This window comes from Anaerofilum hominis (genome assembly GCF_014287275.1).
GTDB lineage: Bacteria > Bacillota > Clostridia > Oscillospirales > Ruminococcaceae > Pygmaiobacter > Pygmaiobacter hominis.
In genome coordinates this window covers 54,463-168,831 of record NZ_JACONZ010000002.1, presented here as the reverse complement: position 1 = coordinate 168,831, position 114,369 = coordinate 54,463, and the positions used below count along the sequence as shown (strand labels likewise).

The following is a 114,369-nucleotide window of genomic DNA, read 5'->3' as shown; positions in this document are numbered from 1 at the left end:
CTGATCCAGGGGTATTATTTCTCCCGCCCGCTGGCCCCCGCGGCGTTTGCAGCGCTGCTGCGCTGAACTGCGCGGCAGAAAAGGGAAAAACGCTCTGCAACAGCAGGGCGTGCCGCCCGCAGGGTTCAGGACAGCGTCGGAGGCGCTTTTCCCGTTTGGGCTGGCAACAAATTTTTTCCTGTTTTTTCATTTTTCCCCAGCTCCCGGTTTTCCCGCGCCCGCCCAGGCGGCGTTCGCGCGGGGACGGACGCGAAAAACAAAAAGGCCGCCCCTCTCCCCCAAGCCCATTTCGGCTGGATCGGGGAGAAGGGCGGCCTTTTCAAGCGGCAGCTGCCGCAGGCTTATTCTTCGGCCTGGCTGGAAGAAGCCGCGCTGCTGGAGCCGGCCTCGGAAGAGCTCGCCTCAGAAGAACCGACCTCAGAGGAACCCGCGTCCTTTGAGTCCGCTTCGCTGGAAGCCGGCTCGCTGGAGTCCGCAACGCTGCTGGGAGCGGAGACGGAAGAGGAGGACACGGGCTCGGAAGAAGCCGGAGCGGAAGAAGAGCTATCGCTGCCGCAGGCCACCAGGCCCAGCGCCAGAGTAAGAGCAAGAGCGATCGTCATAATTTTTTTCATTTGTTATCACCTCGTGTCACCCACTATACCGGCCGCCTGTGTGAGAAGTGTGTAAAAACGGTTGCAACATTCTTACATGAATCTGTTACTTTTTCTTCATCTCTTCAATAAGCAAAATAATATTCTATTTACAGCAATATTTTTGTATTTAATCCCTATTTTTAAATTTTATCCGGGATTTTTTCTGGCAAAACAGTCAATTGCTTTTGTTCCCTAACTTTCATCTTGCACGAATAATTCATATTTATCTCATTCTTTCCCTCTGCTTTTTATGCCGTCCTTTCCCCTGCACCGCCCCGCTTTCCGCGGCTGCGCGGCGCGTTTTCTTCCCCCTCTGCGCTTTTGAAGCAGGACCCCGCCCCGCCCCAAGACGTGTTACTGCCGGCCCCGCGGGAAGTTTTGGGCGGACCGGGAATGGCGTCCGTTTTTGAGGGCACACTGCAAAGAGAGACCGGCAAGGGGGACAAAAAGAGGGCGATCCGCAAAAGGCCCGCCGTCCCGCCCCTGCGGCGCCGGGCGGCAGCCGCCTGGGCCCTGCGGGTGCAGGCCCTTTTCCCATCCCGGCCTCCCAGAGTGAGATCTGTCAAAAAACAGGAGGGATATTTGATGGCTGAAAAAGAACCGCGATTTTACGCCTGTGCGGAATGCGGCGTTGTCGTGGAAGAGATCAGGGGAAGCAAGGCCGAAAACTGTTATTCGTGCGGCGGCGCCGAACTGCAGAAACTGACGCCCAACCTCTCGGACGGGGCGCAGGAAAAGCATCTGCCGGCGATCGAGCGCAGCGGGGACATGGTCACCGTCAAGGTCGGCAGCGTTTTTCATCCCATGTCCGAAGAGCACAGCATCCAGTGGATCTATCTGCAGACGGAAAAGGGCTGTCAGCGGGCAGACCTGCGCCCCGGAGAGGAACCGACGGCCGTTTTCGCCCTTGCCCCGGGCGACCGGCCCCTGGCCGCCTATGCTTACTGCAATCTGCACGGTTTTTGGAAAGCGGAGTTTTAAACTTTTTATAATGAGCAGATCCCCCGTCCTCCGTGAAAACGGTGGGACGGGGGATTTTGTCTCTCGACCTCTTTTCCCGAACACAAGGAAGGTCAGAGATCGCGAGCCCTTATACTAAATATAATTTTCAAGAATTTATTTCAATTGCCTTGTTTCTCATCGCCGCGCAGCGGTCGAAATAGAGGACAAAAACCGCTTCCGATTGTTTTTCAGCTCATCACCGCAGGCTTCCGACCTAAATTTCCCCTGTTTTCTAAAGGAGAGCAAAACAATTTGTTAGGCAAAAGAGCAAAAAATTTATTTCAAAAACCCTATCGGGGTACTGCTCGTCTTTTACAGTTCCTTTTTGATACTCAGGATCTTATAAATTGGCTCTCTCCCTCCCGCATCGACTAATTCAAACTAAATTTTTTCTTCCACTGCAAAAGACCGTTTTTGCAACAGAAACTGTGTTTTTTCTTCTCATCTGGTTGTATAAAAAGCCACTATTCTCCTATTCGTATATGCGGCCGTTGTCAGTTCAACTGCCGCAGCCTGCTCACTTTACCATCTAGAATCGGTTTTGAAATCGACAAGCATCCCGGGGAACAGAACAGCGGTACAAACATCTCCGGCGATGTACATGGAACGGGGTTAAGTGGAAAAAGCTGAATATAAAAAGACCCGCATGACGGTGATCGTCATGCGGATCTTTTTCACTTATAACTATCTCAGGCGCTGGGGATAATGGAACTTACGCCCTGGGGTTCTTGATGGCAGCCTGTGCGGCAGCCAGACGCGCGATGGGCACGCGGAAAGGCGAGCAGGACACATAGTCCAGGCCGACCTTGTGGCAGAACTCGACGCTCGTCGGGTCGCCGCCGTGCTCGCCGCAGATGCCCAGGCCCAGGTCGGGGCGGGTCTGACGGCCCAGTTTTGCAGCCATCTCGACCAGCTTGCCAACGCCGTTCTGGTCCAGATGCGCGAACGGATCCAGCTCGTAGATCTTGTTCTCATAGTAGTAATCGAGGAACTTGCCGGCGTCGTCGCGGCTGAAGCCGAACGTCATCTGGGTCAGGTCGTTGGTGCCGAAGCTGAAGAACTCCGCCTCTTTGGCGATCTCGTCGGCGGTCAGGGCGGCACGCGGGATCTCGATCATGGTGCCGACCTCATACTTCATGTCGATACCGGCGGCGGCGATGATCTCATCGGCGGTCTTGACCACGACGTCCTTGACAAACTTGAGCTCTTTGACCTCGCCCACCAGCGGGATCATGATGTGCGGCACGATCTTGATGCCTTTCTTTTTGGACACATTGATGGCGGCGTTGATGACGGCACGGGTCTGCATGACCGCGATCTCCGGATAAGAGACAGCCAGGCGGCAGCCGCGGTGGCCCATCATCGGGTTGAACTCATGCAGGGATTCGATGACGTTGTGCAGCTTCTCCACCGTGATGCCCAGCTCCCCGGCGATCTCCTGGATATCCGCCTCTTTGGTGGGCAGGAACTCGTGGAGGGGCGGGTCCAGATAGCGGATGGTGACCGGGCGCTCGCCCATGACCTCGTACAGGCCCTCGAAGTCGCCCTGCTGATAGGGCAGGATCTTCTCCAGCGCTTTCTCGCGGTCGGCGGTGTTGTCGGCAACGATCATCTCGCGCATGGCCTTGATGCGGTCCTCGGCGAAGAACATGTGCTCGGTGCGGCACAGGCCGATGCCCTCGGCGCCGAAATCAGAACCCTGCTGGGCGTCGTGGGGGTTGTCCGCATTGGCAAAGACCTGCAGCTGACGGTATTTGTCCGCCCAGCCCATAAAGCGGTTCAGGTTGGCGTTTTCAGTGGCGGCGACAGTGGCGACCTGGCCTTCATAAATATTGCCGGTGGTGCCGTCGATGGAGATAAAGTCGCCCTCGTTGAAGACCTTGCCGTTGATGGAGAAGGTCTTGGCGTTGTAATCGATGACCACGTCGTTGGAGTTGCCGCAGCCGCAGACACAGCAGGTGCCCATGCCGCGGGCAACGACGGCCGCGTGGCTGGTCATACCGCCGCGCACGGTGAGGATGCCCTGGGAGACCTGCATGCCCACGATATCCTCGGGGCTGGTCTCCAGACGGACGAGAACGACCTTCTCGCCGCGGGCGTGCCACTCGGCGGCGTCCTCAGCGGAAAAGACGACCTTGCCGCAGGCGGAGCCGGGGCTGGCGGCCAGGCCCTTGCCGACGACCTCGGCGGCTTTCAGGGCGGCGGCGTCAAACTGCGGGTGCAGCAGGGTATCGAGCTGCTTGGGCTCGACGCGCAGCACGGCGGTCTTCTCGTCGATCACGCCCTCGTCCACCAGGTCGCAGGCGATCTGCAGGGCGGCCTGCGCGGTGCGTTTGCCGTTGCGGGTCTGCAGCATGAACAAGTGGCCGTCCTCAATGGTGAACTCCATGTCCTGCATGTCGCTGTAGTAGGCCTCCAGGCGGGCGGCGATCTCGACAAACTGGTCGTAGACCTCGGGCATCTCCTCATGCAGCTTGCTGATGGGGGACGGGGTGCGGATGCCCGCGACGACGTCCTCGCCCTGGGCGTTGATCAGATACTCGCCCATCAGCTTCTTCTCGCCGGTGGCGGGGTTGCGGGTAAAGGCAACGCCGGTGCCGCTGCGCATGCCGCTGTTGCCGAAAGCCATCTGCTGCACGTTGACGGCGGTGCCCCACTCGTAGGGGATCTCGTTCATCTTGCGGTAGACGTTGGCGCGGGGGTTGTCCCAGCTGCGGAAAACGGCCTTGACGGCGCCGATCAGCTGCTCTTTCGGGTCCTGCGGGAACTCGCTGCCCTCTTTTTCCAGATAGATCGCCTTGAACTGGGCGACCAGCTCTTTCAGGTCGTCGGCGGTCAGGTCGACGTCGTTGGTGATGCCCTTGGCGGCTTTCATCTCGTCGATGCGCTCTTCAAAAAAGCTCTTGCCCAGTTCCATGACGACGTCGGAGTACATCTGGATGAAACGGCGATAGCAGTCATAGGCAAAACGGGGGTTGCCGGTCTTTTTGGCCAGGCCCTCGACCGACTCGTCGTTCAGGCCCAGGTTGAGGATGGTGTCCATCATGCCGGGCATGGACATGCGCGCGCCGGAGCGCACAGAAACCAGCAGGGGGTTCTCGATATCGCCAAACTTTTTGCCGGTGATCTCCTCCAGCAGGCCCATATACTTGAAGATGTCGGCGCGGATCTCTTCATTGATCTCACGGCCGTCGGCATAGTACTGGGTGCAGGCCTCGGTGGTGATGGTGAAGCCCTGGGGGACAGGCATACCCGCATTGGTCATTTCAGCCAGGCCGGCGCCCTTGCCGCCCAGGATGTTTTTCATCTTGGTCTGGTCGCCGCCGAAGGCCTCGTGGCCCTCTTTGAACAGGTACAGGAATCGTTTGCTCAAATTTATCTACCTCCGTAAAAAAATTGCAGGTTTCTTCCCGGCGCGCTTCCCGCCGGAACCGCGCCGCGCGGGAGCTTCCCCGTCTGCGGCGGGGCCGCGCGATACACCAAAACAGGCCCGGAAAGGGCCTGTCCAGTCGCACCATAATTATAACAAACTTTTTTTTGGTTTACCATACTTATTTATGGGAAATTGATAAAATTATCTATTTTCCATGATGTTTGACCGGGGGCCCTTGAAAAAACTTGTGGAACCTGTAAAATGATAGATGTAAGGGCGGTGCAAAGGGCGGCTGCCCGCCCTCTGTTTTTTGCTGAAAAACATTTTTGCGCCGTCTCATGAGGATTCAAATGTCCAAACCGGAGGAGTTGCCATGAGCGAAAAAACTGGTTCCGCGCGCAGCCGCTACGAGGCCGCGCGCGCCGCGTTCGACGCAGCGTTTGAGCGCCATCTGGACGCAGGGGTGGAATTTGTCAGCAAGGACGGCGTCTGTATCGACCCTGAGGTGGAGATCGCACCCGGGGTTCTTATTTTGCCCGGCACCATCCTGCGGGGCAAAACGGTGATCGGCCCGGGCAGCGTCATCGGCCCAAACAGCCTGCTGGAGGATGCAGTGGTGGGCGAAAACGTCACTTTCAACGCCAGCCAGGGCCGCCAGTGCCGCATTGGCGACGGGGCCACCATCGGCCCGTGGGTGCAGCTGCGGCCGGACAGCGTCATCGGCAAAAATGTGCACATCGGCGACTTTGTCGAGATCAAAAACGCCACCATCGGCGAGGGGACCGCGGTGGCCCACCTGACCTACATCGGCGACGCCGACGTGGGAAAATACTGCAATTTCGGCTGCGGCGTGGTGGTGGTCAACTATGACGGCGAGGTCAAAAGCCGCACCACCATCGGCGACTACTGCTTTATCGGCTGCAACACCAACCTGGTGGCCCCGGTCCGGGTCGGCGACGGCGCCTACACGGCGGCCGGCAGCACCATCACCCAGGACGTGCCCGCCCAGGCGCTGGGCATCGCCCGGGCGCGGCAGGTGAACAAAGAGGACTGGGCGGCGCCCAAACTGGCCGCCTATATCCAGAAAAAACAGCGGCTGGAGGCGGCCGCCCGCGAAATGAAGGACGGACAGTAGCTTGAAAAAACCGCTTTGGGCCGCAGGCGGCAGACAGGGCGGGACACGTTTCACATTATATAAACGGGGGAAATGAAATGAACATCCACGGAAAAGACATCAAGATCTTCGCGGGCAACTCCAACAAGGACCTGGCCGTTTCCATCGCCGAGTGTCTGGGCCTGCCGCTGGGCAAATCCGAGATCGGCATGTTCTCGGACGGCGAGATCAGCGTCTCGATCGGCGAGTCGGTCCGCGGCAGCGACGTCTTTGTGGTGCAGAGCACCTCCAGCCCGGTCAACCGCCATCTGATGGAGCTGCTGCTGATGATCGACGCGTTCCGGCGCGCCTCCGCCGGCCGCATCACCGCCGTTATCCCCTATTACGGCTATGCGCGCCAGGACCGCAAAAACAAGGCCCGCGACCCCATCAGCGCCAAACTGGTGGCGGACCTGATCTGCAAGGCGGGCGCGGACCGGGTGCTGACGATGGATCTGCACGCGGCGCAGATCCAGGGCTTTTTCGATGTGCCGGTGGACCATATGCTGGGCATGCCGATCCTGGCCGCGTATTATGAAAAGAAGATCGCCGAAGAAAAGGACAAGGACTTTATCGTGGTCTCCCCTGACCTGGGCTCGGTCACCCGCGCGCGCACCTTTGCCGAGCGCCTGGGGCTGCCCCTGGCCATCGTGGACAAGCGCCGCCCCCGCGCCAACGTGTCCGAGGTCATGAACATCATCGGCGAGGTGCGTGACAAGGACGTCATCATCCTCGACGACATGATCGACACCGCCGGCACCCTGTGCAACGGCGCAAAGGCCATCAAAGAGGCGGGCGCGCGCAGCGTGGTGGCGGGCGCGACCCACGCCGTGCTCTCGGGCCCGGCGCTGGAACGCCTTGAAAACAGCGTGCTGGAAGAGGTCGTGCTGCTGGACACCATCCGCCTGCCGGAGGAAAAAAAGATCAGCTGCATCAAGACCCTTTCGGTGGCGCCGGTGCTGGCGGAAGCCATCGCCCGCATCTATTCGGACAAGCCGGTCTCGACGCTGTTCGTCTGATCGGCCTGCCCCGGGGACGCGATCCTCTTTGCCCCGCGCGGGGCAAAGGCGGCGCGGCTTGTGCGCCCTGCAGGGCTCCGGGCGTCCGGCCCGCCGCCCGTCCTCCCCTTTTTCGAAGATCCCCCTCACGCAAGGTGTGGCGCTCTGCGCCACATCTTCCTTTTTCTGTTTTGTCTGACGAGAGGTATTATGTTTTTCAAAAAAACTTCGGCCGTCGATTTTCTCATCGTCGGCCTGGGCAACCCCGGCCGCCAGTACGAGGGCTCGCATCACAATGCGGGCTTCCTGGCGCTGGACCATCTGGCCGGAGAACTGGGCTGCGACGTGGCCCGCGCCAAATTTCAGGCCCTCACCGGGCAGGCCGCGCTGAACGGCCGCAAGGTCCTGCTGATGAAGCCGCAGACCTTTATGAACCTGTCCGGCAGCGCGGTGGGCGCGGCGGCCAAATTTTACAAGCTGCCGCCCTCACAGGTGCTGGTGCTCTACGACGATATCGCCCTTGCGCCCGGCAGGCTGCGCATCCGCCCTTCCGGCTCGGCCGGCGGCCACAACGGCATCAAGAGCATCATCGCCGCGCTGGGCTCGCAGGAATTCCCCCGCATCCGCATCGGGGTGGGGGAACGGCGCGGGGGCGAGGCGGACCTCGCCGATTTCGTGCTGTCCAAATTCAGCGCCGAGGATAAAAAAGCCGTTTTCGCGCGCTTCGACGACATCTGCGCCGCAGCCGGGCTTATCGTAAGCGGGGACCTGACCTCCGCGATGAACCGGTTCAACCACTGAGCGGCCCGCTTTTCTATAAAAGCAAAAGCGCCGGGCTGCGCACCGTCATTCTTTGCGGGGAGGTAATCATCATGTCCGCTGCTGAGATCAGCAAAAAGCTCTCTTCCCAGACCCTGAAGCTGCTCCAAAAAATGCAGGTGGGCGAGCTGACCGAACACCTCATCTATACCCGGGTGGCCGACATCATAGAAAAAAGGTCGCCGGAAAACGCGGCCGTGCTGCGCCGTGTGGGCGAGGAAGAGCGCCGCCATGCCGCCATCTGGAAAAGCTATACCGGCTTTGAGGCAAAGCCGGACCTGCACAAGGTGCGCCGCACCGTGCTGCTGGCCCGCATCTTTGGATTTACGTTTGCCATGAAAAAGATGGAAAACGGCGAGGAGAGCGCCCAAAAGACCTATGGCCGCCTGTTTGCCGAGGTGCCGGAGGCGGAACGCATTTGCGCCGACGAGGAGCGCCACGAGCAGGAGCTGCTGGCGATGCTGGACGAGGAGCGCCTGCACTATGTGGGCAGTATGGTGCTGGGGCTCAACGATGCGCTGGTGGAGCTGACCGGCACCCTGGCGGGCCTCACTTTCGCCATGCAGAACAACAAGCTGGTCGCGCTCTCCGGCCTGATCACCGGGGCCTCGGCCACCCTGTCGATGGCGTCCAGCGAGTATCTCTCCGCGCGCAGCGAGGGGCGGCCCGACGCTTTGAAGTCCTGCGTGTACACCGGCATCGCCTATCTCATCACCGTGACCCTGTTGGTGCTGCCCTATCTGCTGCTGCCCGCCGGGGCCTATCTGGTGTCCCTGCTCATCATGCTGCTGACGGTAGTGCTCATCATCGCCGGCTTCACCTATTACGTTTCGGTGGCCCAGGGGCTGGCGTTCCGCCGCCGCTTTACCGAGATGGCCTCCATCAGCCTGGGCGTGGCGGTGATCTCGTTCATCATCGGGCTCATCGTCAAGCAATGCCTTGGCATCGACGTCTGAACCGCCTTTCGCCGCGCCCCATCCACCCTGTGAGGAAACGATACTGCCATGCTGGAAGAAGCCCTGCGACAAACAAATGAATACCGGCGCCTGAGAGAAGCGCTGGCCGGCGGCCGTTCGCCGGTGGCGCTTTTCGGCCTGCCGCCCGCCGCCCGCGCCCAGACCGCCGCCGCGCTGGCCGCGGACCTGGGCCGCCCCGCCGTGGTGCTGACCGCGGGCGAGGCCGCGGCCACCCGCTTTGCCGCCGACGCGGCCTTTTTCGGCGCGCGCAGCGCCGTGTGCCCGGCGCGCGATTTTGCCCTGCGCCCCACCCTGGGCCAGAGCCGGGAATTTGAGTACCGGCGCATCGCGGTGCTGGGCAGCATCGTGGGCGGCCGCTGCAACCTGCTGGCCGCCCCGCTGGAGGGGGCCCTGCAGCTCACCATGCCCCGGGCCGATTTTGAGGCCAACACCCTGACCCTTAAAGAGGGCCAGACCTTCAAACAGCAGGAGCTGGTGGCCCGCCTGGTCTCGGCCGGGTACCACCGGCGGGACAAGGTGGAGGGCCCGGGACAGTTCAGCGTGCGCGGCGGCATCGTCGATCTCTATCCGCCCGACATGGACCGCCCCGCCCGTGTCGAGTTCTGGGGGGATGTGGTGGACACCATGTCCGGCTTTGATCTGCTGACCCAGCGCCGCGAGGTGCAGCTGAAAAAGGTCTACGTCTCCCCCGCAAGGGAGGTGCTGTTCTCGGACCCCGCGGAGGCCGCCGGCCTGCTGCGGGACGCCGCGGACCGCCTCAAGGGGGCGAAAAAGGCCCGGCTTGAAAGCGTGATGGCCGAGGATCTGGCCCTTTTGGACGCCGGGGCCCTGCCGGAACACATGGACAAATACCTTGCCCTGCGCTACCCGCAGCCGGTGACCGCGCTGGATTACTTCAAAGACCCGCTCTTCTTTTTTGAGGAACCCAGCGCCGTGCGGGAGGCCGCGCGGGCTTTGGCTTTCCGCACCGGGGAAGAGCTGAAAGCCCTGCTGGAACAGCAGGTGCTCACCGCCGAGCTGGCGCATTTTTACGAGGACTACGACGAACTGCTGCGCCGGGCGGACAAGTCCCCCGCCGTGGTGTGCGAAAACTTTTCCCGCACCCTGCCGGATTTTCAGCCCAAAGAGCTGGTCAGTGTGACCGCCCACGCCCTGCCCGCCTGGGGAGGCGAGGTGAGATCGCTGGTGGAGGACCTGCAGAACTACAGGGCCGCCGGTTATTTCTGCGCCGTGCTGGCCGGCACCCGGCGCGCCGCCGACGCCCTGGCGCGGGACCTGTCCGCCGCCGGGCTGACGGCGGTGGCGGCCAAGGGCGATCCGGTGCCCACCGCGGGCGCGGTGGCGGTGCTGCCCGGGCATCTGTCGGCGGGCACCGACTACCCGTTCGCCAAGTTTGCCCTCATCACCTCCCGCCGCCAGAAAGTGGAGGATCAGAAACCGCGCCGCAAAAAGGCGAAAGGCCTTTCCAGCCTGGAGGATCTCAAGCCCGGCGACTATGTGGTGCATCAGAACCACGGCATCGGCGTGTACACCTCCATCGAGCGGCTGGACCTGCAGGGGGTCGTCAAGGATTATATCAAGATCCAATACGCGGGCGCGGACACCCTGTTCGTGCCGGTCACCCAGCTGGACCTGATCAGCCGCTACACCGCGCCGGGCGACGGCGAAAAGGTAAAGCTGGCAAAGCTGGGCGGCGGCGAGTGGGCCAAGACCAAGACCCGCGTCAAAAAAGCCACCGAGGAGATGGCGAAAGACCTGCTGGCGCTTTACGCCCGCCGCAAGACGGCAAAGGGGTTCGCTTTCCCCGGGGACGGCGACTGGCAGCGGGATTTTGAGGCCCGCTTTGAGTACGAGGAGACCGACGACCAGCTGACCTCGGCCTCTGAGATCAAAAAAGACATGGAGCGCCCCTGGCCCATGGACCGGCTGCTCTGCGGGGACGTGGGCGTGGGCAAAACCGAGGTGGCGCTGCGCGCGGCGTTCAAGGCCATCATGGGGGGCAAGCAGGTGGCGATCCTGGTGCCCACCACCATCCTGGCCTGGCAGCACTTCAACACCATCCTGCAGCGCATGGAGGCTTACCCCGTCAAGGCGGCCATGCTCTCCCGCTTCCGCACCCCCAAGCAGATCAAGGACGCACTGCGGGGCCTGCGGGAGGGCACGGTGGACATTGTGGTCGGCACCCACCGCCTGCTGCAGAAAGACGTGCATTTCAAGGACCTGGGGCTCATCATCGTGGATGAGGAACAGCGCTTCGGCGTCAAGCACAAGGAAAAGCTGAAAGAGAATTTCCCCGGCGTGGACGTGCTGACCCTCTCGGCCACCCCCATCCCCCGCACCCTGAATATGGCCATGAGCGGCATCCGGGACATGAGCACCATCGAGCAGCCGCCCTTTGAGCGCCAGCCCGTGGAGACCTTTGTGCTGGAGTACGACGAGGGCGTGCTGGAACAGGCCATCACCCGCGAGCTTGCCCGGGGCGGCCAGGTCTATTATCTGTACAATCGGGTGGAGACCATCGAGGCCTGCGCGGCGCGGGTCGCAAAAATGGCGCCGGGCGCGCGCATCGCCACCGCCCACGGCAAGATGACCGAGGAGCAGCTCTCCACGGTCTGGCAGGCGCTGCTGGACGGCGCCATCGACGTGCTGGTCTGCACCACCATCATCGAGACCGGCGTGGACGTGCGCAACTGCAACACCCTGATCATCGAGGATGCCGACCGCATGGGGCTGGCGCAGCTCTATCAGATCCGCGGCCGGGTGGGACGCAGCGGCCGCAAGGCCTACGCCTACTTCACCTTCAGGCCCTCCAAGGTGCTCACCGACGTGGCGGCAAAGCGGCTGTCCGCCATCCGCGAGTTCACCGCTTTCGGCAGCGGGTTCCGCATCGCCATGCGCGACCTGCAGATCCGCGGCGCAGGCAACCTGCTGGGACAGAGCCAGCACGGCCATATGGACGCGGTGGGCTATGACATGTATGTCAAGCTGCTGAACCAGGCTGTGGCTTCCCTCAAGGGCGAAGCCGCCCCGCCGGACAAGAGCGACTGCCTGATCGACGTGACGGTGGACGCCTATATCCCCGAGAGTTATATCCCGGACGCAGCCGGACGCATCGAGGCCTATAAGCGCATCGCCGCCATCGAGACCCAGGGCGATGCGGACGACGTATTGGAAGAGCTGGACGACCGCTACGGCGAGCCGCCCCCCGCGGCGCGCGGCCTGGTGGATATCTCGCTGATCCGCATCGTGGCCGCAAAGCTGGGCATCTACGAGATCGGCCAGCGGCAGGACGCGCTGCTGATGTACTCCGACGTGCTGCCCCGGCGGGACCTGGCGCCCCTGCTGCGCGCGCTGCCCGGCCGGGTATCCGTCAACCGCAGCGCCAAGCCCTACCTGTCGGTGCGGGTGCGCCAGGGAGAAAAGCCGGTGGAGGTCATGCGCCGCGTCTTCGACGCGCTGGACAGCGCGGAGGGACAGGATTGAAACCTGGACGTCAGCACCATGCGTGAGCTGGGCAGCGTGGATTAAAACGTCTTTGCAGAATATATAACTGCTTTCGTCCAGGTCGCTGCCCTTGGGGACAGCGCGGGCTGAAAAAAGAAACGGGAATTTTTTGACGCGGCGCCGGCAGGCGCCGCGTTTTTTCTCCTGCCCGCAAAATTTTCGACCGGGCAAAGCGCGTCAAAAACCGAAAACAGCGCTTTCTCGGCCGTCTCAAGCCCCAAAAAATCAGGTCTCCTCTGCCCGCATCGGCGGTCGGCGCCGCAGATCGCTTTCGGTCCCTCTGCTCAGCGGCCGGTGCGGCAGGTTTGTCACGGGCAAACTTTGTTTGAAAGCGTTTGCCGTTGTCCCGGCCGCCGCGCATACTGTTGGCCGCCGCCCTGCTGGGCGCGGCCCCTGCCTACGCCCCCCGGCCGCGCATTTCGGCAATACGGCGGGCTGGGCGGCCCAGGCCCGGGTGCGCGTCCTGCCGGCAGGGCGCGCGCCGCAGGCCACCGGAGCAGGACCGAACTAAAAATACTGCTCGGTGCAAAGATATGGGCAGCATACGGTCCTTATTTGACAGACAACCGGCGGAAGAATAGAATGAAAAAACGGGAAATCGGCTCGTCCCAGAGAAAAAGTATGCCCGACGGAATATGACTTGACAGGTGATAACATGAAAGAGATCCGAAGAAAAAGGGCGGTCGCCACTGCATCCTGCGGGAGAAAGGAAGTGAGACTAAAAATACAACGGAGGAACTGAAAATGAAAGCCATCCCCCGACCCCAACGCAATTTTTCCCAATGAATATAAAACGTCCTGTTTTTTGAAAAATGTGGTCAAAGCCCCCAATATCGTCATCGGGGATTATACCTACTATGACGATGACAAAAAACCCACAGATTTTGAGAGGAATAATATCCTTTTCAATTATCCGGAGTTCGGAGACAGATTGATCATCGGAAAGTTCTGCGCGATCGCTTCAGGGACGAAGTTCATCATGGGGCCCGCAAATCATCGGACCGGCAGCGTTACGACCTATCCGTTTCATGTTTTTGGCGGAGCATGGGAAGAGCGCACACCCGCGCACCTTTCCCAGCTTCCTTTCAAGGGGGACATCGTCATCGGCAATGACGTGTGGATCGGCCGGGAAAGTGTGATCCTGCCGGGCGTCCATATCGGCGACGGTTCTGTCATTGGGGCCTATTCTGTGGTGACCAGGGACGTCCCCCCTTACAGCGTAGCCGGCGGCAACCCCGCCCAACTGATAAAAAAAAGATTTAACGAGGATTTGATCCGTACCTTGCTGCAATTAAAATGGTGGGATTTTGAACCGGAAAAATTACTGGATTTTTTGCCGCTGCTGTGCGATCTTGATCTGGACAAAGCGGAGCAGCGGCTCCGGCAGGAATTGCTCCGACCGGCCGCCCGCTGAGCGCGCGTTTTCCTACGGGGGGACGCCGCGGCGCGCCGCGCGCCGGCAGAAAAAACCGCTGGCGCGGACAGCAGCGCAGTGGAGTACCAGCGCCGGGACCCGCGGCACGGCGGCCCCAGTTTTTGACCCGAGACCGTTCTCAAAGCCATTCTCTGTAAAATATGTTATAATTTACAGCCGCTTCCCTTTACAAATCTGTGGATTTTCTCTATAATGGAATTGCTGTGTAACCATTTTGTTACCAATGTATGGAGTTGATCCCACTTGAAACTGAAAAGGCTCGCCGCGTCCTCTGCGGCCCTGCTGCTTCTGGCAGGGCTTTTGTCCGGCTGCGGCGAAAAGCAGTTCGACAGTGTGCTCACGGTGGACGGGGAGGCTGTTTCCCCTGCGGTCTACCGCATGTATCAGATGCAGGCTTATGTGCAGGCCTCCCAGCGCGTTTCCTCCCTCAGCGACACCATCGGCGGCGTGACGGCCACCGACTGGATCTACGACACCACGGTCTCGCTGCTGCGCGCGCGGCGCTATTATGAGCTGGAATTCGACGCCCAGGGCCTGTCTTTCACCAAAGAGGAGCGCGCCCTGCTGGAGGAACAGACCGGCAGCGCCTGGGCCTCCGCCCACGCCGTGTATGAAAAAAACGGCGTGGACGAGGACGTATACCGCCAATACCAGCTCTGCAACGCCAAGGGGCGCAAGCTGTTTGAGGCCTACTGCGCCGATCTCACGGACGAACAGGTCAAGGCCTATCTGGAAGATCACTTTGTCTTTATCGAGTACACCCAGCTGCCGCGCATCGACTCGGACGGCGCGCCGCTGGACGAAGAGGACCTGCGGGCGGTGGACCGCCTTGCGGAGCAGGCGCTGGACGAGCTGGCCGCCCCCGGCGGGGACGCTGGTTTTGTGCAGGTGTGCGCCGGGGCGGTGGCCGCCAGTTTTGCGCTGGGCGGCTTCACGGTGCCCGACCTCTCCTCCGCGGACAATTTCGTCTCCTCCTCCTACCTCACGCTGGACGGCACCGGCAACGCTTTTACAGAGGCGCTCGCCCAAAAGGCAGAGGCCGTGGGGGTCGGCGGCTTCGGCAGCTATGCCGACGAGAAGGTGACCGTGCTCTTTCACCGCCTGCCCAACTACGAGACCGAACAGGCCTTTCAGGACCTGCGCCCCTCGGTGCTGGCCACCATGCGCGGCGAGGACTTTGACGCGGCCTGCAGCCAGGTCTGGGACGCCTACGATGTGGTCGCGGACGAAAAGGCCGTGGCCTGGTATGACCCCAGAAAGCTGGATCTCAGCGCCCCCGCTCCCACCGAAGCCCCCTCCTCCGCCCCACTGGGCGGGGAGTGACGGTCAGGGCCGCCCCTGCAGGGGCGGCCCTGTGTTGTTCTGCACGCAAAAAAGGGGCTTTTTCCGCAACGGCGTGGACACCGTGTGGGTGGCGGGCAAAGTGCTGGCGGAGGGGCGCCGGCTCAAATCGGCCGACGAGGCCGAGGTCCTGGCCGAGGGGGCAGCGCGCCGCCAGCGCCGTATACGGCAGATCCTGGGCGGCCCGATAAGCTGAAAAGCGGCTGCGCGCCGCGTCATCGGGGGGAAGAGGCCCAGCCTCTTCCCCCTTTTGTGCCCTTTGCCGCAAATGCCGGGCCGCCGCGCATACTCCTTGCGCTCCGGGGCAGAATTTAGTATAATGAATTGAATTGCAGGCATCTGCATTTTTCCGTGCAGACCAGTTGAAACCCACGCGCGCCGGGTGCGCCGGGTGCGATCAGAAAGATACGGAGGTACCACTGTGGCAGCAGAGAAAGCGGCGGACAGATCCGCACAGGACAGCAAAAGCAAGGCCCTTGAAACGGCGCTTGCTCAGATCGAAAAGCAGTTCGGCAAAGGCGCGGTCATGAAGCTGGGCCAGAACGTCACCATGCAGGTGGACGCCATCTCCACCGGCAGCCTCTCGCTGGACCTGGCGCTGGGGATCGGCGGGCTGCCCCGCGGCCGCGTTGTCGAGATCTACGGGCCGGAATCCAGCGGCAAGACCACCGTGGCCCTGCACGTCATCGCCGAGGCCCAAAAGGCCGGGGGCGAGGCGGCCTTTATCGACGTGGAACACGCGCTGGACCCTGTCTACGCCAAAGCCCTGGGCGTGGACATCGACAGCCTGCTGGTGAGCCAGCCGGACACCGGCGAGCAGGCGCTGGAGATCTGCGAGGCGCTGGTGCGCTCGGGCGCCATCGACGTCATCGTCATCGACTCGGTGGCGGCCATGGTGCCCAAAGCCGAGATCGAGGGCGAAATGGGCGACAGCCACGTGGGCCTGCAGGCCCGCCTGATGAGCCAGGCGCTGCGCAAGCTCACCGGCGTGATCGGCAAGACCAACACCATCGCCATCTTCATCAACCAGCTGCGCGAAAAGGTGGGCATCGTTTACGGCAACCCGGAGGTCACCTCCGGCGGCCGGGCGCTGAAGTACTACTCTTCGGTGCGCATCGACGTGCGCCGCACCGAGGCGCTGAAGGTGAACGGCGAGTTCATCGGCAACCACACCCGTGCCCGGGTGGTCAAAAACAAGGTGGCCCCCCCGTTCCGCGAGGGTGAATTCGACATCATGTTCGGCGAGGGCATTTCCAAAGAGGGCGAGATCCTGGACCTTGCCGTCAAGCTGGACATCATCAAAAAAGGCGGCTCCTGGTTCAGTTACGGCGACACCCGCCTTGGCCAGGGACGCGACAATGTAAAGGAATACCTGAAAAACAACCCCGACTTTTCGGCCGAGATCGAGCGCCAGGTGCGCGAAAACGCCGATAAGCTGCTGCCGGGCGCGGCCCGCCGCGCCGCGGCCAAGCCCAAAGCCGTAGAGGAGGCGCCGGTCGCGCCCGCAGCGCCCGCAGCGTCCGCGCCCAGCGCCGAAAAGGCCGCCAAGCCCGCCGGCCGCGCGGCCAACATCGACATCGCGGTCGAAGACTGATGGGCCCCACACACCGCATCACCGCCGTCGAACGCACCCGCCGCGGCCGCTTTTCCATCTTCGCAGACGGCGAATTCCTGTTTTCGGTGGACGCTGAAACGCTGGCCAAAAGCGGCTTGGCGGAGGGCGACGAACTCTCGGAGGCCGAGATCGAGGACCTGCGCGGCAACAGCGACACCCGCCGCGCCAAGGATAAAGCCCTCACCTTTCTCAGCCTGCGCGCCTACGGTTCGGCCGAGCTTTACGACAAGCTGTGCCGCAGCTTTGACGAGCACACCGCAGCGGCGGCCGTGGCCGAGATGACCCGCCTGGACCTGCTGGACGACGCGGAATTTGCCCGCCGCCGCGCCGCCTACCTGCACGGCCAGCGCAAGAGCCTGTGGGAGATCCGCCAGAAACTGCTCGCGCTGGGCCTGGACCGCGGGCTGGTCGAGGATGCGCTGGCCGGCCTGCCGCAGGACGAGGGCGGGGCCATCCGCGGGGTGATCGAAAAGCAATACCTGTCCAGGCTTGCGCGGGGCGAGACCGAAAAGGTCGTCGCGGCGCTGGCCCGGCGGGGGTTTTCCGCCCGCGAAGCGCGGGCCGCCGTGGCAGAGTTCCTCTCCGACCCAGAAACCGCCGGGGACTGAGCGACGGGGCGGGGCATCCCGCCCCTTTCCGTTTTCCCCGGCCCGATACATACAGAGGTTTTTTCAAATGGCAACTATCGCATTTATTTCCCTGGGCTGCCCCAAAAACCAGGTGGACGCCGACCGCATGTGCCACGCGCTGCTGGCGGCCGGGCACGTCACCACCGCCGATCCCGCCGGGGCCGACCTGATCATCGTCAACACCTGCGGCTTTATCGAGAGCGCCAAACAGGAGGCCATCGACACCATTCTGGAGGCCGTGGAACTGAAAAAAGGCGGCCGTCCCCCCAAAGTGGTGGTCACCGGCTGCCTGGCCGAGCGCTATCGGGAGGAGATCCAAAAAGAGATCCCCGAGGTGGACGCCACGGTGGGCATCGGCTGCAACGGCGATATCACCGCGCTGGTGGGCCGGGTGCTGGCGGGCGAAAAGCTGGAGGCCTACGGCCCCAAGACCGCACTGCCGCTGGAGGGCAAACGGGTGGTCTCCACCCCGCGCCATTACGCCTACCTGAAGATCGCCGAGGGCTGCAACAACCGCTGCTCCTACTGCGCCATCCCGCTCATCCGGGGGCCGCTGCGCTCCCGCAGTCTGGACAGCGTGGTGGAAGAGGCCCGCTGGCTGGCCTCCGAGGGGGTCAGGGAGCTGATCGTGGTGGCCCAGGATATCACCGCCTACGGCGACGATCTGGGCCAGAACCTGGCCGCGCCGCTGCTGGATGCGCTGCAGCAGGTGGAGGGCATCCGCTGGATCCGGCTGCTCTATGCCTATCCCGAGCGGGTCACCGACGCCTTTATCGCCGCCATGGCCCGCAACAGCAAGGTGCTGCCCTATCTCGACCTGCCCATCCAGCATATCAACAGCGATATCCTGCGCTCGATGAACCGCAGGGGGGACCGGGAGACCGTGCTGTCCGCCATCCGGCGGCTGCGCGCCGGGGTGCCGGGGCTGACCCTGCGCACCACTCTCATCGCCGGCTATCCCGGCGAGACAGAAGAGCAGTTTGACGAACTGTGCGCCTTTGTCAAAGAGGCAAAGTTCGACCGCCTGGGCTGCTTTGCCTACTCGGAAGAGGAGGGCACCCCCGCCGCCCGCATGGAGCAGCTGCCCCTGGACCTGCGCGAGGCGCGGGCCGAACGAATCATGGAGATCCAGTCGAACGTGATGGCGGAGAAGCAGGCCGCCCGGCACGGGGCGCTGCTGGAGGTGATCTGCGACGGGCTGGACGACGAGACCGGCCTGTACGTCTGCCGCTCCCGCGGGGACGCGCCGGAGATCGACGCGGTGGTATATGTGGATTCCCCCTCCGTCCCGCTGGAGGAGGGCGGCTTTTACAGCGTCCGGGTCGATGACAGCGACGTTTTTGACCTGTATGCGCATCTGGAAGAGAGGGGATCGCGATGAATCTGCCCAACAAGCTCACTCTGGCGCGCATGGCGCTGGTGCCGGTGTTTATGCTCTTTGCAGGCCTTGGCCAGTACAATACGCCCAGCTTTGACAAAACCTGGTATCTGGCGGCCGGCATCGTCTTTGCCGCGGCCAGCTTCACCGATTTTCTGGACGGCCACCTGGCCCGCAAAAATCACATGGTCACGGATTTCGGCAAATTTGCCGACCCGCTGGCCGACAAGCTGCTCACCACGGTGGCTTTTTTGTACATGATGCGGGACGGCCTGTGCTCCCCCGTTGTGCTGGCCGTCATCCTTGCGCGGGAATTTGCGGTCTCGGGGCTGCGCATGGTGGCCGCCGGGGCCCGGGACGGCCGCGTCATCGCCGCCAACATCTGGGGCAAGGTCAAAACGGTGCTGCAGATGCTCACCATCATCTTCTACTATTTTGCGGCCGCCTTCTTCGGTCCCACCGATGGGATGGCCGTGGGCCTCATCACGCAGGCGCTCTGCTGGGTGGTGGCCCTCGTCACCGCCGTCTCCGGCATCCAGTATCTTTGGACCAACCGGCAGTTCATCAACACAGCCAAATAAAAAACGGAAAAGGGCGGTCCGCCGGGGCCTGCCCTTTTCTCTTTTTTCCCTGCCGTTATTTCCCTGCCGTTATCGAAGAGGCGAAAACCAAAACAGCTCTCCCGCCGGGCATCCCTGGCAGGAGAGCTGTTTTTTGTGCCGGCAGCGCCGCGTTTTACCGGAGTTCCGCTTTCCGGAACACCAGCGCCGTCAGCAGGCACATGACCAAGATCATCCCCGCGCAGACCGCCGCGGCCATGCCGAGATCGCCCGCGGGATACCCGCAGGCAAAAAGCGACTTTGCCAAGCCCAGCGGGGTCCTGTCCAAAACCGCGCCCAGCTGCGGGATCGAAACGCCGAAAGAGAGCAGCGCGTTTCCGCCCAAAAGCAGGATCAAAATGCTGCCGGCGATCACGACGATCGTTTTACGGACGGCAAACGCCAGCAAAACGCCCGCGCTTGCCAGCGCCAGGCCGATGAGCATATAAACCGCAAAAACAGCCAGCAGCTGCATCACCACCGCGGCGCTCACGGGTCTGCCAAACCCGTAAAAGATGCTCTGGAATATCAGCCGCCCCGCCGGATACGGCAGCAAAAGGGCCGTATACGCCATCATCATGGCAATGAATTTGCTGACCACGATCTGGCCGCGCGCATGGCCGGCGCAGATCTCCGCCTGGATGGTGCGGTTGTCAAAATCGCCGCAGACCACAATGGCAAGCGCGATGATGCCCAGCAAAATCAGCAGCGGGGTGTCGCGCAGGGAGACCAGAAACGCCCCGTAACCGTCCAGCACGATCTCCATCTCCTGCTGCAGCGGAGAGCCGCGATAGCTCAGGCTGGACAGGGCCGTGACAAAAGACAGCGCCAGCATGGCCGCCGCCGCTATTTTCAGGGGGAAAGAGTGCGCCAGCTTTTTCCACTCCGCTTTAAGCAGGTTTGACATTGTTTTCTCCTCTCATCCGGGACAGAAAATATTGTTCCGGCGTGTCTTGTTTCAGCGCGAATTCTTCGATCAGGATCCGCTTTTGATGGAACAGCCCGGCAAGATCGGTCAGCCGGTCCCCGCAGTTGAAGATGTGGATCGCCCCGTCGGGACACTGCCGGGCCTCTGCCTCCGGGAAAGCGCTTTTCAGGGCCGATAAGAGCCTTTCGGGCTCATCCGTCCGCACGCGCGCGTATTTTTTGCATTTCATCTCCAGCTCCGGCAGAGAGATCTCCTCCAGGACCTTTCCATGATGCAGGAGGATATAATCCGTCGCAGTCTGAAAAAGCTCGGGCAGGTTATGGCTGGAGATCAGGATCGTCATCCCTTTCTCCCCGCAGAGCTGCCGGAGCATGTTCCGGATCTCCACGATGCCCAGCGGGTCAAGGCCGTTGACCGGTTCGTCCAGCACCAGGTATGCGGGATAGCCGATCATGGCCAGCGCGATCCCCAGGCGCTGCTTCATCCCCAGCGAATAGCCCCGCACCTTTTTCTTCGTATCTTCCAGACCGACCCGGCCCAGCAGCTCGGCCACCTCGGGGCCGGTGAGCTTCAGCCCGCGGATCAAACCGTGCAGCTCGATGTTTTCTGCGGCGGACATCGAGGCGTTGAGGCCGGAAGAGCCGATCATAAAGCCGCACTGCTGCCGCGCGGCGTCCAGGCGGGCGGCTTCGCCAAAAAGGGCGAAAGTCCCGCCGGTGGGGAACGCCAGCCCGGCAATGATCTTCATCAGCGTTGTCTTGCCCGCCCCGTTCTCCCCGATCAGGCCATAGATCTTCCCCTGCCGCTGGGTCAGGCTAACGTCTTTCAGCGCGGCCCTGCCCTGATACTTTTTGCCCAGCTGCGCACATTCGAATACCGCTGTCCCCTGCGCCATCAGGCCACCTCCTTTTTCATTCCAAAACAGGGAAAAAGCTCCCCCGTTTTAAAGTAGAACGAGGCAGAAACCGGAATTCTTCATCGTTTAAAAAATAATCCCTGCGCGCCGGTTTTAAGGCGGCCGCAGGACCTGCCCCCGCCGTCCGCCCCCGCGCCGCAGGGACAGACGGCAAAAAAAGATTGACAGCCCCCGGCCCGGGGCGTATAATAACGCCATATTCTCAAACCGCTGAATAAGAAGAGTAAGCTTTTAAGACGCTTTCAGAGAACCGTTGGGTGGTGCGAAACGGCAAGCGGCTTTCCAGCTGAATGGACTTATGAGGGCAGGACGAACGGCCGCGCGCCCAGTAGTGCCTGACGGGATCTTCACCCGTTATCAAGGAAGCGCATATGATCGTATGCGGAGCGAGTGGGCGCGTTTGCGCCAATCAGGGTGGTACCGCAGAAGCAAAGGCTTTTGTCCCGGTTTTTTGGCCGGGGCAAAAGCCTTTTTGTTTTGCCCCGCAGCACCGGGCCGGCCGGGCCGCTTTTGTCCCCCGGATCCCCATGCGCCGACGGGGCCCCGTTTCAGGAGCCCGTTTGCAAATAAACACAAGAGGTGACTGAGATGAACATCCCGCACAGACTGTACCTGACCGAAGATCAGATGCCCCGCCAGTGGTATAACCTGCGGGCCGATATGCCCTGCCAGCCGGACCCGATGCTGGACCCCGCGACCCTGCAGCCCGTCACGGAAGAGGGCCTGTACCTGGTCTTTTGTGAAAAGCTGGCCCATCAGGAGCTGGACGGCAGCACCCGGTATGTGGATATCCCGGAGGAGATCCTCGAGATGTACCGCATCTACCGCCCCTCGCCGCTCTGCCGGGCCTATCAGCTGGAAAAGGCGCTGGACACCCCGGCCCATATCTATTACAAGTTCGAGGGCAACAACACCTCGGGCAGCCACAAGCTGAACTCCGCCATCGCCCAGGCCTATTACGCCAAAGAGCAGGGGCTGTCCAGCCTGACCACCGAGACCGGCGCGGGCCAGTGGGGCACTGCGCTGGCGGAGGCCTGCGCCCACTTTGGGCTGGACCTGACGGTTTTCATGGTCAAGGTCTCCTATGAGCAGAAGCCTTTCCGCAAGGCGGTGATGCAGACCTTTGGGGCGGACGTGACCGTCAGCCCCAGCCCCACCACCGGGGCCGGCCGCCGCATTCTGGAAAAGGACCCCCACACCGGCGGCAGCCTGGGCTGCGCCATCTCCGAGGCGGTGGAGCGGGCGCTCGCCACCCCCGGCTGCCGCTATGTGCTGGGCTCGGTGCTCAACCAGGTGCTGCTGCACCAGTCCATCATCGGGCTTGAGGCCAAACGGGCGATGGACCTGCTGGGGGAATACCCGGACGTGATCATCGGCTGTGCGGGCGGCGGCTCCAACCTGGGCGGGCTGATCGCCCCCTATATGCGGGATAAGCTCACCGGCGCGGCCGACCCCCAGATCATCGCGGTGGAGCCCGCCTCCTGCCCCTCCCTTACCCGCGGCCGCTACGCCTATGACTTCTGCGACACCGGCAGGATCACCCCGCTGGCCAGGATGTACACGCTGGGCAGCGGCTTTATCCCCTCCCCCGGGCACGCCGGCGGGCTGCGCTACCACGGCATGTCCCCCATCCTCTCCAGGCTGTACCACGACGGTTTTATGAGCGCTGTTTCAGCAGAGCAGACCCGTGTTTTTGAGGCCGCCGTCTTTTTTGCCCGCCAGGAGACCATCCTCCCCGCGCCGGAGTCCGCCCATGCCATCCGCGCGGCCATGGACGAGGCGCTGCGCTGCCGCGAGACTGGCGAGGCCAAAACCATCCTGTTCGGGCTAACGGGCACCGGATATTTCGACATGACCGCCTACACCGCTTTTCTGGAGGGGAAGATGGCCGACACCGTGCCCACCGACGAGGAACTGCAGCGGGGCTTTGACAGCCTGCCCGAGGTGCCCGGCCGGGCATGAACCGCCCCGCGCCCGGTTTTGGAAAAGCCCCCGCGCCCCTGAGTGCTTGCCTGCGCCTGTGCTCTGTGTATTTGTCAAAGCCTTTCACAGCATTATCCCCGTCCCCGGGGGCTTGCCTGCGCCGTCCCGCACTCAAGCGGAGACAGGCGGAAAACCGCCTGCGCCTGCGGATAAAAGAAGATCTGCTCAGAGCTGATCTTCCGGAACTGCCGCCAAGAGCCTCGCCAGCCCGAACCGGCTTCAGCGGAAAAAACAAACAGCCGCACCACTTGATAACATCAAATGGTGCGGCTGTTCCTGTCTGTGGGGCTCCAGGGGGCCCATACTGCGCCGCCGCGTCTGTCACACGTCAAGTCCATTTATTTTTGCCGCTCTCTTCACCGGCGCGCCTCCGACCGGCGGCCGCCTTTTTTCTGCGGGGGGCCCTGCCCTGCGGGCAAGCGCGGGGATCGCCGGCCCCGCGCCGGGTGCGCAAAAGCGCAGGGAGGCTGCTTTCGCAGCGGGCGCGCCTCAGATCTCCTCGTCCAGCGCGCAGACATATTTCTGTTTTTCCGTGGCGCGGGCAAACTCCGCCTGCGCCTCTCCCAGCAGCGCCGGGTCGGCGGACAGGTCGTACAGGGTGGCCGCCATGGTCTTTGCGGCAAACAGCATGCCCCGCATGGCCAGGTGGCTGCTGGTGGAGGCCGTGGTGCGCCAGGTGTGGGTGGGGATGCCCAGCGGCCAGACTGAGACGCCGAACTGGCACAGCGGGGCGATCCAGCTCACGTCCCCCACGTCGCTGGAGGCCATGATGCAGACGCCCCGGCCCACCGGGTCCGCCGTCCCCTCAAACAGCCCCTGTCCCTCCAGCTCTGCCGGGACAAAGAAAGGGGCAAACCCTTTCAGCTGCTCACCGGGGCCAAAGGTCTTTACCATTTCAGCCGCAAAGCGGCGGTCCTCCTCCTCAAAGCCCGGGCCGCCCATGGCTTTCATGTTGCGGTCAAGCACGCCGCAGATCACCTCGTTGGTGAGCACCTCCCACGCGGCGGATTCCAGCCGCACCTCGGCCAGCTGGGTCTCGGTCATCTGGGCCGCGCCCCGGGCGATGTTCTTCAGCCGCCGGAAGGTGTCCCGCACCATTTCAAATTTGGGCGCCCGCACCATGTACCAGACCTCGGCGTCCTCGGGCACCGTGTTGGGCACGCTGCCGCCGTTGGTGGTGACATAGTGCATGCGCACCTTTTCATTCACGTGTTCCCGCAGATAATTTGCCCCCACATTCATCAATTCCACCGCGTCCAGCGCGCTGCGTCCCAGCTCGGCCGCCGAGGCCGCGTGGGCGGGGATGCCCTTGAAGCGGAACCGCACCGAAAGATTGGCCAGCATGCTGTTGGCCCAGGGCGCGGTATAAGACGAGGGGTGCCAGGTGACGCAGGCATCCAGGTCGTCAAAGACATGGGCCTTTGCCATCAGCGTCTTGCCGCTGATGGTCTCCTCCGCCGGGCAGCCGTAGTACCGCACCGTGCCCGCCAGCGCGCCGCTGCCGATCGCCCGGGCCAACGCCATGGCCGCGCCCAGGCCTGCGGTGCCCAGCAGGTTGTGCCCACAGCCGTGTCCCGGGCCGTGCTCCACCAGCGCCCGCCGCTCGGGCCCCGGCTGCTGGGACAGGTCCGGCAGGGCGTCATATTCCCCCAGGATGCCCAGCACCGGCCTGCCGCTGCCGTATTCCGCCACAAACGCCGTGGGCACGCCCGGCACCTCCCGCAGCCGGAAGCCCGCCGCGGCCAGCGCATCCCGCTGCAGGCCGCTGGCAAACACCTCTTCCATGGCCAGCTCCGGCTTTTCCCAGATCACCCGCGCCATGTCGGAGAGCATTTTTTCCTGTCCGTCCAGCCAGTCCAGCATCGACTGTTTGTCCATTTTTATCCTCCTTTTTTCGGCCGCCGCCGTTTTGTTTTTTCTGTTTTCATCATACTTCCCGCCCGCCGCCGCTGTCAAGGCACGGCTGCGAGGGCGCGCCGCCTGCGCCCGCAAAAGCCCCGGCGCGCGGCCGCCGCCCCGCGCAAAGACGCCGCTGCGCCCGCTCCGCCGGGGCGGCATCCGCGGACAGGTTACAAATTGCCGTCAATTTTATGACAAACTGTAAAAAACCAGCCCTTTTCCCGTCTCTTATTATAGAATAGAAAAAAAGCGTCTCCGCTGCTGCCGGCGGGGACCACGCGCGGGGGTCGTTCTGCCCCGCATTCATCTCTCAAAGGAGGTCATCTCAATGAAGCATCCCCCTCTCCTCATGCGCCTGGCTGCGCCGGCGCTCTGCTTTGTCCTGATCTGCGCCCTTGCCGGCTGCGGGGGCTCCGCCGGGACCGAAAACTTTTCCGCTGCGCCCGCCGCCATGGACCAGACGGCCGCCGCGGAGGCGGAGAGCTACGGCGCGGGCCTGACCGGCGCAGGGGCGCAAAGCGACCGCAAGCTCGTCGTCAACGCAGAGCTCTGGCTGGACGCCACCGACTTCGACGCCGCCGCTGCGGAGATCGAGCGCCAGGTGGAGGCGCTGGGCGGTTACCTTGCCAGCAGCAGCCGGGACGGCTCCGCCGATTCCTCCAGCCGCAGCGCCCGCTACGAGGCCCGCATCCCCGCCGGAAAACTCGCCTCTTTTCTGGAGGGGGCGGGCAAGACGGGCACCGTGGTCTCCTCCAGCCAAAGCACTGCCGACGTGACGGCCCAATACGTGGACAACGAGGCGCGCCTTTCCAGCCTGCGCACCCAGGAGCAGCGCCTGCTGGAGCTGATGAGCCAGGCGCAAAAGCTGGAGGACCTGATCACGCTGGAAGACAAGCTCTCCGAGGTGCGCTATGAGATCGAGAGCATCACCGGCCAGCAGAAGCTTTACGACAACCAGGTGGAATATGCCACCGTCTCGGTCATCGTCAACGAGGTGGCCCGCGAGACCCTCACCGCCCCCACTTTCGGCGACCGCATCCTGCGCGCTTTCCAGGGGTCTGCCGAAAACGCGGCGCATCTGGCGCAGGAAATGGTGATCCTGTTCATCTATCTGCTGCCGCTGCTGCTGCTCGCCGCCGCGGTGCTGGCCGTGGTGCTGCTCTCGCTGCGCGCCGGCAAACGCCGCCGGGCGCGGCGCATGGCCGCCATGCAGCAGCCCGCCGCCCCCGCTTTCCCGCCCCCGGGCGAAAACGCCGGCCCGGACGGCAGATGACCGGGGCCTGAGCCCGCCGTTTCGGGCGGCGGCCTTGTAAGACCTGCCCCTTTTTTCGGGCTTCCCGGCCCCAAATTTTGGTCTCTTTGCGGCTTGCAAAACCGCAGCGTTTCAGCGTATGATAAAGACAGCGCGGGGCAAGGGCGCCCTTCCCGACCTGGGGAGAGTGCCCCTGCCCCGCAATTTGATAGAGGGAAGAGAGAGATTTGCCATGCTCAAGATCAAAATCGAAAAAACCGCGCATCCCAAACCCAAGCCCACCGGCCCGCTGGGCTTCGGCTCTGTTTTCACCGACCACATGTTTCTGATGGACTACACCGCGGACAAGGGCTGGCACGACCCGCGGGTCGTGCCCTACGCCCCCATCGTGCTGGACCCGGCGGCGCTGGTCTTTCACTATGCGCAGGAGTGCTTTGAGGGCATGAAAGCGTACCGCACCGCAGCGGGGCGGGTGCAGCTGTTCCGCCCGGACAAAAACGGCGAGCGGCTGCGCAGCACCCACGAGCGCCTCTGTATCCCCCCGATCCCGGTGGACGACTTCGTACAGGCCGTGAAAGCGTTGGTCGCTGTGGACAAGGACTGGGTGCCGGCGGAGGAGGGGACCAGCCTTTACATCCGGCCCTTTACCATCGCCACCGAGGCGCAGCTGGGGGTCAAGGCCAGCAGCGCCTATCAGTTCTGCATCATCGCCAGCCCCTCGGGCAGCTACTACCCCACCGGCATCGACCCGGTGCGCATCTATGTGGAGGACGAATATGTGCGCGCCGCCCCCGGCGGCACCGGCGCGGTCAAATGCGGCGGCAACTACGCGGCCAGCCTCCTCTCGGGTGAAAAGGCCCACCGGCTGGGTTACGGCCAGGTGCTGTGGCTGGACGGCGTGGAGCGCCGCTATGTGGAGGAAGTCGGCAGCATGAACTGCTTTTTCAAAATAGGCGGCGTCATCCGCACCGCCCCCACCGCCGGCACCGTGCTGCCGGGCATCACCCGCATGAGCTGCATCGAGCTGCTGGAGGGATGGGGCTATCCGGTCAGCGTGGCCCCTCTGCCCATCGAGGACGTGATGCGGGCGGACGAGGACGGCACGCTGGAAGAGGTCTTTGGCACCGGCACGGCCGCGGTCATCAGCCCGGTGGGCGAGCTGAAATACAGGGACCGGGCTGCGGTCATCAACGGCGGCCGCATCGGCCCCGTCACCCAGCGGCTCTACGACACCCTCACCGGCATCCAGTACGGCCGGCTTCCCGCCCCGCAGGGCTGGATCACAGAGGTGGAATAAGGGCGGCTGCGGGCGCACCGGCCCGGCTCGCCGCGTTTTTTCGCGGGAGACAGGATAAAAAAACGCCCTGGGACACGGCTGCGGCAGCGCCGGGTCCCAGGGCGTTTTCTCTGTTTTACTGCGGGCCCCAGCGCACCGGCTGCCCCCGCATCCCGGCCGCCCGCTGCGCGCCGCGCCACAAGCTGCCCCGCATGGGGCGCTGCCCGCGCCGCCGCAGAAAAGTGCGGGCGGGACCGCTCAAGATAACTCCCCCGAAATACCGGCATACCGGCCGCGCCGCGTTGGTGCGGCCCGCCGGCCTTGAGGGATCGCGGGCCCACTGTCCGCAAACGGGTTTATTGGAAATTCCCCATTGCCTGCTGTTTGCCTGCTCTTCTCCAAAAACTGGTGTGATAGGGATCCTTCGGGTTTCTTTGCACTTTTCCCGTCGCATCTGCGCGGCAATCTCCACACCAGAATTTTTGAGCTCCCTACGGGTATCGTTGCATCGCAGCTCTGAATACTTTTTGTATATCTTCGGTCTGTTTTTCCTTTTAGAACTTCCATAAAGCTGGGAATTGCCGCTTTTGGCGGGATCTCTGCCAGCATGGGTACATCCTCCGGGTATCCCTCTGTTTCCCTGAGCCGCAGCTTCTTCCCATTACACAGCATTCGCGGGGTCTCTGCTGTTTCTCTGCGCAGAACGCTTCTTCTATATCTTGGTGCGGCAACAACAGGGTATTTGCAATTCCACCGGGTGCGCGGTCAACTGTTTACGTCATCTAATGGAGGCTCTCGCTTTGTCTTTTTGTGCCGTTGGCAGACCGCATTTCCAGTTTGGCAAAGGGGGGGCTTCTGTCTGCAATCATCACCATGAAACCTCTTTTGGACCGCTCGCCCGGCGAGTGGTTTTCTTTATGCAAAGAAAGCCGCCGCGGCGCGCGGGCGCTTTTGCCGAAAAATAAAAGGAACCCTGTGCCGCCGCCCCTGCGCCCGCAGCTTTTGCAGGCCGCCGCCCGTGCCGGAACGGCTGTTTTACGGCCGTTTGCGGGCGCGCAGATAGAGCGCGGCGCACACCGTCAGCAGCACGAGAAGCGTCAGCGGCGCGGCCAGTGCCCAAAGCCCCGGCGCGGCGCTGATATAGATGGCGGTGGGCCCGTCCGCGCCGCCGATCACCCCCGCGCCGCCGAAGCCGCCCGCCGGGGCGCCGCTCCCCGCAAGCAGAGAGAGCAAATCGCCCAGCAGCGTGGAATAGACCAGCTGCCAGCCCAGGACGCCCAGCAGCAGCGCCGCCAGCAGGACGATTGCCGCCAGCAGCAGCTTTTCCCCGCGCGTGCGCGGGCGCGGCGCATAGTTCTCGGACAGTTCTGCCGCCACCTCGGCCGGCTTGCCCATGGCGGCGGCCACCTGCTCCATCGTCTCGCCGCTGTCCAGCCGCGCGTTCACGTCGGTGAGCAGGTCGGCCCGCAGCCGCCGCTTGACGCTGCGGGGCAGACGGGCGGCGCGCAGGATCGCTTTGATGTACTCTTCCCTTGTCATATCGCATCCTCCTGTGTGAGCAGCCCGGTGACATGGCCGGAAAAAACGCGCCAGAGCGCCAGCCCCTCCGCCAGCGCCTGACGGCCTTTTTCGGTGACGGTATAGGTCTTTTTGGGCGCGCTGCGGCCCGCCCCCTCCCCCCAGGCGGAGGCCAGCAGGCCGTCGTCCTCCAGCCGGTAAAGGATCGGGTAAAGGGTGCCCTCGCGCAGCGTGAAATAGCCGCCGCTGCGCCGGGCCAGCTCTGCCAGAAGCTCATAGCCGTAAGACGGCCGGCCCTCCAGCAGCCGCAGCACGATCAGCTCCAGCGCGCCCTTTTTGAGCTGGCGCTCAATGCGGGATTCCATTCAATAGTCACCTGCTTTGCATAGTATTTAGTATTGCTAAATAGTAGTATATAACGCTTTTTCCCCACTGTCAAGCGGCGGCCGGCGCGCGGGCCTCTGCAGTTTGGATATTTTCCCCTCTCCCCTCAGCGCCATGGCGGCGGCTCCCTTTTCTTTGGGCTCCGGGTTTCCGGGCCAGCATTCTTTTTCAAAGGCAGGGCGACGCGGTCCGCACCGGGGCGTCCCGCCTTCCCCCCCACAAACCCGGGCGCCTGCAGGCCCGCCTGCGGTCCGGGAGGGGCCGTTCGGAGATGTGGCCGGTGATCTCAAACCCGGGCGTCCGCAGTCATTCTCCGGGCGGCGGCGCCTGGCGGCGCTTCTCTGCGCTGGCCGCCCCTCTCCCGCCTCAGGGCCGCCCGCCGGGCAGGGGGATCAAAGGAACGCCGCGCCCGCACAGGCCGAACGCCCCGCTGTGTCCTTGTCGAAAAGACACGAAAGCGGCCGGGCCTCTGAAAAGCGCGGCCCCCGGGCCGGCGGAGCACGGCCGGGCCGCCCGCCGGGCAGGGAGGCCAAAGGAACGCCGCACCCGCACGGGCCGAACGCCCCACTGTGTTCCGGTGGAAAAGATGCGAAAGCGGCTGTGCCTTTGAAAAGCGCAGCCCCCGGGCCGGCGGAGCACGGCCGGGCCGCCCGCCGGGCAGACGGGCCAAAAGAACGCCGCGTCCGTGGGACGTCACGCGCGCCCCGCCGTTTCAGCGCCCCGGCGCCCCGCCCCAAGCTTTGATTCAAATGCGCACATACACCCGCGCATTGCCCCCGTCCACCGAAAAACAGCCCCAGCCGTCCGGCTCCACCAGCACCGCCACGCCACCGCCGGTCACCGGCGCAAAGGTCGCCCCCGCGTGCCGCTGTCCCACATACATCCGTTTGGGGCCGCCCGCGCCGTCGGAAAGCACTGCCGCCAGGCCGCTGCCCGGGTGCGCGTCGTCGCCCTCCCTTGTCCAGCCGATCACGTTCGGATCGTCGAAATAGTCATGCTGCGGGCCGAACGCGCGCTCTGCCCGCACCCGCAGCATCGCCAGCAGCGGGCCGCCCACCGGGTCGATGCCGTCGTGGGGGATGCCGTAATAGTCGCCGTAAAAGACGCAGGGCAGCCCCTCCTGCCGCAGCAGGATCAGCGCGTAAGCCAGTGGCTTGAACCAGCCGTCCACCCAGCTCTGCAGCGCCTGTCCCGGCTGTGTGTCATGGTTGTCCACAAAGGTGACGGCGCTGGCGGGGCGCGCTTCCAGCAGGGTGCCTTTCAGGATATTGCGCATATCGTAGCCCCCGCCCCCGTGGGAGGCGGCGTAGAAGTTGAAGTGCAGCGGCACGTCGAACAGGCTCATGCAGGAGCCGCACTCCTCCAGATAATGCAGCAGCGCGCCGGTATCCGGCGTCCAGTATTCCCCCACGGCAAACAGCGGTCTGCCGCTCTGCCGCCGCAGCCTGTCCAGCCAGTCCCTGAAAAAGGTGAAACGGATATGCTTGACCGCGTCCAGCCGAAAGCCGTCCACCCCGGTGGTCTCCAGATACCAGTCCCCCCAGCGGTCCAGCTCGGCCAGCACCTCGGGGGAATCCATGTCCAGGTCGGCTCCCATCAGATAATCGTAATTGCCTTTCTCCCCGTCCACATCCTGTTCCCACTGCTTGCCCTCAAACTGATAGACGGCTTTTTTCCTGCGCGCCTCGTCCCAATCCACGCCGTCAAAATGGCGCCAGTTCCAGTGAAAATCGCTGTATTTCCCGCCCCTGCCGGGAAAATCAAAGCGCGTATAAGCGCGGATGCGCTCTTCTCCGCTCACCTCGCGGTTGCGGTCTCCGCCGTCGTCCTCTGCCGCCAGGACCTCCTCCCAGCCGTCGGCCCCCATGCGGTGGTTGAGCACTACATCGGCATACACGCTGATCCCCGCCCCCTGCAGCGCCCGGACGGCCGCCAGATACTCGTCTTTGGTGCCGTATTTGGTGGGCACGGTTCCTTTCTGGTCAAACTCGCCCAGATCATAAGTATCGTAGACGCCGTAGCCGACGTCCTCTCTGCCCGCCGCGCCCTTATATGCGGGGGGCAGCCAGACCCCGGTGATCCCCTGTGCCGCCAGCGCGGGCGCGGCCGCGGCCGCCCGTTGCCAGTGCCCGCAGTCTGCGGGCAGATACCACTCAAAAAATTGCATCAGCGTCTCGTTGACTTCCATGGGTCAGCGCCTCTTTTCCCTTTTTTTCGCATCCGTCCCCTATTTTACACCCTGGCGCGCCCGCATGTGTTACAAAACAACAGCCGCGCCGCTGTTTTTTTGCGCGCATCCCCTCATCACCCGCAGGCGGCCGCGGCGCTGCCGGCGGGCCGGGGCACGGCGAGGGGCCCCTTTTTGCGGCAAAAAAGTCAAAATAAGAGCGCGGAACAGCGCCTTTCCCCCAAAAGCGCCTGCCCGGGCGCATCCGGCCTTTCTGTGCATTTTCCGCCCCGGCGCTGCAGGCAGGATGGAGATCCCGGCCGGGATGTGGTATGATGAAGCGGCGTCATCAAAACAATACAAAAGTTACAGCCGGGAGAAAGCGCCGGCATTTTGCGGCGCAATGGCCCCCGATCTGTTGGCGTTGACAAAAAGGAGAAAACCATGAAACAAAAATCGCTGACCGGCAACCAGCTGAAAATGATCGCGATCATCTCCATGACGGTCGACCATCTGGCAAGCGTGCTCTATCCCGATTATCCGACCGCGTGGTGGATCGTCGCCCTGCATATCATCGGCCGGTTAGCGGCTCCCATCTTCTGGTATTTTATAGCAGAGGGCTATTACTATACGCACGACGTCAAGCGATACGCCCTCCGGCTGTTTGCGTTCGCCATCCTCTCCCATTTTGCTTACAATTTTGCATTCGGCATTCCCTTTATCCCCTTTCAAACCTCCGTGTTCAACCAGACAAGCGTGATATGGTCTTTGGCCTGGGGGCTGACGGCGCTGGCGATCGAGCAGAGCGGGCGGTTCAAACCGTGGCAGAAGACGGTTCTGATCCTGGGGATCACCGTGATCACATTCTGCGCGGACTGGAGCAGTATTGCGGTCCTGGCGATCGTGCAGATCGGGACAAATCGCGGAAACTTCAAAAAACAAATGACCATGATGATGCTGTGGGTAGCGGTGTACGCCGTCGTTTACGCCGTTTTTATCCATCCCGTCTACGGCGTCCTACAGCTCTTCGTCGCGCTTGCCATTCCGCTGTTAAAAAGGTATAACGGCCGGCAGGGGACCTGGAAAGGGATGAAATGGTTTTTCTATGGATATTATCCGCTGCACCTGGTCCTCTGCGGGCTGCTCCGGCTCGCATTGTACGGCAATGTCGGTGTGATGATCGGCGGCTGACGGTCTTTGCCATCATCTTCGATCTGCGGAAAAGCCCTGCCCGCGGCTTCCGTCCCCCCCCCCAAAAAAGAGGCCCGCTGCGCGCGGCCGCCCGGAGATCCAGAACGACAGGGGAGGCTTCAAAGCCCTAAAGAGAGGCCTGCCGCGCAGCGGAAGCAGAAACCGCCTCCGCCGTGCCCCACCGCCAAAGGCGGCCAGGGCAGGCCCTTTGCAAACTGCAAAAGCGCGCTTTTTCCGCCTCCTGTCTGCCTCCGCCCCGGGGGGGGCGCCTTGCCCTCTGTGCAGAAAACAGCGGCGGGCCGCGCGGCTGCGTTTCCCCGTGCTCTGCCGCGGTCTTCCCCTGCCGCTGGTCTCCTCTGCCGGCGCCTGCAGCGCAGGGGGGCGCGCGCCGGCTCAGGGGTCCTGCGCCCTCTTTTGTCTCTCCCCGCCTTGCGCGGCGGTGCGGGTTTTGTTATACTTTCTAACAGAGTTTAAAAAGGGGGCGCGGCCTGGTGACAGTGCGCGAGATCAACCTGAAATACGATATGCCGCCCTCTGAGGTGGCGGTGCGGCGGATGGAGATCGAGCTTTCCGCCGCCCGGCACACGAGGCAAAAACTGTTCAAATTCATCCACGGCTACGGCTCCTCCGGCACGGGCGGCAAGATCCGCGGCGCGGTGCGGCGGGCGCTGAGCGCCCGCCAGGGCGTGGCCTGGGTGCTGCCGGGCGAAAGTTTCGGGCCTTTTTCCGCCGAGGCGCGGGACGCGGCCCAGCGCTGGCCGGCCCTGCGACAGGATCGGGACTGGGGCCGCGAAAACGACGGTGTCACCGTGGTGGTGCTGCGCTGAAACGGCCCGGCAGACAGAAAAAAGAGGTGTGAGGAATGAAGATCCGATGCAGCAGCTGCGGCAGGCGGTTTGAATATGAAGAGCAGGACGGCATCTGCCCGCACTGCGGCGCCTACAACTCGGTCAGCTGGGATGTGGAGCCGGGGGGCGGCGGGCTCTCCCCCTCTGCCCCCACGGTCTGTGATGCGCCTGAGTGGCATGCAGAGGCCGGACACTACGATGCGCATGGCACCTGCGCGGAAGAGGCGCAGGTCGCCGCGCAGGGCTATGGCAGCTTTACCCCTCCCCCTGCGGGAGGCGCAGGGCGCGCGGCCGCCCCGGCAGCGGGACAAAGGCCGCCCCGGCAGCGGCACCGCCTGCTGCTGGCCTCCGTGCTGCTTTTCTGCGTCCTGTTGGCGCTTTATCTGATCCTCCCGCCCGTTGTCGAGGCAGATTTTGACCGCCGCGCGGCGGAAAACGCGCAGGTCCGCGACCTGGCGGTGCTGCAGGCGGAAAGCGGCTGTGCCGTGGTATCCCCTTTTACCTATAAGGTCGCGGATGCTGCGCTGGTGCCCTACGCCGGTCTGTGGCCGCTGCCGGAGAACAGCTGCGTGCTGCGGGTACTGCTCTCCGTCTCCATGTCTGGTTCCCGGCCGGAGGAGACGCCTCCCCGCCCCTATCTCCGGCTGGAAGATGGCAGCTATCAGCGCGCCCTGGGCAGTTATGACGCCCAAAGCGTTTTTCCCGCCGACGAAGAGGCCATCCACGCCTTTCCCTATGACGTATACTGGCTGGAGACCCCCACCGAAACGGCGGACTGCGCTTTTTATTTTGTGGTGCCCCAAAACGCGCGGGCCGCGCAGCTTTGCTTTGAGGACTTTTCCTACAGCGCGTACGGGCAGCAGCTGAAAGCGGTCACGGAACTGCCCATCACTTTCAGAGAGGAGGGGACGGAATGAAACAGCGTTCCTCCCTGGGCGTCACGCTGGCCACCGTCGTCTTTTTCCTGTTGTCCGGCCTGATGCTGATCGCCCTGATGGGCGCACTGGACAGCGCGCGGGCTTATCCTTATGTGCCGGAGAGCTTTGAGGTCACCGGCGCGCAGGCGCAGTGGGCTGAAAACGGCTGCCTTGTCACCCTGCAGGTGCGCAATACCGGCAGCCGGGAAGCCGATGTGGGCGCGCGCAGCTTTTATTTCTACACCGGGGACCACCGCTCGGTCAACGCGGCGGGGAACACCGCGGTGGATTACAACAATCCCTTTGCGGACGCGTTCCACACCATTCTGCCCGCGGGCCGCAGCGGCAGCGTCTCCCTGCTTTTGGACCTGCCCGCAGACGCCGACGGTCTCACCGTGACCTGGTACAATGCAGACGCCGCACAGCAGCTGGAGATCTCACTGCCCTGAGCGTTTTGCCCGTCCCGCAGTCCGCGGCGGTCAAATGGCAGAACAGGCTGAACAAGAGCAAACCGCATCCCCTTTGTCCCCCGGCGGCCCGGGAGAGCCCCTCCCATCGAAATGGGCTGAGCGTTTGACAAGGGCGATCTGCAAACAGGGCTTTATCTGTTTCCCGATCCATCCAGATCCATAAAACTTGGGGGCGCTCCCGCTGCGGGAAGCGCCCTTTTTGTTCGCCCGGCCCTTTTTGAGACGACCGGCGAAAGCGCCTGCATACCGTCACCCTTGGGGCCGGCTCTTGGACCCCGGCAAATCGGGGCCGGACATTTTTTAGGCCTTTCCTTCGGCATCTCAAAAACCAGATCCGTTTTTCAGGGGCCTGCCGCCACAAACGTCAGCGCTGGGGATCCGCGCCCCTGCCCGCTGCGGCAGGCCCGTTTTTTTTACCTCTTGACTTTTTCAAAAAAAGTTGTATTATTGTATTAATCACTTGATACAAAAAAAGAAAGGAAGGCGGTCATGAACTGGAATCTCAAGTCGGACCGGCCGATCTATATCCAGCTTGTGGAGCATCTGCAGCTGGCGATCATCTCCGGCCTGCTGCCGCCCGGCAGCCGGGTGCCCCCGGTGCGGGAGCTCGCGGCGGAGGCGGCGGTCAACCCCAACACCATGCAAAAAGCCCTGCAGGAGCTGGAACAGAGCGGTCTGGTGCAGACCCAGCGCACCAGCGGGCGCACCGTCACGCAGGACGCCGCCCGCATTGCCGCCGTCAAAACGGCGTTCGCGCAGGGCGAGGCGCGCGCTTTTTTTGAAAAGATGCGCCGGTTGGGCTATACGCCGCAGGAGGTCGCCGCGCTGGCGGAGGAAGCGGCCCGGCAGGCGGGCCCGGACAGGCAGCAATAGGCCGTGCGGCGGCGCGCCCAGCACCGCAGTGAAAGGATGGAGAGTAGAATGGAACCAATTTTAGAGTGCAGACAGCTGTTTAAAGATTATACCTCCTGCCGCGCGCTGGCAGGCGTAGACCTGACCCTTTACCGGGGCCGCATCGTGGGCCTGCTGGGCCCCAACAGCAGCGGCAAGACCACCCTCATCAAACTGGCGGCCGGTCTTTTGGCGCCCACGGCCGGGCAGATCCTGGTCGCAGGCCATGTGCCGGGCCCGGAAACGAAATCCCTGGTGTCCTATCTGCCGGAGCGCACCTATCTGCCCGACTGGATGACAGCCCGCCAGGTCATCTGCTTTTTTGCTGATTTTTACGCCGACTTTGACTCTGCCGCCGCGTTCGATATGCTGCAGCGGCTGGGCGTGCGGCCAGACGCAAAACTCAAGACCCTTTCCAAGGGCACCAAAGAAAAGGTACAGTTGATCCTGGTGATGAGCCGGCGCGCCCAGCTCTATCTGCTGGACGAACCGATCGGCGGCGTGGACCCCGCGGCGCGGGACTATATCCTATCCACCATCCTCACCAACTACAGCCCGGACGCCACGGTGCTGATCTCCACCCATCTCATCGGGGACATTGAAAAGATATTGGACCAGGTGGTCTTTCTGCGCGGCGGCCAGGTGGATCTCTGCGCCACCGTGGATGAGATCCGCGCCGAGCGCGGATGCAGCGTGGACGCGTTTTTCCGGGAGGTGTTCAAATGTTAGGCAAACTGCTCAAATATGAACTGCGGGCCACCGGCAGGCAGATCCTGCCCCTGTGCGGGGCCATGCTCGTTTACGCCGCGCTCTGCCGCCTGCTGAGCGCCCTGCGCATCACCCGCGCCTGGCCCAGCCTGGACCAAACGCTGGAGGGCGTGGGCATCCTCTTTTTTGTGCTGCTGCTCTTTGCCTGCTGCGTCGCCAGCACCATCGTCCTCATCGTGCGCTATTATCGCAATCTCTACGGCGACGAGGGGTATCTGATGAACACCCTGCCGGTCACGCCGGCCCAGCACATCTGGGCCAAGCTGATCTGCGCCTTTCTGTGGGAGCTGGGGGTGGCGCTGTCGGTGTTTCTGTCCCTGTCGATCCTGCTGGCCGGCACCGGCGTGTTCCCCGTTCTGGGGCGCGAGGCGGGCTGGGCGCTGTCCCGGCTGGGGAGGCTTTTCTCTTTCCAGCCCGGCAGCATGGCGCTGGCCGTCACCGAGGTCATTCTGCTGATACCCGCCTCCAGCCTCTCCGGACTGTTGATGTTTTACGCCGCCATCTCGCTGGGGCAGTTTGTGCGCAGACACCGGGTGCTGGGCGCAGTGGCGTTCTATTTTATGCTGAATTTCGAGTTCGGCCTCCTCACCGCCCTGCTCTCCCTGCCCATCGGTCTGCTGGGCGCCCGCCTCTCCTACTCTGTCTTTCCCGTCTCGTTCCTGCTGCTGATCTGGGGCGGCATCCTGCTGTCGGCAGTGCTCCACATCGCCGTTTACTTTGGCATCTGCCGCTGGTGCCTGTCAAAAAAGCTGGAGCTGGAATAACGCCCTCCGTCCTTTTTGCGCCCCCCTGAAAAGCCGGTCCTGCGGTCTGGCTGCAGACGCAGGCCCCGCGCAGGGCGCGCCGCCGTGATCGCCCGCGCCCACAGCGCGCCGGGCGCAAAAGGGCCGTTCCCCTTTCGCGGGGGGCGGACAAAAAAGAAAATCACAGGCCGGCCCCTCTCCGGGTGCAGGACCGGCAAAACCATGGGCGCGTTTTTTGCAAAGCGGCCTCACGGCCCTGCGCCCGGTGCACGGCCCTGACCTGCAGGCGGCGGAAACGCGCCGTCTTTCCGGGCGCCGCCCGGGGCGGACATTCTCCTGCCCTGCCCCGCGCAGGGCGAGTCGTTTCAGTGCGGCGGCCGCTTCCCTGCGGCCCTTGCGGACGGCGCCTTTTGCCTGTTCTCATCTTTGGCAGCGCCGCTGCCGCCGGAAAACGCCCGGGCCCCCGCCGCCGCGCTGCGATCGGCTGAGAGGTCTGCGGATCAGCGCCGCTGCCGCCGTTTGCCGCCGGGCCAGGAATGCAGCTCCAACCATCGCCGCTGCGCTGCACTGTCTGACAGCGGGCTGCGCCCGCCATGGCGCAAAGAAAACAGAAAGGGAGAGGGATGCTTTGGCATCCCTCTCCCTTTCTGTTTTTCGTCCCGTCAGTTCTCTTCTTTTCTGTCCGCAGCGATCAGATCGCGGACGGCCTCGACCGCCACGCGGATCGTCTCGTCCATGTCGCCGCGGTTGTTGAGGATACAGCCCGCGCGCACCCGGCGGATGGAGCTGACCACAAAAAGCGCAGCGGATTCCATCTCGCTGGCCAGTACCCCGCCGCGCTTCCAGGCGTCCCACTGGTAGCGCAGCACCGGCTCGTTGGGCATGCTCTCGGGCTCCGCCTCGCCGTAGAAAGCATCCTTGGACTGGACGATCCCCACATGGGCGGTCTTGCCGCAGCGCTTTGCGGCGCGGCGCAGCGCATCCACCACATCATAGTGCGCCACCGCCGGATAGGACAGCGGGATGTACTGCCGGGTGGTACCCTCGTCCCGCACCGAGCCGGTGGCGATAATGCAGTCGTTGAGGTCAAAGTAGTCCTGTACCATCCCGGCCGTGCCGATGCGCACAAAGGTGTCCGCCCCCACGGCGATGAGCTCTTCCACCGCGATGGCGGTGGAGGGACCGCCGATGCCGGTGCTGGTGACCGATACCGGCACCCCGTCCAGAGAGCCGGTGTAGGTCACATACTCCCGGTGGCAGGCGACCCGGCGGGGGTTATCCAGAAATTTTGCGATCCGCTCTACCCTGCCCGGGTCTCCCGGCAGGATCACATAGCGGCCCACATCTCCCTTGGACAGCTCTACATGATATTGCTGGCCGTTGTCGTTCAGTGCATACATACCGTCCCGTCTCCTTTTTATCCCGTTTCAAATGATATGGCTGAGGATACAGCGCTTCAGCCGTTTGGCGTCCAGCTTGGTACAGGTGGTGGCGTTGGGCACCCTGCCGCTTTGATGGCAGTGATCCACTGCGATGGCCCCGTAGGCCAGGCCTTTATTGGTCTCCGCCCGCGTGTAGGCGGTGACGCTCTGCTCCACCAGGTCCGGCTCCAGCGCCACCGCCATGGCCACCGGGTCGGCAAGATCCAGCACCCGCGCGCCAAAACGGCGCTCGTTCAGCTCCACCAGGTTGTGGTTGATGTCCAGACAGAATCTCGCCGTCTCGGACTCGGTCTCCCGCAGGCGTTTCAGGTCTTCTTCCGTAAAAAGATATTCGTTGATGCACAGGTCCCAGCCCACCAGTACCAGCTCGGTCCCGGCGTCCCGCAGCACGATATCCAGCGCCTCGGGATCCATGCGCGCGTTGCCCTCCGCCAGCGGGGTGGCGTTGCCGAAATAGGGGCCGGTGCCCATCATCATGGTGATCCGCTTGAGCTTTGCCAGCGTGCCGGGGGACCGCAGGCTGATCCAGGCCAGGTTGGTGACCGGGCCCAGCGTGACCATCTCAAACTCGCCGGGCTGCGCCTCGATGGTGCGGATCAAAAAATCCACCGCGTGCTCCTGCTGGGGACGCAGGGCGGGGGGCAGCAGACCCAGATCGCCCATGCCGTCCCGCCCGTGGATGTCAAAGTTTTTATTTACCAGCGGCTCGTTGAGCACCGCGTTATGCAGCCCCCTGTACACCGGCGGCGCATAGGTGCCCGCCCGTTCGATGGCCAGCAGCGCATTTTGGGTCGCCTGTTCCACCTCCACATTTCCCATCACGGTGGTGACGGCTTCCACCCGGACGCCCGGGTCCCGCAGCGCCATGATCAGCGCAACCGCGTCGTCGCCGCCGGTATCGGTGTCGATCAGCAGCCGTCTCATCCTTTCACCCCCTGAGAAGCGCTTTCCTGCTCAGCGGCCAGCTCCCGCGCGCCCAGCGCCAGGGCCCGCTTCTTTTCCTGCTTGCGGCGGGCCTGCCCGATGATGATCAGGCCGACCAGCGTGGTGATATAGGGCACCATCGAGGCCAGCTGCGGCGGCAGGCGCGAGGTCTGCAGCGCGATGCCGAACGCATCGGCGGCGCCGAACAGGATGGAGCACAGCAGCGTGAGGATGGGATGCCCTGCGCCCAGGTTCTGCGCCGCAATGGCGTTGTAGCCCCGTCCGTTCATCATGTCCCGGGTAAAATAGGGGGTGTAGCCCATGGACATGAACATGCCGCCGAAGGACGCCAGCACGCCCCCGATCATCAGGGCGATCACCCGGGTCTTTACCACATTGGTGCCCACCGACTCGGCCGCGTCCGGGCTTTCGCCCACCGAGCGGATGCGCAGGCCCAGCGGGGTCTTATAAAGCAGCAGATACACCAGGATCACCGACAGATAGGCAAGATAGGTCAGCAGGTTGTGCCCGGAGATAATGCCGCCCAGCACCGGGATATCTTCGATGAAAGGGATGTGGATCACGGGGAACTGCAGGCTGTTGAGCGAGATGGAGCTTGCCTTTTGCCCCGACATGACATACAGCGCAAAGATGGTGCCGCCGCTGCCCAGCGTGTTCAGCGCCAGGCCCACCAGCATGTCCTTGGTCTTGAGCACCAGCACGAAATAGGCGAACAGCCCGGCGATGAGGCTGCCGGCCAGGACGCCGCAGAGCATGCCCACCAGCAGGTTCTGGGACAGAGCGCTGCCGATGACGCCGCCCAGTGCGGCAAACAGCATCATGCCCTCATAGGCAATACAGAGGATATTCGCCTTTGCGCCCAGCACCGCCGCCATCGAGACAAAGATCAGCGGCGTGCTCATGCGGATGATCGCATTGGCGAAGGCGGGCGACAAAACAAAGGTCATCAAATCATTCATTGTTATCCTCCCGGTCCTCCGCCGCTAAGACAGCAGCTGGGAAATATTCCGGATCGAGGCCGTCACCAGATCGGCAAAGTTCTGGTCCACCTCGTCCTTGGGCTCGTGGGTGAGCACTTCATCCCGGATCCCCGCGCCCATATTGCCGATGGCCGAGATCCCGCAGACCCGCAGGCCCATGTGGTTGCCCGCAATGGCCTCGCAGACGGTGCTCATGCCCACTACGTCCCCGCCCAGTTTTTCCAGCACCCGGATCTCTTCCGGCGTCTCGTACTGAGGGCCGGTCAGCTGGACATAGACGCCCTCCTGCAAGCGCAGGCGCAGCTGTGCCGCCGCGCTGCGGATGGCCTCGCACAGGTCCTCGCGGTAGACATGGGTCATGTCGGGGAAGCGGGGGCCCAGCTCATCCATGTTTGCGCCCAAAAGCGGCGAGGGGATAAAGAGGGACAAATGGTCCCGCATCAGCATCAGGTCGCCCGGGCGATAACTGCGGTTCACAGCCCCCACCCCGTTGGTGAGGAACAGCACCTGCGCGCCCAGCAGGCCCATCAGCCGGATGGGCAGCACCACGTCCTCCATGGAATAGCCCTCGTAATAGTGTACCCGGCCCTGCATCACCACCACCGGCACGCCGGCAACCGTGCCGAAAATGAACCGGCCCGCATGGCCCACCACCGTCGAGACGGGAAAGCCCTCGATCTCGTGGTAATCCACCACGATGGGCTGTTCGACCTTTTCGCCAAAGCCCCCCAGCCCGGTGCCCAGCACCAGGGCGACCTTCGGGGTAAAGTCCCCTATCTTTTCCCGCACGATGCGGGTGCAGTTCTGCAGTTTTTCATATGCCTTGTTCATGCCTTTTCCGCTCCTTCCTTTTGCTCCCCGGCCAGCTTCTCCATCTGCGCCTGCTGCGACGCCTGCACGATCTTGCGCTGTTTCCAGCCCGCAAGGAAGCGCTCGGCTGCCACAAACATGATGATGACGGCCTGGACGATGTTGATAATCTCGATGGGCACGTCGCAGGTGCGGTTCACCACATCCGCCCCGGTGCTGATATAGGCCACGAACAGGGCCGCCAGCGGGACGAATTTGGGGTTGTTCTGGGCGATGACCGCGATCATGATGCCGTCCCACCCATGGCCTGACAGGCCGTCGTAGGAAAAGCGCTTGTACATGCCCAGCTGCTCTACGGCGCCGCCCATACCGGCCAGAAAGCCGCCCGCCATGGATGCGGTAAGGATCATGCCCGCCACGCCGATGCCCTGGAAGCGCGCAAAGCTGGCGCCCAGTCCGGTCATCCGCACCCCATAGCCCCACGGGCTCCTGTACAGTGCATAAAAGCCCACGACGACCACGACCGCGGCGATGACAAGGCCGAAATGAATGTTCGTTTTGGAAAAGAGCTTGAACAGCCGGGCGCTTTTTTCGTATTTTGCCGAGGCGTCAAAGCCCGCCGCGGGGTCCCGCATCACATAGTGCATCAGATACTTGCCGATGTACAGGCAGATGAAGTTGATCATCAGCGAGGAGACCACCGTCATGGTGTCAAACCGGATGTACATCAGCGCCGGGATGGCGCAGATCAGCGCCCCCAGCACGCCCGCCGCCAGGATGCAGAGCAGCGGATGCAGCCCGGCCGCGATGCCGGACTGGGTGGCGACCGCCGCGCAGGCGATGCCGGTGATGTAAAAGACGCCCTCGATGCACAGGCTGATCTGCCCGCAGGCGAACACGATGCAGACCGCCGTGCCGGTGAACAGCAGCGGGATGACCTTTTCCACCACGTTGCCCAGCCGGTTGATCGAGGTCAGCGGCCCGGTGAGAAAGCCCATCAGCGCTTCGAACGGGTTGTCGCTGACCGCTGCGATCAGCGCCAGCGCGATCACCAGCGCGATCCCCACCCCTACCAGGGTGCGGATGACGGTAAAGCGCTTTTCGATCGCTTCCACATTTTTAGTTTTTGTTCTCAAACACGGCGCCCCCTATCTCTTCTTCGCTCTGCGTGCGCAGCCCGAGCATATACTCGCCCAGGATATTTTCGTCGACTTCCTCCGCCCGCGGGATATGCGCCACGATCCGCCCGCCATGGAACACCAGGATGCGGTCGCTGACCTGCATGATCTCGGCCAGGTCGGCGGAGAACAGCAGGATCGCCGCCCCCTGGTCCCGCAGCTCCACCAGACGCTTGCGGATAAACTCGGTGGCGCCCACGTCGATGCCGCGGGTGGGCTGGCTGGCAATGAGCAGCCGCGGGTGGGAAGAGCACTCCCGCGCGGTGATGACCTTCTGCATATTGCCGCCTGACAGGGTGCGCATATACGCGTCCCGGCCATCGCAGGCCACCAGATAGCCCTCGATCAGCTCTTCCGCCTCCCGGTCCATCTTTTTCTGGTCCATCAGCGGGCCCCTGCGGTATTCCTTTTTATAATACCGGTCCGAGATCAGGTTTTCGCCGATGGTGGCGTCCCGCACCAGGTCGTAGACCATGCGGTCCTCCGAGATAAACGAGACCTGCTCCTCCCGCATTTTGCGGATGGACATCTTCGAGGCGTCCCGGCCGTTGAGCAGGACACGCCCCTCCTGCGGCCGCTCCAGCCCGGTAAGGATGGAGGCCAGCTCTGATTGGCCGTTGCCCTCCACGCCGGCGATGCCCACGATCTCGCCGCAGCGCAGATCAAAGGAAACGTCCCGCAGCGCCTTTTTGCCGTACATATTGGTGAACCCCAGCCCCCGCACGCTGAGAATGCCCTCCCGCGGCTGCGGGGCGCCTTTTTCAATGTCCATCAAAACGTCCCGGCCCACCATCATGCGCGAGATATCCTGTTCGCTGACCTCGCCGATCTCCGCCGAGCCCACCACCTGGCCGTCCCGCAGCACGGTGATGCGGTCGCAGATCTCCTTGATCTCGTTCAGCTTGTGGGAGATGAAAACAATGGTGAAGCCCTCTTTTTTCAAGTTCTTCAGCTGTACAAAAAGTTCGGCGGTCTCCTGGGGGGTGAGCACCGCTGTGGGCTCGTCCAGCAGCAGGATCTTTGCGCCGCGCAGCAGGATCTTGAGGATCTCCACCCGCTGCTTATACCCCACCGACAGGTCCATCACCCGCTTGTCGGGGTTGATGGGCAGATTGTATTTTTCCGCCACCTCCCGGGTCATACGGGCTGCCTTTTTGTAGTCAAAAAACATCTTGCCTTTGCGGGGCTCCACGCCCAGCACCATATTCTCCGCCACGGTCAGCGAGGGGACGAGCATGAAATGCTGATGCACCATGCCGATGCCATAGTCCAGCGCCACCAGGGGGTTGGAGATGCTGACCTCTTCCCCGTTGATAAAGATCTTTCCCTCTTCGGGCACTTCCTGCCCAAAAAGGACTTTCATTAAAGTAGATTTGCCGGCGCCGTTTTCTCCCACCAGTCCGTGGATCTCGCCTTTGCGCACGGAAAAGCAGATATCCTTGTTGGCCATGAAGCCGTTGCCATAGATCTTGGTGATATGCTGCATCGAAAGGACGTCGGCCGCCGTCTGCGTCGTGCTGCCCACATTCATTCCTCCTTGCTCTTTTACAGCTCTGCGCCGCAAAGCCATAAAACCCGCTTGTTTTAAACTGCATCTGTCCCCCGCCGCTGCCGCGGACGTCCCAACAGATGGCCTGAAAAACAGCCCGCATTCCGCCGCGGCTGCCCTTTGTCGCTCCGCAATAAAAACGACTTATCCTCACTTGTTTTAATAGGTCCGCCCCTCGTCCCTGCGGGACAGCCGGGGCGTTGGCCGAAAAAACAGCTTGTCTTAACGGCCCCGCCCCCGCCGCCTGCGCGGCGGCCGGGCGAATGATCGAAAACAGCCCAAAAGCTATTTTTTGCGCCCTCCCATCCCGTCTGTCCTCCGGCATAAAAAGCCCGGCCCGTTGGGGCCGGGCTCCCTGTGCCGACAGGGCGGATGCGAAGCGCCGCCCCGCTGTCTGCCGCCTTACTCGGCGGCGCTGGCGCGGCTGAGGATCTCCGCATACTCTTCGTCACTGGCGCCGATGACGGTGCTCACTTTGACCTCGCCGCTGGCGACAGCCTCTTCGGCCTCTTTCAGCTTGGCTTTGATCTCGTCGTCCACCACCGCGTCAAAGTACTCGTTCTCCACAATAAACATGCCGTGATCTGCCAGGCCGTAACGGGTGTGGGTGCCGAATTCCAGCGTGCCGTCCGCATATTTTTCCAGCTGGTCATACAGGATGGTGCCGAAATCCTTGCACACGGAGGTGACGATCCGCTGCGCCATGGCCGCGTTGTTGCCCGAGACCTCGGCCGCCAGGTCGGTGTCCACGCCGATCATGTAATGGCCCGCCTGCAGGGCAGCGTCCGCAACGCCCAGGCCGGCCGCGCCGTTGACCGAGTACACGATGTCCGCGCCGCGGTTGAACTGGGCCAGCGCGTGCTCAGAGGCGCCGGCCGTGTCGCTGAAGCTGCCATTGTAGGAGTAAAGGACCTCGATCGCAGGGTCGACCCATTTGGCGCCGTCGATATAGCCGGCCAGGAAATCGTCCAGCATGCCGGGGTTCGCCATCACGCAGCCGATGACCTTGTCGTCGTTGAAGCCGTCCTTGCCGCTGGTGGTCAGGCAGGCCGCCAGCACCCCCGCCAGGAAAGAGCCCTCGTTCTGCAGGCCCTCCACCGACACGCAGTTCTCAAACTCGCCGGTGCTGTAGTCCAGCGAGCTGTCAAAAACCATAAAGTGCTGGTCCGGGTATTCCGCCACAGCCTCGCAGACCGGGTCGATCATCTGGAAAAAGCCGGTGATGATCAGATCCCATTCGCCGGATTCACACAGGTCGATGATGCTGGAGGCGTACAGCGAGGTGTCGTTGTTCAGCTCGACGCACTTGGTGTTCATGCCGAAATCCTCGCCCGCGCTTTTCACCGAATCCCACACCAGGTCCACCAGCGGGTCGTCGCCCAGAGAGCTGCTGGTCACATAGACGATATTTTTGGCGTCCTTGCCCGCCGTGCCGCCTGCCTCAGGGGCCGAGCCCGACCCCGCCGCGGATTGGCCGCCGCCACCGCCGCAGCCGGTCAGCAGCATGGAGGCCGCCAGGGTGATGCTCATGAGGGTCGCTAAAAACTTTTTCATGGTTCTTTCCTCCTAAAATCTTTTTCTAAAACTTTTCCCCCGCCGCGTCCCAGAACCGAAGCCGGGGCCTTCGCACAAAGAACAGTCAGTTGGTCAGCACCGCACGGCGGCCCAGCAGCCGGGTGCTGCGCTTGATAAAAAACTGGGTCAAAAACCCGCTTGCCACCGTGCTGATCACCGTGCCCACGCCGATGGTGCCGCCCAGCAGGATGCCCACCAGCATCAGCAAAAAATCCGCAAAGATCTTTGCGTAGCGGTACTGCCAGCGGGTGAGCCGGTAGACCGTCATGATAAAAGCGTCATAGGCGCTGACTCCCGCGTTGACCGCGATGTAAAAGCCTGTCCCCATCGCCCCCAGCACCAGCCCCGCCGCGTACATGGCGTAAACGCCCGCGGTGGAGGGCGCGGGGAGAAATGTGAGCACCCACTTCCAGAAATCGATGGAAAACCCGGTGAAAAACAGGCTGATCATCGTGCCGATGTTGATGAGATCCCTTGCCGTCAGGCACACGATCGCCAAAAGCACCAGGCTCACCGTGATATCCGCCAGGCCCCGTGAAATGCCCAGCGCGTGATGGACGCCGTCCACCATGGTGCCGATAGAGCCGGTGCCCAGCGCGGCCTGGTAGACCAGCGCGGAGCCAAGGGCCATCACAAAAAGCCCCGCGCAGATCAAAATGGTATCCTTGCACATTTGGCCGAATTTTGCCTTGAGCCGCATACTCCCTCCCTAAAAAAAAGTAGCATACTTCTCAACCCAAGGGCCGAGTCAGTATGCTACAACTTTTCGATTCAGTCAGCTATTACTTCGTCAGAAAAACCGTATTCAATTTTGCGCTGCGCTTTGGAGAAAAGCCTGTATATATATTATATAAATTATATAATATATTGCTTTTAGGCAGCCTTTTCTCACGGAATGTGAATTCACATCTGCAACGCCATCATAGCAAGAATTTTTGCAGATGTCAACCCCCATTTTTTGGCTAGATTGATTTATTTTTTGCATCACTCGTCACTTTTTTTATTGTTTTTTCCTCTTTTTTTGGCTTTACAGCAGCATTTTTCTCTGTTTGCACCGCAGACATTTTGCGCTTCGCAAACTGAAAAACGGCTTTTTCTTCTGGATAACAGCAATAATTTATCATTTTCTCCGCGCCAGGCCTCCCCCGATGGAATGACCTCACCGCGGCGCGGGCGCAATGTAGGCCGCACCCGATGCCGGGGAAAACTGGCGTGCCGGGAAGCGGGCCAATAACGCGAAATCCCATAGGCCGCGGTGGTTTTTTGGGAGGTTCTAGAGGTTTTGCTGTTTTGGACGCCGGGGGAAAAAACGTGGCACGAACGCAGAGCGTCCGGGGCCGGTGCCGGTGAAAACTGGCGTGTCAGGAAGCCGGCAGTACCGCGAAATCCCATAGGCCGCGGTGAGTTTTGGAGCTTTTGGGGGGTGAGGGTAGGGGCTTTTGCCGCTTTGGGCGACCACAGCAAAACCGCAGCGCGACCGCACCTCGGGCCGCGCCCGATGCCGGTGGAACCGGGAGCACGGGAAAGCAGGCCAATACCGTGAAAGTCCGCAGGCCGCTGCGGATCTCTCCCGCTTTTCCCGGGTACAGCCCGGGACCGAGGCAAAAAAGCGCCGCAGGTGTTTTTCACAAAACAAGAATATATCGCAATTCTCCAGCCTCCCTGGAACCTCCCCACAGAGGGGCGGCTGCACCGGCGCATCGGGATGCGCCCGTCTCGGTCATCTCCCTGAAAGCGCAGGCCGGGGCAGGTACAAAAAAGTCCGCATTGCCAGTTTACAAAATACGGCAAGCGACAGCCAGCGCGGCGATCCTATCCTATAAAAACGGGGCCGGAGCGCCGAAAGTGAAAGGCGCTCTCTGCTTTTTTGCTTTATCCAAAGTCGCTTTTAAAAAGCCGACAGACCGTTCCCCTGCTCTTTTCCCTGCGCTCTTTTCCCTGCGCTCTTTTCCCTGCGCTCTTTTCCCTGCGCTCTTTTCCCTGCGCTCTTTTCCCGCCTCCGTCTTTTGTCCGGCGACCAGCCTGGGACTGCGGCCGCCCGCGGGCTGTTTCTCAAAACGGCGTCCCTGTTTTTATCTGAAATACTCTAGTTTATAATTTCATAAAAAATGAATATTTGAAACTCAAAAAACCGAACTGCTGCCCTCTGAACTGCCGCCCTCCACTTTGCCTCTGTCCTGATCGAAAAGAAATCCTTTTCAAAAGACCTGCGCCTCAAAAAGGCCCGCCTGCCGCCAGAGAAAATTCCTTGCCGGCAAGGCTTCCTGGGCACAGAACAGAACAGCCGAAAGTCCGGCTGTACCTCTGCGGGCACAGGGGCGCAGCGGGCCCGGCCCTCATATGTGAAAACCGGGGGTGCTCTTCTCTCTTCCGCCTAAAACCCATCAAAACTGCAGTCAGCGCCGCTGCCTACAGCACCTCCCGTTCCCTCTGCCGGGTCCCATCAAAACCGCGGTCAGCGCCGTTGCTGCCCGCGCGTCCCGGTTCTCTCTGCCGGGGGTACGGTCACGGCCGCTGGTCCCGGCTCCCCTTGTCCCTGCGCCTGGTGCGCAGCGGGATCTCGTCGGCGATCTCCATGCCCAACCCCCGCAGCAGGCGCAGACCCTCATCGCGAAAGCGGTCGGTCTCCAGCTGTTCCGGCGCGTGGGCGTCCACCCCGATGACAGCCGTGCAGCCTTCCGCCGCCGCAATGCGCCAGAAGCCCTCAAAGGGATAGCCGTCCACATGATAGCTGTCGTTGTAGAGCGCACCCATCAAATTGTATTCCAGCGGCACGCCCAGCTGTTTTGCGCCGCGGCAGAGTTCACGGCTGGCGGCCCGGGCATCCGCGTCAAACCCCGGATAGCAGCGCATGAACAGGTCGGGGTGCGCAAAATAGGCGTAAAGCCCGCTCTCCAGCCCCTCGAGAGAGCTGTCGACATAGCGCCGCAGCATGGCCCTGTCTTTGGTGGCGCGCCCAAAATAGGGGCCGTCCTCATCCGAGCGGTAAAAGTGGTTGCCGAAAATCACATAGTCCAGTTCATTTTCGCTTATCGTCTGCCGCAGCCAGTCCATATACCGTGGATAATATTCACATTCCAGCCCGGCTAAAATTTCGATGCGGCCCGCGTACTTTTCACGCAGCGCACGGACGCTGGCAAGATAGCCCGGCAGTTCTTCCGGTGCCATGCGCATGGTGGCCACATAGTCCGAATTATAGTTCCAGGGGCTGTGATCCGAAAATCCCAGCACCTCATAGCCGTTTTTCAGCGCGCTTTCCACATAGGCCTCGTCGCTGCCCGAAGCGTGGAAGCAGCGGGCCGTATGGGTGTGATAATTGGTCTTTCTCATGGGTGCTCCTTTGGAAAAAGTATATCCCCGCCGCGCGTTAGCCGGATCCGGCTTTTGGGCAGGGCTGCCGTCTTTTATTATAGCGGCGGTGCAAAAAAAAGCAAAGGGCTGTACAACCGCCTCTTTTTGCGGTATAGTCAAAAAAGCGGCCCGCCGGGCAGCTTTTTTCAGCAAACTGGAGGCGATGGGATGCACACACGGAACAAGGAGCCCTTTTTTACCCACGACAGATCCTTTTTTGCCGTTTTTCTGCCCCTTACCCTGACCGTTGCCCTGCAGAACCTGATCACGCACGGCGTCAACCTGGCCGACAACATCATGCTGGGCGGCTACAGCGAAGCCGCGCTTTCCGGCGCTTCTCTGGCCAACCAGATCCAGTTCCTGCTGCTCATGCTTACCAGCGGCGTGGCGGAGGGGGTGGTGGTCATCGGCGCCCAATACTGGGGCCGCAGGGACGCCGCCAGCATCAAGCGCATCATCCGCCTGGGCCTGTGGCTCAGCTTTGGGGTGGGGCTTTTCTTTTTTCTTGCGGTCTTATTGGCCCCGCGCGCCTGCCTCTCTCTTTTTACCTCCGACGCTGCAGTGCTGGCGGAGGGCGTGCGCTATGTGCGCATCGTCTGTTTTACCTATCTGCTGTTCAGCGTGACCAATCTGCTGGTGGGCTCGCTGAAATGCGTGGAAACGGTCCGCATCGGCCTGGTGCTCTCTGTCTCCACCCTGTGCATCAATGTCTGCCTTAACTATTGCCTGATCTTCGGGCGGTTTGGGCTGCCCCGGCTGGGCAGCGCCGGCGCGGCCGTCGCCACGCTGGTCTCCCGCACCGTGGAACTGATCATCCTTTTAGTCTATCTGCTGCGCAAAGACCAGAAACTGCGCTTTCGCCTGCGGGAACTTTTAACCCCCGATCTCTCCTTTTTGCCCGATCTCGCCCGTGCCGGCGGGCCTATCTTTATTTCCAACGGCATCTGGGGGCTGGCGATGGCGGTGCAGACCGCGATCCTGGGCCATCTGGGCTCCGGCGCCATCGCTGCCAACAGCATCGCCACCACGATCTTTCAGATCGTCAGCGTGATCAGCTACGGTGCGGCGGCGGCGGCCGGCGTGACGGTGGGCAAAACCATCGGGGCCGGGCGGCAGGGAGAGCTGCGCCGCTACTGCCGCACCCTGCAGGCGCTTTTTCTGGCCGTGGGGGTCTTTGAGGGGCTGGTCCTGTTTTTCCTGCGCGAGCCCGTGCTGCGCCTGTACGCCATCTCCGGCCCCTCGCTGGAACTGGCGCGCCAATTCATCCTGGTGCTCTGCGTCACGGTGGTGGGCACCTCTTATCAGATGGCCTGCCTGACCGGCATCGTGCGCGGCGGCGGGGACACCCGCTTTGTCATGATCAACGACCTGCTGTTCATGTGGGGGCTGGTGCTCCCCTGTTCCGCCCTGGCGGCTTTTGTGTGGGGCGCGCCCCCTCTCTGGGTCTTTGTCATCCTCAAAAGCGATCAGGTGCTCAAATGTATCGTGGCTGTTTTCAAGGTGAACAGCTACAACTGGGTGCGCACCCTTACCCGCTGACAGGGGCGGCGGCGTCCGCGCAGCAGTTTTGGGCAGCGGCGCAGAGCCTCTCTGTTTTCCGTCCGGCGCGCCGCCGCATTTTGCGGCCCGCGCAGCGGGGAGAGGCGGCTCCATTTTCAAACTTTATTTTTAATGCATCTTTGTTCTACAATCTCCACAAAAAATGTTTTTTAAAAAATCTGACCCGTTTTTCAGGCCGCCGCAACCTCTGGTTGACAAATTGTACCGCCCGCTTGCTTGCGCCGGAACAACCAGGCAGGGTATGATGGGAGCATGGGAAAGAGAGGGAATAGATATGGAATTCAGTGAACATCTCGTCTGCCTGCGGCGCGCCCGGGGCTGGTCGCAGGAGCAGCTGGCCGACTATGTGGGGGTCTCCCGGCAGGCGGTCAGCAAATGGGAGTCCGGCCGCAGCACGCCCGATCTGGACAAACTGCTGGCGCTCAGCGGCCTGTTCGGCATCTCGCTGGACGCGCTGGTGCGCGGCGAAGAGGAGGGGCCCGGCGGGGCAAGCGCCGCTCCCGACGCCTGCGACACCCAGCCGGCACAGGGCGAACGCGTGGTCTACGTGGTACAGGACGACCACTGGGAATACAGGTCGAAACGCACGCTGTTCGGCGTCCCGCTGGTCCATATCAACTGCGGGCGCGGCCTGCGGGTGGCCCGCGGCATCGTGGCAGTGGGCAATTTCTCGCTGGGGCTGGTATCCGTGGGGTGTTTTTCGGCGGGACTGTTCAGTTTTGGGGCGATCTCCCTGGGGCTGCTGCTCTCCCTTGGCGGCGTCGCGGCGGGCTGCCTTGCCTTTGGAGGGGTCGCCGTGGGCGTGGTCGCCCTGGGGGCCTGCGCCGTCGGCGTCTATGCGGCGGGCGCGGCGGCCGCGGCTTCCTCCGTCGCGGTGGGCGCAGCTGCCAGCGCGCCGGTGGCCGTGGGGGTCGAGGCGCGCGGCCTGCACGCCCTGTCGGGCGCCGATCAGCTCACGCGGGCGGAGGTCCGCGCCTTTCTGGCCCAATGGGCGCCCGGCCTCTGGAAGCCCCTGCGCGATCTGCTGACGCTGTTCCTGTTCTGATGCTCTGCCCGCGCGGGCCGACCGAAATAGACCGGGCGGCGGTCCCGGCCGCGGCCCGCAAGGCGGCTCGTCTTGGGACGGGGGCCGCGCTTCTGGGTCTTAAAAAGAGCAAAAAGAGCGAGTTTAATACAATTAGTATTAAACTCGCTCTTTTTATTTTATCTTTTATCCGCCGTTTTGAGCCACACCGGCTTCTCCGCGCCGCTTTTACCGCGTCCGCTCATAGGCCGGATAGGGCCCGGCGCTGCGATAGCCCAGGCTTTCCGCCAGGGCGAGGGAGCCGGCGTTGTGGGCGTCCCAGCTGGGGTACTTCCCGCTGTCCAGACAGGCCAGGATGAGCCGTGCCGCGCAGGCGCGGGCAAGGCCGCGTCTGCGGGAGCCGGGCGCGGTGTCCACCTCGATCTCCAGGCCGCCCTGCCAGACGGTGTAAGAGGACGCCCCCGACACCGGCCGGCCGCCGCAGAGCGCCGCAAACCCCAGGCCCCGCCGCCGGTAGTCGGCCCAGCTGGGGAACTGGCTGCAGAGATCCCGCGACCAATCCTCCGCGGCAAGACGGTGATAAAGCGCTTCGCCGATGGGCACGACGCGGCAGCCGGCCGGTATTTTTTCCGCAAGCTCCCGCAGCAGCGTCCGGTCGAACGCCTGCGGATCTTTATGGGTGGCATACCGCTCGAATCTTTGCACCCCCGCGCCCCATTCGCGCTCGATCAGCGCCGCCCAGGCCTCGCCGCGGGGGACGAGCAGCGGGGCATCCGCCGCCGCCTCCCGCAGCAGCGCCGCGTCCGGCCGGCCCGCCAAAAAGCAGAAATCCGCAATGGAGGCCGCGGCCGCCCGCGGGGCCTGCCGTTCGTCGACAAAGACGCGCCCCATCGAACCGTCCAGACAGGACCAGATCATCGTCTCCTCCCAGCCGGCAAAGCAGGGTCCGGCCCGCCCCAGTTCCTCCCGCGTCAGCTGCATCCCGGTCGCGTCTCCTCTCATTATATTTACACAGCGCCCCGCGGGCGGCTGCGCACCTTTCCGCTTTGGCGTCCGCTCAGTTGTCCAGCCTTTTCTTTTTGTAGATCAGGGCAAAAACCGCGGCGCTCAGGACGCTCCAGACCGCCAGCACCAGCATGCTGGAAACCAGGTCCAAAGCCTGCAGCTCCATGGCGGCATAGACCAGATCCAGCACGGCCGTCGTGGGCATCAGCCGGGCGATGAACCCGATCACCCCGCCCGCAGCGCCAAACATGGCGGGCAGCATCATCAGCAGCGCCAGCGGGGCGGCCGCGATGCCGGTGGACATCTGGTCCCGGCTGGCGATGCCGATCACCGCGCCCAGCAGCAGCAGGGGCAGGGCGCCCAGCAGGCTGGCGGCCAGATAGGGGGCCAGCGCCGTGACGGGGGCGCCGGCCACAAAAAAGGTCGCTGTGCTCACCACCGCGATCGACAGCTCGGTGGCCAGCGCCTTGGAGGTGAGAAATTCGCCCGCCGTGACGCCGGTGAGCATCAGGGTGCGCAGGGTATTCTTTTCTTTTTCTTCCGCGATGGCGGTCGAGAGCAAACTCAGCGGCACCAGCGCCAGGGTCATCAGGGTGGCAAGGGTCAGCACCGCCGCGGGAGTCAGATGCTCGCCCGTCTCCGCGCCGATAAAGGTATAGATCCAGGAGAAGAGCACCGGCAGCAGCAGCATGATCAGCATATTGGGGTTTTTCACCATATCCGCCGCGTCCTTGCGCAGCAGCACCCAGGTCCTTGTGCAATGTGTTTTCATGCCAGTTTCCTCCCCGTCACCTGCAAAAACAGTTCTTCCAGATCCGGCTCCTGGGAATGGACAGAGAGAATCGCGCAGCTCCCTGCGGCGCGGCGGATCCTGTCCAGGCCCTCGGCGGTCTTTTCAGCCGAGACCCTGCGGCCGTCCGCCAGCAGGGCCACGATCTCGTTTTTCGCGTATTTGAGCTTCAGCTCCTCGGGCGCGCCGCATTCCTCGATATGTCCGTGATGCAAAAAGGCCACGCGGCCGCAGAGCTTATCCGCCTCCTCCATGTCATGGGTGGTGAGGAAAATAGTGGTGCCCTGCGCGTTGAGCTGCCGCAGCAGCGCGTGGATCCCGGCCGTGGTGCCCGGGTCCAACGAAGCGGTGGGCTCATCGAGAAAGAGCAGCTGCGGCCGGTGCAACACAGCCCCTGCCAGCATCACCCGCTGGCGCATGCCGCGGGACAGCTTTTTCGCCGTCTTGCCGCGGGCGTCGGCCAGCCCCACCGCTTCGATCAGCTCCTGCACGCGGGCCTTGTCCACCCCGCGCAGCTGCGCAAGCAGCTCCAGGTTCTGCTGTACCGTAAGCCGCTCATAGACGCCGCTGTTGTCGCTGAGCACCCCAATGCGGCGGAATGCGCCTCCGGCCAGTTTTTCCACGGGTTCACCAAAGACGCCTATTTCGCCCTCGTCCGCCGTCAGCTGCCGGGTCAGCAGCTTGATCGTGGTCGTCTTGCCCGCGCCCGAGGGCCCAAGAAAGCCAAAAATTTCGCCCCGCCCCACCGAAAAGGTGAGATCCCGCAGGGCCTGCGCGCCGCCGAACGAAATGCCGACGCCGCGCATCGTGATCTGTTCCTCCATCTGAACGACTCCTTTGGCCGGGTCTGTTTGGAAAGTTTTCCTCCGCCGGCCGTTGTCATCTTACCCCGCCCCGGCCGCCGGTTTCAACAAAAACACCGCGAACGGCGCATTTTGGGGGCCGAATGGAGCAGCAACGTGCCGCTGCCCGGCGCGCCGCAGCCGGAAAACGGGCCGCGCGCCGCGCCGGGGACAGGGTCAGAACCGATAGAGGCTTTTCATCTCCTCCACCCTGCCCTTGCTGAGCGGGACGCCGCCCTCGGGCCCGCCCTTTACCCGCAGCGCATAGCTGTTGCGGGTCCAGCGGATGATCTCTTCCACCTTTTGCATATTCACCAGATAAGAGCGGTGGCAGCGAAAAAAGCCGTACCGCTCCAGCCGGGCGGACAGCTCTTCCAGCGTGAGCGGGCAGGCAAAGCAGGAGCCGCGCACCGAAACCAGGCTGCGGCCGTCCGCGCTCTCGGCATAATCGATGTCCGCCGGGTTGAACAGCAGCAGCTTTTCCCCATCGCGCGCCGGAATCTTCTCCACCTGGGCCTCGGGCGGCGCGCTCTGGTCCGCAGCGTTCTCCACCAGCTGCAGATCCTGGCCGTCCAGACGGTAGTGGGCGCCCGGCAGCAGATAAAAAGAGCGGGAGAGCTCAGTAGTGCAGATCAGGGGCGTCCCCTGCTCGCCCACCCTTTCCAGCCATTGCAGCACGACGCCGATCTCGCGTTCTTTCAGGCCCGACAGCGGTTCCTCCAGAAAAAAGGCGTCCGGCGCTTTCGCGATCTCGCGCGCCAGCGACACCCTGCGCCGCTGGCCCTCGTCCAGACGGGAGATCTTCTGTCCCAGCAGATCTTCCAGTTCCATGGCGCGCGCCGCGCCGGCGGCGCGTTCCGCGTGTCCGGACAGCCCGGCGAACAGGGCCAGGTATTCCCCCGCCCGCAGCCGCTCATACAGGGCGTCCTCCCGGAACACGACGCCCGGCTGCAGCCCTGCCGCGCGCATGGCCCGCAGCAGCGCGGCGCTCTGGGCCGGCGCGCACTCGACCGCGCACTGGCCGGGCGCGCGGGCCAATGCCGCCGCGGCCTGGGGCAGTTCCAGTTCTTCCACAGCCATACCTCCCGTCTGTGTGCCCGCGCCGCCGGGGGCTTGCAGGGCGGCGCGCTTCCCGGTTATTTTACCACGCGCCGGGCGGGCAGTCCACCCCTGCGGCGCACCGGGCGCGCGGCGGGCACCGGGCGCAGCGCTTCCCCCTCCCTGCGCTTTTCAGGCGGGGACGCCCGACGCGGCGGGCGCTCCGCCGGCGTCCCCTGCGCCTCTCCCCGCCGGCCGGGGCCCGCCCCCCTCGGCCTTTGCCGTCTGACTGCCTGCCATATCTTTGCCCTATGGAAAGCATAGCAAACAAATATTTTCCATCTGAAAAAAACCGTGCTATACTGGGACTATGAGTTTCAGGGACGGTACTCTGAGCCGGGCGCCGGGCAGGCGCGGCTTTTTTGCAGGGTGCCCGGGCGGCTGCGGGGCGGGAGATGCCTGCCGGGCGGCCCGGCGCGGCTTTGGATACCGCCCCCCCCGGCCCGCCGCAGGCGGGGAAAACAGCGCTTTCCGGCGCGGAGCGGAGGAATCGGATGAAAGAATTGCTCGATCTGTTTTTGACCTTTGCGCGGATCGGCGGCCTCACTTTCGGCGGCGGCTACGCCATGCTGCCCATGCTGCAAAAAGAGGTGGTGGAGCAGCGCGGCTGGGTCACCGAGGACGAGCTAATGGACTACTACGCCATCGGCCAGTGCACGCCCGGCATCATTGCCGTCAACACCGCCACCTTTGTGGGGCAGCGCCGCCGCGGGGCGCTTGGCGGCATCGTGGCCACGCTGGGGGTGGTCTTTCCCTCGCTGATCATCATCACGATCATCGCCGCCTTTATCAGCAATTTTGCCGAGCTTGCCCTGGTAAAAAATGCTTTTGCCGGCATCCGCGTCTGCGTCTGCGTGCTGGTGTTCAACGCCATCTTGAAGCTGCTCAAAAAATCCGTGGTGGACAAGCCCACGCTGGCGCTCTATGCGGCAGTCGCCCTGCTGGCCGTCTGCACGGACCTTTCCCCCATCTGGTTCGTGCTGGCCTCCGGCCTTGCGGGCGTGCTGATCCAGAGCCGGAAAGGGGGCGTCTCCAAGTGATCTATCTTCAGCTGTTTTATGAATTTTTCAAAGCCGGCCTCTTTGCGGTGGGCGGCGGCCTTGCCACGCTGCCGTTTCTCTATGACATCTCCGACGCCACCGGCTGGTTCACCCATGCCCAGCTGGCGGACATGGTCGCGATCTCGGAATCCACGCCGGGCCCTATCGGCATCAATATGTCCACCTATGTGGGATACACCACCGGGGGCATCCCGGGCGCGGTGATCGCCACGCTGGGGCTCATCACCCCCTCCATCATCGTCATCCTCATCGTGGCGGGCTTTCTGCGCGCGTTCAAAGACAACCGTTATGTCAAAGCCGCCTTTTACGGCCTGCGGCCCGCCTCTACCGGCCTGATCACCGCCGCCTGCTGGTCGCTGGTGGTCATCTCGCTGCTGCGCCTGGACGCCTTTTCCTCCGGCGGCCTGCTGGCCGTCTTGAACTGGAAAGCCCTCCTGCTGGCAGCCGTGCTGCTGGCGCTCACCCGCATCGGAAAGCTCAAGAACCTGCATCCCGCCGCCTTTTTGGCCCTGTCGGCCGTGGTGGGCGTGGTGTTCCGCTTCGGCGGGGCCTGACCGCCCTTTCACCGCCCCGGGCTTTCTCTGGCCGGGCTTTTGCGGCAAAACCGCGGAGCGGCGGCTTTCCGTCACGGCCGCCCGCCGCACAGACGACCTGCGGCGGCCCCGCAAGCCCTTTTCAGGGACAGGCATGCAGAGAGGGGGACAGACGGGCATTCCCCCCGCATCCGCCCCCACCCACAGACCGACGTCCCGCTCTCCGGCGCGGCGCGGTGCTTGTGCGCCGGCCGGCTGATGGAAAATCCGGCCTGCCCTGTTAGAGACGAACTCTTTTTACAGGCCGCTGCGGCCCCCGGGGCTGAAAGATCCCGTTCAAGTCATGATCTCCCGGCTAAACCGGAGGCTTGATCAAGCCCTGAAAGGGCATTTCACCGGCGGACATCTAGAGATGTACTGAAATTATCTCTCTCTTGCATCAACTGCTCCGCCGCCCGTAAGCGGACACAAGCGCATCTCCCTAAGCCGTTGCTGCTCGGCGGGCTGCTATATTAGTAACTCGCTTCGCTCGATACTGGAAGCGAAAGCTTTTTTGCGCGGCACCTCCACCGGCATAGTCCGTGGTTTCCCTAACCAAAGAAAAAGGCGGAAGAGAAATTTCTCTTCCGCCTTTTTGCGCTGTCGTCCCTGCAGGTCCCCGCCGGCGCCGCCCGCGGAGACCGTGGGTGCTTTGGCCCTTTCTTCCCGCTGGAACGCGCGCGGAAAGCTTTGTGCAAAAGCCTACCCCTCCGCGTCCGGCCCCCGGGCGCTCTCTTTTCCAAAAAGGCGCCGGGCCGTCTCAAACAGGTTTTCATGCGCGACCGCCTTGACGTCAAAATGCAGCAGCCGGAACGTCGTCTCCAGCAAAAAGCCGATGCCGAACACCGCGATCACGGTGCCAAGGCCCACCTTTGCCCCCATGAGCCAGCCCACCAGCAGGGCCGCGGCTTCCACCCCGCCGCGCACCAGGCCGATGGGCAGCCGGGACAGTTTTTTGCCCACGCCGACCATCAGAGAGTCGCGCGGGCCGCAGCCCATCGCCGCGCCGATATAGAAATAGCTGCCCAGGCAGAGCACCACCTGCCCCGCCAGCAGCAGCGCTACGCCCGCAAAAAAATTGTTCAGCCGGGGCACCAGCCCCAGTGCGTCGAACAGGTCCACAAACTTGCCCACCAGCAGCGTGTTGAGCACCGTGGCAACGCCGATCTTTTCCCCCAGCAGGCAGTCCACCACCAGGATGCCCAGCCCGGTGAGCACCGTCATATTCCCGTAAGACTGGCCCGTCAGATTTGCAAACCCCATGGAAAAGGCGTCCCACGGGGCAAGCCCGATGTTGGCCTGGATGCTCAGATAACAGCCAAAGCCGAACAGTGCCAGGCCGAACAGCAGCCGCACCATCCGCACCGCATAATTTTTTCCCATCCACCACAACTCCTTATCACCCGCCCCTTTGGCGGAAAGATCGTTTTCTATTGTAGCACAGTTTTCAACGAAAATCGCGGTTTTGCGGCAAAATCTTCTCCGCTTTGCCGCGCGCGCCGCCGCAGGGGTATCCCGCTCCGGGCGCGCGCGGCGCGGGGCGCTGGCGGGGAGCGCCGGCAGGAGTCTTTTCCGCCGCCCGGAAACAGAAAAAGCGGCGGCCGCCGCCCGGCCGCCGCCGCTTTTTCACACCCGGCAGCAGCGCCGGCTGTTCAGCCCACCGTCAGTTGATTCGGGTCCTGCACCCGCACCGCAGTGTAATACAGCAGGCTCCCCTTTTTGTAACTGACCTCGATCTTATAATAGTAAACGCCCGGCGTTTTGGGGGTGAACACGTCCCCGTAGATCTCGATATAATCGGCGTCGTACATCGCGTCGGCGCGGGAGACGCGGATCGACAGATAATTGGGGTCGCTCATCACCACCACCAGCTTGGAGTCGGGAATCACGTCCAGCGGGGCAAAGGGCACGTCGCCGCTTTCGGCCGAAAGCCCGGGCCCGCGCACCTTGCGGGTGATATAGTTCCACTCAAAATTTGCCCGCACCACGTTGAGTTTGGTGTACCCCACCGACGCCTCTATCAGCGGCAGGTTATTCTCCGGGTCGGTGGAGTCGATGGTCTCCTTGATGAGCAGGCTCGCCAGCGCCGCGACCCCCACCAGCACCAGCGCGCCCACGATTTTCAGCAGAGCCCTTCTTTTGCTTTTCATTGGGCCCTCTCCTCTTCTGTTTTCTCCTGCGGGGGCTGCAGGGGTTCCCCGGCGGCGTCCACGCCCCGGGCCGCCAGCCTGGCGGCGATAAAATCACTGGACAGGCTGTAGAGCACCGCAAAAGCCGGCACCCCCAGCAGCATGCCCGCAAACCCGAACAGCCCGCCGCCCACGATGATGGCCACCAGCACCCAGATGGCCGACAGCCCGGTGGAGTCCCCCAGGATCTTGGGCCCCAGGATATTGCCGTCGAACTGCTGCAGCAGGATGATGAGGATGCAGAACCAGAGCGCGCTCCAGGGGTCCACAATCAGCAGGATCATGACGCTGGGGATCGCGCCGATGAAAGGGCCAAAGAACGGGATCACATTGGTGGCCCCCACCACCGCGCTGATGAGCAGGGCCAGCGGCATGCGCAGCAGGCTCATGCACACAAAACACAGCACCCCGATGATGGCGCTGTCGATCAGCTTGCCGTTGATAAAGCCCGCAAACACCCCGTTTGCATGGCCGCAGACGCTGAGAAAGCGCTTGGCTTTGGGGGTGGGCATCAGCGCGTAGACCACTTTTTTGAGCTGGAAAATCAATTTGTCCTTGCCCGCCAGCATATAGATGGAGCTGATCAGGGCGGTGAGCCCGGTGACCACGCCGCTGCCCAGCGCCACCGAGAAATTGAGCAGCTGCGGCGCCGCCGCAGTGACAATGGCCGTGAGCTTCTGCACGATCTCTTTATAGGTCATCCCCAGTTGGGAGACGATCTCCTCGTCCACATGGAACTTGTCGATCACAAAATCAAGCAGTTCGTTGAGGTTGCGCAGATAGATGGGCACATTGGCAGCCAGCGCCATGACGCTTTGCACCAGCTGCGGCAGCACCAGCCCCAACAGCACCGCCAGCACCACGCCGGCCAGCAGGTAGGAGGCGAGGATGGCAAGGCCCCGCCGGGCCCGGAAACGGCGAAAGACCCGGCGCTCAAAAAAGCGCATGGGCAGATTGAGCAGATAGGCCAGCGCGAAACCCGCGATGAAAGGGGTGAAGATCTTGACGACCTCAGCCACCTTGCCGCGCACCAGATCAAAATTCGACAGGCAGAGATAGAACGCGATCCCCACCAGCACCACAAACAGATTTGCCAGCGTGCGGTGGCTCCACAGCCATTTGTTTTTTTCTTTCAACTGCGCGTCCCCTTTCTCCCCGTCCCTCTTGCAGCGCCCTTAAAGCCGGGCCGGACAGGCTTAAAGACATTATATACCATGGCCGCTCAAAAATCCACCGAAAAAGGACACCCGTCCGGCGCGCCCCGATGGCCCGCCCCGCCGGAACCGCCGGAGCGGGGGAGCTGCGGGCAGGCGGCAAGGGCGGCGGCGTTCCCCTCCGGCTGCCGCGAAAAAAGGGGGCAGAGCCGCTGCAGCGGAGAGAGGACGATCTTTTCAAAATAAATTTTCCCGTTTGCGGAGCACCCCCAGCGCCGCAGGCGTCCCTGCCCGGGGCCGGACAACGCGGGACAAAAGTCTCCCCCCCCCCGCCGCGGGCCGGCCACCTTTGCCCGGCGGGGCACAGCGGGGAGCCAAGTTACATCCGCAGGACGGGCGCCTTATTCGGCGGGACACAGCGAGAGGCGCCAAGCCGCATCCGCAGACCACCAGGCGTCGTTCAGGGGTGCGGTGCACTTTCTTCGCGCCTCGGAGCCCACAAATACCCCCTACGCCCGCTGCGCGCCGATATCTTCCTCCCCGCACCGAGGGCCGGGCGGTTTTGTCTGGCAGGGCACAAAGGGAACGCTAACCTGTATTCGCAGGCCGGCCGCCTTTTTGCCCGAGAGGCACAACAGGAGCGCCAAGCCGCGTCCGCAGACCACCAGCCGCCGCTCAGGGGTACGGCGTACTTTCTTCGCGCCTCGGCGCCCACAAATACCCCCTAAGCCCGCTGCGCGCCGATATCTCTTCCTCCCCGCACCGAGGGCCGGGCGGTTTTGTCTGGCAGGGCACAAAGGGAACGCTAACCTGTATTCGCAGGCCGGCCATCTTTGCCCGGCGGGGGCGCAGCGGGGAGCCAAGTTACATCCGCAGGGCGGGCGGCCTTATTCGGCGGGACACGACAGGGAGCGGGAAGCGCGAAGCCGCAACCTCGGACCCGCCGCCGCGCCTGCAGCGCAGTCTTTTCCCGCGCTCTTCTCCTGTTTTGCCCGCCTGTCCGTCTGCGCCGCGCCGGTGAGCCGGCGCTGATCTTTCTGTGCCCCGGCGCGTTTTTTCTCTCATTTTTGCTTTCCTTTTCGCATACACTGAAGGATAAACCGGCGCTGCGCGCCGGACTTTTCCCCGCTGAAAGGATGATCCCGCCATGCAAACGACCCGCCGCCCGCTGCCCCCGCGCTTCAGCTGCCGCCGCCTGCTGTCCTCCGACCGCGGCGACCTCGCCGAGCTGCAGCGCTCCTGCTTTGCCCCCACCGCCCAGCCCACCGGGGCCGAACTGGAGGACGATCTGCACCTGGGCGAGATCTGGGGCGTTTTCGAGGGGCGGGCGCTGGCCGGCGCCGTCACCCTGCTGCCGCTGGACGCGGCCTGCCGCCCCTGCCTTGCGGCCGCGGAGCTCGTCCCTCTGGCGGGGCTCCCTGAACCGGGCCGGGCCTCCCTGGTCTGCGACCTGGCCCTGGCCCCCGGCGCAGAGGACCCCGCCGCCCTCACCGCCGCGCTGCTGGCCGCCGCCGCGGACCGGGCGCTCGGTGCCGGGCGGGACGGCGGGCTGCTGGCCGCGGTCCCGGTCAAAAACGCGCCGCCGCTGGGGCCTTTTTTCGACGCGGGCTACCTGCTGACGGCGCTGCGGCCGATGCTGCGCCTGTGCGCCTGTTTTATTTTTGCGCTTGCGCCCCAGGGGGAAACTATTTATAATAGGGGGGACCCGGCAGCCCTGCGCTGTCCCTTTTCTGAGACGAGGCTGCTCGGCCGCCGCCTGGAAGAGGGATGGCGCGGGACCGCCCTCTCGGCGGACGGAGAAGAGCTTCTCCTCACCCGCTGAGAGGCGCCGAAACGGCGGGGCGGCTGCGGCCGTCCCCACCCAAAGGAGGAATCTCTCATGAAACTGGTCCTTCTCGACTCTTACGCCATGCAGGAGGGCGATCTCGACTGGTCGCCGCTACGCGCGCTGGTGGACAGCTTTGCGGCCTGGCCCCGCACCCCCTATGAGGAGGCCGCCGCGCGCATCGGCGACGCCGACTTTGTCGTGGTCAACAAGACCTGGATCGACGACGCGGTGCTGGACGCCTGTCCCAATGTGAAATGGATCGGCCTGACCGCCACCGGCACCGACAGCCTGGACCTGGACGCCTGCCGCCGCCATAATGTACCGGTGGCCAATGTGCCCGGGTATTCCACCCACTCGGTGGCACAGCACGTCTTTTCCCTGCTGCTCTCCATCTGCCAGTGTCCCGACCGCTATTACCGCGCGGTGAAAGGCGGCTGCTGGCAGACCGATATCCGCCCGGAGTACGGCGTCACCCCCCAGCGGGAGCTGTTCGGCAAGACGCTGGGCATCGTCGGCTACGGGGAGATCGGCCGGGCGGTGGCGCGCATCGCGCAGGGCTTCGGCATGAAGGTACTCGCCCACACCCGCACCGTGCGGGACGCCTACCTGGGCGACGGGGTGGATTTTTTATCCCTGAACGAGCTGCTGGCGGCCAGCGACGTCGTCACCCTGCACTGTCCCGCTTCTCCCCAGACCCGGGGGATGATCTGCGACGACACGCTGGCGGAGATGAAGCCCGGCGCCATCCTCATCAACACGGCCCGCGGCGCACTGGTGGACGACGCGGCTGTGGCCCGCGCCCTGCACAGCGGCCGGCTCGGCTTTTTTGGGGCCGACGTGGTGGGGGCGGAGCCCATCCGGCCGGACAACCCGCTGCTGGGCTGCGACAACGCCCTGATCACCCCGCACATCGCCTGGGCCACGCGGGAATCTCTGGACCGGCTGGCCGCCATCGTGACCGACAACTTCCGCAGCTATCTTGCCGGGCAGCCGCAAAATCTGGTCACCTGACTTCCGCGCGCCGCACCGCGGCCCGCACCGTAAAAAAGCAGGGCGCGGCCGCCGTGCCCCAGCGCTCTGCACCGCCCGAAGCGGCCGCCTTACCGGCGCGGCCCGCGGACACAGGCCCAGCCTCGCCTCCGGGCGGACCGCCTGCCCTGTTCCCTGTCGTTAAAAATCAGCGGAGACGCGCCCCGGCGCGTCCAGCCGCTGATTTTTTCTTTTTTCCGCGCCGTCCTTGTCCCGTCTTTTCCCAGGCAAACAGCATCCCCCGGCGCGCCCCGCCGCCCTCTGCGCGCCGGAGGGCGGCGAAAGAGCCGCGGCGGTCCGCTGAAAGGTCTGCAAGCCGGCGGAGCGTCTCTGCGCGCTTTGGCTCCCCCCGCGCCGGGGCTGCGGAAAGAGCGTTTCGTGCCCGGGATCTCCTTGTTTGTGGAAACGATTTTTTCACCTCTCAGGACAGCCCGGTCATGGGAGCCGCATTTTTATTTGTTTTTCCCAGTTTCACGATAGGTATATGGCATTTATTTGGCAACTCGTTCCCTTGAAAACCGATTCCATAGAGACTATAATAGAGATCGCTTTCAGGCAATAAGTCAATTTTTATTTATTATCAATAGTTGGCAACCGCTGTTTTCCGGTCCGGGCGGCTGCCGGGAGGTGCCCGCATGGAAAAACTGATCGAAAGCATCATCGCCGCCGACAAAAAGGCCCGCGTGATCGTTGAAAAGGCCGCGTCCAAGCGCGAGGCTATCCTGCGCGAGACCCGGGAGCAAAAGGCCCAGGCCGCTGAAAGCTACCGCAGCAGCTTTGCCCGGGCCGGCGAGCGGCTGGACGAGAGCGAGCAGGCGGAGATCGCCCGCATCGACGCCGCGGAGGAAACGGACTTCACCGCCCGCCGCAAGGCCCTCTCCGACGAATTCGAGGCCCGCCGCGCCGCCTGGGCGGACGAGATGCTGCGCAATATCATCACTGTTTGAACCCCAGAGACGACCCGCGCCGGGTTCGTCTCTTTTGCCCTCCGGCGGCCGGGCCGCCAGATCCATTCTGTAAGGAGGTGGTCTCATGCTGCAGAAAAAGTCCTCGCTGGCGCTGATCCCCAAGGCGCGCGGCCTCTTCGCGCACCAGCTGACCGAGCGGGAGTATGACGAGCTGATGCACAAGCGCAGCGTCGCGGAGATCGGCGCTTATCTCAAAAACCATCCCTGTTTCCGCGACAGCCTTTCCGGCATCCAGGACACCCACATCCACCGCCGGCGTCTGGAGGAGCTGCTCTCCCGCGACATCTATTATAAATATGAAGCGCTGCGCCGCTATGACTTTTCTTCCGGCAGCTTCGCCCATTTTTTCATCGTGGACTGCGAGGTGCAGGAGCTGCTTTACGCCCTTCATCTGCTGGCCACCGGCAGCCCGGGGGACTATATCGCCCGTCTGCCCAGCTTTCTGGCCGGCCAGACCTGTTTTGACCTGCTGGCCCTGGCCCGCGCCCGCAGCTTTGCCGACATCCTGCAGGCGGTGGCGCACACGCCTTACCACAGGCTGCTGCTGCCGCTGCTGTCCTCCCCCGCCCGGTTCGATTACGCCGCCTGCGAGCGGGCGCTGCGCGGCTATTATTACGAGACCGCCCTGGCGCTGGTCGACCGGACTTTCAGCAGGCGGGAGGCCGCCGGCGTGCGCGAACTGTTCACCCGCGAGGCCGAGATCTACAATCTGGACATCATCTACCGCATCAAGGCTTTTTTCCCGGACAGCTATTCCGCCGCCGAGATTGAGGCGCTGCTGCTGCCGGTGAACTGCGAGATCCCGCCCCGCCGCCTGCAGGAGATGGCCCGCGCCCGCGGCCTGAAAGAGCTGGCGGCCGTTTATAAGGGCTACGGCTATGACCGCGCCTACGGTGATTTTGAGCGCGAGAATTCCTCTGCCTGCGCCTGGAGGCATCTCTACCAGGTCTCGGCGCGCATCCTGCGCTTTTCCTCTTCGCCGGGCACGGTGCTGGCCGCCGTGCTGCTGCTGGCCAGGATCGAGCGCGGCAATCTCATCACCATCATCGAGGGCGTCCGCTACGGTATGGACCCGGCGGACATCCGCGTCCTCTTAAAATATTAACGGCGCCGGACGTCTGTTCCGCCCCTGAGGAGGTAATGTTTTTTGGCTATTGAAAAGATGAAGTACATCAATATCTACGGCCCGCAGAGCGAGCTGATGCGGGTGCTGGGGGTGCTCACGGACCTGGCCTGCTTCCACCCCGACACCGCCGGCAAAGAGGAATTTCGCCCCAACGTGTCGGATAACCCCTACGCCGCCCTGCTGGGGGAGGCGCAGGGCCTGCTGGCCGACCTGCACGCCGAGGGGGGAGAGACGCCCGCCCTGGAGAGCTTTGAGCTGGCCGACGTGCGCAGCATGATCGGCGGCTACCGGCAGAAACTGGCCCAGAGCGCGGAAAAGCACAGCGAGCTGCTGGAGGAAAAGACCCTCTACGCCCACACCCGCCATCAGCTGCGCCACCTGGAAAAAATGGACGTCAACCTGGACGACGTTTTTTCGCTGCAGTACGTCAAGGTGCGCTTTGGCCGCCTGCCCAAAGAGGGGTACCGCAAACTGCCCTATTACGCCGACCGCGAGTTCAGCTTTAACTCGTTCGACTTTGACGGCGAGTACTATTGGGGCTTTTATTTCACCCCCGAGCAGATCTCGGACGAGGTGGACGCCATCTTTGCCAGCCTGCATTTTGAGCGGCTGCGGGTGCCGGATTTTGTCCACGGCACGCCGGGCGAGGCGCTGATCCAGATCGCCGAGCACGAAGCGCAGCTGAATGCAAAGATCGAAGAGCTGACCACCCCCACCCGGGACAAGACCCGCGCGGACCTGGACACCATCCGCCGCATGTGCGTCTGGCTGGACCGGCAGTCTCAGCTCTACGACATGGAAAAATACGCCCAGGTGATGGGCGGCACCTTTTATCTGTCCGGCTTTGTGCCCAAGGCCGAGAGCCGGCGGGTGACCGGGCGGCTGACGGCGGAGTGCGACTGCAAGGTCTCAGACCCCATCGCCAGCGCCGACGCGCCGGTGCCGCCGCCGATCCGGCTCAAAAACAACTGGTTCGCGCGGCCGTTCGAGATGTATGTTTCCATGTACGGCCTGCCCAGCTACAAGGACGTGGACCCCACCGGTTTTGTGGCCGTCACCTACTCCATCCTGTTCGGCATCATGTTCGGCGACGTGGGGCAGGGGCTGTGCGTGTGCGCCGCAGGCCTTTTGATGGCCAGGTTCATGAAGCTGCCCCTGGGCTCCATCCTCGCGCGCTGCGGTGTCTTTTCGATGTTCTTCGGCCTGTGCTACGGCAGCGTCTTCGGCTATGAGCATCTGCTCGACCCGCTGTACCGGGCCGTCGGCCTTTCCGGCAAGCCGCTGGAGGTGCTGGCGCCGGAAAACACCAATTTCATCCTCATCGGCTCCATCGCCATCGGCGTGGTGGTCATCCTGGCCTCCATCCTGTTCGGCCTGGTCTCCAAGGCCAAGCGCGGGGCCAGGGGCGCGCTGATCTTCTCCTCCAACGGCATCGCGGGCCTGGTCTTTTACGGGGCCGTCATCGCGGGCGCGGCCTCGCTGCTGCTGCTTGACCGCAATCTTTTCACCCCGGTCTTTATCGCGGCCGGGCTGGTGATCCCGTTTTTGCTGATGTATTTTCAAGAGCCGCTGGCCCAGTGGGTGGACCACCACAAGGTCAAGCTGGAGAGCGGCAAGGCCGAATATGTTGCGAGCGCCTTTTTTGAGATGTTCGACACCCTGCTGACCTACGCCAGCAACACCATGAGCTTTCTGCGTGTGGGCGGTTTTGTGCTGGCCCATGCGGGCATGATGAGCGTGGTCATGACGCTGGCGGAGATGGTGGGCGCAGGCGCGGCCCCGGTCGTGGTGGTCATCGGCAACATTTTTGTCATGGGCATGGAGGGCCTGATCGTGGGCATCCAGGCGCTGCGCCTTGAGTTTTACGAGGTGTTCAGCCGCTTTTTTGACGCCGACGGCGTCCCTTTCACCCCCCTCACCGTGCGCGCTGCAGACGCGCGCGGCTGAGCTTTCCATCGTCCCTCTGCGCGGCGACGCGCCTGACCGCATCGAGACATCCGATTTGATTTTTAAGATTTGGGAGGATTCCATTATGAACCGTATGAAAAAAGCTGTCCGCATCCTGCTGTCCTGCATGCTCGTCTTTTTGACGGCCGCCGCCCTCTCCACCGTTTTCGGCGCGGAAGCCGGCGAAAGCGCCGAGGCCGCGGCCGCCACCGCCCGCGGCGTGGGCATGATCGCCGCCGCCCTCTCCACCGGCATTGCGGCCATCGGCTCCGGCATCGCCGTCGGCGCAGGCGCCCCCGCTGCCATCGGGGCCCTGACCGAGGACCCGAAAACGTTCGGCAAAAGCATGATCTTCGTGGCGCTGGGCGAGGGCATCGCGCTGTACGGCATGCTGATCTCGATCCTCATCCTCAATAAGGTCTAAGGGCGTGATCCCAGTTGAAATACTTTCTCATCAGCGATAATACCGACACCCTCGCCGGCATGGCCCTGGTCGGGGTGCCCGGCGTGGTGGTGCACCGGCCGGAAGAGGTCGAGGCCGCGCTGCAAAAAGCCTGCGGCGACCCCGAGATCGGCATCGTGCTGCTCACCGACAAGCTGTCCCAAAGCTGCCGGGAGACGGTCTTGCGCTACAAGCTGGGCTGCAGCCGCCCGCTGCTGGTCACGATGCCTGACCGCCACAGCGGCGATGACGCGGCGGGCGACATCAAGCGCTATATCTCCGAGGCAGTGGGCATCCGCATCTGACGGCGGTCCGGCGCGCAGACGCGCCGGGGCTGCGCCATCCCGGCCCGGCAGGGGGCTGCGCGGGCAGCGCTTTTGGCCTCCGCGTCAAAGATGCGGGGCCGCCCGGTATACTTTTCGTATTTTTTATTAAAAAGATACAAAAAATCGTTCTCTATCCGGGCTGCGTGCGCTCTGTGCCGCGGCCGCCCGGAATCGGCCCCTGCGACAAAGGGCCGGAAAGGCATGGTAGGTTTGATATGACTGAACTGGATCCCAAAGGCAGTTTCCGCAAATTTGAAGAGGCGGTCATCGACGGTGCCGAGCGCAAGGCGGCGGCGATCGTGGTCGAGGCCGAGCAGTATCGCCAGAGCGAGCTGCGCGCAGCCAGCCAGGGCAGCGGCGCTGCCGAGCTGGAGCGCAAGCGGCAGGAGCTGCTCACCGCCCGCAGCCAGTACGCGGCCAAGCGCCGGCAGGACAGCCGCCGCCAGCTGCTGGAGGCCCGGCGGGCCATGGCGCAAAGCCTTTTTGACGAGGTGGAGGCGCGCATCGCCGCCTTTGCCGCCACGGCGGACTACGACGCCTGGCTGACCGCCAAGGCGCAGCGGCACGCCGCGCTGGCGCAGCAGGCGGTCACCATCCTGCTGCGGCCGGCGGACGAGGGCAAGCAGGGGCTGCTGCGCGCGGTTTTTCCGCAGGCGGTCTTTGAGACCGACCGGAGCATCCGCTGCGGCGGATTCAAACTGGTCGCCGGCCGGGTGCTCTGCGACGAGACGCTGGACGCGGCTTTTGCCGCCGAACAGGAGCGCTTTATCGCCGAGAGCGGCCTGCGGGTATGACCCGCCCTCATACCGGAACACCGAAAAGGAGGGGCACCATTTGACAGACGTGATTTATTCCATCAACGGGCCGGTGGTCACGGTCCGCGATACCAAAAGTTTTGAGATGGCCGAGATGGTCTATGTGGGCGTCAAGCGCCTGGTGGGCGAGGTGATCGGGGTGACCGACCGGGCCACCACCATCCAGGTCTACGAGGTCACCACCGGCCTGCGGGTCGGCGAGCCGGTCACCGGCTCGGGCAGCCCGCTCTCGGCCCTGCTGGGCCCCGGCATCCTCGGCAACATCTTCGACGGCATCGAGCGGCCGCTGGGCGACATCGCCCGGCGCACCGGCGCTTTTATCCCTGCCGGCATCTCGGTGGACAGCCTGGACTTTGACAAGCCCTGGCAGGTCACCCTGACCGTCAAGCCGGGAGACCGGGTGAAAGGCGGCGACATCTTTGCCACCTGCCCCGAGACCAGCGTCATCACCCATAAAAGCATGGTGCCCCCGGATGTGGCGGGCGAGGTGGTCTTTGCCGCGGCGGACGGCGCGCACACCCTGCGCGACGCGCTTTGCCGCGTGAAGCTGGCCGACGGCAGCGAGCGCGAACTGACCCTGGCGCAGCGCTGGCCCATCCGCCGCCCCCGTCCCGCCGCCCAGCGCGAGCCCATCGGCCGCCCGCTCATCACCGGGCAGCGGGTCATCGACACCCTGTTCCCCATTGCCAAGGGCGGCGCGGCCGCCATCCCCGGGGGATTCGGCACCGGCAAGACCATGACCCAGCACCAGCTGGCCAAGTGGTGCGACGCTGACATCATCGTCTATGTGGGCTGCGGCGAGCGCGGCAACGAGATGACCCAGGTGCTGGAGGAATTCGGCGAGCTGGTGGACCCGAAAAGCGGCAAGCCGATGACCGAGCGCACGGTGCTGATCGCCAACACCAGCAACATGCCGGTGGCGGCCCGCGAGGCCTCCATCTACACCGGCGTCACGCTGGCCGAATATTACCGCGATATGGGGTACGACGTCGCTATGATGGCGGACTCCACCTCCCGCTGGGCGGAAGCGCTGCGCGAGATCTCGGGCCGGCTGGAGGAGATGCCCGCCGAGGAGGGCTTCCCCGCCTATCTGCCCAGCCGCCTGGCCGAGTTCTACGAGCGCGCCGGCTGCACCGAGAACCTGAACGGCTCTTCGGGCAGCGTGACCCTGATCGGCGCCGTGTCGCCGCAGGGTTCTGATTTTTCGGAACCCGTCACCCAGAACACCAAGCGCTTTGTGCGCTGCTTTCTGGCGCTGGACAAAGCGCTGGCCTATGCCCGCCACTACCCGGCCATCAACTGGACCATCAGCTACAGCGAATACTATGAGGACCTGGACCCCTGGTACATCAAAAATGTGGGGCCGGAGTTCTGCGCCCTGCGCGGCCGGCTGCTGAGCCTGCTCAGCGAGGAATCCAAGTTGATGGAGATCGTCAAGCTGATCGGCTCCGACGTGCTGCCGGACAGCCAGAAGCTGACCATCGAGATCGCCCGGGCCATCCGCACCGGTTTTCTGCAGCAGAACGCGTTTCACAAAGACGACACCTATGTGCCCCTTGTCAAACAGATGAAGATGATGGAGGTCATCCTCTACCTGCAAAAGACCGGCGCGGCGCTGGTGGCGGAGGGCATCCCCATGCGCGCCCTGCTGGAGACCGGACTGTTTGAGAGGCTGGTCAAGATGAAATACGACGTTCCCAATGACCGCCCCGAGCTGTTCCAGGGCTATTACACCGAGATCGACGACGCGGCCAAACGCCTGCGCGCCGAGCACATCGCCTAGAGAGGAGAGATTCCAAATGGCAATCGAATATCTGGGTCTTTCCGAGATCAACGGCCCCCTTGTCGCGCTGGAGGGGGTCGAGGGGGCCTCTTTTGAAGAGATGGTGGAGATCCGCCAGAAAGACGAGCGCCGCCTTGGCCGCGTGGTCGCGCTGGAGGGAGACAAGGCCGTAGTGCAGGTGTTCGACGGCACCTCCGGCCTGGGGCTGGCCTCCACCAGCACCCGTTTTACCGGGTATCCCATGCGGCTGGCGCTGGCCCCGGAGATCGTGGGCCGCGTTTTCAACGGCGCGGGCCAGCCCATCGACGGCCTGGGCCCGGTCTACGCCGAAAAGTTCGAGGATATCAACGGCAGCCCCATCAACCCGGTCAGCCGCACCTATCCCCGCAATTACATCCGCACCGGCATTTCCAGCATCGACACCCTGATGACCCTGATCCGCGGCCAGAAGCTGCCCATTTTTTCCGGCAGCGGCATGAGCCACAACAAGCTGGCCGCCCAGATCGTGCGCCAGGCCAAACTGTCCGACCGAGACGGCGAAAACGGGGAGAAATTCGGTGTGGTCTTCTGCGCCATGGGCGTCACCAACGACGTGGCCGACTATTTCCGCCGCAGCTTTTCCGAAAGCGGCGCCGAAAGCCGGGTCACCATGTTTTTGAACCTTTCCTCCGACCCCATCATCGAGCGCATCCTCACCCCGCGCTGCGCACTGACGGCCGCGGAATATCTGGCCTTTGAGCAGGATATGCACGTGCTGGTGGTCATGACCGATATGACCAGCTACGCCGAGGCCCTGCGCGAGTTCTCCTCTTCCAAGGGCGAGATCCCCGGCCGCAAGGGCTATCCCGGCTACCTCTACTCGGACCTGGCCAGCCTTTACGAGCGCGCGGGCATCGTCAAGGGCCGCGGCGGCAGCGTCACCCAGATCCCCATCCTCACCATGCCCAATGACGACATCACCCACCCCATCCCGGACCTGACCGGCTACATCACCGAGGGGCAGATCGTGCTGGACCGGTATCTCGACCAGACCGGCGTCTACCCGCCCATCGACGTGCTGCCCAGCCTGTCCCGCCTGATGAAAGACAGCATCGGCGAGGGCTACACCCGCGCCGACCACTCGGACCTGTACAACCAGCTGTTCGCCAGCTATGCCAAGGTCAGCGACGCGAGGGGCCTTGCCAGCGTCATCGGCGAGGAGGAGCTCTCCCCCACCGACAAGCAGTACCTGCAGTTCGGCAAAGAATTCGAGCAGCGCTTTTTGAACCAGGGCGCGGGCGAGGACCGCACCATCGACCAGAGCCTGGACCTGGGCTGGGAGCTGCTGTCCATTCTGCCGCGGGAAGAGCTGGACCGCCTGGACGATAAGGTCATCGAGGAGCACTACAACAAGCATCCGGCCTGAGGGCGCGGGACGCGGGCGGCGCAGCCGTCCGCCCCGCGCGTTTGCGCCGTTTTGAAAGGAGGGGGCCAACGTGGCTGAAAACGTCATCCCCACCAAAGGCAACCTGATCAGCCTCAAACGCAGCCTGGCGCAGGCGAAGCTGGGCTTTGAGCTGCTGGACCGCAAGCGCAACGTGCTGATGCGGGAGATGATGAAGCTGATCGACGAGTCCGCCAAACTGCAGCAGGACATCGGCGACACCTTTTCCTCCGCGTACAAGGCGCTGCAGGCGGCCAACGTGACGCTGGGCATCGACCAGATCATGATCGGCACCGAGCCGGCGGAAAACGGGCTCTCGCTGTCCTCCCGCAGCGTTATGGGCGTAGAGCTGCCCACCACCGCGCTGGCCCGCCATCCGCTGAAGCCGCTGTACAGCTTCGGAAACACCAATGCCGCGCTGGATCATGCTTATCTGTGCTTCGATCGGGTCAAGCAGCTGACGGCGCGGCTGGCCAGCATCGACAACAGCGTCTACCGGCTGGCCGTTGCCATCAAAAAGACCCAGCGCCGCGCCAACATGCTGGAGAATGTGAACATCCCGAAATTTGAGGAAAATATCCGCTTTATCTCCGGCGTGCTGGAGGAGCGGGAGCGGGAGGAGTTCACCCGTCTCAAAGTCATCAAAAGGACCAAGGGAAAAAACTGAAAAAGCTGCGATCGCGCGCCCGGGCAGGTTGTCCGGGCGCGTTTTTTTATGGCTTCGATCAAAAAGCGATTTATCTTGACTGGCTTCGCCCTCGTCGCCGCGCGGCAACCGGGCGTATGGCCAAAAAATAACCGCTGTGCGGTTATTTTTTATTGCTCCGCAATAAAAAACAATTTATCCCAATGGCCCCACCCTCGCCGCTTTCGCGGCAACCGGGCGTATGGCCAAAAAATAACCGCTGCGCGGTTATTTTTTATTGCTCCGCAATAAACCTTTCGATTCGCCGCGGCCTGGGGACGGGCCGCATGGCTGCTAAAAAATAGCCTCCAGCTATTTTTTACTTTTTTCCGGCTTTTTGCCGGCGCCGCTCAAAGCCCCGCCCCTCTGCTGCTCTTTTCCCGTGCGGCGCGCTGGCCCGCTGCATCCCCCATCCCGGCGCCGCCGGACGCTCTGCGCACACGCGTCCAAACCGGCCCTCTGCCGTCCCGGTGCAGGCTGTCTTTCTCTTCCCCCGTATGGCCGCGGCTTTTTTGCAGACAATGGGATAAGGGCGTCTGCGGCCCTGCGGCGCTTAAAGCTGCCCTGCCCGCCCGCTTTTGCGGCGGGCGATTTCACAAATCGTAACAAATTCTTTAGATTTTCTTTGGAACCTCCCGCCTGCGCGGGTCGTATTATAACTAGAAACAAAAACGGAAGAGGAATCGCAGTGATGAGACGGACAGACGGAACGGACAAGCGCAAACCTGTGGAGCGGCTGCAGCCGGACCCCGCTTTGGGCATCACCTTTGCCCAGGCGGCCCAGCGCACCGCCCGCGGCTGGGACAACCGGTCCGGCGCCCCGCTCTCCAAAACCACCTGGCAGATCATACGGGACAACGTCTTTACGCCGTTCAACCTGCTGTTCTGCGTGCTGGGCGCCTGCCTGTTCGCGGTGGGTTCCTACCACAATATGATGTTTTTGGGCATCGTCGTCTGCAATACCCTCATCGGCATCATCCAGGAGCTGCGGGTCAAGCGGGAGCTGTCCAAGATCACCCTGCTGGCCTCCCCCACCGCCCAGGTGGTGCGGGAGGGGCGCGAGCTCCGGCTGCCGGTGGAAGAGCTGGTGCTGGACGACGTGGTGCGCCTGTCGGCCGGCTGCCAGATCCCCGCCGACGCGGTACTGCTGGAAGGCGCGCTGGAAGTCAACGAGGCCCTGCTCACCGGGGAGGCGGACAACGTGGCCAAGGCCGCGGGGGCCAAATTGCTATCGGGCAGCTTTGTTGTCTCGGGCCGCGCCGCGGTGCGCCTGGACGCCGTGGGGCCGGACGCCTTTGCCGCCCGCATCACCCGCGAGGCCAAGCGCACCAGCAAAAACCGCTCCGAGATGATGCGTTCCCTGGACAGGCTGCTGCGCTGGATCGGGCTGGCCCTGATCCCGGTCGCCGTCGTCCTGTTCGTCAAGCAGTACACGCTGCTGCACACCGGCCTGGAATACGCCGTCACCTCCACAGTGGGGGCAGTGGTGGGCATGATCCCCGAGGGGCTCTACCTGCTCACCAGCCTGGCGCTGGCCGTGGGCGTGCTCAACCTGGCCCGCCGCCGCACCCTGGTGCATGAGTTGTCCTGCATCGAAAACCTGGCGCGGGTGGACGTGCTCTGCCTGGACAAGACCGGCACCCTCACCGAGAGCAGTATGGAGGTGCTGGAAGCCCTGCCGCTGGCCGAGGGGCTGGACGGCCCCGGGCTGGAAGCGCTGCTGGGCAGTTTTGCGCACAGCGGCAGCGACGACAACGCCACCGCCCGCGCGCTGAAAGAGCGCTTTGCCGACGGCGGCCTGCTGGCGGGCGCAGAGGAGGTCGCGTTTTCCTCCGCCCGCAAATGGAGCGGCCGCCGGGCTCAGGGCCGCTGCCTGCTGCTGGGCGCGCCGGAGGTGCTGATGGGCGGCCGCCGCAAAGAGCTGGACGGTCTGCTGGCCGGGCCCCTCTCCCGCGGGGAGCGGGCGCTGCTGCTGGCACAGACGGACGCCCTGCCCGCGGGCGACGCCGCGCCGCAGACGCTGCGCCCCCTGGGCCTGGTGCTGCTGTCCGACAAGATCCGCCCCGAGGCGCCCGCCACCCTGACCTATTTTCGCGAGCAGGGCGTGAACGTGAAGATCATCTCCGGCGACAATCCCGCCTCGGTGGCCGCCATCGCCCGCCGGGCCGGGGTGCCGGGCGCAGAGCGCTATATCGATCTCTCGCCGCTCGCAGACGAGGAGGTGGCCGCCGCCGCGGAGCGGTACACCGTGTTCGGCCGGGTCACGCCGGAGCAGAAACGCATCCTGGTGCAGGCGCTGAAAGCGGCCGGGCACACGGTGGCAATGACCGGCGACGGGGTCAACGATGTGCTTGCCCTCAAGGATGCGGACTGCAGCGTCGCCATGGCCTCCGGCAGCGAAGCGGCCCAGCAGGTGTCCCAGCTGGTGCTGCTGGACTCCGACTTTTCCGCCATGCCCGCCATCGTGAACGAGGGGCGCAGGGTCATCAACAACATCCAGCGCTCGGCCGCGCTGTTTCTTGTGAAAAACATCCTCTCGCTCACCCTTTCGCTGGTGCTGGTCTTTGTGGCCATGCCCTATCCCTTTGTGCCCCTGCAGCTCACCCTGCTCAGCGCGCTCACCATCGGCGTCCCCTCTTTTCTGCTCACGCTGGAGCCCTGCTACACCAAGGTGCGGGGCAAATTCATGCAGGGCGTGCTGCTGCGGGCCCTGCCGGGCGGCCTCACCGATGTGCTCTGCATCCTGGGCGTGATGGGGGCGAGCTGCCTGTTTCACCTGCCGCAGGCGCAGGTATCGACCATCTGCACGCTGCTGGCGGGATATATCGGCATGTTGGTGCTCTACCATGTGTGCAAGCCGTTCAACCGCTGGCGGCGCGCCATGTGGGTGGCTCTGTTCATCGCGTTCTTCGCCTGCTCTGTCATCGGCGCAAAGCTGCTGGGGCTGGTGTGGCTGAACTGGATCTCGCTGGGCATCTTCGCCTTTTTTGCGGTGCTGGCCCCGTTTCTGCTGCTGGGGCTGATGAAAGCGGCGGGCATTATCCACCACCGTCTGCGGCGCGGCAAAAACGCAGGGCGGGCGGTGTGAAGTTGAAAGCGGCAGGGCTTTGGGTGCGTGCGCCCAAAGCCCTGCCGCTTTCAGGGGATCTTTGCTTTGCAGCTTTCACAGAGGAAAAAACCGCTGCAGTCTAAAATTTTTTCTTTGCCGCCGCAGATCCTGCATCTTCTGCCATAGGCGGTCAGGATCACCTTTTGCCCCTCTGCCCGCAGCTCTGCCAGGTCGTTGGGGTGCAACGAAAGGATTTTTCTGTATTTGGAGGGCAGCAGGACCCGTCCATTGAAATCCATATTTCGAATCACGTTCTCTTCACCCCTTATATAGACTATAACATTATCTAATTTAAAAGTCTATAGTTCTTTTTTCTGCAAACTCTATTATCTAATAAAAACATAAGATAATGGAGACAGCAGATATGATCCGTCTGAATGTTCTTTCTCTTTTGGAAGAAAAAGGTAAAACGCGTTATTGGCTGTACAAACAGCTGGACATGAGCTATCAGAATTTCAAAAAAATGATAGAAAATGAAACCCGCTCCATTCAATACAAAAAAATCGAGACGTTGTGCCTTTTGTTGGACTGCACGCCCAACGAGTTGTTTTCCATCGACCCCGATCAGCCGGAGGAACAGAACAAAACCTCTGAGTGAGCACCGGCGGGCCGCCGAGGGGATTTTCCTGTGTGGGCCGCCGCAAAACGAAAGGGTAAAGGACAAGCGATATAAAAAAGCACTGTGTCCTTCAAAAACAAAACGCCCCTGAAGAGGACATTTTTCTGCCTGCTTCAGGGGCGCTTTTCATATTTTCTTTTCTGGAAAACCATTTTCCGCCCAGGCCCTTGACCCTGGAGCCCCCATTTCCGGCGGAATGGTCAGGCTGTGAGGAACTCCCCCAGCGTGCGGTTCTTTTCCACACACCTGACCAGCAGCAGCCCCAAGCCCATGCAGCTGACCACCTCACCCAGGCCCACCGTGAACATATTGAACGCCAGCGCGGGCAGGGTAAACGGCGCGTCCATAAAGAAAACGGTGATCTCGGCCCCCACCACCAGCGCATTGATCAGCACGGGCATCAGCGCCGAAGCCAGCGGCAGCGAGCGCCAGCGCACCCTGCGCAGCGCATAGGTGAGCAGGGCGGCCGCCAGCGTGGCAAGGGTGCCAAAGACCGCGTCGATGGGCGAGGAGCCCAGCAGATTGGTGAGCAGACAGCCCAGCGTCACCCCCACGACGGCGTCCGGGGTAAAGACGGGCAGCAGGGTGAGCGCTTCGGCCACCCGTACCTGGACCGCGCCGTAGGAGAAAGGCGCCAGCAGCAGGCTGACGGCGGTGTAGAGGGCGGCGATCATGGCGCAGCGCGCCATGCGCTGCGGTTTGGACAACAACATGGACAAAAACTCCTTTCGGGCAAACGCACAGGCAGGCAAAAGCAGCGGGCCTGCCGGGCAGGTCCTGCACTTTCATCTGTCTTTGCCTCTGGGGAAAACAGCCCCAGGCCCCGCGGCAGATTTTTCCCCGGCGGCGCCGCAGAATTCCCGCCGGGGTGGCTGCACCCCGCAGGGCGCGCGGCCGCAAACTGCGCGCCGCAGGAAGCGGGGCCAAAACAGGCCCCAGGGCAGGGTTCCCTTCTCCGCTGCGGCCGCCAAAGTCGGCCGTGCCCCATTGTACCACATCCGCTCGCTTTTCGCCAGGGGAGACTTAAAAACAGCCCTGCCGCGATTGTTTTTCCGGCCATCCGCCCGTCGCCGTGCAAGCGGCGAGAGCGGGGCATCGGGATAGGTCCTTTTTTATCGCAAGGCAATAAAAAACAGCCGGAGCAAAGCGCAGGCTGTTTTTCCGGCCATCCGCCCCGATCGTCCCGCAGGGACGAGGGGGGGGGGACGGGCCATAGAAATAATCTATTTTTTATTGCTTCGCAATAAAAAACCTATCTCTATTCGCCGCGGCCTGAGGGCAGGCCGCATGGCTGCTAAAAAAATCAGCGGTCCGCTATTTCCGCTTTTCAACCGCGCCGGAAAAGCGTATAATAAAGCATCACCCATCCCCTGTAAAATCGAGGTTCCTATGGCTTCTTCTATTTCCCGTCAGCCGGGGCTTTCCGCTGCAGAGCTGAAGATCATCGCCATCGTCGCCATGACCGGCGACCATCTTGCCTGGGCTTTTCTGCCCACCGTCAGCCTCCCCGCCTTTTTTCTCCATCTGCTGGGCCGCACCGCCATGCCGGTGATGTGCTTTTTCATTGCGGAGGGCTACCGGCACACGCACAGCGTGCCCCGCTACGCGCTGCGGCTGGGCTTTTTTGCGCTGGCGTCGGCAGTCCCCTTTTCTTACTTTGATACCGGCACGCTGCTGGGGTCCCCTTTCAGCGTGCTCTACACGCTGCTGTTGGGCCTGCTGGCGATCTGGGCCTGCGACGCGATCCGCAGCCCCCTGCTCTGCATGCTGGTGCTGGCAGCGCTGGCCCTGCTGGTTTTGCCCGGGGACTGGGGCGTCTACGGCCTTGGCTGGTGCCTCCTCTTTTTTGGGCTGCACGGCCGGCGACTGCCGCAGGCCCTTTGCTTCTCCGCGCTGGTGCTGTGCTTTGCAGCGCAGGTCTCGCTGCCTCTGTTTGTGCAGGGCGCCCCGGCGGCGGAACTGATCTGCATCGGCGGCATCCAGCTGGGCGGCCTGCTGGCCCTGCCCCTGCTGGCAACGTACAACGGCAGGCCTGCCCGCCGCGCCGCCGACCCGGCTGTTTCGGCACAGCGGGCGCCTGTCAGGCGCAGAGCCGCCTCTCTCGCTTTCTATTTTTACTATCCGCTGCATCTGGCGCTCATCGACCTGGCGCTGTGGCGTCTCGGGGGCTGAGGGCCGCAGCAGCCCCGCGGGTCCGGCTGCGGGCCCCCGACCGCCGCCCGCAAAAGCAGAAAGGGCGGCGGCGGGGCGCAAAACACAGCTGCGAAAGCTGCAAATATGGGGCCTGCGGACTTTCTCCCTCTAAAAGGGCGAAGGCAAAAAAGGAGCTCCGCGCGCCCGGCACACTGCCGCGGGGCCGGGACACGCCTCCTTTCCCTCCCGCGCTCAAAATAAATATCCGCAGGCAAAGCCGTTTTTTTTCACAGGCGGTCAGATCCCTGGAATACCAGTATGCGTCACGCCGCGTTGGCGCGGCCTCTCCGCCCCGAGAGGTCGTCTGCTTGCCGCCCGTAAACGGGCCTATTTGAAAGTTTCCATTTTCAGCTGCCCGCTTGCTCTTCTCCCCGCCGGTGTCGTACCCATTCTTCTATTTTCTTTGCTTTTTCCCCGCTGTCTCTGCATGATCTCCTCGACATCAGGCTCCCCCATTCCTTACGCAGCCGGCGGTCAGGTCATCCATTGGATGCCTCTCCGCTGCCTTTGATGCAGTTGGCAGACCGCGCTTCCGATTTTGCAAAGGGAGTTTCTTTCTCATACTTATCGTCATGAGACTTTTTGGGAACTGCTCGCCCTGCGGGTGGTTTTCTTTATCTAAAAAAAGAAAGGCAAAACACACCTGCGTGCGTTTTGCCTTTCTCTATTGACCTCTCTGTGGGACTTATGCCTTGCCCGCAGAACCGAACAGCTCGATCTTCTCGCGCACCGTGTCCTGGATGGCCTTGGCACCGGGGGCGAGCAGCTTGCGGGGGTCGAAGCCCTTGCCCTCCTTGTCCTTGCCGGCTTCCACATATGCGCGGGTAGCGGCGGCAAAGGAGAGCTGGCACTCGGTGTTGACGTTGATCTTGGCAACGCCCAGCGAGATGGCGGTCTGGATCATCTCGGCGGGGATGCCGGTGCCGCCGTGCAGCACCAGCGGCATGTCGCCGATCTTGTCCTTGATGCGGGCCAGCGCTTCAAAGTCCAGGCCTTTCCAGTTGTCCGGGTAGACGCCGTGGATGTTGCCGATGCCGGCCGCCAGAAAATCGATGCCCAGGTCCGCAATGCGCTTGCACTCGTCGGCGTCGGCGACCTCGCCCATGCCAACCACGCCGTCCTCTTCACCGCCGATAGAGCCGACCTCGGCCTCGATGGACATGCCGTGCTCATGCGCCAGCGCCGCCAGCTCGGTGGTCTTGGCCACGTTCTCGTCGATGGGGTAATGGCTGCCGTCGAACATGATGGAGGTGAAACCGGCGGCGACGCAGGCTTTTGCGCCCTCATAGGTGCCGTGGTCCAGGTGCAGCGCCACCGGCACGGTGATGCCCAGGGCTTTGTCCATTGCCGCGACCATGGCCGCCACGGTGGTAAAGCCGGTCATATACTTGCCGGCGCCCTCGGACACGCCCAAAATGACCGGGGCTTTCATCTCCTCCGCAGTCAGCAGGACGGACTTTGTCCACTCCAGATTATTGATGTTGAACTGGCCCACCGCATAGTGGCCGGCCACGGCTTTTTTCAGCATTTCGCTCGCGTTTACCAGCATGATGCTTACCCCCATACTTCAATTTAAAAGGATTTTTGTCCTGTTACAGCCTGTCCGCTCTCCGGCTCAGTTCGTTAATTCTGTAACAGATTCATTATAACCGATACGCCCTGCAAAAACAAGGCGCGGGGCCCAAATTCCAGCCCCGCGCATCAAATTTTCCGCTATTTTTGCCCGCCGCCGTCCTCTTCCCCGGCCCGGTAGGCAAGATAGGAGTAAAGGCAGGGCACGCCTGCCAGCAGCGCCACCAGCGCCACCAGCGCGGCGAACAGCGGCTTCGGCGGCAGCAGGAAGCTGGCCCCCATAAACCCCAGCCCGCCCCAAAACCAAAGCGCCCCCGCCAGACGGTGGGTGCTGTGCCACACCCGCTCGCTGGCCAGCGTCCAAGGCGTGCGCAGCCCCATAAAATAATTGGGTTTGAACTTCGGCATATAGTTGCCCATAACGCAGAACAGCGCGCCCACCCCGGCCGGGATCAGCTTGTTCACCGACAGTGCGCCGGGCCGGTAGGCGCTGTAAAGGGTGATGGCGGCCATACCCAGCATGAACAGGTTGAACATCAGCCGGAACGCGCGATACGCGCCCCCAAAGCGCGGATAGTTGCGCCGTTTGGGGTCGATGCGGGGCAGCAGTACAAACAGCGCGTTGAGGCCCAGCGTCATCGCCGGGATCAAAAAAGCGGAGCTGCGCGTCCCCCAGCCGTCGATCTCCCCGGCCAGATCCCAGTGCAGGGGTATGCGCTCGGGCAGCGTGGGCAGGCAGCACAGCGCCAGCGCCAGCGGCAGCGCCGCCAGCACCCAGCACAACAGCTCGCTTCGGTTTTTCTTCATGCTGCCGCCCCCTCCCTCTCCGCGTTGGAAACACCTTTTTCCCCACTGCCCGGGCATCCGCCCCATCGGGGCGGCGGGACAAAAGCCAGCTCACTTTTCATGCCCGCCACCTCCCGTCAGAGACGCCGCCCAGCGGAAAATATCCTCCATCACAGAGGTGTCCAGCTCATAATAGATATATTTGCCCTCGCGCGCATCGTTCACCAGGCCCGCCTCTTTGAGACAGGACAAGTGGTGGCTGATGGTGGCCCCGGTGAGTCCCAGGCCCTCCCCCAGCTGCCCCGCGGTGAGCCGCCCTTTTCCCAGCCGCTGCAGGATCTCCCGCCGCGTGGGGTCGCTCAGGGCCTTAAAAGTCTGCTGCAGCGACATCCGCCCACCCCTTTCATTTAGACACTTCTCTAAACTTTATTATACCCCCGCGCCCGGAAAAGGGCAAGGCGATACAGCGCGGGCCCCCGGCGGATAAAACGCCCCCAAAAGGAAAAGATCGGTCCTGTTTGACATTTCCTCCCCCAGCCGTCCGGCCAGGGCCGCGCCCCCCGGACAGGCCGCTTTTTTGCGCTTGCGGTCAGGACAGCGCGCTCCCGGCCTGTCAGGCGCGGGAAAAGGGGCCCGAATTCCCTGCACGAGAGAAAGCGATGCGGGGAGATGTAATAAGCGTTATCCTCTTCCACAGCGATACCCCTGGCCGCCCCCGCCCTCCTGTCTGTCGCCCAAGCGGGGGCATTTGCCATTGTCAACGGCAGGCGCAGCCTGTTTCTCTTGACCGCAGCCGGGCGCGAACGCCTCTGCGGTTTTGGAACAGTAAAGAAATTGTGGATAAATTCACAGCTTTGTGCTATTATCGTTGAAATCGACAAAAAGCAATTTGTGTTTTAAATAATATACTCATATACTCTGAAATTCGTCCATCCCGTATCCTCATAGAACAATTTAAGTGTGGTGACATACTGAAATCCCATTTTTGAATAAGCTTTTTCCGCCGGAACATTGCCCTCCAAAACATCTAAACGAATGGTTTTGAGTTTTTGCTCTCGCGCCATCTCTATCACATTGCGGACCATTTCTTTCGCGAGCCCTTTTCCCGCATGGTCGGGATGGACCCCAAGCGCATGAATGACCAGCAGTTCGGGATCCTCTGCATCAACAGACCACTTCACTTCCTTGTACCCCTTGTTATATAGGTGATTCACTATCATACAAGCTTGTATCTGCGTATCATTTTCGATGAAATAAAGGTCACGGTTTTGAATGGATGTAATCAAAAATTCCTGCGTCGGATATATGTCCTTTTCCCACCCCGGGTCGAACTCTGTTTTTTCCATGATCTCTATTAAAGAATAATAAAAATTTCGAATATTTGTAAAATCCTTTTCCGCGGCACATTTCAATTTCATAATCGACGTCCTCTTTCGCTTATTAGTTTCAGATAAATTTGTGAGGAAAGTATCAGATGAATAGAGTTGGATTAGCGGCATATATCGCTGAAACTTATCATGCAGAGAAAGACTGCCCCTGGGCAAAATATCCAAATTATGAAGTTTTCCGTCATGCCAACAATCACAAATGGTTTGCCCTGGTGATGGATGTACCGAAAGTGAAATTAGGAGCACAGGGCGAGGGCCTTTTAGACGTTGTGAATCTCAAATGTGACCCCATCATGGTAGGTTCGCTGCGCTCAAGATCAGGTTTTTTCCCTGCCTATCATATGAATAAAGAAAGCTGGATAACGGTTGCTTTGGACGGCAGCGTGCCGGATGACATGATAAAGATGCTGCTTGACATGAGCTTTCATGCGACCGCTGCCACAATTAAGAAACGCAGGATCCCAGGGGATGCGCAATAGAGCCCAGCTTGTAAGGGCTTGAGAGCATCCCAACAAGTATTTTGCAGCGCAAAACACAAAAGCCGAACGCGGCAGATCTGGGTCTCCCCGCCGCGCTCCTCCATCAAAAAAGGCGGCCGCAGCCGCCTTTTTTTGATCTGTTCCTTTTTTTACGCGCGTTCAGCCCTCGTCTCCTGTGAGATAGACCAGGGCGATGGCGTCGGTGCCGGTGTTGCTGGTCACCGCCGCCCCCAGGCGGAAGATGCACTCCGGCGGATAGCCCATGGCCTCCTCACACAGCCTGGACAGCTGCCGCGCGTCCCCGTGCCGGTCCGACGCGCCTTTGGTCGCGCCCACCATATAAGGGCTGCGCTCGCCCGCGTGGGCTTTCATGTGGGCGGTGAGGGCCGGCAGCATTTTGGCGTCGCCGCGCACTTTCTGCGCCACCCGGGTCCCGCCCTGGATCAGGGTGATGACCGGCCGCAGCCCCATCAGCTCGCCCGCAAACGCCGCCGCTGCGGAGATGCGCCCGCTGCGCTTGATGATCTTGAGGCTGTGCACCGACAGCACGATCTCCACCCGGGCAAACCGCGCTTTCAGATAGTCCACCACGTCCGCCATCTCCGCGCCTGCGGCCAGTTTTTCCGCCGCCCGGATCACAAAGCGGCCGTACCCCATCGAATAGGTATGGCTGTCCACAATGGAGATGCGCATGCGGCTGTCCGGGTGGGCGTCGCCGTATTCGGCCGCGGCAAACAGCGCGTTGTTGTAGGTGCTGCTGCCGCCGGAATTGATGGCCACATACAGCAGTTCTTCCACCCCCGCCGCGTCGTAGGCGGCAAATTTTTCCTCAAACGTCATGGGGGTGATCTGGGCGGTCGTGGGCATCCCCTGCGCTGCGTCCAGCAGCTCATAGAAGCGGTCGGGGGTCAGGTCCTCCCGCTCGGAATACTCCCGGCCGTCCAGCATGATGGCAAAGCTCAGGATATCGATCTTGTTTTTTTCTGCCAGCTCCTGCGGGATATCACAGGCGGAATCGGTCATCACCGCATATTTTCTCATCCCTTTGCCGAGCCTCCTTCCGTCTCCTGTGCGCCGGGGTCGTCCGCCCAGTCAAAGGCGGTCAGCTCTCCCGCCTCTTTCAATCCCTCAAAATCCCACTGCCGCAGCGCCTCATAGGCCGCGATGGCGACCGTATTCGACAGGTTCAGGCTGCGGGCGTGCGGGTGGACCAGCATGGGCAGCCGGACGCAGGCCTCCTTGTTGGCGAACAGCAGCGGTTCCGGCAGGCCGCGGTCCTCCCGGCCAAAGACCAGATAGGCCCCGTCCGGGTAGGCCACGTCGCTGTAGCATCGCTGTCCCTTGGTCGTGAAATAGTAAAAGGGGCCGGCGTTTTTTTCAAAAAATTCCGGCAGGCTGTCGTAAAGGGTCACATCCAGCAGGTCCCAGTAGTCAAGGCCCGCCCGCTTGAGCTGTCTGTCCGTGATGGTGAAGCCCATCGGCCCCACCAGGTGCAGCCGCGCCCCGGTCACCGCGCAGGTGCGGGAGATGTTGCCGGTGTTCTGCGGGATCTGCGGCTCTACCAGCACAATGTTCAGCGTGCCCATGACGGCTCCTCCCTCGGCGGCAGCAGCTCGCCCAGCAGCGGCTCAAACTCCAGCCCAAAGCGCGGGTCGCGCCGGGCGGCAAAGGTTGCCCTGGCGGCGTTTTCCGTAAAGCGCAGGGCCAACTCGGCGGCGCTCTGCAGCGCATTGCCGCGCAGCAGCGCCCCGGTGAGCACGGCGCAGAACAGGTCCCCGGTGCCGGGATACGCCGCGTCCACATAGCTGCAGCGCAGCGTGAAATGCTCCCACGCAGCCTCGCCCCGGCCCACGCAGACGGTCTGCCCGTCCTCCAGGGGAACGCCCGTGATCACCACCCGGGCCCCGTACTGCCCGGCAAGGCGCTCGCAGAGCTCCTCCGCCTGATGGAGGCCATAGCGCTCCTGCGGCTGCTCCCCAGCCAGCAGGGCCGCCTCGGTGGCGTTGGGGGTCAGCAGGTCCGCCTCACGGCAAAGGGCCTGCATGGCCCCCACCATCTCGGGCCCAAAGCCGCCGTACAGGCGGCCGTTGTCCGCCATGGCCGGGTCGGTCACCCGCAGGGCCGCACCGCAGCGGCGCAGCTCGTCCGCGGCGACCGCCGCCTGCTGCGGCGAACAGAGGTACCCGGTATACACCGCGTCAAAGGCGATCTCCTGGGTGCGGTAGGCCTGCAGCGCCGCGGAAAAAAATGCGGTGGCGTCCAGCCGCTCCACCGGCGCAAAACCGCCGGTGTGGGTCGAAAGCAGGGCCGTGGGCAGCGGGCAGCATTGATACCCCATCACCGACAGCACAGGGGAGACGACTGCCAGGCTGCTGCGCCCCACAGAGGACAGGTCCTGGATACAAAGGATGCGTTTCAAACTTTCACCTCTCGGTTCTATCGCGGGCCGCGCCCTCTCCGGGCAAGGGGCGCGGCTGAAAAAGTCCTGCAAAAAGGTCGTTGACAAACATTATACCTCACCGGGGGTGAAAACGGAATACTTTTTTGCCGCTTTCGAGAAGGAAAGGGTCTGACAATAATCCCCTGTTTTCGCGCCGCATACGCCCGCCGCACCGGGACAGACTAACGGTAGACCGGCCCCGCCCCTGTACAGCGCGGGGCATCAAGCAAAGGAGGAACGGCAAATGTATCACGACAATGGCGGTATGTTCAAAGGCGCGGCCCTGGGCCTCGTCACCGGTATCGCGGCGGGCGCCGTGGGCGCCTGTCTGGCCAGCGAAAACAAACGCGAGCTGAAAAAGATGATGAAAAAAGCGGAAAAAGGCGCGGTGAAAGCGCTGGACCATCTGGACGCGCTCAAGAGATAAAAACGGCGGGCTCCGCCGCTTTTCTGTGCGCCCGCCGGGGAGTGGGCTCTCCCGCTGTGCCCCGGCTTTTCCCCGGGACGCCCGCTCTGCCGGGCGTCCCGGGGATCTTTTATTTTGCCGCTGCCCGGCCCGGGCAGCGGCTGCGCGCAAAGGGCGCTCCGCACTGTTCTTCTCCTGCGCCGGGCGCTTTCCATCAGAACCGGGTGAAACTCCCCGGCCCCTGCCGGGACGGCGGCGCTCCGCCCCCGGACGCACCGCAGAAAAGCCGGAGGCGGACCTTTTTTCTTTGTCTTATTTCACTAAAAATCTGTTTTTCTTTCTTTTTCTTCTGTGACCCTTTATAATAAGAGGTAAGAAAGCCATTTGTCCGCCTTTGGGGAACTGGCCCCGTCTTTTTACCGCTGTAGCAGAGGAGTTTGCAGTCATGAAAAAGAAAGTTTTATGCCTGGGCGCCGCCCTTCTTCTATCCTTTTCACTTCTGCTGGAGGGCTTTGCCGCCCCGCTCTCCCTCGCCGACGCGGACGCCTCCTCCGGCGACACCGCTTTCTCCGACGCAGAAAACGGCCCGGCCCCTGTCTTTTCTCCTCTTCCAGAGGCTTCGCCGGCCATGTCCGGACCCACGGCTTCCCCGCCGGAAACTTCGCCCTCCCCGCCGCCCGACGGCAGCCAGACCGTCCCGCCCGGCGAAAATACCCTGCCCGGCGGCGAGACGGCCGCGCGCTGTGAGGTCTGCGGCGGCCTGCTGGCCGACGGCGTTTGTCCGGTCTGCAGCGCGCCCGCCGTTTTCCTCTCAGAGACCGATGCGGCCGATGAGGACCGGCTTGTGCTGACGCCCGGCCTGCCGTCCGGCGCCCTGCAGGAGGACGGCTCTTACCGGCTGGGCTATACCTACTCGCTGCGGTTCGACCTGGATCTTCAGCAGATGACCGCCCCCAGCCTGCGCATCCTTTTGCCGGACACCGTCCAGCTCCAGGACTATCCCCGGCAGGACGACTCCACCCTGGGCAGCAATTTCACCTCCGTGACCGTGGAGACGGACGGGGATACGGGCAGCACGGCGCTGACCTACTGTTTTTCCAGCACGGCGACCAAGATCGGTTTTGAGGTTTTTCTCACCCCTCTTTATCAGATCGCGGACAAAGAGCTTTTCACGGTGGACGCACAGCTGTGCGAGGGGGACGCCGTGACTGCGGAAAAATCGCACAGCCTGACCGCCTACAACTGGACGGTCCGGGAGCCCACCCTTTACGGGTCCGCTTCTCTCAGCGGCACCCTGTATCCGGGCGTCCCCTGCGACCTCAATTTTAAGCCTTATTTTTATTTGCCAGCCCACAGCCCGGAGCTGTCCGCCCCCTTTTACCCGCTCACCGGCGTCACCTATACCGTGCCGCTGCACGACGCCGCCCTGCCCGGCACCGGCACGGGCGACGCTTTCGTCCCGCTGGCCGACGGCCAGACCTATACCGCGGACGGGGTGCGCTATTCCTATCTGTCCAGCTATGAGTACGCGCCCGGCAAAACCTGCAAGGCGCTGCGCTACACGCTGGATAAGGACCTCTCGCAATTGGTGCCCTCTTTTTCCAACTCTTCTGGCACCTGTTTTACTTACATGCCGGCGCTCACCATCCGCCTGGAGGCAAAGGACCTGCCCGACCTGACGATCACGAGCCGCACCTACCGGTCCCCTGAGGGCTCCTATCTTCAGATCACCGCCCCGCACGACGGCGGGACGGTCACACTGAGTAAAGGGCAGTCGTCCAGCTCGTTTTCTCTGAAACTCTACGATCTGTCGCAGGACTACGACGTCACTGCGTCCTATTCAGCCACGCTGCTGCCCAGCAGCACCGGCTACGCCTACTGCTCGCCTGTGAACAGGACCTCCTTTGCCATGCGGGATGCGGTGCTTGCCGCCCAGATCGCCCCGGAGATCTCCTGCCAGAGGCTGGAGCTTGTTCTGCCGTGGGAATTGGGGCTGGGAGAGGTGACGCTGCAGTATACCACCCGCAAGCAACCGGACCCCACCGAGCCGCAGCCCTTGACCGCTCTGGACGAGGCGGTCGTCCTGCCGCCGGGGGACAGCTTCACCGGCTACACGCTGCGTTTCCAGCGGCTGCCGGGCAACAGCATGCTCACCTCCAGCAATTGCTGCGTCCGCGCCTATGTCCACAGCGACGCGGGCAACGGTTTGAACGGTGCGTACAGGAACATCGTCTCCAGCCTGTCCTTCGCCTCCCTGGAGGGGTCTGACCACATCCCGGTAAAAAAGAGCTCCACCTCTTTCTTTTACATTTATGATCAGATCACCGCGCCCCTGCAGCTGGGCGCCGGCGCCCTGGAAAATCTGAAGATCGGCAGCAGCTTTTACCTCGAGGCCCAGGTCGTTCCCTCCGGCTCTTCCGCACAGGATCAGGAATTTTATCTGGTGATGCCCAGCGGGTATCTGTTCTCCGGCCTCACCTCCCCCGGCGGCCACTATCAGCTCACCACCTCGCCCTGGAGCGAGGGCCAAACGCTGTATGCGCTGCGCTACCAGGGCAACAGCGCCTCGGACGGCAGGGGCTACGTGCGGTTCAACTTCACCGTCGGCCCGGCCGTGGACACGGGCGGCGGGCCCGTGCAGCTGCCCACGGCTTTTTACGGCAAAAACAACCACCCGGAGTACCCCACCGCCGCGGGCGCGGACACCGTTGCCGCCGGGCCCCTGACCGCCGATTTCAACGGAGACGGCACACCGGAGGAGCGGGACGATCTTTTTGCCTGTACCAAAAAATTCTCCCTGACCTTTCAATACATGCAGGCGCTTTCTTTCTCCGCCTATCTGACCTCCACCAACGGCAACACCACCGGCGCCGCCGGGGACTACCGCTACTGTGACGAGGGCGTTTATCGGGTCTATGTCAGCAACAGCCTGCAGAAAGCTCAGACGCTCTCCGAATTGACCCTTACCATCCCGCTCCCGCGCGCCGGGACGGCTAAAAGCGCTTTCGACGTGGTCCTCACCGGGGAAGCGGACGTGGAGGGGACGCTGTGGGACGGCGTCCAAAAGCTTTACAGCACGGACAACGGCGCGACCTATGGCCCTGCCCCTGCCCCCGATCTGCTCTCCGAGGTGACCCATGTAAAGCTGGTCTGCAGCGGGCAGCGGCTGGTCGAGGTAAACCAAAGCGCCGTCGCCTACCTGCCTTTCGCGGTCTCTTTTCCCGCCTCGGCCAAAAAGGGGGACGTCAGTCTTTTTGCCGCCCAGCTCTCTTATTCCCTGGGAGATACGCCCGTCAGCGCCGCGCTGCCCGCCTGCACCCTTTCCGCCGTCCCCGCCGCCCTGGAGGGCCGCATCTACTACGACGACAACGGAAACGGACGCTATGACGACGGCGAGACCGTCGTCTCCAACAACGTGGTTTCTCTTTATACGGGGGCAGGCAGTTTTCTGGGCTCCTCTTTCAACCAGCCCTATGCGCTGGAGTTTGTCGCGCCCGGCAGTTATCAGCTGCGGTATACCAAGCGCAGCGGCGACCGCTTTGGCGAGGGCTCACGTTTTTCATTTGACGGCAACGACGCCTCCGCCGCGGTCACCGTCACCCGCGAGACATCCCTGTCCGACCTCACAGGCTATGACCTGGGGCTGCGGCGGCCCCGCGAACTGTCGGCGGCCGGGGTCCGGCTAGTGGAGATCAAATCCCCGCAAAAGCGGCTTGCCCCCACCGTCAGCCCTGCCCTGGCGCAGGGAGAAACGCTTCTTTACCAGAGCAGTGATCCCTCCGTGGCGGCCGTGGACGCCGACGGCGTCGTCACCTATGTCTCCCCCGGCCAGGCCAAGATCCTCATCACCGCCCCAAACACCGCCGCGTTCTCAAAAGACGCCCCCACCGTCAGCCTGGAGGTCGCCGTCACCTGCGAGCCCTCCGGCTGCCTGTACGCAGCCTCCCCCTCTCTGACGCTGAAAAGTGGCTCCGCCTACGGCCCTGACACCGCCGAGCCGATCATCATCCCGGCCGACGACGCGCAGTTGAAGCTCTATTACTCCGCGAAGGAAAACCCGGGAAGCGGCAATTACTGCAACGAAGCGCACGATCAGCTCAAGACCCTCTCTCTCACCGTGGCCGACGCGGGCTCCACCGGCGCCGTGCTGCAGGGGACGGCAAGCGCCTCTTCCTCCGGCACGGTCAGCCTCGCGGTCAGCAGCACCCGCTATCTGACCCTGTCGGACAGCGGCACGGTGCGGCTGCGCCTCACTCTGGACAACGGGCACGGCGTCCAGATCCCCGCTGTGGAGCGCACCCTGCAGGTCGTCAAACAGCAGCGGGTGAATTTTTCCCTCTCAGCGCCGTCCGACCTCGTCTATGACGGCACCTCCAAAACGGCCCAGGCCGTGCCCAGCCTGGACGCGGTGGAGGAGTCCGACTATACCCTGATCTACCGGCGCGGCGGGGTCATCACGGACCCCGTTGAACCCGGTGTTTACACGGTCAGCGTCCGGGTGGACAACGGGGCCTATCTGCTGGGAGAGGTGAGCGGGACGTCCTCTTTCACCATCGCCAAAGCCCCGCCCGTCACCGGGCTGCCCACCGCCGCAGCCATCACCTACGGCTCCTCTCTTGCAGCTTCGGCCCTGACGCCGCCCACCGCATCCGGCCTGACAGCCGGCACCTATCGCTGGAAAACGCCCGACACGGTGCCGGACGCGGGCAGTGAGGCCTTTGAGGTCCTTTTTACCCCCGACGAAGCCGGGCGCTACGCCTCCGTCACCCTGAGCGTCCCGCTTCTGGTACGGCCCCGGGCCCTGCTGGCCTCACCGTCCGCCGTCACGCTGAAAAAGCAGTATGACGGCACACCCACAGCCGCGGTCTCCGCCGTGCCCCTCAATCTCTTGGACGGGGACGACCTTGTCCTGTCCGCTTCTGCGGCCTACAATGACAAAAACGTGGGCAGCGCCAAAACCATCACGGTGACCTATGAGATCGACGGGCAGGATGCGCACAATTATACCGCGCCTGCAAACGCCGTCCTGACCGGTCAGGGCGAGATCACGCCGCTGCCGCTGGCAGTGACCGGCGCATCGGCGGCAGACCGGCTTTACAACGGCACCACCGCGGTCACGGTGTCGGGCGGCGTTCTCAGCGGGGTGCTGCCCGGCGACCAGGTCTCTCTCGCCGGTTCCCCGGTGGGCAGCCTTGCGGACGCGGACGCCAGCCCCCTGCCCAAAGACGTGACGGTCAGCGGCTATGCCCTTTCGGGGGCGGACAGCGCAAACTATCTGCTGCTGCAGCCCACCGGCCTCACCTGCCAGATCTCGAAAGTGCCCCAGTCCTTACAGGGCGCCTCGTCCTGCGCTCTGGACGCCGCGGGGGACACCCTGCCTGTTTCCCGGCTGGGCGTTTTCAGCACCGCAGCTTCCCCGGGTTCTCTTATCTATGAGGTGATACAGGGAGCGGACCTTCTCGCCATCCGCGGGGAAGAACTGATCATCCTGGGCGAGGGAACGGTCACGCTGCGCATACGGGCGCCGGAGACGGCCAATTACCTGGCCGCGGAAAAGGAGATCACCCTGACGATCCGCCGCGTGGCGGCGCCCGCCGCTCCTCCCGCCCCGGACGTCCCGGCCCCGGCACCGGCGCGGCCGGCTGCCGGTCAGGCCCGGAACGGCGCCGCCCCCGCCGCAGAGAGCCGGCCTGCAGCCGGCGAGGATGGGGATGCCGGCCCGGCCGGCCGTCAGGAGCCCGCCCCTTCTCCGGGACCGGCCGCCTCGCCGGCGCCCTCTGCCCCGACGGAGCCCTCCCCCACAAAAAAGATGATCCTGGCGGACCTGCTGCTGGCCGCGGGCTGCATCGTCCTGCTGATCCTGGCTTTCAAAAAACACCGCAGCCTGCTTTTCCCCGCAGCGGCCGTCCTGCTCTCGGCGCTTTTGCTCGTGTGCACCCAGGGCCCCGGCGGCTGGCAGCTCGCCGATCTCTCCACGCTGCCGCACCTTCTCCTGTTTGTTCTCTCAGGCGCTGCTTTTCTGCCCCGGAGGCGCTAAAGCGCCGGCGGCTGGGCAGCGCAAAAAAACGACCGCCGCCCCCGGCAAAGCTCCCCACCCGGCGGTCTGTAAAAAAATGCAGGGACAGGGTACTGCGCCCTGTTCAAGGAGGAAACCACCATGCTGATCGACCTGACCCTGCGGGTGACCCCGGCCCTGGCCGCGGACGCCCAGGGCCGTGAAAAAAAGGCGCTCACCGGGCATCTGGGCACCCACTTTGACGTGATGGACCGGGAGTTCCCGCTGGACTATGTGCGCAGGCAGGGCGTGTTTTTCGATGTTTCAGCCCTGCGCGGCCAGGAGATCGAGCCGGAGGACGTGGATCTCTCCCTGCTGGAGCCGGGGACGTTCGCCGCCTTTTACACCGGCTTTCTGGACGAAGCGGGCTACGGCACCGCCGCCTATTTCAAACAGCATCCCCAGCTCTCGCAGGCGCTTATCAGCGCCCTGCTGGAGCGCCGCGTCTCCCTGATCGGGGTGGACTGCGCCGGCATCCGGCGCGGGCCCGAACACACGCCGGCGGACCAGCGCTGCGCAGACCGCGGGACTTTTGTAGTCGAGAACCTCTGCCGGCTGGACCGCGTGCTGGAGGGGGACCCCACCGCCCGCTGCGTCGTCCACACCTATCCCATGAATTTTTCCGGCATGACCGGCCTGCCCTGCCGGGTGGTGGCGGAACGGTAGCCCGCCAAAAAGCGGGAGGCGGCCGGGGCGCAGCCCCCGGCCGGCAAAAATAAAAGTGAAGAGATCGGCCTCTTCCCCCGCCGGGGGCGGGTGCGCCTGCGGGCGCGGGGCCGATCTCTTCACTTTTATTTTTGGGGTCCCTGTTTTCTTTTTCAGCCCGGCTTTGCCGGCCTGCCGCCGGCCGTTCGGGCTGCCGGTCAGATGATGCGCACCCGGATGCAGCCCTCCAGGCCCTTGAGACGCGCCACCACGCCGCCGCCCACGTTGCCGGAGACGTCCAGCATGGTATAGGCCACGTCCCTGCGGCTTTTGTTTACCAGATTTTCGATGTTCAGCCCTGCCTCGCTGGCCGCGCCGGTGATGCCGGACAGCATACCGGGCACATTTTTGTGCAGCACGCAGATGCGGCTGCCGCCTACCCGGGGCAGCTCCACATTGGGCAGGTTCACACTGTTGTGGATGTTGCCGTTGAGCAGATAATCCCTCAGCTGATCCGCCGCCATGACGGCGCAGTTCTCCTCGCTCTCCGGCGTGGAAGCGCCAAGGTGGGGCAGCGCCACCACGCCCGGCTCGCCCAGCAGCTCCTCGGTGGGGAAATCACAGACATAACAGCCCACCCGGCCGGTGCGCACCCCTGCCAGCAGGGCGCCGTTGTCGACCAGCTCGCCGCGGGCAAAGTTGACGATGCGCACCCCCTGCTTCATCTGGGCAATGGCTTCGCTGTTGATCAGGCCAACGGTGTCCTTGGTCACCGGCACGTGGACCGTGATGAGGTCGCACTGGCTGTACAGATCGTTCAGGTTGACGCAGTGGATGACGTTGCGGGAGAGGTTCCAGGCCGCCTCCACCGAGATATAGGGGTCGTAGCCGTAGACCTCCAGCCCCAGATGGGTGGCGACGTTCGCCACCTTGACGCCGATGGCCCCCAGGCCGATGACCCCCAGGCGCTTGCCCGCCAGCTCGGGGCCGACAAAGCGGCTCTTGCCCTTTTCCACCAGCTTGGCGACGGCGTCCCCCTCGCCCTTGAGGCCCCCGACCCAGTCCAACGCCGGGGCCAGGTTGCGGCAGGCCATGATCAGCCCGGCGATCGTCAGCTCTTTCACCGCGTTTGCGTTGGCGCCCGGCGTGTTGAAGACCACCACGCCGCGGGCAGTGCACTGTTCGACGGGGATATTGTTGGTGCCCGCGCCCGCCCGGGCGATGGCCAGCAGGCTTTCGGGCAGCTCCATCTCGTGCATGTTCTGGCTGCGCACCAAAATGCCCGCCGGGGCCTCCACATCGTCTGCGACATGGAACAGGCTGCTGGACAGCCGCTCCACCCCCTTGGGGGAAATGCTGTTCAGGGTCAAAATCTCCTGCATTTTTCTCACCCGTTCTCCCTTTCAAATTCTCGCATGAACTCCACCAGTTTTTCCACGCCCGCGCGCGGCATGGCGTTGTAGATGGAGGCGCGCATGCCGCCCACCAGCCGGTGGCCTTTCAGGTTCACCAGGCCCGCCTGCTCCGCCTGGGCGCAGAACTTTTTGTCCAGCTCCGGGCTGGGGCTGGTGAAGGTGACGTTCATCACGCTGCGGTATTTCTTCTCCACCGGGTTGGTGAAAAACTCCTGGCTGTCCAGATAGTCATACAGCAGGGCGGCTTTCTCGTTGTTGCGCTTTTCCATCTGCGCAAGGCCGCCCACCTCGTCCTCAATGTAGTGCAGCACAAGGCCCATCATATAAATGCACCAGCAGGGCGGGGTATTGTACATGCTGTCCGCGTCGATGATCGTCTTGTAATTGAGCATCGTGGGCACGCTCTCCGCCGCGCGGCCCAGCAGGTCCTCCCGCACGACGGCCACCGCCATACCGGCCGGGGCAACGTTTTTCTGCACGCCGAAATAGAGCAGCCCATACTTTGAAACGTCGGTGGGGCGGGAGAGGATGCAGCTGCTCATATCCGCCACCAGGGGCACCCCCTCCACCTGGGGCAGCTCCGCATAGCGGGTGCCGAAGATGGTGTTGTTTTCACAGATGTGGAGATAGCTGGCGTCCTTTGAATAATCGATGGCTTTCACGTCCGGGATATAGGTGAAATTTCTGTCCTTGCTGGAAGCGACTATCCGCGCCTCGCCGAACTTGGCGGCCTCTTCGGCGGCCTTTTTTGAAAAGTTCCCGGTGACGATATAATCCGCTTTGCCGGTGGTCATCAGGTTCAAGGGCACCATGGCGAACTGGGTGGAAGCGCCGCCCTGAAAAAAGCCCACCTTATAATTTTCGGGGATGGCGAGCACCCGCCGCAGGGAGGATTCCACATCGCGGATGATGGCGTCGTACACGCTGGAGCGATGACTCATCTCCATCACAGATTGACCGCTGCTCCCGTACTCCAAAAGCTCGCTCTGCGCTTTTTTGAGCACGCTCTCGGGCAGCATTGACGGGCCCGCGCTGAAGTTGTACACTCTGGCCATTTTCGTTCTCCCTCCGGATGATCCTGTTTTTTCGCGCCGGGTCAGGCGGGCGCGGCGCCTGTACGGCGGGCGGCCCGGGGACCGGGCCGCCCATCCTGTACTTTTTATTGTACCGAATTTCCCGCGCGAAAAATACGGCAAAACTGTAAGAAAAGCGGCGGGGATTCCGCCGCTTTTTTTGATAGCCCTACAAATGTGTTTTGCGCGCGCACACTTTCAGGAAAACCACTTCAATACTCTATGCCCCTGCGCGCCCCGATCCCGTGCTCATAGGGATGCCGCTCAGCGGTAAAGCGGGTGATGTAATCCGCCAGCCCGAACAGCTCCACATCCGGCCGGTGCCCGGTGATCACCAGCTCCAGCCCGGCGGGCTTTTCGCGCGCCAGCTGCAGCAGCTGCCGCCGGTCCAGCACCCCAAGGTCCATGGCGGTCAGGGCCTCGTCCAGCACCAGCAGGTCCAGCCCGGGGGCCGCCAGGGCCGCAGCGGCCAGGTTGGCGTTTTGCACCCGCGCGGCCTCGGCCTGCTCTGCGGCGCTCATCTGAAAGATGAATTTATCGCTCTGCGGCGGTGCGGACACCCGCACCCCCAGCTTTGCCAGCGCGGCCTGCTCGCCGCTGGCGCGCCCCTTTAAAAACTGAAAAAAGCCCGCCCGCAGCCCCTGCCCGGCGGCGCGGGCACACAGGCCCGCCGCCGCGGTGGTCTTGCCCTTGCCGTCGCCGTAATAGATCTCCACCAGGCCGCGCTCCATGGCCTCCGCCTCCTCCCGGCCCCCGGCCGGCGCTTTTGCAAAAAGTGTACGCGGACAGAATGGAAAAGTCAACCGCCGCACGGCGCTGTTTCGCCCGCCGCACGGCGGCCGCGCGCCTCTTTTGGAGCGCCTTGGCGCACTGGATCATTTTTTGGCAGTAATGCTTTCCAAAAAAGGGAAAAGATGATATAATATGTAAAATAGCTTTATTTTTTAATCATTTGATCTATTTTTTGTAGGATATGGCCAAACGGCCGAAAGGAGCATAAAGATGGAACTTCGAAAAAAAGTGATTTTGGACGTGGACACCGGCTCGGATGACGCGGTGGCTCTGCTGCTCGCCATCCTCTCGGGCAAACTGGACATCCTGGGCGTGACCGTGACCTGGGGCAATCGCTGCGTGGAGGACTGCGTCGCCAACACCCTGCAGGTGGTGGAGCTGGTGGACGCGGGCATTCCGGTCTATCAGGGCTGTCCCGCGGCCATGGTGCGCGAGCTGACCCCGGGCCGCGTGGCAAACAACCCCGTCAACCGCATCTCCATCGTGGAGGACGGCGTGGAGTACTCGATCCACCCTGCAAAAATGCCCATCCCCGACGCGGTGGGCAAACCGGAGCCCATCCACGCCTGCACCTTCCTGATCGACGCCGTCAAAAAAGCGGACAGCAAAGTGACCCTTATCCCTGTGGGCCCGGCCACCAATATCGGCATGGCGTTCCGCATGGACCCCTCGATCGCTGAAAACATTGAGGAAGTCGTCTTTATGGGCGGCGCGGTGAACATGGGCAACGCCACCGCCGTGGCCGAGGCCAACTTCTTCCACGACCCGGAGGCGGTGAAGATCGTGCTGGATTCCGGCGTGAAAGTGCGCATCGTGCCGCTGAACGCCACTCACTCGGCCATGCTGACGCTGGAGGACGCCGACGAACTGATCGGCCTTGGCACCCGGGCGGGCAAGCTGGCCGGCGATATGGTCAAGACCCGGGCGGCGGCCAGCCTGCGCATGGGGTCCACCGACGGCAAAGCCGAGCCCATCCACGACGCGCTGGCGGTGGCCTGGGTGCTGGACGAAGCGGTCATGCTGGACGCGCGGCGCCAAAAGTGCGATATCGACATCAGCGGGGGCGCGGCCGACGGCCAGCTGATCGTGGACCAGCGCAGGGGAAATGACGAGAGTTCCAACACCGTCGTGGCCTACAAGGCGGACAAGGACAGGTTCTTCGCCATGCTCAAAGAGGCGCTGGCCAGGGGGCCGAAGATCTGAACCGGCGGCGCCGGGCCCTTTTATACACGAGTTCCCGCATGGGGCATCCCTGCGGCGCAGGCCGCCTGCGCCTTTTTCTGCGGGCGCGGGTACTGGCGGGGCAGGCTGACAAAAAACAGCGGGATCTTCTCGGATGCGCGTCCGCGCGGGCAGCTGCCTGCGCGGACGCGCATCCGCTTTTTGCGGACCTTTTTGCGCCGTCCCTACAGCCGCTTGTCCCCCTGGCTGCCCGGCGCGGTAGGACGAGCTCCCAGCCCTGGCGCCAGGCCCGCGCCGGCCGCTTATTCCCCCGTCTGTCCGGCGCAGTAGTCCCCGTACCCATAGGGGATGATCTCCAGCGCCTCCACTGTGCCGTCCCGCATCAGGCTGGCGGCGCTGGTCTGCACCGCAAAGCCGCAGCCGGGGTCGCAGGCCCATTGCTGCGGCGCGCGGCGGGGCACGGCGTGCATGGCCAGGGCGGTCATGATCAGTCCCCCATGGGTGACCACCGCGGCCTCCGGCGTATCGCTGCGCACCATATACTCGCAGAGTTTTTCCAGCACTCCGCCCGCCCGCTGGGCAAAGGCCGCCCCGCTCTCGCCGCCCGGCGGGGTCAGCTGCTGCGCGGGGTCGAGCCAGCGGTGATAGACCGGGTCCTGCTGCAGCTGTTCCACCGTTTTGCCCTCGAACTCCCCAAAGTGGATCTCCCGCAGATCCTCGATGCCGATTTGGCGCACGCCCGGGTAGAGGATATCGGCGCTCTGCCGCGCGCGCAGCAGCGGGGAGACAAAGACAAGGCCCGCGCGGGGATATTCAAAATCTTCCCGCAGGCGGTCCAGCTGCGCGGCCCCCTCGTCCGACAGCGGCAGGTCGGTGCCGCTGCCCGCATAAACGCCGTTGAAATTCGCCTCGGTCAAACCGTGGCGCAGCAGGTACAATTTGAACGTTTTCATAGTTCCCCCAAAATTTAACGTCGTTTTTTGACGTTTTTTCTTATTTACAATCTGTTTTTTCTGTTTTATAATTTACAATACGTTGTCTGACTTTTTTGCGGCCGCAAGGGGGCCGCAGCGGTGGGAAAAGGGGTTTGTATTCATGTCACAGGACTTCAGCCGTATCATCACACTGCTGCGCAAAGAGCGCGGCATCACCCAGAAAGAGGCCGCGGCGCACCTGGGGGTCTCTCAGGCGCTGCTGTCCCACTACGAAAAGGGCATCCGCGAGTGCGGGCTTGACTTTGTGGTGCGGGTGGCTGATTTCTACAACGTGTCCTGCGATTACCTGTTGGGCCGCAGCGCCGACCGCAGCGGCCTGACCCTGAAAGTGGAAGACCTGCCCGGCCCGGAGAGCGCCAAAGACGGCATCTACCGCGGCAGCCTGCTGCCCACCCTCAACAAAAAGCTGATCGCAAACTCGCTCAACATCCTGTTCGACAAGCTGAACAGCTGCCCCAACAAAGGGCTGGTGGGCGAGATCAGCGGCTACCTGATGCTGGCCGTTTACCGCATGTTCCGCCTGCTCTACGGCTCCAACCCCAAAAACGCCCCGGTGCTGTTCAGCGTACCGCGGGAGGTCTGCGGCGGCTATGCCGAAGCGGAGATGGCGCGGGCGGCGGCGAATACCAAGGCCATTCTGTCCGGCCAGGACGTCGGTCTGGGCGACCCGGTCAAGGACACCGGCAGCTTTGCCATGACCACCGAGAGCCTCTCGCGGGAATATCCCCTCTATGCCACCAGCCTGCTGAACCTGATCAAGGCCAGCGAGCTGCGGATGAAAGGGCCGGAGAAAAAGCCCGCCGAACGCCGCGGGGAAAAGGGCTGAAGCGGCTGTTGGGCCCACGAACAGTTTAGCACATTGCGCTGAGAAAACAAAGGCCCTGCGGCCCCGCCGCGGGCCAGAGCCGCAGACAGACGGAGCAGGGCTCCGTCTGTTTTTTTAGTTTTTCGGGCGCTTCCCGCAGCGGTTCCCCCACGCGGGTAAAAAGCAGCGGGTTGCCGGTGAGTGCGCCCGCTGTGGCCCCCAGTGGGCCTCCCTGCCCCACAGGCGGCCTGTGCACTGGTGAAAAAGGCAGTCTTTTCGGCCGGCCGGTACGCCGCCGGCTGCGGCTGGCCACGACAGAGTGCCCTTACCCCGGCGAAAAAACACAAGACAGCGCGCTGCAGCCGCGCTGCGGGCCCGCCGCGCCCTGAGGGCTTGCCGCACAGACAAGCAAAGCGTCCGGGCCAAGATCTCCCGGACGCGCACAGAAAACCGTGATAAACGGATACGCTCTTTTTTATCTCGATGGCCACGCCCTCACCGCTTGCGCGGCAACCGGGCGCATGGCCGAAAAATAGCCCTGCGGCTATTTTTTATTGCTCCGCAATAAAAAACAACTTATTTCGATTCGCCGTGGCCTGAGGACAGGCCACATGGCTACTAAAAAATAGCCTCCGGCTATTTTTTATTGCTCCGCAATAAAAAATAACTTATTTCGATTCGCCGTGGCCTGAGGACAGGCCACATGGCTACTAAAAAATAGCCTCCGGCTATTTTTTATTGCTCCGCAATAAAAAATAACTTATTTCGATTCGCCGCGGCCTGAGGACAGGCCACATGGCTACTAAAAAATAGCCTCCGGCTATTTTTTATTGCTCCGCAATAAAAAATAATTTATTTCGATTCGCCGTGGCCTGAGGACAGGCCACATGGCTACTAAAAAATAGCCTCCGGCTATTTTTTATTGCTCCCCGCGCAGCTCGCTGCGGCAAGAAGCGCAGACGCAGCGGCCCTTGAACTCCTCCACGCCCTGGTCGCTGCCGCAGAAGATGCAGACCGGCTTACAGGCTTTGAGGATGATGCTGTCCTCCTCCACATAGATCTCCAGCGGCGAGCCGTCTTCGATCTCCATGGCACGGCGCAGCTCGATGGGCAGCACGATACGGCCCATATCGTCGACTTTTCGTACAATTCCAGTGGATTTCATCTCAGTAAAATTCCCTCCCTTGTTCCTTGGTGGTTCCATTCCATATGAACTCATCTTCATCTTGGAGAAAAACGATTCCTCTTATCGACAAAATCATTTTTCTTACACGTTTAAAATACCATATCCCCCCTTATATGTCAATAATTTCCAGTTGGAAAATTTTGGTTTTTTGTTCTTTTTTGTGACCTCCAAAAAACGTTTCCCTATATATCGCAAGATCTTGCTTTTTACGGCAAAATTCGCGGATTCCCGCCGTTTTCGCCGAGCAATTTTTCTAAAGTCACAAGATCTATACTTTTTGACAAAATATCGCTTTTTTCCGAAAGCTGCACGGCGATCCTCGCATAGACCCGGTCGCCGCCGTGAAAACCGTCCAGATACTCGTCGTCGTCGCTGTCCACGGCTGTAAAATCATAAAATTCTCCCCCGCAGCCGGCAAAGCGCCGGGCCAGTTCTTCACCCAGGGTGTCCAGATAGCCGTAGCCGCCGTTCTGCGCCATGCGCCAGTTCACCGAGGGCGGGAACGGAGGCAGAAAGCCCGCCACCCGGATCCCCTTTTCCGCGCAGAAGTCCAGCAGGCTGTCCAGCTGTGAAAGGGCCAGCGCGTCCGGGGCGTCGCCGTAGGCAAAGCGCAACTCGCCAAAATCGATATTGCGGTAGGTGTCGGCAAAATTTTTCTCCGGCTGGCCCAGATTTTTTTCCGCCGTGCTGCCGTACCGGTAGCTGCCGTCGGCGGCAAATCCCATGCCCCGGGCTGCCGCGGCCAGGCCGTAGATCCCCTGCCGGGGCAGCAGGGTCTTCAGAATCGAAAATTTCCGGTTGCCGTAGTCCAGCCCGGTGCGCAGCAGCGTGTCGAAAAAGTCCATCTTCAGGTCGCCGTAGCCCTGCGGGTCCGCCGGGCTGCTCTGCCGCCAGTTGGTGTTGAACATGTTCTGGTCAAGCACCAGCAGCAGGGTCTGCGGCAGCGCCTCCTCGGGCAGGCGGCGCAAAAAGTCCTCATAATCGGCCATATTGCGCACCGCGCCGCCGGCGTTATAAAAGCTCTTTTCCGAAAAAAACTCCCCGCGCAGCTGCATGCTGCGGCTGGTGCCCAGCACCAGCAGGCGCGGCGCCAGCGCGCCCGTCACCCGCAGCTTATAGGCCGCAAAGTTTTCATGGTGCGAGGTGCCGTACAGGACAAGGCTGCCGTCCAGCGTGGCGGCGACGATCTCCTCCATGCCCGCCAGCTCGCGGGTGCTTGTCAGCACCGCCGCAAACAGCCCGTACAACAGCGCCACCGGCAGCAGGAACAGCGCCAGGACGCGAAGAAATTTTTTCAATCAGCCTCCCCCTTTCCGCCGTTTTTTTGTCCTCACGCGGGGCGATCCGCGTGGGGCCATGCCCCCTCAAAACTGAAAATACATCGAGTTGCCGCCGCCCAGGTTTCCCCAGAACACCAGCGCCGCGGCCAGCAGATAACAGATCACCGCCTGCACCCAGGGACGCCGGGCCGAGAGCCAGGCGCGCCAACCCCTGTCCCTGGCGGCCAGGTCCACCGCAAACAGGGCGGCGAACAGCACCGCAAACCGCACACAGGCGTCCGCCGACAGCCCCAGCAGCACCAGACTCTCCTTGAGGTGGGCGACGGTGGGCACAAAGCCCGTAAACAGATGGGTGACGATATAGCCCGCCGTGGCCAGGTCAGGCGCGCCGAAAAAGATCCAGGCGAAACCCACCAGAACAAAGGTGACCAGCGTTTGCCACACCCGGGCGGGCAGGCCGTCGCGGCGCAGGCGCAGCGCCCGGCAGGCCCGCCGGCGCGGTTCAAGGGTGGCTGCGCCCACCACCATATAAGCGCCGTGCAGCGCCCCCCACACCAGCATGGGCGCGCTGGCGCCGTGCCAGAGGCCGCTGACGACGAAGGTGAAGAACAGGTTGAAATAATAGCGCGGGCGCCCCGCCCGGCTGCCCCCCAGCGGGATGTAGACATACTCCATCAGCCAGCTTGAGAGCGAGATGTGCCACCGCTTCCAGAACTCTTTCACCGAGCGGGAGAGATAGGGCGCGTTGAAATTTTCAGCCAGCTCCAGCCCCAGCAGCCCGCCAAAGCCCCGCATCATATCGGTATAGCCCGAAAAATCCGCATAGATCTGAACCGTGTAGAACAGCGCGGCCACGATCAGGCTGAGGCCGTACAGGCGGGTGGGGTCGTGATAGACGGCTTTGGTGTAATAGGCCAGCGCGTCGGCCACCACGATCTTTTTGAACAGGCCCAGCAGCACCAGCTGGGCTGCGGCCACGCCCTGCGCTGCGTCAAAGGCCCGCTCCCGCCGCAGCTGGGGCAGCAGCTCCCGGGGGCGGGTGAGAGGGCCGGAGGTGACCTGCAAAAACAGCGACAGGCTCACCCCGCAGGCAAAAAAGTTTTTTTCCGGCGCGGTCTTTTGCCGGTAGACGTCCACCAGATAACTGATCATCTGGAAGGTATAATAGCTCACCCCCACCGGCTGCGCCCATTTGAGATAGGGGGCGCTGAACGGCGCGCCCAACAGCCCGGACAGCGCGGCGAGGCCGCCGGCCAGAAAATCCAGATATTTGAAAAGGAACAGCGGCGCCAGGGCCAGCACCACGCAGAGCGCAAGCCGCGCGCGGGAGCGCCCCCGCCCCAGCCACAGTCCCCCCGCCCAGCAGCCCGCCATGCAGGCCAGCAGCAGCAGGGTATAGGACAGGCCGAACAGCGCATAAAAGCCCAGGCTGGCCGCGAACAGCAGCCCCATACGCCAGCGGTGCGGCGCCAGCCAGTAGAGGGCGAACACCGCGGCAAAAAAGCCGAAAAACGCAAAAGAAAAAACAGGCACCGCGCGGCCCTCCTCTCTGATTTTTGGGATGGTTTTGTCTATTATACACTGACCGGCCGTCCCGCACAAGGAAAGAGCGTCTCCGTCCGATTTGGAGAAACGCCCTGGGGGGAAAAGCGCCGGACTTTTTCCGCAAAAAATTCTGCAAAACGGCTGCCCTTTTGCTGCTCTTTAATATTTTATCACTATCTTGCGCATTGACAAGAGAAGATCTGTGGGGTAAGATATGTTCAAAAGTTTAAACGCATGTGAGGTGTGCTATGAGCAAGGCGACCCTGGCGGCTTTATCCGAATGCATTCCCATCTTCACGATGCTGCAGGACGAAAACCGGCAGCAGATCCTCATGCTGCTTTTTGACCACCACAGTATGACTGTTTCCGAGTTGACGGATCATCTTGCCCTGTCCCGGCCGGCGGTTTCCCACCATTTGAAACTGCTGCGGGACTGCGGCCTCATCCAGGCCGTCAAAAACGGAAAAGAGCGGATCTACAGCCTCAGTATGGACAAAGCGGTCGTCCTGCTCAAAAATCTTTTGCAGTCTCTGGAAAGGGATATGAATTTGACGCCTGGATAAGGCGTTCAATTTTAACCAATTAGTTTAAAAGTTTAAACTTATAAACAAATTTGGAGGATCGATAGAATGAGGGATCAAATCGCCATCGTGACCGGGGCCAACGGGGGCCTGGGCAAAGAATTCGTCAAACTGCTGGCAGCGCAGCCCGAGATCACCGAGATCTGGACCATCGCCCGTGACCGGGAAAAACTGGAGCAAAGCGCACTGGAACTGGGCGCGCGGGTCCGCATCTTTTCCATGGACCTGACGGACCGCGAAAATGTGAAGCATCTCGCAGCGGAGCTGGAGAAAAGCGGGGCAGCTGTAAAATACCTCATCAACAATGCCGGTTTTGCCAAGTTCTGCTCTTATGACGATATCAGTATAGAAGAATCTCTGAACATGATCGACCTGAATGTCGGTGCAGTCGTGGCCCTGGGCCTGGCCTGTATCCCTCATATGGAGCGCGGGAGCCATCTTATCAACATTGCATCCCAGGCGTCCTTTTTTCCGCTGCCCTATCAGAATATTTACAGTTCGACAAAGGCGTTCGTCCGCAATTACACAAGGGCGCTCAATGTCGAATTGAAAGAAAAGGGGATCGGCGCGACCGCCGTGTGCCCCGGCTGGATGAAAACGGGGTTATTCGACCGCGGCCTGATCGGGGCAAAAAAGGGGACGCGCAATTTTTCCGGCATGGTCACCCCCGACCTGGTGGCCAAAAAAGCGCTGCGCGACGCAGAAAAAGGGAAAGACATCTCTGTGTACGGGTCATACGTCAAGTTCACACATCTGCTGTCCAAGATCACGCCGCAAAGGCTGATGATGAAAATTTGGCTGGGGCAGCAGGGCATCCGCCTGCAAAAGGACGCCTGACCGCGAAAGGGTCCGCCCTTTCTCAAAAGCCCCGCGGCCGCCTGCCCCAAGGAAGCGCCGCGACGGACCCCGGCTCAGCCGCGCGCTCAGCTCCCGCCCCCGCACCGAAGAGGGCGTTTGGGAGTTCGTCTTACCCGGCATGCCGCAGCAGCCGGGATGGGGCGGCGCTTCAGGGGACGCCCGGCACCGCCGGGCCGGGTCCTTTGGTCCGCGATGCCAAAGCGCGGCCCCGGGAAATTTTCTTTACAGCGTTGTTTGGAACTGTTATACTCTCTGGCAGATCAAAAGCTTTGAGGGGGGCAGAAAATTTATGAAAATGCCCAGGGAAACGATCGATACGGCCATGTTCGCCCCCTGCGGGATGAACTGCAAAGTCTGTTATCGGCACTGCAGCACAAAAAAGCCGTGCGCCGGCTGCCGGAACAGCGATGCGGGAAAACCGGAACATTGCCGCAAATGCAAAATAAAGGACTGCGTCAGAGAAAAGGCCCTGTCCCATTGCTTTGAATGTCCCGGCTATCCCTGCAGGCGGATCAAAAACCTTGAAAAAAGCTACAACCAGCGCTATCAGGCCAGCCTGATGGAAAACAGCCGTTTTGTGCAAACGCAAGGCCTGAAGCGCTTTATGGAACAACAGAAAGCAGCCTATACCTGCCCGCAATGCGGCGGCATCCTCTCCCTGCATGACGGGGAATGCAGCGAGTGCCGGAAAAAATCGAAGTAGCCGGTCCCGCTCTGTCTGTGGATGCCCCTTGCCGGGCATCCTTTTTTCTCGGCAGCCGGTCTTTTCCGTTTCCGTTTTTCGGTCCCGCTAAAAAGCGCCCCCTCTCCCTGCCCACCGCTCTCCTCCGGGCGCGCAGGGGCGGGCCGCTTCGGCGGCATACGGCCCTCTGGGGCCGGGGCGGCGGGCAGGGCGGCAAAGAGGGGCGAAAGCCCCGGGTCAAAGGGCTCCTGCGCCGAAAAACCGCGGGGGCCCTTTCCCGCTGTTTCAGCAGGGGCCGGTCTGCCCAAGCTGACAGCAGCGCTTATCTCAAAAAGGAGGACGGCCGCCCCGCTCTTTTCTCCCTTTCGCCGGGCCGTCCGCCGGGCGCGGGCCGCGGCGGGGAGACCGCCGCTTCTGCGCCGCCCCCGCACGGCCGCCCGCTCTTGGCGCCCGGAGCTGGGCCGGGCCGAAAACGGCGGCGGAAAGCGCTTTTTCATTGACAAACCCGTCTGCTCAGGGTAGACTTTAAGAGTATGACCCTGTGTCAAAAGCCCGATACCTTTTTAGAGGAGGAAGTATATATGGAGAGCAACGTGAGAACGCGTTTCGCCCCCAGCCCGACCGGTTATATGCATGTGGGCAACCTGCGCACCGCCCTGTACGCCTACCTGAAGGCCAAAAGCTGCGGCGGCACCTTTGTGCTGCGCATCGAGGACACCGACCAGGAACGGTACGTGGAGGGTGCTGTGGACATCATCTACAACACCCTGCGGGAGACCGGGCTGCTCTGGGACGAGGGGCCGGACAAGGACGGCGGCTACGGCCCCTATGTGCAGAGCGAGCGCATGGGCCTGTATATGGACTACGCCAAACAGCTGGTGCAGAGCGGGCACGCCTATTACTGCTTCTGCGACAAACAGCGGCTGGACGAGATGCGCACCATCCAGAAAGCCAGCGGCCAGGCCCCCCACTATGACGGTCACTGCCGCAGCCTTTCCCCGGAGGAAATCGAAAAGAACCTGGCGGACGGCAAGCCCTTTGTCATCCGCCAGAAGATGCCGCGGGAGGGTGTGACCGGCTTTGACGACGTGGTCTACGGCCACATCGAAGTGGAAAATGCCGAACTGGACGACCAGATCCTCATCAAGACCGACGGGATGCCCACCTACAACTTCGCCAACGTGGTGGACGACCATCTGATGGCGATCAGCCATGTCATCCGCGGCAGCGAGTACCTCTCCTCCACCCCCAAATACAACCTGCTCTACGAGGCGTTCGGCTGGGAGAAGCCGGTCTACATCCACTGCCCGCCGGTGATGAAAGACGCCCAGAACAAGCTGTCCAAACGCAACGGGGACGCCAGCTATCAGGATCTGGTGGCCAAGGGGTATCTCACCGAGGCGATCCTCAACTATATCGCCCTCTGCGGCTGGAGCCCCAAGGGAGAAAACGAGATCTTCACCCTGCCCGAGATGGTGGACGCTTTCAGTGAGGAGGGCATCAGCCGTTCCCCGGCCATTTTCGACCCGGAAAAGCTGCGTTTTATGAACGGCGAGTATATCCGCCGCCTGTCCCCCGACGCTTTTTATGAAAAAGCGCTGCCGTGGATCGACCAGGCGGTGCGCCGCACATGCGACAAGCGGCTGCTGGCCCATGTGCTGCAGCAGCGCTGCGAGGTGCTGGGCGAGATCCCGGCCCAGCTGCCCTTTATCGACCAGGTGCAGCCGCACGGGCTGGACCTCTACGCCAGCAAAAAGATGAAGACCACCCCCGAGACCGCGAAAGCGGCGCTGGAAGCGCTGATCCCCGCGCTGGAAGCGCTGGGCGAAGCGGACTGGACCACCGAAAAGATCCACGCCGCCTGCTTTGACCTGATCGCAAAAATGGAGGTCAAAAACGGCTGGATGCTCTGGCCGATGCGCATCGCGCTGTCCGGCATGCAGTTCACGCCGGGCGGTGGCATCGAGATCGCCGCCATCCTGGGCCGGGAAGAGGCTCTCGCCCGCCTGAGAGCCGGCCTTGCGGAGCTGGCCTGAGCCCCTGCCGCAGCCCGCGCCCCGGCGCGCCGGCCCCATATCGAACGCCAAACAGGCAGCTGATATCTCCATATCAGCTGCCTGTTCTTCGTTTTTTGCCCCGCACCCAAAGCGGATCCGTCCTCTTCAAAAAAATTTTTTTGATGTCCGAAAACGGCTGGTCTTTCGGGCGAAGCGGCAGTATACTGTCCTTACCGGGCGTGCCCGCACCGTTTGGGGCCCGCCGCAACACCGTACAGGGGAGGGAAAGCCATGAAACCGCTGCAGGCGGCCGTTCCACTCGACCCCGATATCTGCTGGCCCGTGCTGCTGGCCCGCGACGCCCGCTTCGACGGGCGGATATTTGTCGGCATCTCCTCTACCGGCGTCTATTGCCGGCCGGTGTGCAGCGCCAGGACCCCCAAAAAAGAGCACTGCAGCTTTTTCCCCAGCGCCGCGGCGGCCGAGGCTGCGGGCTACCGCCCCTGTCTGAAATGCCGCCCAGAGCTGGCCCCCGGCCTTGCCCCGGTGGACGCCTCCCCCGCCCTGGCGCGCCGGGCGGCCGCCCGCATGGAGGACGGCCTGTGGCAGTGCAGCCTGGAACAGCTTGCCGCGGCCCTGGGCGTCACGGGCCGTCATCTGCGGCGGGTATTTCTGGCGGAGTACGGCGTCCCGCCGGTGCAGTATCTGCAGACCCGGCGGCTGCTGCTGGCCAAAAGCCTGCTCACCGACACCGATCTGCCGGTCACTCAGGCGGCGTTTGCCGCCGGTTTCAGCAGCCTGCGCCGCTTCAACGCCCTTTTTCAGCAGCGGTACCGCCTTTCTCCCAGCGCGCTTCGGCGGCAAAAAGAGGGCCCGGCGGAGCAGGAGCGGATCACCCTCTTTCTGGGCTACCGCCCGCCCTATCTCTGGGACGAGCTTCTCGCGTTTCTGCAAAAACGGGCCATTCCCGGCGTGGAAGAGGTCTGCGGCGGCGTTTACCGCCGCACCGCCGCCCTCCTGCGGGACGGCGAGCGCTGCTGCGGCCTGTTCGAGGTGCGGCCGGAGGCAAAGAAAAACGCCCTGGCCGTCACCGTCTCCGCCCCGCTGCTGCCGGTACTGGCCGCCGTGCTGGCCCGGGTGCGGCAGCTGTTCGACCTGGACTGCGACCCCCAGGAGATCGGCCGACGGCTTTTGCCGATGAACCGGCTGCAGGACGGCCTCTGCCGGCCGGGCGCCCGTCTGCCGGGCTGCTTTGAGCCGTTTGAAACCGCGGTGCGGGCCGTGCTGGGGCAGCAGATCACGGTGCGGGCGGCCACCGTGCTGGCAGGCCGCGTCGCGGCCTCCCTCGGCACGCCGCTGCCGGACCTGCCCGCCGGCCCGCGCTTTCTGTTTCCCAGCGCAGCCGACGTCGCGGCGCTGGGGGCCGCCGCAGAGGACCGCCTCTGCGGACTGGGGATCCCCCGGGGCCGCGCCCGCTCCATCCTGGCGCTGGCGCAGGCCCTGGCGGAGGGCAGGCTCGATCTCTCGGCAGGCGCGGACCCGCAGCGGCAGCTGCAGGTCCTGCTGTCGCTGCCCGGCTTTGGCCCCTGGACCGCGCAATATGTGGCCATGCGCACGCTGAGCTGGACGGACGCCTTTCTGTATACCGACTGCGGCGTAAAAAAAGCGCTGCCCGGCCGCACGCCAAAGCAGCTTCTGGCACTGTCCGGGCCGTGGGCCCCCTGGCGCTCTTATGCCACCGTCAACCTGTGGAATTTTCTTGAGACAAAAAAAGGAGCGGATGCGAGATGACCCCAAAAACCTTTCTGGCCGACTGCGATTCCCCCATCGGCCCCCTTGTGCTGGCCTCTGACGGCCAAAGCATTACCGGGCTGTGGATGAGAGATCAAAAATATTTTGGCAGCACCCTGCCCAGAGGACAGGAGCCGCTGCGGGCGGAACTGCCGGTTTTTGACGCCGCGCGCCGCTGGCTGGACCTGTATTTTGCCGGCAGGGACCCGGGGGCCGCCCCGCCCCTTGCCCCGGCAGGCAGCCCGTTCCGGCAGGCCGTGTGGGCCGCCCTGCGCCGCATCCCCTACGGCGGCCTGACCACCTATGGCCAGATCGCCCGCGCGCTGGAGCGCCAAGGCGGACGCCGCGTCTCGGCCCAGGCTGTGGGCGGGGCCGTGGGGCACAACCCCATCTCGATCCTGATCCCCTGCCACCGGGTGGTGGGGTCCGGCGGCAGCCTGACCGGGTATGCCGGCGGGGTGGAAAAAAAGCTTTTTCTCCTTAAATTAGAAGGCGCGCCGCTGGACGGGCTGTTCACACCGAAAAAGGGGACCGCTCTTTAACGCTGAAAAACTTGACTCCCCTCTTTTTTCGCGCCGCAAAACCGGGCCGGCGCTTTGTGCCTGTGCGGCCAAAATGGCCGCCGCCTGTAAACCAGCGGGGCCGCTCATTGCCCGGCGGACAGCCGCTAGGTGCGCTCTCTTTTTAAAACGGCGTCTGCTCCCTGTTTGCCGCCCAGCGGCCGGTTTTGCGGGGCTGCGGAAACGCAGTTTAAAATTTTCAGCAAAATTTTTTTCACATGCGCTCTCCTAGGCGCGGTTCTGTAAAGCGCCGCACTGCGGAGCCGCGTGGAAAAGCCAGGGAAACTGTCCGTGCCGATATAGCTGTTCGGCGCTGCGGAAACGCAGTTGAAATTTTCAGCAAAGTCTTTTTCCACATGCGCTTCCCAGGCGCGGCTCTGTAAAGCGCTGCACTGTGGATCCGCGTGGAAAAAGCCAGGGAAACTGTCCATGCCGATATAGCTGTGCGGGGCCGCTCAGCGCCCGGCGGGCGGCCGCTGGGCGCTCTCTTGTTAAAACGGTGTCTGCTCCCCGTTCGCCGTCCGGCAGGCGGTTTGGCACTTTCTCTGCGGCAAGGAACGCTTTTTTGCAGGACGCCCTCCCCCTTTTGACCCTGCAAAAAGGCGCCCATCGCCCCCCAAAAAATCCCACCGCTGCCGCCGCACTGCAAAAAAGAGGCTTCACCCCGTTGGGGTGAAGCCTCTTTTTCTCTGCTGTTATCGGCAAACGCCTGCCAAAACAGTCTTATTTCACCATCTCGCGAACGACCTCGGCGATGTGCTCCGCCGAGAGGCCGAACTGCTTGAGCAGCGCGGCGGCCGGGCCGGAGTGGCCAAACTCGTCGTTGACGCCGATGCGGCGCACCGGGGTGGGGCAGTTTTCAGCCAGGCAGCTGCAGACCGCCTCGCCGAGGCCGCCGATGACGTTGTGCTCTTCGGCGGTGACGATCCGGCCGGTCTCTTTCGCGGCCTTGAGCACCAGCTCTTCGTCCAGCGGCTTGATGGTGTGGATGTTCAGCACCCGCACGTCAATGCCCTCCGCCGCCAGGGTCTCGGCGGCGGCCAGCGCCTCGGCGACCATCAGGCCGGTGGCGATCACGGTGATATCCTTGCCGTCCCGCAGGGTCACGCCCTTGCCCAGCTCAAACCGGTACCCCGGCACATCATTGATAACCGGCACCGCCAGGCGGCCAAAGCGCAGGTAGACGGGGCCGTCATGCTCATAAGCGGCCTTGACCGCAGCCCGGGCCTCCACGTCGTCGGAGGGGCTGACCACGACCATGCCGGGGATGGTGCGCATGAGCGCAAAATCCTCGCAGCACTGGTGGGACGCGCCATCCTCGCCCACGCTGATGCCGCCGTGGGTGGCGCCGATCTTGACGTTGAGGTGAGGATAGCCCAGGGTATTGCGGACCTGCTCAAACGCGCGGCCTGCGGCGAACATCGCAAAGGTGGACACAAACGGCACCAGCCCTGCGGTGCTCATGCCCGCGGCGGCGTCCATCATGTTGGCTTCCGCAATGCCGAAGTCAAAATGCCGCTCCGGGAACGCTTTCTGAAAAATGCCGGTCTTGGTGGCCTCGGCCAGGTCGGCGTCCAGCACGACCAGGTCCTGATGCTCTTTGCCCAGCTCCACGAGCGCGTTGCCATAGCTTTCGCGGGTGGCGATCTTTTTTACTTCTGCCATACTTATTTCGCCTCCACTTCTGCAAGCTGCGCCCTGAGCTCGTTCATGGCGATCTCATACTGCTCGTCGTTGGGGGCCTTGCCGTGCCAGCCCGCCTGGTTCTCCATATAGCTGACGCCCTTGCCCTTGGTGGTCTTCATCACCACGGCGGTGGGCTTGCCCTTGCAGGCCTTTGCGGCCTCGCAGGCGGCCTCGATCTCGTCGAAATCATGGCCGTTGATGTTGATGACGTTGAAGCCGAAAGCCTTCATCTTTTCATCGATGGGATACGGGCTCATGACCTTGGCCACCTCGCCGTCGATCTGCAGGCCGTTGTTGTCGATAAAGACCAGCAGATTATCCAGCTTGTAGTGGGCGGCGGACATGAACGCCTCCCAAACCTGACCCTCCTGGATCTCGCCGTCGCCCAGCAGGGTATAGGTGCGGTAGTCGCGGCCGGTGGTCTTGGCAGCCAGCGCCATGCCCACGGCGGTGGAAACGCCCTGGCCCAGCGAGCCGGTGGACATGTCGATGCCGGGCACGGTGTTCATATTGGGGTGGCCCTGCAGATAGCTGTCGATGTGGCGCAGGGTGGGCAGGTCCTCCACGGGGAAAAAGCCCCTGTTCGCCAGGGCCGCATACAGGCCGGGCGCGGTGTGGCCCTTGGACAGCACAAAGCGGTCGCGGTCCGCCCAGCGCGGGTTTTTGGGGTCCACTTTCATCTCTTTGAAGTACAGGTAAGTAAACAGGTCGGCGGCGGAAAGGCTGCCGCCCGGGTGGCCGGCTTTGGCGCCGTGTACCCCCTCGATAACGCCCATGCGCACCTTGCAGGCGGTGACGGCGAGCGTCTTTTTCTCAGCGTTTGTCATGCTCTGTTATCATCCTTTCACGGCGGGCGGCAGGCGGAAAGCCGCCGCCCGGCTGGATCCCGGCCCTCTCCCGCCCGGGACGCGGCCCGGCGGGAAAAAGCCTGTTTGCAAAAAATTACTCGCCGAACACCTTGATGTAGTCGGCCTTGAACTTCTCGATGCCCTGGTCGGTCAGCGGGTGCTTGGTCATCTGCTCGATCACCTTATAGGGCACGGTGGCGATGTCGGCCCCGGCCAGCGCGCAGTCGGTGACATGGATGGGGTTGCGGACCGAAGCGGCGATGATCTCGGTGTGGATGTCGGGGAAATTGGCAAACATGTCGCTGATGGTCTGGATCAGGTCGATGCCGGGCATGCTGATGTCGTCCAGACGGCCCAGGAACGGGGAGACGTAGGCGGCGCCGGCGCGGGCGGCCAGCAGCGCCTGGTTGGCGCTGAAGATCAGGGTGCAGTTGGTGGGGATGCCCTCGGCGGCCAGCACCTTGATGGCTTTCAGGCCCTCAACAGTCATGGGGATCTTGACGACCATGTGCTTGGGGTCCAGCGCATAGATGGCGCGGCCCTCGGCGATCATGCCCTCGGCGTCGGCGGTGGTGGCCTTGACCTCGCCAGAGATGGGGCCGTCGACGATGGAGGCGATCTCCGCCAGCGTCTCGGCGTAGTCGCGGCCCTCTTTGGCGATCAGGCTGGGGTTGGTGGTGACGCCACAGATGACGCCCATGTCGTTTGCCATTTTGATCTCTTCCACGTTTGCGGTGTCGATGAAGAATTTCATAATGCCGTCCTCCTAAAATAGAATGATTTTATTGGATGCCCCGGCGGAAGCGCTCTCCCCCGCGCGCGGCAAAGGAACCTTTGCTCAGGCCTGCAGCTCGGCCGTCAGATAGTAGCTGTCGCCCCGGTACCAGGTCTGCAGATACTCGGCAGGCTCGTCGTCCCGGGTGTAGGACACCCGCTCTATGTAGATGAGGGGGTCGCCCTCCTTGATGCCCAGATAGTTCGCCGTGCGCCCCGTGGCGGCCACGGCATAGATCTTCTGCCGGGCGCGCTTCCAGACAATGTCGTAGCGCTCTTCCAGAAACTTGCGCAGCGACTGCTTGGAGAAGTCGTGCCGCTGAACGTCGGGGCACCGGGCGCGGATGAGGTAAGAATTTTCGATGCACATGGGCACCCCGTCGGCATAGCGCAGCCGCTCGACCCGCACCAGCTCGTCTCCCTCGCCGATGTGCAGCTCGCCGGCAACGGCCTTGCTGGCGTAGACCACCTCGTTGGCCAGCATGGTCACAGAGGACACATAGCCCCGCTTTTCCATCTCATTGGCAAAATGCTGTACGCGGGTGAGGGTCTGCTCCACCTTGCGGTTCTGCACGAAGGTGCCGTAGCCGCGGCGTTTGGCGATGAGGCCGTCGTTCATCAAAAGATCCAGCGCCTTGCGCACCGTGATGCGGCTGATGTGGTACTGCTCGATCAGGGTGTTCTCGGTGGGCAGCAACTGGCCGGGCTTGTAAACGCCGTCCCGGATATCCTTGTACAGGATGTCATAGAGCTGAAAATACAATTGGGTACGGCCGCTGAAATCAAGCTCGTTTTCCACGCGTCCGCACCCCCTTTATAGAAGTTTCTTCACTTTTGTCCCTGAGCCCCGCGCCCTGCCGAAACCGCCTGCACCGGGCCCGGCAGGTGCTGTCTTTCCCGGCGGCGGTGGCGGATCGAGACCCGATCGCCGCCCTTTAAAGGCGGCGGCAGCAGCGGGACGCCCGCGCGCGCCTGGGCGCCGGTCTCTATAAATGAGGAAAGCAGATCTTTTTCCCTCATTTATTATAACATTATATTATATTATGATTATATAAGCTGCCGGATATCATGTCAATGGATTTTCAAAGAAAACTTCTGCCAGCGGTCCCGCTTCCGCTTCCTCCGCGTCCGCAGCCGCTGGCGCCGGGACTGTTTCCGCTCCGGGGCCCACCGCCTTTTTCCGCGGCAGCACCTGGGCAAGAAAGCCCAGCACCCGGCGGTTCGTCTCTTCCGCCCAGGGCTCGCCAAAGACAAAATGGCTCGCCCCCGCCAGCACGGAAAGCCGCCCGCAGGGCAGAGCGGCGGCAATATGGCGCAGATGCCCCGCCCGGATCATGTCGTGTTCGCCGCCCAGGATAAGCGCCGGCGCGGCGATCGCGGACAGCGCCTCAAAAGAGAGCTGCGGCTGATCCACCATCAGGCCCAGAACATCCGCCCGCAGCGCCGCCTGCGGCGACCATCTGCCCAGCAGGCGGCACAGGGGATAGCCCAGTTCACAGGGCAGCTGGGCGGAGAGCTTCG

101 protein-coding genes, 1 pseudogene and 1 other annotated feature (2 of these 103 cut by a window edge) are annotated in these 114,369 nt (G+C 62.9%); of the genes and pseudogenes, 55 read left to right on the top strand and 47 right to left on the bottom strand.

What is annotated here, in order from left to right:
* Positions 1-66 carry the 3' portion of an EAL domain-containing protein gene (locus tag H8S23_RS05955; protein WP_186887417.1) on the top strand. Its footprint begins 2,145 nt before the window's first position, so the window shows 66 of its 2,211 coding nt (coding positions 2,146-2,211); its start codon lies beyond the left edge, outside the window; it ends in the stop codon at positions 64-66.
* A 275-nt stretch (positions 67-341) separates the two neighbouring features.
* Here H8S23_RS05955 and H8S23_RS05950 read toward each other — a convergent pair whose 3' ends face one another.
* The gene (locus H8S23_RS05950; protein ID WP_186887416.1) at positions 342-614 is read right to left on the bottom strand and encodes a hypothetical protein; all 273 of its coding nucleotides are present in this window, start codon (positions 612-614) and stop codon (positions 342-344) included.
* 606 nt (positions 615-1,220) lie between these two features.
* Here H8S23_RS05950 and H8S23_RS05945 point away from each other — a divergent pair.
* On the top strand, positions 1,221-1,616 hold the full coding sequence (locus H8S23_RS05945; RefSeq protein ID WP_186887415.1) for a desulfoferrodoxin family protein: 396 nt from the start codon (positions 1,221-1,223) through the stop codon (positions 1,614-1,616).
* Positions 1,617-2,349: 733 nt separating this feature from the next.
* On the opposite strand, the gene ppdK is transcribed toward H8S23_RS05945, so the two are convergent.
* Complete coding sequence (gene ppdK / locus H8S23_RS05940) at positions 2,350-5,010, bottom strand: pyruvate, phosphate dikinase (RefSeq protein ID WP_186887414.1); 2,661 nt, start codon at positions 5,008-5,010, stop codon at positions 2,350-2,352.
* A 373-nt stretch (positions 5,011-5,383) separates the two neighbouring features.
* Here ppdK and H8S23_RS05935 point away from each other — a divergent pair, with 373 nt between their 5' ends.
* From H8S23_RS05935 to pgsA, 12 genes are all read left to right on the top strand, one after another.
* A complete protein-coding gene (locus H8S23_RS05935) occupies positions 5,384-6,145 on the top strand; it encodes a DapH/DapD/GlmU-related protein (protein ID WP_186887413.1) in 762 nt (253 codons plus the stop codon).
* Positions 6,146-6,222: 77 nt separating this feature from the next.
* Positions 6,223-7,182, top strand: a complete 960-nt coding sequence (locus H8S23_RS05930) for a ribose-phosphate diphosphokinase (protein WP_186887412.1) — start codon at positions 6,223-6,225, stop codon at positions 7,180-7,182.
* Positions 7,183-7,371: 189 nt separating this feature from the next.
* Positions 7,372-7,962 carry an aminoacyl-tRNA hydrolase gene (gene pth / locus H8S23_RS05925; protein WP_186887411.1) on the top strand — a complete coding sequence of 197 codons (591 nt, stop codon included), beginning with the start codon at positions 7,372-7,374 and terminating at the stop codon, positions 7,960-7,962.
* 71 nt (positions 7,963-8,033) lie between these two features.
* Positions 8,034-8,936, top strand: a complete 903-nt coding sequence (locus tag H8S23_RS05920) for a VIT1/CCC1 transporter family protein (protein ID WP_186887410.1) — start codon at positions 8,034-8,036, stop codon at positions 8,934-8,936.
* 48 nt (positions 8,937-8,984) lie between these two features.
* The gene (gene mfd / locus H8S23_RS05915; protein ID WP_186887409.1) at positions 8,985-12,440 is read left to right on the top strand and encodes a transcription-repair coupling factor; all 3,456 of its coding nucleotides are present in this window, start codon (positions 8,985-8,987) and stop codon (positions 12,438-12,440) included.
* A 793-nt stretch (positions 12,441-13,233) separates the two neighbouring features.
* Positions 13,234-13,875 carry a CatB-related O-acetyltransferase gene (locus H8S23_RS05910; RefSeq protein WP_186887921.1) on the top strand — a complete coding sequence of 214 codons (642 nt, stop codon included), beginning with the start codon at positions 13,234-13,236 and terminating at the stop codon, positions 13,873-13,875.
* A 264-nt stretch (positions 13,876-14,139) separates the two neighbouring features.
* Positions 14,140-15,219: a hypothetical protein gene (locus H8S23_RS05905; RefSeq protein WP_186887408.1), complete on the top strand. Its 1,080-nt coding sequence runs from the start codon at positions 14,140-14,142 to the stop codon at positions 15,217-15,219.
* A gap of 34 nt (positions 15,220-15,253) precedes the next feature.
* Complete coding sequence (locus H8S23_RS05900; RefSeq protein ID WP_186887407.1) at positions 15,254-15,433, top strand: hypothetical protein; 180 nt, start codon at positions 15,254-15,256, stop codon at positions 15,431-15,433.
* Between the two features lie 225 nt (positions 15,434-15,658).
* Positions 15,659-16,831 (top strand): recombinase RecA, encoded by a 1,173-nt coding sequence (gene recA, locus H8S23_RS05895; protein ID WP_186887406.1) that lies wholly within the window; start codon positions 15,659-15,661, stop codon positions 16,829-16,831.
* Positions 16,831-17,460, top strand: a complete 630-nt coding sequence (locus H8S23_RS05890; RefSeq protein ID WP_186887405.1) for a regulatory protein RecX — start codon at positions 16,831-16,833, stop codon at positions 17,458-17,460. Before recA ends, H8S23_RS05890 begins: the two co-directional genes overlap by 1 nt.
* Positions 17,461-17,527: 67 nt before the next feature.
* The gene (rimO, locus tag H8S23_RS05885) at positions 17,528-18,862 is read left to right on the top strand and encodes a 30S ribosomal protein S12 methylthiotransferase RimO (protein WP_186887404.1); all 1,335 of its coding nucleotides are present in this window, start codon (positions 17,528-17,530) and stop codon (positions 18,860-18,862) included.
* Positions 18,859-19,440 (top strand): CDP-diacylglycerol--glycerol-3-phosphate 3-phosphatidyltransferase, encoded by a 582-nt coding sequence (gene pgsA / locus H8S23_RS05880; protein WP_186887403.1) that lies wholly within the window; start codon positions 18,859-18,861, stop codon positions 19,438-19,440. Before rimO ends, pgsA begins: the two co-directional genes overlap by 4 nt.
* Before the next feature lie 154 nt (positions 19,441-19,594).
* Here pgsA and H8S23_RS05875 read toward each other — a convergent pair whose 3' ends face one another.
* Both H8S23_RS05875 and H8S23_RS05870 read right to left on the bottom strand, forming a co-directional pair.
* The gene (locus tag H8S23_RS05875; protein WP_186887402.1) at positions 19,595-20,365 is read right to left on the bottom strand and encodes an ABC transporter permease; all 771 of its coding nucleotides are present in this window, start codon (positions 20,363-20,365) and stop codon (positions 19,595-19,597) included.
* The gene (locus tag H8S23_RS05870; protein WP_186887401.1) at positions 20,349-21,281 is read right to left on the bottom strand and encodes an ABC transporter ATP-binding protein; all 933 of its coding nucleotides are present in this window, start codon (positions 21,279-21,281) and stop codon (positions 20,349-20,351) included. Before H8S23_RS05870 ends, H8S23_RS05875 begins: the two co-directional genes overlap by 17 nt.
* A 222-nt stretch (positions 21,282-21,503) precedes the next feature.
* Positions 21,504-21,751 (top strand) — a binding site (T-box leader).
* Between the two features lie 139 nt (positions 21,752-21,890).
* On the opposite strand from H8S23_RS05870, the gene H8S23_RS05865 reads away from it, so the two are divergent.
* Complete coding sequence (locus H8S23_RS05865; protein ID WP_186887400.1) at positions 21,891-23,264, top strand: TrpB-like pyridoxal phosphate-dependent enzyme; 1,374 nt, start codon at positions 21,891-21,893, stop codon at positions 23,262-23,264.
* A gap of 510 nt (positions 23,265-23,774) precedes the next feature.
* Here H8S23_RS05865 and H8S23_RS05860 read toward each other — a convergent pair.
* The gene (locus H8S23_RS05860; RefSeq protein WP_186887399.1) at positions 23,775-25,163 is read right to left on the bottom strand and encodes an amidohydrolase; all 1,389 of its coding nucleotides are present in this window, start codon (positions 25,161-25,163) and stop codon (positions 23,775-23,777) included.
* Positions 25,164-25,512: 349 nt separating this feature from the next.
* Here H8S23_RS05860 and H8S23_RS05855 point away from each other — a divergent pair, with 349 nt between their 5' ends.
* Both H8S23_RS05855 and H8S23_RS05850 read left to right on the top strand, forming a co-directional pair.
* Complete coding sequence (locus H8S23_RS05855; protein ID WP_186887398.1) at positions 25,513-26,457, top strand: DUF4349 domain-containing protein; 945 nt, start codon at positions 25,513-25,515, stop codon at positions 26,455-26,457.
* Positions 26,458-26,668: 211 nt separating this feature from the next.
* Positions 26,669-27,733, top strand: a complete 1,065-nt coding sequence (locus H8S23_RS05850; protein ID WP_186887397.1) for a branched-chain amino acid aminotransferase — start codon at positions 26,669-26,671, stop codon at positions 27,731-27,733.
* A gap of 237 nt (positions 27,734-27,970) precedes the next feature.
* Here the strand turns inward: H8S23_RS05850 and H8S23_RS14245 are convergent.
* From H8S23_RS14245 to H8S23_RS05830, 4 genes and pseudogenes are all read right to left on the bottom strand, one after another.
* Positions 27,971-28,456 (bottom strand): annotated as a pseudogene (locus H8S23_RS14245) (transposase); the annotation flags it as partial.
* Between the two features lie 291 nt (positions 28,457-28,747).
* Positions 28,748-29,251 carry an HAAS signaling domain-containing protein gene (locus H8S23_RS05840; RefSeq protein ID WP_186887396.1) on the bottom strand — a complete coding sequence of 168 codons (504 nt, stop codon included), beginning with the start codon at positions 29,249-29,251 and terminating at the stop codon, positions 28,748-28,750.
* Positions 29,248-29,595 carry a PadR family transcriptional regulator gene (locus H8S23_RS05835; protein WP_186887395.1) on the bottom strand — a complete coding sequence of 116 codons (348 nt, stop codon included), beginning with the start codon at positions 29,593-29,595 and terminating at the stop codon, positions 29,248-29,250. The genes H8S23_RS05840 and H8S23_RS05835 overlap by 4 nt, the downstream gene beginning before the upstream one ends.
* Positions 29,596-30,359: 764 nt before the next feature.
* Positions 30,360-31,802, bottom strand: coding sequence for an alpha-amylase (locus H8S23_RS05830; RefSeq protein WP_186887394.1), 1,443 nt, complete (start codon positions 31,800-31,802; stop codon positions 30,360-30,362).
* Positions 31,803-32,225: 423 nt separating this feature from the next.
* Between H8S23_RS05830 and H8S23_RS05825 the strand changes: the two genes are divergently transcribed.
* The 7 genes from H8S23_RS05825 (at position 32,226) to H8S23_RS05795 (ending at position 37,630) form a co-directional block, all read left to right on the top strand.
* A complete protein-coding gene (locus H8S23_RS05825; protein ID WP_186887393.1) occupies positions 32,226-32,972 on the top strand; it encodes a TraX family protein in 747 nt (248 codons plus the stop codon).
* Positions 32,973-33,463: 491 nt separating this feature from the next.
* On the top strand, positions 33,464-33,799 hold the full coding sequence (locus H8S23_RS05820; RefSeq protein WP_186887392.1) for a hypothetical protein: 336 nt from the start codon (positions 33,464-33,466) through the stop codon (positions 33,797-33,799).
* Positions 33,800-33,834: 35 nt separating this feature from the next.
* Positions 33,835-34,737: a hypothetical protein gene (locus tag H8S23_RS05815; RefSeq protein ID WP_186887391.1), complete on the top strand. Its 903-nt coding sequence runs from the start codon at positions 33,835-33,837 to the stop codon at positions 34,735-34,737.
* The gene (locus H8S23_RS05810) at positions 34,734-35,186 is read left to right on the top strand and encodes a DUF4352 domain-containing protein (protein WP_186887390.1); all 453 of its coding nucleotides are present in this window, start codon (positions 34,734-34,736) and stop codon (positions 35,184-35,186) included. The genes H8S23_RS05815 and H8S23_RS05810 overlap by 4 nt, the downstream gene beginning before the upstream one ends.
* Before the next feature lie 510 nt (positions 35,187-35,696).
* Positions 35,697-36,080 (top strand): GntR family transcriptional regulator, encoded by a 384-nt coding sequence (locus H8S23_RS05805; RefSeq protein ID WP_186887389.1) that lies wholly within the window; start codon positions 35,697-35,699, stop codon positions 36,078-36,080.
* Positions 36,081-36,128: 48 nt separating this feature from the next.
* Complete coding sequence (locus H8S23_RS05800; RefSeq protein ID WP_186887388.1) at positions 36,129-36,827, top strand: ABC transporter ATP-binding protein; 699 nt, start codon at positions 36,129-36,131, stop codon at positions 36,825-36,827.
* Positions 36,821-37,630, top strand: coding sequence for a hypothetical protein (locus H8S23_RS05795; RefSeq protein WP_186887387.1), 810 nt, complete (start codon positions 36,821-36,823; stop codon positions 37,628-37,630). The genes H8S23_RS05800 and H8S23_RS05795 overlap by 7 nt, the downstream gene beginning before the upstream one ends.
* Positions 37,631-38,271: 641 nt before the next feature.
* Here the strand turns inward: H8S23_RS05795 and udp are convergent.
* From udp to H8S23_RS05745, 10 genes are all read right to left on the bottom strand, one after another.
* Positions 38,272-39,009 (bottom strand): uridine phosphorylase, encoded by a 738-nt coding sequence (gene udp, locus H8S23_RS05790; protein WP_186887386.1) that lies wholly within the window; start codon positions 39,007-39,009, stop codon positions 38,272-38,274.
* Between the two features lie 27 nt (positions 39,010-39,036).
* Positions 39,037-39,975: a nucleoside hydrolase gene (locus tag H8S23_RS05785; RefSeq protein WP_186887385.1), complete on the bottom strand. Its 939-nt coding sequence runs from the start codon at positions 39,973-39,975 to the stop codon at positions 39,037-39,039.
* Positions 39,972-40,955 (bottom strand): ABC transporter permease, encoded by a 984-nt coding sequence (locus H8S23_RS05780; protein WP_186887384.1) that lies wholly within the window; start codon positions 40,953-40,955, stop codon positions 39,972-39,974. Before H8S23_RS05780 ends, H8S23_RS05785 begins: the two co-directional genes overlap by 4 nt.
* Positions 40,956-40,979: 24 nt before the next feature.
* Complete coding sequence (locus tag H8S23_RS05775) at positions 40,980-41,807, bottom strand: purine-nucleoside phosphorylase (protein ID WP_186887383.1); 828 nt, start codon at positions 41,805-41,807, stop codon at positions 40,980-40,982.
* Complete coding sequence (locus tag H8S23_RS05770; RefSeq protein WP_186887382.1) at positions 41,804-42,922, bottom strand: ABC transporter permease; 1,119 nt, start codon at positions 42,920-42,922, stop codon at positions 41,804-41,806. The genes H8S23_RS05775 and H8S23_RS05770 overlap by 4 nt, the downstream gene beginning before the upstream one ends.
* Positions 42,906-44,489, bottom strand: a complete 1,584-nt coding sequence (locus tag H8S23_RS05765) for an ABC transporter ATP-binding protein (protein ID WP_341479897.1) — start codon at positions 44,487-44,489, stop codon at positions 42,906-42,908. Before H8S23_RS05765 ends, H8S23_RS05770 begins: the two co-directional genes overlap by 17 nt.
* Before the next feature lie 426 nt (positions 44,490-44,915).
* Positions 44,916-46,067 carry a BMP family lipoprotein gene (locus tag H8S23_RS05760; protein ID WP_186887380.1) on the bottom strand — a complete coding sequence of 384 codons (1,152 nt, stop codon included), beginning with the start codon at positions 46,065-46,067 and terminating at the stop codon, positions 44,916-44,918.
* An 85-nt stretch (positions 46,068-46,152) separates the two neighbouring features.
* Positions 46,153-46,788 carry a YczE/YyaS/YitT family protein gene (locus H8S23_RS05755; RefSeq protein ID WP_186887379.1) on the bottom strand — a complete coding sequence of 212 codons (636 nt, stop codon included), beginning with the start codon at positions 46,786-46,788 and terminating at the stop codon, positions 46,153-46,155.
* A gap of 262 nt (positions 46,789-47,050) precedes the next feature.
* A complete protein-coding gene (locus tag H8S23_RS05750; protein ID WP_186887378.1) occupies positions 47,051-47,212 on the bottom strand; it encodes a hypothetical protein in 162 nt (53 codons plus the stop codon).
* A 1,381-nt stretch (positions 47,213-48,593) separates the two neighbouring features.
* Positions 48,594-49,418 (bottom strand): histidinol-phosphatase, encoded by an 825-nt coding sequence (locus H8S23_RS05745; protein WP_186887377.1) that lies wholly within the window; start codon positions 49,416-49,418, stop codon positions 48,594-48,596.
* Between the two features lie 189 nt (positions 49,419-49,607).
* On the opposite strand from H8S23_RS05745, the gene H8S23_RS05740 reads away from it, so the two are divergent.
* On the top strand, positions 49,608-50,978 hold the full coding sequence (locus tag H8S23_RS05740) for an MATE family efflux transporter (RefSeq protein ID WP_186887376.1): 1,371 nt from the start codon (positions 49,608-49,610) through the stop codon (positions 50,976-50,978).
* Between the two features lie 295 nt (positions 50,979-51,273).
* Entirely contained in the window at positions 51,274-52,044 is a 771-nt protein-coding gene (locus H8S23_RS05735) for a helix-turn-helix domain-containing protein (RefSeq protein ID WP_186887375.1), read from the top strand.
* Between the two features lie 207 nt (positions 52,045-52,251).
* Here the strand turns inward: H8S23_RS05735 and H8S23_RS05730 are convergent, their stop codons facing one another.
* From H8S23_RS05730 to H8S23_RS05715, 4 genes are all read right to left on the bottom strand, one after another.
* A complete protein-coding gene (locus H8S23_RS05730; RefSeq protein WP_186887374.1) occupies positions 52,252-53,004 on the bottom strand; it encodes a GNAT family N-acetyltransferase in 753 nt (250 codons plus the stop codon).
* 76 nt (positions 53,005-53,080) lie between these two features.
* On the bottom strand, positions 53,081-53,800 hold the full coding sequence (locus H8S23_RS05725; RefSeq protein WP_186887373.1) for an ABC transporter permease: 720 nt from the start codon (positions 53,798-53,800) through the stop codon (positions 53,081-53,083).
* Positions 53,797-54,642: an ABC transporter ATP-binding protein gene (locus tag H8S23_RS05720; RefSeq protein ID WP_186887372.1), complete on the bottom strand. Its 846-nt coding sequence runs from the start codon at positions 54,640-54,642 to the stop codon at positions 53,797-53,799. Before H8S23_RS05720 ends, H8S23_RS05725 begins: the two co-directional genes overlap by 4 nt.
* A 195-nt stretch (positions 54,643-54,837) precedes the next feature.
* A complete protein-coding gene (locus H8S23_RS05715; protein WP_186887371.1) occupies positions 54,838-55,734 on the bottom strand; it encodes a LytTR family transcriptional regulator DNA-binding domain-containing protein in 897 nt (298 codons plus the stop codon).
* 518 nt (positions 55,735-56,252) lie between these two features.
* On the opposite strand from H8S23_RS05715, the gene H8S23_RS05710 reads away from it, so the two are divergent.
* Together H8S23_RS05710 and H8S23_RS05705 are read left to right on the top strand one after the other, a co-directional pair.
* The gene (locus H8S23_RS05710; protein ID WP_186887370.1) at positions 56,253-56,798 is read left to right on the top strand and encodes a chromate transporter; all 546 of its coding nucleotides are present in this window, start codon (positions 56,253-56,255) and stop codon (positions 56,796-56,798) included.
* On the top strand, positions 56,795-57,373 hold the full coding sequence (locus tag H8S23_RS05705) for a chromate transporter (protein ID WP_186887369.1): 579 nt from the start codon (positions 56,795-56,797) through the stop codon (positions 57,371-57,373). The genes H8S23_RS05710 and H8S23_RS05705 overlap by 4 nt, the downstream gene beginning before the upstream one ends.
* Before the next feature lie 720 nt (positions 57,374-58,093).
* On the opposite strand, the gene H8S23_RS05700 is transcribed toward H8S23_RS05705, so the two are convergent.
* From H8S23_RS05700 to H8S23_RS05690, 3 genes are all read right to left on the bottom strand, one after another.
* Positions 58,094-58,774: a YczE/YyaS/YitT family protein gene (locus tag H8S23_RS05700; RefSeq protein WP_186887368.1), complete on the bottom strand. Its 681-nt coding sequence runs from the start codon at positions 58,772-58,774 to the stop codon at positions 58,094-58,096.
* A 269-nt stretch (positions 58,775-59,043) separates the two neighbouring features.
* Positions 59,044-59,541, bottom strand: a complete 498-nt coding sequence (locus H8S23_RS05695) for a hypothetical protein (RefSeq protein ID WP_186887367.1) — start codon at positions 59,539-59,541, stop codon at positions 59,044-59,046.
* On the bottom strand, positions 59,538-60,716 hold the full coding sequence (locus H8S23_RS05690; RefSeq protein ID WP_186887366.1) for an AI-2E family transporter: 1,179 nt from the start codon (positions 60,714-60,716) through the stop codon (positions 59,538-59,540). The genes H8S23_RS05695 and H8S23_RS05690 overlap by 4 nt, the downstream gene beginning before the upstream one ends.
* A gap of 1,165 nt (positions 60,717-61,881) precedes the next feature.
* Between H8S23_RS05690 and H8S23_RS05685 the strand changes: the two genes are divergently transcribed.
* From H8S23_RS05685 to H8S23_RS05625, 13 genes are all read left to right on the top strand, one after another.
* A complete protein-coding gene (locus H8S23_RS05685) occupies positions 61,882-62,556 on the top strand; it encodes a hypothetical protein (protein ID WP_186887365.1) in 675 nt (224 codons plus the stop codon).
* A 57-nt stretch (positions 62,557-62,613) separates the two neighbouring features.
* Positions 62,614-63,573, top strand: coding sequence for a D-2-hydroxyacid dehydrogenase (locus H8S23_RS05680; protein WP_186887364.1), 960 nt, complete (start codon positions 62,614-62,616; stop codon positions 63,571-63,573).
* A 653-nt stretch (positions 63,574-64,226) separates the two neighbouring features.
* Positions 64,227-64,538: a hypothetical protein gene (locus H8S23_RS05675; protein WP_186887363.1), complete on the top strand. Its 312-nt coding sequence runs from the start codon at positions 64,227-64,229 to the stop codon at positions 64,536-64,538.
* Positions 64,539-64,623: 85 nt separating this feature from the next.
* Positions 64,624-65,664, top strand: a complete 1,041-nt coding sequence (locus H8S23_RS05670; protein ID WP_186887362.1) for a V-type ATPase subunit — start codon at positions 64,624-64,626, stop codon at positions 65,662-65,664.
* Positions 65,665-65,706: 42 nt separating this feature from the next.
* Positions 65,707-67,632, top strand: a complete 1,926-nt coding sequence (locus H8S23_RS05665) for a V-type ATP synthase subunit I (RefSeq protein WP_186887361.1) — start codon at positions 65,707-65,709, stop codon at positions 67,630-67,632.
* Positions 67,633-67,717: 85 nt separating this feature from the next.
* Positions 67,718-68,056, top strand: coding sequence for an ATP synthase subunit C (locus H8S23_RS05660; protein WP_186887360.1), 339 nt, complete (start codon positions 67,718-67,720; stop codon positions 68,054-68,056).
* Between the two features lie 14 nt (positions 68,057-68,070).
* On the top strand, positions 68,071-68,379 hold the full coding sequence (locus H8S23_RS05655; protein ID WP_186887359.1) for a V-type ATP synthase subunit F: 309 nt from the start codon (positions 68,071-68,073) through the stop codon (positions 68,377-68,379).
* A gap of 236 nt (positions 68,380-68,615) precedes the next feature.
* Positions 68,616-69,194, top strand: a complete 579-nt coding sequence (locus H8S23_RS05650; protein WP_186887358.1) for a hypothetical protein — start codon at positions 68,616-68,618, stop codon at positions 69,192-69,194.
* Positions 69,195-69,234: 40 nt separating this feature from the next.
* Complete coding sequence (locus H8S23_RS05645; protein WP_186887357.1) at positions 69,235-70,998, top strand: V-type ATP synthase subunit A; 1,764 nt, start codon at positions 69,235-69,237, stop codon at positions 70,996-70,998.
* A gap of 16 nt (positions 70,999-71,014) precedes the next feature.
* The gene (locus H8S23_RS05640) at positions 71,015-72,403 is read left to right on the top strand and encodes a V-type ATP synthase subunit B (RefSeq protein WP_186887356.1); all 1,389 of its coding nucleotides are present in this window, start codon (positions 71,015-71,017) and stop codon (positions 72,401-72,403) included.
* 70 nt (positions 72,404-72,473) lie between these two features.
* Positions 72,474-73,088, top strand: a complete 615-nt coding sequence (locus H8S23_RS05635; protein WP_186887355.1) for a V-type ATP synthase subunit D — start codon at positions 72,474-72,476, stop codon at positions 73,086-73,088.
* A 48-nt stretch (positions 73,089-73,136) separates the two neighbouring features.
* Entirely contained in the window at positions 73,137-73,358 is a 222-nt protein-coding gene (locus H8S23_RS05630; RefSeq protein ID WP_186887354.1) for a hypothetical protein, read from the top strand.
* A 439-nt stretch (positions 73,359-73,797) separates the two neighbouring features.
* Positions 73,798-76,194 carry an HAD-IC family P-type ATPase gene (locus H8S23_RS05625; RefSeq protein WP_186887920.1) on the top strand — a complete coding sequence of 799 codons (2,397 nt, stop codon included), beginning with the start codon at positions 73,798-73,800 and terminating at the stop codon, positions 76,192-76,194.
* Between the two features lie 50 nt (positions 76,195-76,244).
* Here H8S23_RS05625 and H8S23_RS05620 read toward each other — a convergent pair whose 3' ends face one another.
* On the bottom strand, positions 76,245-76,454 hold the full coding sequence (locus H8S23_RS05620; RefSeq protein WP_186887353.1) for an AbrB/MazE/SpoVT family DNA-binding domain-containing protein: 210 nt from the start codon (positions 76,452-76,454) through the stop codon (positions 76,245-76,247).
* 125 nt (positions 76,455-76,579) lie between these two features.
* On the opposite strand from H8S23_RS05620, the gene H8S23_RS05615 reads away from it, so the two are divergent.
* Positions 76,580-76,813: a helix-turn-helix domain-containing protein gene (locus H8S23_RS05615; RefSeq protein WP_186887352.1), complete on the top strand. Its 234-nt coding sequence runs from the start codon at positions 76,580-76,582 to the stop codon at positions 76,811-76,813.
* 221 nt (positions 76,814-77,034) lie between these two features.
* Here H8S23_RS05615 and H8S23_RS05610 read toward each other — a convergent pair whose 3' ends face one another.
* Positions 77,035-77,547, bottom strand: a complete 513-nt coding sequence (locus H8S23_RS05610) for a QueT transporter family protein (protein ID WP_186887351.1) — start codon at positions 77,545-77,547, stop codon at positions 77,035-77,037.
* Positions 77,548-78,223: 676 nt separating this feature from the next.
* Between H8S23_RS05610 and H8S23_RS05605 the strand changes: the two genes are divergently transcribed.
* Positions 78,224-79,006, top strand: a complete 783-nt coding sequence (locus H8S23_RS05605) for a TraX family protein (RefSeq protein WP_186887350.1) — start codon at positions 78,224-78,226, stop codon at positions 79,004-79,006.
* A 706-nt stretch (positions 79,007-79,712) separates the two neighbouring features.
* On the opposite strand, the gene fba is transcribed toward H8S23_RS05605, so the two are convergent.
* From fba to H8S23_RS05585, 4 genes are all read right to left on the bottom strand, one after another.
* Positions 79,713-80,576, bottom strand: a complete 864-nt coding sequence (gene fba / locus H8S23_RS05600; protein WP_186887349.1) for a class II fructose-1,6-bisphosphate aldolase — start codon at positions 80,574-80,576, stop codon at positions 79,713-79,715.
* Positions 80,577-80,740: 164 nt separating this feature from the next.
* Complete coding sequence (locus H8S23_RS05595; protein WP_186887348.1) at positions 80,741-81,406, bottom strand: SdpI family protein; 666 nt, start codon at positions 81,404-81,406, stop codon at positions 80,741-80,743.
* 90 nt (positions 81,407-81,496) lie between these two features.
* A complete protein-coding gene (locus H8S23_RS05590; RefSeq protein ID WP_186887347.1) occupies positions 81,497-81,775 on the bottom strand; it encodes an autorepressor SdpR family transcription factor in 279 nt (92 codons plus the stop codon).
* Positions 81,776-82,281: 506 nt separating this feature from the next.
* Complete coding sequence (locus H8S23_RS05585) at positions 82,282-82,803, bottom strand: GNAT family N-acetyltransferase (protein ID WP_186887346.1); 522 nt, start codon at positions 82,801-82,803, stop codon at positions 82,282-82,284.
* Positions 82,804-82,859: 56 nt separating this feature from the next.
* Between H8S23_RS05585 and H8S23_RS05580 the strand changes: the two genes are divergently transcribed.
* Positions 82,860-83,252: an MmcQ/YjbR family DNA-binding protein gene (locus tag H8S23_RS05580; RefSeq protein ID WP_186887345.1), complete on the top strand. Its 393-nt coding sequence runs from the start codon at positions 82,860-82,862 to the stop codon at positions 83,250-83,252.
* 159 nt (positions 83,253-83,411) lie between these two features.
* Here H8S23_RS05580 and H8S23_RS05575 read toward each other — a convergent pair whose 3' ends face one another.
* Genes H8S23_RS05575 through H8S23_RS05565 form a run of 3 tightly spaced genes read right to left on the bottom strand, consistent with a single transcriptional unit; the run spans position 83,412 to position 85,671 of the window.
* Positions 83,412-84,293, bottom strand: a complete 882-nt coding sequence (locus H8S23_RS05575) for a DegV family protein (RefSeq protein ID WP_186887344.1) — start codon at positions 84,291-84,293, stop codon at positions 83,412-83,414.
* Positions 84,290-84,838: a tRNA (cytidine(34)-2'-O)-methyltransferase gene (locus tag H8S23_RS05570; RefSeq protein ID WP_186887343.1), complete on the bottom strand. Its 549-nt coding sequence runs from the start codon at positions 84,836-84,838 to the stop codon at positions 84,290-84,292. The genes H8S23_RS05575 and H8S23_RS05570 overlap by 4 nt, the downstream gene beginning before the upstream one ends.
* Positions 84,826-85,671, bottom strand: coding sequence for a pyridoxamine kinase (locus H8S23_RS05565; protein WP_186887342.1), 846 nt, complete (start codon positions 85,669-85,671; stop codon positions 84,826-84,828). The genes H8S23_RS05570 and H8S23_RS05565 overlap by 13 nt, the downstream gene beginning before the upstream one ends.
* 265 nt (positions 85,672-85,936) lie before the next feature.
* Here H8S23_RS05565 and H8S23_RS05560 point away from each other — a divergent pair, with 265 nt between their 5' ends.
* From H8S23_RS05560 to H8S23_RS05550, 3 genes are all read left to right on the top strand, one after another.
* Entirely contained in the window at positions 85,937-86,119 is a 183-nt protein-coding gene (locus tag H8S23_RS05560; protein WP_186887341.1) for a hypothetical protein, read from the top strand.
* A 424-nt stretch (positions 86,120-86,543) separates the two neighbouring features.
* The gene (locus H8S23_RS05555; protein WP_186887340.1) at positions 86,544-92,135 is read left to right on the top strand and encodes a YDG domain-containing protein; all 5,592 of its coding nucleotides are present in this window, start codon (positions 86,544-86,546) and stop codon (positions 92,133-92,135) included.
* 120 nt (positions 92,136-92,255) lie between these two features.
* Positions 92,256-92,819 carry a cyclase family protein gene (locus H8S23_RS05550; protein ID WP_186887339.1) on the top strand — a complete coding sequence of 188 codons (564 nt, stop codon included), beginning with the start codon at positions 92,256-92,258 and terminating at the stop codon, positions 92,817-92,819.
* Between the two features lie 197 nt (positions 92,820-93,016).
* On the opposite strand, the gene H8S23_RS05545 is transcribed toward H8S23_RS05550, so the two are convergent.
* From H8S23_RS05545 to H8S23_RS05535, 3 genes are all read right to left on the bottom strand, one after another.
* Complete coding sequence (locus H8S23_RS05545) at positions 93,017-94,180, bottom strand: 3-phosphoglycerate dehydrogenase family protein (protein WP_186887338.1); 1,164 nt, start codon at positions 94,178-94,180, stop codon at positions 93,017-93,019.
* A 5-nt stretch (positions 94,181-94,185) separates the two neighbouring features.
* Positions 94,186-95,268, bottom strand: coding sequence for a 3-phosphoserine/phosphohydroxythreonine transaminase (gene serC / locus H8S23_RS05540; protein WP_186887337.1), 1,083 nt, complete (start codon positions 95,266-95,268; stop codon positions 94,186-94,188).
* Positions 95,269-95,498: 230 nt separating this feature from the next.
* Positions 95,499-96,017, bottom strand: coding sequence for a cob(I)yrinic acid a,c-diamide adenosyltransferase (locus H8S23_RS05535; protein ID WP_186887336.1), 519 nt, complete (start codon positions 96,015-96,017; stop codon positions 95,499-95,501).
* Positions 96,018-96,288: 271 nt separating this feature from the next.
* On the opposite strand from H8S23_RS05535, the gene H8S23_RS05530 reads away from it, so the two are divergent.
* Positions 96,289-97,281, top strand: a complete 993-nt coding sequence (locus H8S23_RS05530; protein ID WP_186887335.1) for a nucleoside hydrolase — start codon at positions 96,289-96,291, stop codon at positions 97,279-97,281.
* A 281-nt stretch (positions 97,282-97,562) separates the two neighbouring features.
* On the opposite strand, the gene H8S23_RS05525 is transcribed toward H8S23_RS05530, so the two are convergent.
* Positions 97,563-98,213 (bottom strand): histidine phosphatase family protein, encoded by a 651-nt coding sequence (locus H8S23_RS05525; RefSeq protein ID WP_186887334.1) that lies wholly within the window; start codon positions 98,211-98,213, stop codon positions 97,563-97,565.
* A gap of 142 nt (positions 98,214-98,355) precedes the next feature.
* On the opposite strand from H8S23_RS05525, the gene H8S23_RS05520 reads away from it, so the two are divergent.
* Positions 98,356-99,081, top strand: a complete 726-nt coding sequence (locus tag H8S23_RS05520) for a helix-turn-helix domain-containing protein (RefSeq protein WP_186887333.1) — start codon at positions 98,356-98,358, stop codon at positions 99,079-99,081.
* 898 nt (positions 99,082-99,979) lie between these two features.
* Here H8S23_RS05520 and H8S23_RS05515 read toward each other — a convergent pair.
* From H8S23_RS05515 to H8S23_RS05505, 3 genes are all read right to left on the bottom strand, one after another.
* Positions 99,980-100,225, bottom strand: coding sequence for an AbrB/MazE/SpoVT family DNA-binding domain-containing protein (locus H8S23_RS05515; protein WP_186887332.1), 246 nt, complete (start codon positions 100,223-100,225; stop codon positions 99,980-99,982).
* A 227-nt stretch (positions 100,226-100,452) separates the two neighbouring features.
* Positions 100,453-101,544 carry a hypothetical protein gene (locus H8S23_RS05510; protein WP_186887331.1) on the bottom strand — a complete coding sequence of 364 codons (1,092 nt, stop codon included), beginning with the start codon at positions 101,542-101,544 and terminating at the stop codon, positions 100,453-100,455.
* 66 nt (positions 101,545-101,610) lie between these two features.
* A complete protein-coding gene (locus H8S23_RS05505) occupies positions 101,611-103,059 on the bottom strand; it encodes an MBOAT family O-acyltransferase (RefSeq protein ID WP_186887330.1) in 1,449 nt (482 codons plus the stop codon).
* A gap of 260 nt (positions 103,060-103,319) precedes the next feature.
* Here H8S23_RS05505 and H8S23_RS05500 point away from each other — a divergent pair, with 260 nt between their 5' ends.
* From H8S23_RS05500 to H8S23_RS05475, 6 genes are all read left to right on the top strand, one after another.
* Positions 103,320-103,634 (top strand): ArsR/SmtB family transcription factor, encoded by a 315-nt coding sequence (locus H8S23_RS05500; RefSeq protein WP_186887329.1) that lies wholly within the window; start codon positions 103,320-103,322, stop codon positions 103,632-103,634.
* Positions 103,635-103,700: 66 nt separating this feature from the next.
* Positions 103,701-104,489 carry an SDR family NAD(P)-dependent oxidoreductase gene (locus H8S23_RS05495; protein ID WP_186887328.1) on the top strand — a complete coding sequence of 263 codons (789 nt, stop codon included), beginning with the start codon at positions 103,701-103,703 and terminating at the stop codon, positions 104,487-104,489.
* Between the two features lie 139 nt (positions 104,490-104,628).
* A complete protein-coding gene (locus H8S23_RS05490; protein ID WP_341479896.1) occupies positions 104,629-105,213 on the top strand; it encodes a DUF3795 domain-containing protein in 585 nt (194 codons plus the stop codon).
* Between the two features lie 560 nt (positions 105,214-105,773).
* Positions 105,774-107,228 (top strand): glutamate--tRNA ligase, encoded by a 1,455-nt coding sequence (gene gltX, locus H8S23_RS05485; protein ID WP_186887326.1) that lies wholly within the window; start codon positions 105,774-105,776, stop codon positions 107,226-107,228.
* 252 nt (positions 107,229-107,480) lie between these two features.
* Positions 107,481-108,980, top strand: a complete 1,500-nt coding sequence (locus H8S23_RS05480) for an AlkA N-terminal domain-containing protein (protein ID WP_186887325.1) — start codon at positions 107,481-107,483, stop codon at positions 108,978-108,980.
* Positions 108,977-109,522 (top strand): methylated-DNA--[protein]-cysteine S-methyltransferase, encoded by a 546-nt coding sequence (locus H8S23_RS05475; protein WP_186887324.1) that lies wholly within the window; start codon positions 108,977-108,979, stop codon positions 109,520-109,522. Before H8S23_RS05480 ends, H8S23_RS05475 begins: the two co-directional genes overlap by 4 nt.
* Before the next feature lie 741 nt (positions 109,523-110,263).
* On the opposite strand, the gene H8S23_RS05470 is transcribed toward H8S23_RS05475, so the two are convergent.
* From H8S23_RS05470 to H8S23_RS05450, 5 genes are all read right to left on the bottom strand, one after another.
* The gene (locus tag H8S23_RS05470) at positions 110,264-111,205 is read right to left on the bottom strand and encodes a transketolase family protein (protein ID WP_186887323.1); all 942 of its coding nucleotides are present in this window, start codon (positions 111,203-111,205) and stop codon (positions 110,264-110,266) included.
* A 2-nt stretch (positions 111,206-111,207) separates the two neighbouring features.
* Positions 111,208-112,053: a transketolase gene (locus H8S23_RS05465; RefSeq protein ID WP_186887322.1), complete on the bottom strand. Its 846-nt coding sequence runs from the start codon at positions 112,051-112,053 to the stop codon at positions 111,208-111,210.
* Positions 112,054-112,168: 115 nt separating this feature from the next.
* On the bottom strand, positions 112,169-112,828 hold the full coding sequence (gene fsa / locus H8S23_RS05460; RefSeq protein ID WP_186887321.1) for a fructose-6-phosphate aldolase: 660 nt from the start codon (positions 112,826-112,828) through the stop codon (positions 112,169-112,171).
* A gap of 84 nt (positions 112,829-112,912) precedes the next feature.
* A complete protein-coding gene (locus tag H8S23_RS05455) occupies positions 112,913-113,647 on the bottom strand; it encodes a UTRA domain-containing protein (protein ID WP_186887320.1) in 735 nt (244 codons plus the stop codon).
* 267 nt (positions 113,648-113,914) lie between these two features.
* A protein-coding gene (locus tag H8S23_RS05450) for an alpha/beta fold hydrolase (protein WP_186887319.1) crosses the window boundary here: on the bottom strand, positions 113,915-114,369 show its 3' portion. Its footprint extends 415 nt past the window's final position; the window shows 455 of its 870 coding nt (coding positions 416-870); its start codon lies beyond the right edge, outside the window; it ends in the stop codon at positions 113,915-113,917.

What these genes read in the sequence shown, in the direction of transcription:
- H8S23_RS05950 (WP_186887416.1), bottom strand. Translation starts at nt 614, where the DNA reads ATGAAAAAAATTATGACGATCGCTCTTGCTCTTACTCTGGCGCTGGGC.
- H8S23_RS05945 (WP_186887415.1), top strand. Translation starts at nt 1,221, where the DNA reads ATGGCTGAAAAAGAACCGCGATTTTACGCCTGTGCGGAATGCGGCGTT.
- H8S23_RS05935 (WP_186887413.1), top strand. Translation starts at nt 5,384, where the DNA reads ATGAGCGAAAAAACTGGTTCCGCGCGCAGCCGCTACGAGGCCGCGCGC.
- H8S23_RS05930 (WP_186887412.1), top strand. Translation starts at nt 6,223, where the DNA reads ATGAACATCCACGGAAAAGACATCAAGATCTTCGCGGGCAACTCCAAC.
- pth (WP_186887411.1), top strand. Translation starts at nt 7,372, where the DNA reads ATGTTTTTCAAAAAAACTTCGGCCGTCGATTTTCTCATCGTCGGCCTG.
- H8S23_RS05920 (WP_186887410.1), top strand. Translation starts at nt 8,034, where the DNA reads ATGTCCGCTGCTGAGATCAGCAAAAAGCTCTCTTCCCAGACCCTGAAG.
- mfd (WP_186887409.1), top strand. Translation starts at nt 8,985, where the DNA reads ATGCTGGAAGAAGCCCTGCGACAAACAAATGAATACCGGCGCCTGAGA.
- H8S23_RS05890 (WP_186887405.1), top strand. Translation starts at nt 16,831, where the DNA reads ATGGGCCCCACACACCGCATCACCGCCGTCGAACGCACCCGCCGCGGC.
- rimO (WP_186887404.1), top strand. Translation starts at nt 17,528, where the DNA reads ATGGCAACTATCGCATTTATTTCCCTGGGCTGCCCCAAAAACCAGGTG.
- pgsA (WP_186887403.1), top strand. Translation starts at nt 18,859, where the DNA reads ATGAATCTGCCCAACAAGCTCACTCTGGCGCGCATGGCGCTGGTGCCG.
- H8S23_RS05875 (WP_186887402.1), bottom strand. Translation starts at nt 20,365, where the DNA reads ATGTCAAACCTGCTTAAAGCGGAGTGGAAAAAGCTGGCGCACTCTTTC.
- H8S23_RS05870 (WP_186887401.1), bottom strand. Translation starts at nt 21,281, where the DNA reads ATGGCGCAGGGGACAGCGGTATTCGAATGTGCGCAGCTGGGCAAAAAG.
- H8S23_RS05865 (WP_186887400.1), top strand. Translation starts at nt 21,891, where the DNA reads ATGAACATCCCGCACAGACTGTACCTGACCGAAGATCAGATGCCCCGC.
- H8S23_RS05860 (WP_186887399.1), bottom strand. Translation starts at nt 25,163, where the DNA reads ATGGACAAACAGTCGATGCTGGACTGGCTGGACGGACAGGAAAAAATG.
- H8S23_RS05855 (WP_186887398.1), top strand. Translation starts at nt 25,513, where the DNA reads ATGAAGCATCCCCCTCTCCTCATGCGCCTGGCTGCGCCGGCGCTCTGC.
- H8S23_RS05850 (WP_186887397.1), top strand. Translation starts at nt 26,669, where the DNA reads ATGCTCAAGATCAAAATCGAAAAAACCGCGCATCCCAAACCCAAGCCC.
- H8S23_RS05840 (WP_186887396.1), bottom strand. Translation starts at nt 29,251, where the DNA reads ATGACAAGGGAAGAGTACATCAAAGCGATCCTGCGCGCCGCCCGTCTG.
- H8S23_RS05835 (WP_186887395.1), bottom strand. Translation starts at nt 29,595, where the DNA reads ATGGAATCCCGCATTGAGCGCCAGCTCAAAAAGGGCGCGCTGGAGCTG.
- H8S23_RS05830 (WP_186887394.1), bottom strand. Translation starts at nt 31,802, where the DNA reads ATGGAAGTCAACGAGACGCTGATGCAATTTTTTGAGTGGTATCTGCCC.
- H8S23_RS05825 (WP_186887393.1), top strand. Translation starts at nt 32,226, where the DNA reads ATGAAACAAAAATCGCTGACCGGCAACCAGCTGAAAATGATCGCGATC.
- H8S23_RS05815 (WP_186887391.1), top strand. Translation starts at nt 33,835, where the DNA reads ATGAAGATCCGATGCAGCAGCTGCGGCAGGCGGTTTGAATATGAAGAG.
- H8S23_RS05810 (WP_186887390.1), top strand. Translation starts at nt 34,734, where the DNA reads ATGAAACAGCGTTCCTCCCTGGGCGTCACGCTGGCCACCGTCGTCTTT.
- H8S23_RS05805 (WP_186887389.1), top strand. Translation starts at nt 35,697, where the DNA reads ATGAACTGGAATCTCAAGTCGGACCGGCCGATCTATATCCAGCTTGTG.
- H8S23_RS05800 (WP_186887388.1), top strand. Translation starts at nt 36,129, where the DNA reads ATGGAACCAATTTTAGAGTGCAGACAGCTGTTTAAAGATTATACCTCC.
- H8S23_RS05795 (WP_186887387.1), top strand. Translation starts at nt 36,821, where the DNA reads ATGTTAGGCAAACTGCTCAAATATGAACTGCGGGCCACCGGCAGGCAG.
- udp (WP_186887386.1), bottom strand. Translation starts at nt 39,009, where the DNA reads ATGTATGCACTGAACGACAACGGCCAGCAATATCATGTAGAGCTGTCC.
- H8S23_RS05785 (WP_186887385.1), bottom strand. Translation starts at nt 39,975, where the DNA reads ATGAGACGGCTGCTGATCGACACCGATACCGGCGGCGACGACGCGGTT.
- H8S23_RS05780 (WP_186887384.1), bottom strand. Translation starts at nt 40,955, where the DNA reads ATGAATGATTTGATGACCTTTGTTTTGTCGCCCGCCTTCGCCAATGCG.
- H8S23_RS05775 (WP_186887383.1), bottom strand. Translation starts at nt 41,807, where the DNA reads ATGAACAAGGCATATGAAAAACTGCAGAACTGCACCCGCATCGTGCGG.
- H8S23_RS05760 (WP_186887380.1), bottom strand. Translation starts at nt 46,067, where the DNA reads ATGAAAAAGTTTTTAGCGACCCTCATGAGCATCACCCTGGCGGCCTCC.
- H8S23_RS05755 (WP_186887379.1), bottom strand. Translation starts at nt 46,788, where the DNA reads ATGCGGCTCAAGGCAAAATTCGGCCAAATGTGCAAGGATACCATTTTG.
- H8S23_RS05750 (WP_186887378.1), bottom strand. Translation starts at nt 47,212, where the DNA reads ATGATAAATTATTGCTGTTATCCAGAAGAAAAAGCCGTTTTTCAGTTT.
- H8S23_RS05745 (WP_186887377.1), bottom strand. Translation starts at nt 49,418, where the DNA reads ATGAGAAAGACCAATTATCACACCCATACGGCCCGCTGCTTCCACGCT.
- H8S23_RS05740 (WP_186887376.1), top strand. Translation starts at nt 49,608, where the DNA reads ATGCACACACGGAACAAGGAGCCCTTTTTTACCCACGACAGATCCTTT.
- H8S23_RS05735 (WP_186887375.1), top strand. Translation starts at nt 51,274, where the DNA reads ATGGAATTCAGTGAACATCTCGTCTGCCTGCGGCGCGCCCGGGGCTGG.
- H8S23_RS05730 (WP_186887374.1), bottom strand. Translation starts at nt 53,004, where the DNA reads ATGCAGCTGACGCGGGAGGAACTGGGGCGGGCCGGACCCTGCTTTGCC.
- H8S23_RS05725 (WP_186887373.1), bottom strand. Translation starts at nt 53,800, where the DNA reads ATGAAAACACATTGCACAAGGACCTGGGTGCTGCTGCGCAAGGACGCG.
- H8S23_RS05720 (WP_186887372.1), bottom strand. Translation starts at nt 54,642, where the DNA reads ATGGAGGAACAGATCACGATGCGCGGCGTCGGCATTTCGTTCGGCGGC.
- H8S23_RS05710 (WP_186887370.1), top strand. Translation starts at nt 56,253, where the DNA reads ATGAAAGAATTGCTCGATCTGTTTTTGACCTTTGCGCGGATCGGCGGC.
- H8S23_RS05700 (WP_186887368.1), bottom strand. Translation starts at nt 58,774, where the DNA reads ATGGGAAAAAATTATGCGGTGCGGATGGTGCGGCTGCTGTTCGGCCTG.
- H8S23_RS05695 (WP_186887367.1), bottom strand. Translation starts at nt 59,541, where the DNA reads ATGAAAAGCAAAAGAAGGGCTCTGCTGAAAATCGTGGGCGCGCTGGTG.
- H8S23_RS05685 (WP_186887365.1), top strand. Translation starts at nt 61,882, where the DNA reads ATGCAAACGACCCGCCGCCCGCTGCCCCCGCGCTTCAGCTGCCGCCGC.
- H8S23_RS05680 (WP_186887364.1), top strand. Translation starts at nt 62,614, where the DNA reads ATGAAACTGGTCCTTCTCGACTCTTACGCCATGCAGGAGGGCGATCTC.
- H8S23_RS05675 (WP_186887363.1), top strand. Translation starts at nt 64,227, where the DNA reads ATGGAAAAACTGATCGAAAGCATCATCGCCGCCGACAAAAAGGCCCGC.
- H8S23_RS05670 (WP_186887362.1), top strand. Translation starts at nt 64,624, where the DNA reads ATGCTGCAGAAAAAGTCCTCGCTGGCGCTGATCCCCAAGGCGCGCGGC.
- H8S23_RS05660 (WP_186887360.1), top strand. Translation starts at nt 67,718, where the DNA reads ATGAACCGTATGAAAAAAGCTGTCCGCATCCTGCTGTCCTGCATGCTC.
- H8S23_RS05650 (WP_186887358.1), top strand. Translation starts at nt 68,616, where the DNA reads ATGACTGAACTGGATCCCAAAGGCAGTTTCCGCAAATTTGAAGAGGCG.
- H8S23_RS05640 (WP_186887356.1), top strand. Translation starts at nt 71,015, where the DNA reads ATGGCAATCGAATATCTGGGTCTTTCCGAGATCAACGGCCCCCTTGTC.
- H8S23_RS05630 (WP_186887354.1), top strand. Translation starts at nt 73,137, where the DNA reads ATGGCTTCGATCAAAAAGCGATTTATCTTGACTGGCTTCGCCCTCGTC.
- H8S23_RS05625 (WP_186887920.1), top strand. Translation starts at nt 73,798, where the DNA reads ATGAGACGGACAGACGGAACGGACAAGCGCAAACCTGTGGAGCGGCTG.
- H8S23_RS05620 (WP_186887353.1), bottom strand. Translation starts at nt 76,454, where the DNA reads ATGGATTTCAATGGACGGGTCCTGCTGCCCTCCAAATACAGAAAAATC.
- H8S23_RS05615 (WP_186887352.1), top strand. Translation starts at nt 76,580, where the DNA reads ATGATCCGTCTGAATGTTCTTTCTCTTTTGGAAGAAAAAGGTAAAACG.
- H8S23_RS05610 (WP_186887351.1), bottom strand. Translation starts at nt 77,547, where the DNA reads ATGTTGTTGTCCAAACCGCAGCGCATGGCGCGCTGCGCCATGATCGCC.
- H8S23_RS05605 (WP_186887350.1), top strand. Translation starts at nt 78,224, where the DNA reads ATGGCTTCTTCTATTTCCCGTCAGCCGGGGCTTTCCGCTGCAGAGCTG.
- fba (WP_186887349.1), bottom strand. Translation starts at nt 80,576, where the DNA reads ATGCTGGTAAACGCGAGCGAAATGCTGAAAAAAGCCGTGGCCGGCCAC.
- H8S23_RS05595 (WP_186887348.1), bottom strand. Translation starts at nt 81,406, where the DNA reads ATGAAGAAAAACCGAAGCGAGCTGTTGTGCTGGGTGCTGGCGGCGCTG.
- H8S23_RS05590 (WP_186887347.1), bottom strand. Translation starts at nt 81,775, where the DNA reads ATGTCGCTGCAGCAGACTTTTAAGGCCCTGAGCGACCCCACGCGGCGG.
- H8S23_RS05585 (WP_186887346.1), bottom strand. Translation starts at nt 82,803, where the DNA reads ATGAAATTGAAATGTGCCGCGGAAAAGGATTTTACAAATATTCGAAAT.
- H8S23_RS05580 (WP_186887345.1), top strand. Translation starts at nt 82,860, where the DNA reads ATGAATAGAGTTGGATTAGCGGCATATATCGCTGAAACTTATCATGCA.
- H8S23_RS05575 (WP_186887344.1), bottom strand. Translation starts at nt 84,293, where the DNA reads ATGAGAAAATATGCGGTGATGACCGATTCCGCCTGTGATATCCCGCAG.
- H8S23_RS05570 (WP_186887343.1), bottom strand. Translation starts at nt 84,838, where the DNA reads ATGGGCACGCTGAACATTGTGCTGGTAGAGCCGCAGATCCCGCAGAAC.
- H8S23_RS05560 (WP_186887341.1), top strand. Translation starts at nt 85,937, where the DNA reads ATGTATCACGACAATGGCGGTATGTTCAAAGGCGCGGCCCTGGGCCTC.
- H8S23_RS05555 (WP_186887340.1), top strand. Translation starts at nt 86,544, where the DNA reads ATGAAAAAGAAAGTTTTATGCCTGGGCGCCGCCCTTCTTCTATCCTTT.
- H8S23_RS05550 (WP_186887339.1), top strand. Translation starts at nt 92,256, where the DNA reads ATGCTGATCGACCTGACCCTGCGGGTGACCCCGGCCCTGGCCGCGGAC.
- H8S23_RS05545 (WP_186887338.1), bottom strand. Translation starts at nt 94,180, where the DNA reads ATGCAGGAGATTTTGACCCTGAACAGCATTTCCCCCAAGGGGGTGGAG.
- serC (WP_186887337.1), bottom strand. Translation starts at nt 95,268, where the DNA reads ATGGCCAGAGTGTACAACTTCAGCGCGGGCCCGTCAATGCTGCCCGAG.
- H8S23_RS05535 (WP_186887336.1), bottom strand. Translation starts at nt 96,017, where the DNA reads ATGGAGCGCGGCCTGGTGGAGATCTATTACGGCGACGGCAAGGGCAAG.
- H8S23_RS05530 (WP_186887335.1), top strand. Translation starts at nt 96,289, where the DNA reads ATGGAACTTCGAAAAAAAGTGATTTTGGACGTGGACACCGGCTCGGAT.
- H8S23_RS05525 (WP_186887334.1), bottom strand. Translation starts at nt 98,213, where the DNA reads ATGAAAACGTTCAAATTGTACCTGCTGCGCCACGGTTTGACCGAGGCG.
- H8S23_RS05520 (WP_186887333.1), top strand. Translation starts at nt 98,356, where the DNA reads ATGTCACAGGACTTCAGCCGTATCATCACACTGCTGCGCAAAGAGCGC.
- H8S23_RS05515 (WP_186887332.1), bottom strand. Translation starts at nt 100,225, where the DNA reads ATGAAATCCACTGGAATTGTACGAAAAGTCGACGATATGGGCCGTATC.
- H8S23_RS05500 (WP_186887329.1), top strand. Translation starts at nt 103,320, where the DNA reads ATGAGCAAGGCGACCCTGGCGGCTTTATCCGAATGCATTCCCATCTTC.
- H8S23_RS05495 (WP_186887328.1), top strand. Translation starts at nt 103,701, where the DNA reads ATGAGGGATCAAATCGCCATCGTGACCGGGGCCAACGGGGGCCTGGGC.
- H8S23_RS05490 (WP_341479896.1), top strand. Translation starts at nt 104,629, where the DNA reads ATGCCGCAGCAGCCGGGATGGGGCGGCGCTTCAGGGGACGCCCGGCAC.
- gltX (WP_186887326.1), top strand. Translation starts at nt 105,774, where the DNA reads ATGGAGAGCAACGTGAGAACGCGTTTCGCCCCCAGCCCGACCGGTTAT.
- H8S23_RS05480 (WP_186887325.1), top strand. Translation starts at nt 107,481, where the DNA reads ATGAAACCGCTGCAGGCGGCCGTTCCACTCGACCCCGATATCTGCTGG.
- H8S23_RS05475 (WP_186887324.1), top strand. Translation starts at nt 108,977, where the DNA reads ATGACCCCAAAAACCTTTCTGGCCGACTGCGATTCCCCCATCGGCCCC.
- H8S23_RS05470 (WP_186887323.1), bottom strand. Translation starts at nt 111,205, where the DNA reads ATGGCAGAAGTAAAAAAGATCGCCACCCGCGAAAGCTATGGCAACGCG.
- H8S23_RS05465 (WP_186887322.1), bottom strand. Translation starts at nt 112,053, where the DNA reads ATGACAAACGCTGAGAAAAAGACGCTCGCCGTCACCGCCTGCAAGGTG.
- fsa (WP_186887321.1), bottom strand. Translation starts at nt 112,828, where the DNA reads ATGAAATTCTTCATCGACACCGCAAACGTGGAAGAGATCAAAATGGCA.